Below are 115,051 nucleotides of genomic sequence, written 5' to 3' on the forward strand. Positions count from 1 at the left end.
GGGGAAGATCTGGCGCCGGAAGTACTTGCGGAGCCGCTCCTGCTCGTCGGGACCGAGCTCGTCCCAGTGCACCAGGGTGATGCCCTCCTCGGCCAGTGCGGGCTGGACCTGGTCGAGGAAGACGGCGGCGTGGCGTTCGGTCAGCCGGTGGGACCGCTCGTCGATCGCCTCCAGCACCTGGCGCGGGGAGAGGCCGGACGCGGCGGTGACGGCCATCCCGGTGGCGATGCGTCGCTTGAGGCCGGCCACCCGCACCATGAAGAACTCGTCGAGGTTGGACGCGAAGATCGCCAGGAAGCGGACGCGCTCGAGCAGGGGGAGCTCGGGGTCCTCGGCGAGCTCGAGGACGCGCTCGTTGAACGCCAGCCAGGAGACCTCCCGGTCGGCGAAGCGGTCCGTCGGCAGCTCGGGCAGGCCCTCCAGCTCACCGTCCGAGCTGACCGGGGTGGGCTCGGGCGGCAGGACCGGGAGACCGGACTCCAGGAGCTCCTCGGCGGAGGCACGCTCAGCCGCGGCGTCGGCCCAGTCCTCGGCACTCGGCACCCACCGACCGGTGGCCGGGTCCCGTCGTCGCCGGGGGGCCGGCCCGGGGCGTGTCGGGGTGCCCTGCTCGTCGGACCGTCGCTGGACGGACGTGCGCGGTCGTGTGGCCATGCCGACATCGTTGCATCCCTCGCACGAGCGCGGGAGGACGCAGCCGCGCCCGGTTGCGCGGGGGCGCGTCGGGCTGGTCGGTCACTGCGGGGCGAACTGGGTGTCCGAGCGATCGACCGTGAACCCCGCGGCCCGGTAGGTCCGCACCGCGGGCGTGTTGTCAGCCTCCGTGAACAGCACCGCCCTCGTACAACCCCGGTGGCGCAGGTGCTGCACCGCGGCTGCGGTCAGGGCACGTCCCAGACCCCGGCCCTGCGCGGCCGGGGCCACCCCGAGGACGTAGAGCTCGCCCAGGGGCGGGGTCACCTTGGTCCAGGCGAACCCGAGGACCTCGTGCCGCCGCACCGCGAGAGCCAGGTCGGTGGCGTGGAACCACGGCTCGGCGCGCCGTGCGTCCAGGTCGGCACGCGTCATTCCGCCCTGCTCGGGATGCCGCGCGAACGCGGCGCCGTTCACGGCGAGCAGCGCGTCCTCGTCCCCCGTGCGGAACGGCCGCAGCCGTACCCCGGGCGGGAGGCCCGCGGCGGCCCAGCCGGGGCTCGAGTCGGGAGCCTCGGCGCCGGGGTCGAGGTCGACCGTCATGCGCCAGAGCTCGCGCACCGCGGTCAGCCCCGCGCGGCGGGCGAGTGCGGCCGCCGGCGCCAGGGTCCCGTGGGCCCAGACCCGCACCGGTGCGTCCTGCGCCTGGGCGATGTCGAGCAGGGCGGCCAGGACCCGACCCCCCAGGCCCGCTCCTCGGGAGCCGGGCGCCACGACGAGCTCCGCCGTCCGGGTCCCGGAGTGTTCCGGGCCCAGCTGCCCGTACGCGTCCAGGGACCCGTCGGCCACGAGCACGTGGTCGGCACCGTCCGACCCGACGTCCAGCGTGGTCTGCTCGCCGAGCGGCTCGACCCCGTCGGCGTTCTGCACTGCTTTGGCGAGGTCGTGCACGGCCGCCACGAGCTCGTCCTCGAGGGCGCCGTGCCGGCGGTGGATCGAGGCGTTCATCGGGCCATCCCACCACCGGCGCGTGCGCTCCGCAGGGCGCCGCGCGAGCCGGTCGCCCTCAGCCGGCGGTGGCGTACTGGGTGTCGGTGCGGTCGACGACGAACCCGAGGGACTCGTACAGGTGCACCGCGGGCGCGTTGTCGGCGTCGGTGAACAGCTCGGCCCGGTGCGCACCGCGCCGGCGCAGGTGGTCCAGGCCCGCGACCGTCAGCGCGCGGCCCAGCCCCGTGCCCTGCGCCCGGGGCACCACGCCCACGGTGTAGATCTCCCCGACGGCGCCCACGAGCTTGGTCCAGACGAACCCGACCAGCGCGTCGTCGCGCTCGGCGAGCAGCAGCCCGGCCGGGTCGAACCAGGGCTCGGCCTCGCGTGCGCGCAGGTCGGCCAGGGTCATCCGGCCCTGCTCCGGGTGAGCGGCGAACGCGGCGGCGTTCGCCGCGAGCCAGGCGTGCTCGTCGCGGTCGGGCCGGAAGGCGCGCAGGCCGAGCCCCCTGCGGTCGTCCCCGCCGGTCGGTCCGGACCCCGTGGCGCCCGACGCCCAGGCGTCCAGGTCGAGGGCCATCCGCCACAGCTCGCGCACGGGAGCGAGGCCGGCGTGGCGGGCCAGGGACGTCGCGCCCGGCAGGGTGCCGTGTGCCCAGAGCAGGGCCTGGGCGTCGCCGGCGAGGTCCATCACCGCGCCCATCAGCGCGGTGCCGACCCCAGTCCCGCGTGCGGCCGGGGCGACGACGAGCTCGGCGGTCCGGCGCCGCCCGAGCTCGGGCCAGAGCTGGGCGTAGCCGACCGGCGTGCCGTGCTCGTCGTGCGCGAGGACGTGCCACGCGCGCGGCGCGGTCAGGTCCAGCAGGGTCTGCTCACCGAGCGGGGCGACGCCGTCCGCCCCGGCAGCGGTGTCCGCCAGCCGGCGCACCGCGTCCGCCTCGGCGTCGTCCAGCGCTCCGTGCTTGCTGGAGATGTGAACGGTCACTGCGTCACCCCCTCACGCCGGTGGTCCGGTGCGGGACCGGGCGCGAGGCGCCACCGGCGGGCCTCACGCGAACGCCTCGGCTCGCTTGGTCAGCTCGGCCAGGCCCGGCTCGTCGGGATTCCGGGGCTGGCCGGGGTGGATGATCGCGACCTGACAGGCCTCCGCCGCGAGCACCAGCTCGGCGTACGTGCCGGCGTCCGGGTCGGCGATGTACGCCTGCCGGTCGTCGTTGTAGCGGAACATCCGGTCGTTGATCGCGGTGCACTCGTTGCAGGTCGCGCATCGCGCGGTCTCGATCCACGGCAGGTACGGGTCGTGCGCCTGGGGCTCGTCGACCTGGTCCTCGGCGTTGTCGGCGACCGGCGGGGTGGCCGGCGCTGCCGCGCTCGTGGCCGGCACGGCGGTGCCCGCGGTCACCCCGGCCGCGGCCAGCTCCGCCTCGAGCTCCTCCCGCATCCGGGCGCGCTCGAGGGCGACGTGGGAGTTGTGGATGCCGGCGAGCTCCTGGAGGCGGTGCCACTGCTCGACGCTGCGCTGGGTGAGGTGGATGAGGGGCCGGTCGACCAGCACCCGGTGCAGGCGCTCGTCGCGGGAGATCATCAGCAGGTAGGGCAGCTCGCCGGCCCACGCGCCGGGGTTGGACGCCATGTGCTCGGCGAACGGCACCTCCTTGCCCTCGGAGCCGTCCTCGGCGGCGAGCGCGAGGTGGGTGACCAGCCGTGCGTCGCAGGCCCAGAAGTCGGCGGCGGTGAACGGCACGTCCAGGCTGACCCGCTGCACGGAGCCGTCCTGGTAGGTGATCCGCCGCACGGGCCAGTCGAGCTCGGGCTGCGGGTTGCAGCCCAGGGTGAAGCGGTCCGCCCAGGTCTCGCCCGCGCCGGGGTCGTAGGCGTAGGACGGGAACACCCGCGACTCGATGGCCGCGGCCGCCGCGAGGTAGGGCGGCAGGTCGTCGAGCCACTCGCCCTCGCCGGAGTACACCACGAACAGCGCGGCGCCCGGCGCGGCCGACCCCGCGACGATCCGGTCGCGGGCGTGGTAGAGCGCCGAGCTCGCGCACTGCATGACGAACGACTCCCCGGAGGCCAGCGCCGTGCTGGCGAGCATCCGGGCGGACAGGCCGGCCTGTGCCGGCCGGGCCTGCTGCGTCGCGCCGCGGAGCAGGTCGTTGACCTGCACCAGCGCCTTGATCGGCAGACCGGAGGCGAGCGCTTCGAGCAGCGCGACGCTGTCCTCGGAGGTCATCGACTCGGCGTCGACGCGGACCAGGTACTCCGGGAACAGCTCGAGGGTGTCGGTGTCGAGGTCGGCGACGCTCCACTTGGCGAACAGCGCGTCGTGGACCTCCTCGCGGTAGCGGCCGTCGGCCTCCATCTCGGCCATCACCAGCGCCTTGGCGAGCTCGGTCGTCGCGGCGAACCGGTCGCGGTGGGCGGCCAGCGCCGCCTGCACGTCGGTGTAGACGAAGTCGTACAGCTCGGTGGTGTCGTCGTCCTCGCCGCTCGGCACGAAGCGCTGCGTGGTGAGCACGTCGAGCAGCCGGCGGATCCGCGCGCGGCGCGAGTCGGACAGGCTGAAGCGCGGCCGGTTGTCGGTGAGGAGTCGGGACAGCGCCTCGGTGTCGAGCTCGGCGCCGACCACGGGTCCCAACGAGGCTGCGAGCCGCTCGCCGGACAGTCCCGCCGGCGAGCTGGCCTGCTCGGCGTCGAGGATGTCCTGCAGGTCGTCGCGCAGGTGCGCGACCCGCGCGGTGAGGTGCCGCTCGCGCTCCCGCTGCACGAGCCCCCACAGGTGCCCGACGACCTCGCGAGGCGTGTCGTGGTCGCAGGTCACCAGCCGGCCGTCGACGGTGCGCGCGGTGGTCAGCCGCGCGAGGCTGTCGGCCAGGTCGGGATCCGGTTCGCCGCCGTTGGCCGACGCCGCGATGAGTGCGTCCACCGCCTCGTCCCACGCTGCGGACAGCCGGACCGATCCGGCGTCCGCGCGCACCCGGATCTCCCGCTCCAGCAGGATCGCGTGGTGGCGAATCCGGCCGGCGTCCTCGCCGGTCGCGACCCTCAGGTCGTCGATCAGGCCGGACAGCGACCACATGGTCGTGTTCACGTCGTGCCCGTCGGCCAGCACCAGGGGGTAGTCGTAGCGGAGCTCGGTGAGCCGCCGGTACGGAGCGAAGTGCGCCGAACGCAGGCCCAGGCCCTCGACGTTGCCCAGGTGGGTGTCCATCCGGTGACCGGTGAGGTAGAACGACGCCCGGTCCTGCTGGTCGTTGCGGTGGCGGCTGCCCGTCGTCATCGGGGTGCTCTGCGCCGTGTCAGTCATCGAGCTCACCGCCCGTCACCGCGACCTTGTCGAACTCGGCGTCGAGCAGCCGGCGTACCGAGGCCGAGGAGTGGGTGGCCTCGGAGCGGATGATCTCGTCGTACCGGGGGACGGTGGGGTCGTGGTAGAGGATCCCGACCGGGAGCGGGTCGCTCGACGACGCGATCTCACGTGCCCGGTGGATGTCCGACGGGTCGTGCTCGAGGTGGTTCGGGAACAGCGAGGCCAGCGACGAGCTGATCGACAGCGAGCTCGGGTGGTGCAGCAGCTGCACGCGCGACGGGTCGTGCAACCACGGGTCGAAGTTGTCGGGCATCCACTCCGGGCAGCGCTGCACGATCCGGATGAACGCCAGCCCGTCGTGGTGGAACGCGGCCTGGAGGATCTCGTAGAGCATCTCGGGGATCCAGTCGGCGGCCTGCGCGACGAACGAGACGTTCTGCACGCCCAGGGTCACGGTCAGCGGGTTGAGCCCCTCCAGGTAGGACCCGCGGGGCGTGGTGTTGGACCGGGTGCCCCGCGGCGAGGTCGGCGAGGCCTGCTTCTTCGTCAGGCCGTAGATCTGGTTGTCGTGCACCATCACGACCATCCGCATGTTGTAGCGGATGGCGTGGATCCAGTGCGCGGCGCCGATGCTGAACGAGTCGCCGTCCCCGGTGTTGACGAAGACGTTGAGGTCGGGCCGAGCGAGCCGGATGCCCTCGGCCACCGGCAGCGCGCGCCCGTGGATGCCGTGGAAACCGTAGGTGTTCATGTAGTGCGGGAAGCGGCTCGAGCAGCCGATGCCGGACACGAACACGGTCTTCTCCGGGCGCAGCCCCTCGTCGCGGAGCAGCCGTTGGGCAGCGGTGAGCACGGCGTTGTCGCCGCACCCGGCGCACCACCGCGGCACGCCCTTCTGGAAGCCCTCGATCTCGAGCCGCTCGTCGTGCAGGCGCAGCAGGCACTCCGCGGCGCTCCGGTGGGTCAGGTCGATCATCGCCCGTCCAGCTTCCTGAGAATGGCCCGCTGCACGCGGCCCGGCTTGATGGGTTGGCCGCCGACCTCGCTCCAGGTGTCGACGTCGACGAGGTAGCGCGAGCGCAGCAGCATCGCCAGGGCGGAGTAGCGCCGGTTGGTCTCGTCGATGATCGGGTCGTCCAGGCGGTCGCTCCAGTTCGCCTCGACGGTCATCACCTGGTCGAAGCCCGCCATGATCTCCTTGAGTCCCGGCGGCAACGGGTTGAGGAAGCGCAGGTGCAGCGAGGACACCTCCCGCCCTTCGGCCCGCAACCGGTCCACGGCCTCCTCGATGGCTCCGCGGGTGCCGCCCCAGCCGATGACCAGGAGGTCGCCGGACTCGTCACCGTGCACGCGAGGGGGCCGGAGGGTCTTCTGCAGCGCCGCGAGCTTGAGGCTGCGCGCGTGCAGGCCCTGCTCGTTGGCGTCCGGGTCGTAGGCGACCGAGCCGGACGTGTCGTGCGCGAGGCCGGTCAAGGTGTACATGCCGCCCGGCTGGCCGGGCGTGAAGCGCCGGGACAGTCCCGTGGTCTCGTCCCACGCGTAGGGCTGCAGGCCGTCGGGCACGTGGCTCTGGTCCACCGGGGGTGCGAGCCAGGCCGGGTCGAACTCCGGGCGCGGGTAGGGCTGCTGCGCGGTGGCCAGGCTCGCGTCGGACAGCACGACCACGACGGTGTTGAAGGTCTCGGCGATCCGTCGGGCGGTGATGATCGAGTAGAAGCAGTCCTCGATCGAGCTCGCCGCGATCACCACCTTCGGGGCGTCGCCGTGGCTGCCGAAGATCGAGGTGAGCAGGTCGCCCTGCTCGACCTTGGTCGGCTGCCCGGTGCTCGGGCCGCCACGTTGGACGTTGACCACGACGAGCGGGATCTCGGCCATCACGGCCAGACCGATGGCCTCCTGCTTGAGCGAGTAGCCCGGGCCCGACGTGATCGTCACGGCGCACTTGCCGGCGTAGGACGCCCCGATCGCGAACGTGGCCGCCGCGATCTCGTCCTCCGCCTGGTGCACCACGCCGCCGACCTTCGGGAAGATCTCGCTGAGGTAGTGCGAGGCGGAGGTCGCCGGCGTGATGGGGTACATCGAGCAGATCTCCATGCCGGAGGCCACCACACCGAGCGCGAGCGCCGTGTTGCCGTTGGTGACGACCTGGCGCTGGTCCGTCGGGGCCGCCGGGACGTGGAACGCCAGGTCCAGGTTGGCCAGGGCCCACTCGTACCCGGCGGTGAGCAACGTGACGTTCGTGTCGATGAGAGCCTGGGTCTTCTTGCGGAACGTCAGGGCGACCTGCTCGCGGGCCAGGCCGAGGTCGAACTGGTAGATCGCGCACAGCATGCCGAGGGCGTACATGTTCTTGCCGCGCCGCGCGTCGGAGACCAGCGTGCGGCACTCCCGCTCCATCGGGACCTCGATGATGCGGTAGCCCGCGGCGACCAGCAGGTCGTAGGTCTCGGCGTAGGACGCGGCGATCCGGGGGTCGCGGTGCTCGCGCCACATGTCCTCGAGCAGGATCGTGCAGCCCGGCTTGAGCTCGCGGGCGTGCACCCGGCCGAGCAGCACCTGCTCGTTGAACGCGACGACCAGGTCCGCCTCGTCGCCGCCGTTGGTGATGGGTCCCGAGCCCAGCCGGACCCGGTTCCCGCTGGCGCCCGCGACGCTGCGGGCCGGCGGCTGGATCTCGGCCGGGATGATCTCGACCGTCCAGACCCCGTTGCCGGTGCGGGCTGCGATCGCGCCGAACGACTGACCGCAGCGCTGGGCACCCTCGCCCGAGTCGCTGATGATCTCCACGACGTGCTCGGTGAGCGTGACGACCTGGCGTTCGCCGACCTCGGCGCTGAGTTCTGACCGTGTCGACTGGACCGTGCTCATCGGGCCGTCACCGCCGTTCTGTGGGTGGAGGGAGTCTCGGCGACCCGGAGTCGGACGAACGAGTGCTCGTGCGGTGCGATCCCGAACACCGGCTCGCCGAGCGCGTCGTAGGGCAGGGACTCGTCGCGGACGCCGAGGTAGCGGAGGATCCCGGCCGCTGCCCTGCGCCCGGCGCCCATCGCCTCGATCACGGTCGCGGCGCCGGTGACGATGTCGCCGCCGGCGAAGACGCCGGCCATGGAGGTCGCCAGGTCCTCGTCGACCCGCAGGTAGCCGCGCTTGTCGAGGCTCAGCCTCGAGGTCTGGCCGATGATCGGGTTCGCGTTGGTGCCGATCGCGAACACCACCTGGTCGCAGCGCATCACGAACTCGCTGCCCGGCACCGGCACGGGCCGCCGGCGACCGGACGCGTCCGGCTCACCGAGCTCCATGCGCTGGCAGCGCAGGCCGCCCACGTTGCCCTGGCCGTCGTCGAGGACCTCGACGGGGTTGGTCAGCCAGTGGAACTCCACGCCTTCTTGCTCGGCGTGGTGCAGCTCCTCGGCACGCGCGGGGGCCTCGGCGGCCGAGCGACGGTACAGGCACTGGACGGTCTCGGCGCCCAGCCGCAGGCAGACCCGCATGGCGTCCATCGCGGTGTTGCCGGCGCCGACCACGGCGACGTGCGTGCCCAGCGGGATCGGGGTGTCGTAGACCGGGAAGTCCCGGGCCTGCATGAGGTTCGCCCGGGTGAGCAGCTCGTTGGCGGACAGCACGCCGCCCAGGGAGTCCCCTGGGATGCCGAGCATGGTCGGGTAGCCCGCGCCGGTGCCGATGAACACCGCGTCGAAGCCCATCTCCTCGATCATCTGCTCGGGGGTGAACAGCCGGCCGACGACCGTGTTGCACTCGAACCGCACGCCGAGCCGCTCGAGGTTGGCGACCTCGGCGTCGATGACCTCGCTCGGCAGCCGGAAGTCGGGGATGCCGTAGCGCAGCACGCCGCCGGGCAGGTGCAGGGCCTCGTAGACGGTGACCTCGCACCCGGCCTTGGCGAGGTCGGCGGCGCACGCCATGCCGGCCGGGCCCGAGCCGATCACGCCGACCCGGTGCGGCGTCGGGGGTATGAACGGCCGTGAGGCCCAGTCGTTCGCGATCGCGAGGTCGCCGACGAACCGCTCCAGGCGGCCGATCGCGACGGGCTCGAGCGAGTCGCCGACGGTGCACACGGCCTCGCACTGGGACTCCTGCGGGCACACCCGGCCGCACACCGCCGGCAGCAGGTTGGTGCGTGCGATGGTCTCGTAGGCGCCCTGGTAGTCCCGGTCGGAGACCTTCCGGATGAAGCCGGGGATGTCGACGGAGACCGGGCAGCCCCGCATGCAGGGCGTGTCGGCGCAGAACAGGCAGCGCTGCGCCTCGCGCGCGGCCTCGACCTCGTCGTACCCGAGGCTGACCTCCTCGAAGCCGCCGATGCGCTCGGCGGCGGGCTGCTCGCGCACCGGGGTGCGCTCGGCGGGGATGGTGCGGATGGTGCGCTTCGCGGCCACGTCACGCTCCTGTCGGGGTGGGAAGCTCGGAGGTGTCGGCCGCGGCCACCTCGGCGCGCCGGCAGGTGTGCTCCCAGTGCGCCAGCGCCTGGGCCTCCTCGCCGCGGTACCGCGTCAGCCGCGAGCGCAGGTCGGCGAAGTCCACCTTGTGGCCGTCGAAGTCGGGTCCGTCCACGCAGGCGAACCTGACCCCGTCACCGACCCGGACCCGGCAACCACCGCACATCCCGGTGCCGTCCACCATGATCGGGTTCAGGCTGACGACGGTGTGCACGCCCGTGGGGCGGGTGGCCTCCGCGCAGGCCTGCATCATCACGGGTGGGCCGATCGCGACGACCTCACCGACGTCGGGGTAGCGCTCCATCGCCAGCTCCAGGCCGTCGGTGACCAGACCGTGGATCCCGGCGCTGCCGTCGTCGGTGCACAGGATCAGCTCGTCGCACACCTCGCGGAACTTGTCCTCCCAGAACACGAGCTCGGCGGAGCGGAAGCCGAGCACGCCGATCACCGTGGCGCCGCGCTCCTTGTGCGCGCGGGCCTGGGGGTAGACGGGTGCGACCCCCAGGCCGCCGCCCACGCACACCACCGTGCGGGCCGTGCCCAGGGGGCTCGGCTGGCCCAGCGGGCCGGCGACGCCGTGCAGGCTCGTGCCAACATGGCAGGTCTGCTGCATCTCGCGCGTGGTCTTACCGACGGCCTGGACGACCAGCGTGACGGTGCCGAGCTCCCGGTCGAAGTCGGCGATCGTCAGCGGGATGCGCTCGCCCTCGGGATGCGACATCACGATGACGAACTGGCCGGCCCGCGCCGCACGTGCCATCAGCGGATGGTGCACCTCGAGGATGAAGGTCGCGTCGGAGATGTCGTGTCTGGCGACGATCGGGAAGCCGGTCACCCCCGCCCGAGGCGCAGAAGTGGTGGAGGCCGACCTGAGGTCGTCCGAGGAGCTCTGCATCGTGCACCCGTCCAGTCAACGCTGACCGACCCTCGAGTTGCGTGGTGCACGCGCTGCTGGGCGCACCTCGACGTGCCCCCGGGGGTATGTAGACCTCCCCACTCTGCCCAGGCGATCCGGCGACCATCTGGGACGTCTGGGCCATTCAGGCACTGAGACGTATCTCACATTGCGTCGATTTGACCTCGCGATGACCGGTACTGGAGCGGGCGCCGCCCGACGTGGTCCCTTCTTGGCCCGGCGTCGTCGCGAGCCTTACCTGGCCGTCTCGCCCCGCGGCCGGCGTCGGCGACGCGCATCACGGCCGCTCTGAGGGATAGGACGGCACAGCGGTCGATCGATAAATAACCCTCACAAGGCCCGGTGGAAATCCTCGGTCATCATCGATATGCGATTGACCTGCCAAAACGGATGAGCCGTGAGGCCCGGAGTGGACTCCAGCCTTGGCCGTAGCGGCGTTATCGCTTCGTGACTTGTTTATCGATTCATCTCTCGCTACTGTCGCGGCAAGCGAGCGAGGGCGCTCGCGTACCCGACCAGGAAGGTGATCCCATGAGGTCACGGAAGTTCGGCGCGACGCTGGTGTCCGCCGTAGCGCTGCTTCTTGTCGGCGCGTGCTCGGGCACTACCGAGGCGCAGGGGGGCGACGCCTCGGGCGCGGACAGCGCGACCAGCAGTGGCAGCGACGGCAAGGCGGTCGTGGCGTTCTCGCAGGAGGGGCTGGAGAACGACTGGCGCCTGGAGAACACGGCATCGATTCGCGAGACGCTGGAGAACGCTGGCTACACGGTGCTCTACCAGCAGGCGGACGAGGACCAGGCCCGGCAGGTCGAGCAGGTCCAGAACCTGTTGCAGCAGAAGCCCGACATCCTCGTCGTCGAGCCGGCCGAGCAGGAGGCGGCAACGCCGATCGCCGCGCTCGCCGAGGACGCAGGCGTGCCACTGATCGTGGCCGACCGTGCTCTCGGAGTGGGTCCCGACTCCGCCACCCAGTACAAGGTCCTCATCACCCAGAACTGGGAGCAGATGGGCACGAAGCTGGGTGAGGCAGCGGTTCAGCTCCTGACCAAGGTCAATGGTTCGCCCAAGGGCAGCATCGTCGAGCTCGTCGGTGTTCTGGGCTCGGCTCCGCAGGTGGCGATGGACAAGGGCTTCGCCGACGTCCTTGCGCAGTACCCGGACATCAAGATCCTCGACGCGCAGGACGGCGAGAACAAGCGGGCACCGGGCCGCCAGATCATGGAGGACTACCTCACCCGGTATCCGGCAGGTCAGATCGACATGGTGTGGGCGCAGAACGACGAGATGGGGATCGGGGCTCTTGCCGCCATCCAGGACGCGGGCCGTGACGAGCTCGTGGGTCGGATCATCTCCAAGGACGGTCAGGTTGAGGCCATCCAGCAGGTTGCCGAGGGCAACTTCGCGACGGTCTGCACGAACACGCCGTACTTCGGGCCGATCATTCTTCCCTACGTCGAGAAGATCCTCGCCGGCGAGAGCCTGGAGACGGCAACGCCGGACAAGCCCTTCACGTGCTTCGAGTCGATCACGGACGCCGGCCAGAAGGAGGCCAAGGCGCAGTACGACGAGCTGACGGCCGCAAGTGCCAAGTTCGCCAACCGCTGATCGTCCACCAACAATCCGCAACGGCTGAACGTTGGCCGACGGGTAGTGGCCGGTGCGCTCGCCGCGCCACTACCCGCCGGTCGGCGCGGGAGGCAATACCTCGTGTCTGACGACGACAACACGGCGCGCGCGCCGGGCGCCCGGAGAGTGCTGGAGGCACATGGCCTCGTCAAGCGCTACGCAGGCGTCACCGCCCTCGCAGGCGTCGACTTCGACCTGCACCCGGGCGAGGTCCACTGCCTGGTCGGCGAGAACGGGGCCGGGAAGTCGACCCTCATCAAGATCCTGACCGGTGCCGTCACCCCGGATGCAGGCTCCATCGCCATCGACGGCGAGGATGTGACCTCGGCCAGCATCCGCGAACGCCGCGAACGCGGCATCTCGGTGATCTACCAGGACCTGAACCTTGTCCCTCAGCTCACCGTCGCTGAGAACATCTTCCTCGGTTCAGAGCCCCGTACCCGACTGGGCATGCTCGATCGGGCAGCGATGCGCAGGGCGACGGAGCAGCTGATCGCCGACCTGGGTGTGCCCTTCGCGGCATCAGCCCGCGTGGGGGAGCTGGGTATCTCCCTGCAGCAGCTGACAGCCACGGCGCGGGCGCTCGCCCTGGGCGGCAAGGTCCTGATCATGGATGAGCCCTCTGCCGTCTTGGGTGGCAAGGAGCTCGATGTGCTCTTCGGGGTGATTCGGCGCCTGACGGCGCAGGGAATCGGCATCGTGTACATCTCCCACCGACTCGAGGAGATCTTCGAGATCGGTGATCGGGTGACCGTCCTGCGTGATGGCAACTACGTCGGGACGTCGGCGGTCGCGGACATCGATCAGGCCGAGCTCGTCCGACGCATGGTCGGCAGGGACGTCGTCCGTTACGAGAACCTCGACATCGACACGCCCAAGGGAGCCGAGGTCCTGCGCGTGGACTCCTTGACACGCCGCGGGGTCCTGCGTGACGTCTCCCTCACAGTGCGGGCCGGCGAGGTGGTGGGGATCGCCGGCCTCGTGGGCGCCGGCCGGACCGAGCTCGCCCGGGCGATCATGGGGCTGGATGCCGTCGACAGCGGCACCGTCTACCTGGACGGCAAGCCTCGCCGCGTGACCAGCGCCGCCAAGGCGGTTCGTCTGGGCCTTGCGCTCGTCCCGGAGGACCGGCGGGCCGAAGGAATCGTCCCGATGCTCAGCGTCCGCGACAATGCCGCTCTGTCGATGGTTCGCACGATGTCCAAGCTCGGGGTTGTGCAGTTCCGCCGCATGTACCGGCGGGTTGGCGAGCTCGCGCGGGACCTGGCGGTCAAGGTCCCGGATCTTCGCGATCCGGTCAGCGGCCTGTCCGGGGGCAACCAACAGAAGGTCGTCCTGGCCAAGTGCCTCGCGAGCGACTGCCGGGTGCTGATCATGGATGAGCCGACCGTGGGCATCGACGTGGGCGCGAAGCGCGAGATCTACTCGCTCATCGGCACCTTGAAGCAGCGCGGTCTCGGCGTGGTCGTGATCTCTTCCGAGCTCCCGGAGATCCTCTCCATCAGTGACCGGATCCTGGTCATGTCCGAGGGGCGCATTCAGGGCGAGGTCGATCCGCGCACGACAACACAAGAGGAGATCCTCCACCTGGCGATCCCGCCGATGGACGCTCTGGCTCAGGGCGGTGCGGCATGAGCGCCCTCGCGCCGGCGCGACCGGATGCGCGGGCGCTGCGGTGGCTCCCCCGCCTCAACAAGCGGTTCTTGATCGACTACATGGCGTGGGTGCTGCTGCTCGCCCTCGCTCTCATCGGTGTGGCCACCAATGGTTCGCTGTTCGCGTCCGGGTCGAACCTGAACAACATCGTTGAGCAGTCGGTGATCATCGGGTTGCTGGCGATCGGACAGTTCGTCGTGATCCTCACTGGTGGCATCGACCTCTCCGTCGGGTCGGCGATGGCCCTCACGGCGATGGTCGTGGGCGTGTCGATGCCCCTGGGCACGCCGGGCGCGGTCCTGATGGCGGTCCTCACGGGCACGCTCGTCGGGCTCGCCTCCGGGCTCACCGTGGTCTACGGGGGACTCCCCCCGTTCATCGTGACCTTCGCGATGATGGCTGTGGCTCGGGGCCTAGCCCTCACGATCACCTCAGGGAAATCCGTCCAGGTGCTCGACAACTCACTCCTCGGTCTGGGCTTCGGGTGGCAGAAGGTGGCTGTGTGGGCCTTGGCGATCGCCGTGGTGTGGTTCATCCTCACGCGTACCCGCACCGGGGTACGCGTGTACGCGGTCGGCGGCAACGTCGAGGCCGCGCGAGTCTCAGGCATCAGCACGCCCCGTGTGATCGTGCTGGTCTACGTGATCTCCGGCCTGTGTGCGGCCACGGCGGGGATTCTCTCGTTCGCTCGCAACGGCGGGGTCGCGGTGCCGACCTCGGGCCAGGGCTACGAGATGGAGACCATTGCCGCGGTCGTCCTGGGGGGCGTCAACCTGCTCGGCGGTGAGGGTCGATTCGTCGGCGCCATCGCGGGAACCGTGTTCGTCGTGATGCTCCGGAACATCCTCGACCTCTCCAATGCCGACGCTTTCTGGTCCTTCTGCGTGATCGGCGTGGTGCTGTGGGGTGCGGTCATGCTCCGCGGGGCGCTGGAAAGGATGCGCTGATGTCGGTCGAACTGGCAACGAGTACTTCGGTGAGCGAGAGCCGGGATTGGGTCGCCCTAGCGAAGATTGCGCTGAGCCGATCGGCGCTCTGGTTGCTGCTGGTCGCACTTGCCGTGGTGGCGAACGTTCTGAGCCACGGAAGCTTCCTCACGCTGAAGAATGTCGTCAACATCCTCGCCCAGAATAGTGTGCTGGGTGTTCTGGCGGTCGGTCAGACCCTCGTGATCCTGACCGCGGGGATCGACTTGTCCCTCGGTTCCATCACCGCCCTCGTCGCGATCGTGGTGCTCCAGGCCCAGGGCCTCGGGTTCGGCTTGTCGCTTCTTGCCGGGTTGCTCGTCGGCCTCATCGCCGGCCTGGTCAACGGCCTCCTCGTGTCGGTGGGACGCGTTCCGCCATTCATCGCAACCCTCGGGATGATGCAGGTCGCCATGGGGCTCGCCTACGTGCTGTCGCAGGGCTTCTCCATCAACGACAACCAGCACGTGGGACTGCTCTTCGGTCACGACAAGCTGTTCGGGCTCGTCCCCAGCCTGGTGATCGTCTGGGCGGTTGTCACCGTCGTGGCGTGGTTCGTCACAAAGCGGATGCGGTACGGCTCATACATCTACGCAGTCGGGGGTAGCCCCAAGACCGCGCGCACCTCGGGTGTTCCGGTCACCAAGACCCTGGTGTTCGCCTATGCCTTTGCGGGCGTCTGCGCAGCCATCGGTGCGGTGCTCTACGTGAACCGCAACGGCAACGCGGAGCCGTCGATAGCGAACATCACCACGCTCAGCATGTCGATGGCTCCTGTCGTGGTCGGAGGGACGAGCCTGTTCGGCGGAATCGGCGGGGTCTGGAAGACCATTTCTGGCGTTCTCGTCCTCGGCGTTCTGGGAAACATCATGGTCTTGGTCGGCGTGCCGGCAAACCCGCAGCAGGCCATTCAAGGAGTCATCATGATCGCGGTCGTCTTCATCTTCGTCGCACAGGAGCGGCGGCAGAGACTGCGGTAGTTCAGTTGTTCTGCAGGTCGATCTTCAGGGAGAGTGCATGTACGACGTAACGCTGGGCGAGGCCCGAGCGGCGATGAAGGCGGCGGAGGATGTTGCCGCAACGATGGGGATTCGTATCGCTACCACGGTGGCGGACAGCGGCGGGAATCTCGTGGCATTCGCCCGCATGGACGGCACGCAACTCGCGTCGACCGGCATCTCCCAGGGCAAGGCCTACACGGCCGTCGCCTGGAACCGGCGCAGTGACGAGATGTTCGACGTCAGTCAGCCCGGTCAGAGCGGCTATGCGCTCCAGGCCGTGGACCCGAGATACGTCTTCGCTGGCGGGGGGGTCCCTGTCCGGGGCTCCAACGGCGAGCTCCGCGGAGCCGTCGGCGTGTCAGGTGGAACCGCGGATCAGGACCGCGACTGTGCCGAGGCGGCGGTCGAAGCCGTTGAGCGCAGTTCCAAGAGCCGCTGAGTTCCCCGCGCATCGCTCCGGATGTCGCTCGAGCGGCGCCGTGCATGTGCGGATCGGATCAACCCAAAGGAGAGGTAGAAGTGTTTGACTTGACGAACAAGGTCGCCGCGGTGACGGGCGCGTCGCGTGGCATTGGTAAGGCGATTGCGCTCGGACTCGCCGAGGCCGGGGCCGATGTGGTGCTTCTCGGCCCGGACGCCGACGGCATGCGTGGGGTCGCCGATCAGGTCCGCGACCGGGGTAGGCGTGCTCTCGTGGTCGAGCTGGACATCAGGGATGTCCCGGCGATCGAGCCGGCGTTTGCCTATGCGGCGCGCGAGCTCGGTCCCGTGCAGATCCTGGTGAACAACGCGGGCGTGAACCGAACGGAGCCAGCCGTCGAGGTGTCGCAGGAGACCTGGGACCGGCTGTTCGATGTGAACTTGCGTGGCGCCTTCTTCTGTTCCACGGCCGCGGCCAAGGGAATGCTCGACCAGGGCGCCGGCAAGATCATCAACATTGCGTCCGACGCCGGAGCCAAGGGGTATGCCGAGCACGCCGTCTACGGAGCGACCAAGGGAGGCCTCATCCAGCTGACGCGCGACCTCGCCGTCGAGTGGGGGCCCTCCAACATCCAGGTGAACGCTGTCGCGCCCGGGGCGACCTGGACCGACATGACCACGCCTGCGATGCAGGACCCAGCGACCGCTGCGTCGATCCTCGCTCGTGGAGTCTCGACCCGGATCACGAACCCCGAGGAGATCGCGGCGGCAGTCGTCTACCTCGCCTCCCGCGAGGCGGACCAGGTCATGGGGCACGTGCTCGCGGTCGACGGGGGGTCGGGAGCCCAGTGACGGCCCGGGGTAGCACCAGAGGCGTGGGGGATCGGGAAGGGAAGGGCGATGTCTGACGGGAGCCTGGCGGGGCACGTCGCGCTGGTCACCGGTTCGGGTGGTGGCATCGGTCGGGCCGCCGTCCTGGAGTTCGCGGCGCGAGGCGCGTCAGTGGTGGGCGTGGGGCGCCACCCGGACGAGGCTGATGCCCTCCGAGCGGAGGCCGAGGCCCTCGGTGGGGCCTACCTCCACATCACCGGAGACGTGATCGAACCCGGTACCGCCGCGTCCGCGGTCACGAGAACGCTGGAGCAGCACGGTCGCCTCGACACGTTGGTCAACAACGCCGGCGTGGGAATGTACGCGGACTTCGTGGACGCCACGGTTGCTGACTACGACGAGATCATGGGAATCAACATGCGTGGCACGTTCCTGTTCACGCGTGCTGCAGTGCCGCACATGATTTCGCAAGGTTCGGGCCTGATCGTGCAGGTCGCTTCTCAGGCGGGGCTGCAAGGATTTCCGCGGGAAGCCATCTACTGCGCCTCGAAGCACGCTCAGGTGGGCTTCTCTCGTGCCCTGCGGCGAGAGCTTCAGCCGCATGGGATCAAGGTGGGCGTGATCTGCCCGGCAGCCGTGCGGACCTCTTTCGCGCTTGGCCGCGGACGCGACGAGGAGTCCCTGTTGCACGAGGAGCATTTCTTGAGTGCGAAAGATGTCGCGAGCGCGATCGTGTTCATGGCAGCACAGGACAAGGGCGCGCGCGTCACAGAGGTGAGTATGATCTCCCTGGGCGAGGCCCTATAGGTTCGCTACGTCGTCGGGCGGCGGCGCCAAGCGATCACCGGTCGCTGCGCCGCCGCTCGCGCGGTTCCGGGAAAGCCCGGCCGGAGGGCCGTGTCCTAGGGAGGGTCGGGTGAGCAGTGACGTCGGTGAGCGCCGAGTGACGCTCCAGTCGATCGCCGACGCGCTCGGGGTCTCGCGGACGACCGTGTCCAACGCCTACAACCGTCCCGACCGGCTCTCGCGACAGCTTCAAGAGCGAATACTCGAGACTGCCCGCGAGCTCGGCTACGCGGGACCGGACCCGATCGCGCGTCAGCTGCGCACGGGGCAGCGGTCCGCAGTCGGGCTGGTGTTGACCGATTCACTCCCGTTTGCCTTCAACGACGAGGCGGCGGTCGGTTTCCTGCACGGGCTGGCAACGGCGTGCGAGACGGCGCACATGCCACTCATGCTCATCCCCGTCACCTCCGACCGCGACGGAGGGGTGGCACAGATCGAGCAGGCCGCCGTCGACTCCATGGTGGTCTACTCGGTGCCGGACCGTGCCCCCTACGTGGACGCCGTGCTGCGCAAGAACATCCCGGTCGTCGTGGTCGACGGTCCGAAGGACCTTCCCCACACGAGCTGGGCGGGTCTGGATCAGCTCGGGAGCTCGGCGCTCACGGCCAAGCACCTCGCTGACCTCGGGCATCGGGAGGTCGGCGTGCTCTGTCACCGTCTGAGTGACGAGCCGTATGTGGGACACGTCGACGATGAGCGGCTGTCGCGGGCGACGTACCCCGTGCAACGCGAGCGTGTCATCGGCTTCCGTGACGAGTTTCTGAGACTGGTCGGGGACGGCGCACGCGTGCACGTCACGGAACGCCGCGTGAGCGACATCCCTTCGGGACGAAGCGGAGCACGTGCGATCCTTCGAGACTTCCCGGACGTCACCGCGATCGTCTGCACGTGTGATGCGCTGGCGCTGGGCGTGCTCGCCACCGCAAGGGAGCTCGGCCTCAGAGTGCCTGAGGATCTGTCGGTCACGGGGTTCGACGACATCCCGTCGGCGGCCGGCGCGGGGCTGACGACCATCTGGCAGCCGCTCGCTGAGAAGGGCGAGGTTGCCGGGGAGATGGTTCTCGGGAACGCCAACACCGCGGCGTCGAGGCACGAGACCCTGCCCACCCGGCTCATGGTGCGCGAGACCACGGCGGCGGCACGGCACGGGAGGGTGCGCTGACGGGTGACCCGTCCCCCCTCGCGCCTACCGGTCTCACGGCCGGCCGAGGTGCCGCGCGGCGAACGCCAGCGCGTAGGGCAGGGCGGTGCGCGCCATCGTCCAGGTGTGGTGCTGGTGCGGCTCGGCGCGGTACTCGAGCGGCTCACCCCGCGCCGCGAGCAGCCGCACCAGCGTCGCGGCCTGCGCGGCCTCCTCGCTCTGCCGGTCGTCACCCGGCACGTCGACGAACACCGGCACCGGCCGCGGCAAGGTGAGGTCGGGAAGGTAGCTGGCGACGTCGTGCGCGGCGAGCTCGGCGCTGGTCGACAGCATGTCGCGACCACCCTCACCGGGGTTCACGTACGGCATGATCGCCAGGATCGTGGAGAACACGTCCTGGTGCCGAAGACCCTGGTCCACGGCGCAGTACGCTCCCGCGGACATGCCGCCGAGGATCCGGTGCTCGGGGTCCGGGATCGTGGCCAGGTGGTCGTCCACCCAAGGTACGAGCACGTCCAGCAGGTACGTCTCCACCTGGGGCCCGCCCCGGGTCGAGTCGAGGCACTCGGTGTCGGTCTCGGTGACGCCGTTGACGTCGGGAGAGACCAGGATCATCGGCGGCACGAGACCGGCGTCCGTCAGCACGTCCACGGTGTGCGCGGCGTCGCCGCCCGCGACCCAGTCCGACGACGTGCCCGGCTCGCCGTGGATGAGGTAGACGACCGGGTACCGCGTGCTGGCCGGGTCGTAGCCCGGCGGGGTGTAGACCCAGGTCGTCGCGTCGGGCATGTGGAGCGCGGCGGGCACAGGGACGTGCACGGCGTGCAGAGCGCCCGTCCGGGCGGTGCCGACCGACTGGCTCCCGAGCCCCCCGATCCCGTGGCCGGCCAGCACCACCTGGGCGGCCGCGACGCTGGGGACGTACCCCGCGTAGGCGTTGATCCCGGCCATCGCGACCAGGGCGAGGGCACCCGTCGCCGCGATCGCGGTCGGCCAGGCCCGCCCGCCACCCCGCCACCTGAGCACCGCGGCCGACGCAAGCCCGGCCGCGAGGACGCCGAGAGCCGCGACCGTCCACCACGAGCCCAGCCAGTGACTCTGGTCGTGCAGCGCCCGGAGGACGGCGGGCGGCAGGGTCTGCGCGGTGTCGGGGGTCGGCAGCGCGCCCTGCGCGGGTGCACCGACCGAGGCGAACGCGCTCGCGAGGCCCTTGCCCACCCGTACCCCTCTCGGTCCCGCTCATCATCACCGCGCACCAGGGCGGGCACCACCGCACGCGCCCCGGCGCGCCGGAGGGCGCGCGCGGGCATACTGCGCCTGTGACGTCCCCCGCGCCCGGTCCCGCGTTGCGGGCGCACCGCAGGCGGGTGCGCACGCGCAGGATGGCGAGCGGGCTCGCCGTGGTCCTGGCCGCCGTCTCGCTCGCCCTGGCGGCCTTCCCGCCCCTGTGGCTTCGGCTCGACATGGTCGACGGTCTGCTTCCCGTGGTGGTCCCGGGGCACCGGCACCTGCTGCCCCGGACTGCCGCGACGGCACTGGTGTTCGTGTCGGTGGGACTCCTGGTCGTCGCCCGGGGCATGCGTCGCGGACAGCGCCTCGCCTGGGGCTCGGCGATCGCGCTCCTCGTGGTCGCGGCGGTGCTCCACCTGGCCAAGGGACTGGACGTGGAGGAGTCGCTGGTGTCCCTCGCGGCCGCGGGATGGCTCGCGACGCAGCGCGTCGCCTTCCCGGTGCTGCCCACCCGAGCGGCCGTGCGACGCACCCTGTGGCTCTCGGTCCCCGGCGTGGTGCTCGGCGGGGGAGTCGCCCTCGGCCTGAGCCTGCTGGTCCGCCACGAGGCGCGGGCGGCGGACGTCAGTGCCCGGACGTTGCGCCTCGACCACCTGGTGAGCCCCATGGCGGTGGCGGCCGGGGTCTGCCTGCTCGTCGTGGGGCTATGGGTGCTCGTCGCGCCGCACGCGGGTCACCGCCTGTCCCCGGCCGAGCACCACCTGGAGCGTGAACGGGTGCGCACCCTCGTGCGCCGGCACGGTGGGGGGACCCTGGACTACTTCGCGCTGCGGGACGACAAGGACTGGTTCGTGGTCGGCGAGACGGTCGTGGCGCACACCGTCCGCGCCGGGGTGTGCCTCGTGTCCCCGGACCCGATCGGCCCACCGGCCGAGCGCGTGGACGCCTGGGCCGACTTCCTGGCCCACGTCGAGGAACGGGGGTGGTCGCTCGCCGTGCTCGGTGCGTCCGCGCCGTGGGTCCCGGTCTACGAGGCCTCCGGGCTGCGCGCGGTGTACCTCGGTGACGAGGCGATCGTGGACTGCGCCGAGTTCAGCCTCGACGGCTCGGCTCGCAAGTCGCTGCGCCAGGCCGTCGCGCGGGTCGCCAGGGCCGGCTACACCACCACCTTCGCGGACCCGGCCACCCTGGAGCCCCAGCTGCGTGAGCAGGTGCTCGCCCTGATGTCGGAGAGTCGCCGCGGCGAGGCTGAGCGTGGCTTCTCCATGACCCTGTCCCGCATGCTCGACCCCGACGACACCGATCTGGTGCTCGCCCTCACGACGCGTGCCGACGGGCGCCTGGACGGCTTCGTGCAGTGGGCGCCGGCGGAGTCCGTCCGCGGATGGTCACTGGACGTGATGCGCCGACGCACGGACGCCGACGACGTCCCCAACGGGGTGCTCGACGCCTGCATCGTGGCCAGCATCGCGGAGGTCGCGCGGCGCGGCGGAGGCGGCCTCGGTCTGAACTTCGCCGTGGGCCGCCAGGTGCTCGGCACGGCCGAGGCGGGTGCGTGGGCGAGCGTGACCCGGCCACTGCTGCAGCAGATGTCCGAGCGCACCCAGATGACCTCGCTGAGCCGGTTCAACGACAAGTTCGGTCCCGACTGGGTGCCGCGCTACGTGGTCCTGGACGCCCCGGAGTTCGTCGCGACGCAGAGCCTGGTGATGGCCGGGGCCGAAGGGGTCACCGAGATCCCGGTGATCGGCAGGTTCCTGCGTCCCGAGAGCCGTCGCACCGAGCCCTGAGGCGTCAGGTGCTGCTGCTCAGGCCCGTCGCGATCTGGTCCATCACCGACGAGTCGGCCAGCGTCGTCACGTCCCCGACGGTTCGGTGCTCGGCCACGTCCCGCAGCAGTCGCCGCATGATCTTGCCGGACCGGGTCTTGGGCAGCTCGGCGACCACCAGGATCGTGCGTGGCTTCGCGATCGGGCCGATCTGGGTGGTCACGTGCGCGCGCAGCTCGGCGGCGACGTCCGCGCCCTCGCCGACCTCGTCGACCCTGTCGCGGTACTCGGCCCGCAGGATGACGAACGCGACGACGGCCTGGCCGGTGGTCGCGTCCTGGGCGCCGACCACGGCGGCCTCCGCCACCATGGGGTGCGAGACCAGCGCCGACTCGATCTCCGTGGTGGACAGCCGGTGGCCCGAGACGTTCATGACGTCGTCGACCCGGCCGAGCAGCCAGATGTCGCCGTCCTCGTCCTTCTTGGCGCCGTCCCCGGCGAAGTACATGCCGTCGAACCGGGACCAGTAGGTGTCCACGTAGCGCTGCTGGTCGCCCCAGATGCCGCGCAGCATCGACGGCCACGGCTCGGTCAGGACGAGGTACCCGCCGGAACCGTTCGGTACCGGCTGCGCCATCTCGTCGACGACCTCGGCCGAGATGCCGGGCAGCGGCGCCTGGGCCGAGCCGGGCTTGGTGGCCGTGACGCCGGGAAGGGGCGAGATCATGATGGCGCCGGTCTCGGTCTGCCACCAGGTGTCCACGACGGGGGTGCGGTCGTCGCCGATCACGCGGCGGTACCACATCCACGCCTCCGGGTTGATCGGCTCACCGACCGATCCGAGCACGCGCAAGGACGACAGGTCGTACTGTGCGGGGAGCTCCTCACCCCACTTCATGCAGGTGCGGATGGCCGTGGGCGCGGTGTAGAGGATCGACACCCGGTACTTCTGGACGATCTCCCACCAGCGGCCCTGGTGCGGGGTGTCCGGCGTGCCCTCATAGATGACCTGGGTGGCGCCGTTGACCAGCGGGCCGTAGGTGACGTAGCTGTGCCCGGTGATCCAGCCGACGTCGGCGGTGCACCAGTACACGTCGGTCTCGGGCTTCAGGTCGAACACGGTGAGGTGCGTGAACGCCGTCTGCGTGAGGTAGCCGCCGGTCGTGTGGAAGATCCCCTTCGGCTTACCCGTCGTACCGGAGGTGTACAGGATGAACAACGGGTGCTCGGCCTCGACGGGCACCGGGGTGTGCTGGTCGGAGGCGGCCTCGAGGGCCTCGTGCCACCACACGTCGCGCCCGTCGGTCCACTCCACCTCCTGGCCGGTGCGCCGCACCACGAGCACGTGGTGCACGCTGCTCTGGGCGCCGTGGTCCAACGGGCCGAGGGCGTCGGCGGCCCCACCGAGGGCCTCGTCGACGGCAGGCTTCAGGGCGCTCGCCTTGCCCTTGCGGTAGCCGCCGTCAGCCGTGATGACCAGGCTCGCCTGCGCGTCGTCGATCCTCGAGCGCAGCGCCTCGGCGGAGAAGCCTCCGAAGACCACCGAGTGGATGGCGCCGATCCGCGCACAGGCGAGCATCGCTACGACGGCTTCGGGGATCATGGGCAGGTAGATCGCGACGCGATCGCCGGTACCAACGCCGAGCGCGAGCATCGCGTTCGCCGCCCGGGACACCTCGCGCTGGAGGTCGGCGTACGTGAGGGTGCGCGTGTCGCCGGGCTCACCTTCGAACAGAAGAGCCACCCGCTCGCCGCGGCCCTCCCGCACGTGCCGGTCCACGGCGTTCTCGCACGCGTTGAGCCGGCCGTCGGCGAACCACCGTGCGACCGGTGCGGCGGACCAGTCCAGGACCTCGGTGAACGGCGTGTCCCAGGTCAGGAGGTTCCTGGCCTGCTCGGCCCAGAAGCTCAGCCGGTCCGCGGACGCCCAGGAGTACATCTCGGCGTGCGCGTTCGCCTGGGCACCGAACTCGGCGGTCGGCGGGAAACGCCGGTCCTCGGAGAGCAGGTTGTCCAGGGCGGGCTGATGGGAGGTGTCGGTCACGAGAGCTCCAGGCGCAACGTCGTCGGTGCGGGCTGTCGGCGTACGACAAGCCGCCGTTCCTTCGGATGGTAGACGTGGACGCCCGCAGATGCGGACCAAAGTCCCGATCTGGTCTTGAGGGGTGCGGGGCTACCCGGCGGAACGGGCCCGCTCCGCGCGGGCCGCCTCCTCGGCGTCGGCGGCCTGGCGGCGGGCCTCCTCGGCCCGCGAAGCCTCCAGCCGCACCTGGGTCGCCAGCGCGGTGTGCTCGCCGAACAGGCGCCCGCGGCGGCGCGCCACGGCGGTGGCGATCCCGGCGACGAGCAGCACCAGCCCGAGGGCCAGCCACGTACCGCTCCACACGGAACCCGTGAGCTGGTCGACCGATGCGGGGCGGGTCGAGTACAGCGAGTCGATCCAGCTCTCGACCGTTCCGGGCCAGCCCAGGTACCAGACGCTGAGGCCGACCCCCCACAGCGCCCCTCCGGTGATCGGCACGGCGGGGGACCACACCCCCAGCGCCACGACGGCGACCAGCAGGACCAGGCCGACCACGAGGAGTGAGACGTCCCCGGCGTTCCAGGCTGCGTCGCCGAGGGGGTCGCGTCCGCCCTGCCGCACGAGGCCGACGCCCGTGAGCACGAGCGCGATCGGGGTGAGGAACAGTCCGACCAGCACGCCGAGCACGTGCCGTCCGGCCCCCGGGCGGGGCGGCAGCTCCGGGAGATCCGCCTGCTCCCTGCGCTGCGCTCGACGCCCGGCCGTCGGCGGCGGGGCGGGCGTACCGATCGGGGGAGCGACCGGCTGCGCCGCAGGGGCGGGGGGCAGCGTGGCCGTCGTGTCTGCGGTCGGCGGCATCGGCGCGGTGGCGTTCGGATCCGCGACGACCGGCGGCACCGACTCGGCAGGGGCGCCCATGGTCTCCGACGTGGGAACCCGGGTGACCGTGGGTGGATAGGGCCGCGGATGGGCGTGCTGCCCAGGACCGGCCTGGACCCCAGGTGCGCCCTCCGCGGACGGCGGCGCGTCGGCCGTCGTCTCGGCGTTCCCCGGGGGCGCCCACGGCGCTGCCTCAGGGGCGGTGGGCGGTGGGGTGGGCTCCGCGGCCGCGGGCTCGGCCGGTGCGGCGGGCTCGGCGGGTGCAGGGGTGGGCTCCTGGACCGGCGGCGCGGGTTCCGGCTCGGCTGTCGCGGGTTCCGGCTCGCCTGTCGCGGGCTCCGGCTCTGCTGTCGCGGGTTCCGGCTCTGCTGTGGGCTCGACGCCGGCCGCGGGCGGAGCCTGCGGTGCCGCACCGGGCGGCGGTGGCGGTGTCGAGGGCGCGGCCTCGTCCTGAGCCGCGACGTCTGGCTCGGTGGCCGGCTCGGGCGACTCCGGCGCCGCGCCGGAGTCCTCCGGTGCGGCATCCTGGCTGCGTTCGCGGTCGGCTGGCTCGTCGGTCGGCCCGGTCATGGGGCGCCTCCCTCGGCTCGTCGTGCCACGACCAACCTACTGCGAGGAGTGGCGGGCCCGCTTCCGGGCGCACCGGTCGCGCCCCGTCAGACCGTGGCGGCCTCACGCTCGGCGGGAGCGGTCCGGATGCCGACGCCGTAGGCCGCGCCCACCAGCAGCGCGCCCCCGATCGTGTTGCCGAGACCCACCGCCAGGAGGTTGCGGGCGAACTCTGCGACGGTGGCACCGGGCAGACCGCCGTACAGGCCGAGCGAGAAGGTGGTCATGTTGGCCACCACGTGCTCGAAGCCCGACGTGATGAACACCATGACGCACGCGACGATCACCATGATCTTGGCGACCTCGCCGGTCAGCCGGTTCGCGCACCACACCGCGAGGCACACGAGCAGGTTGCACAGGATGCCGCGGACCAGGAGCTGGCCGAACGGCTCCGCAGCCTTGTGCTCCACCATCGAGGCGAGCATCGCGCCGCCGGGCGTCCCCGGCGCGAGCACGCCGGAGGCGTGCACGAGACCGCCGAACGCCAGGGCGCCCAGCAGGTTCCCGCCGAGCGTGGCGAGCAGCACGCCACCGGCACGCCCCCACGTGATCCGTCGCAGCATCGCGCCGTGCGTGAGGTACATCATCGACGACGTCGCCAGCTCGGCCCCGGCGATCACCACGAGGGTCAGGGCAACCCCGAACACCAGCCCGGAGACCAGCGGTGCAAACCCGGATCCCGCCGCGATCAGCGGCCCGGACGCCGTGGTCATGATGACCACGCCGATGCCGATGTAGGCCCCGGCCAGCATGGTGCGGACCAGGAAGGTCCACCGCTGGGACAACAGCGCGGACTTGCCCGCCGCTGCGACGGACTGGCGGGCGACGTTCTCCTCGATGGTCAGCACGCGGGGTAGCGTCCCGTAAGTCGTCCCATGAGCCGTGGGACGAAAGCCTGGTCCGGGCCGTGGATGGTGTGACCGACGCGTCAGCCCAGGTCCGCGGCCGCGTCGTCGGCGCCGATCCGGTACTCCGCCGCGCCCGTCGCGCGCGCCGCGCGCTCCACGGCGGCCGCCACCCGCGAGGTCACCTCGGGATGGAAGACGCTCGGGACGATGTACGTCGCGTTGAGCTCGGCAGGGGAGACCACCCCGGCCAGCGCCCGGGCCGCGGCGAGCAGCATGTCGTCGTTGACGCTCGTCGAGTGCGCGTCGAGCAGACCGCGGAAGACCCCGGGGAACGCGAGCACGTTGTTGATCTGGTTCGCCCAGTCCGAGCGCCCGGTCCCGACGATCGCCGCGTGCGGTGCGGCCTCGTCCGGGTCGACCTCGGGGCGTGGGTTGGCCATCGCGAACACGATCGCGTCGTCGGCCATGGTCGCGATGTCGTCCCCCGTCAGGATGCCCGGGGCGGACAGCCCGACGAACACGTCCGCGCCCGCCATCGCGTCGCGCAGCGTGCCCGTCAGGCCCCGCGGGTTGGTGTGCTCGGCGATCCAGCGCAGCGAGGGGTCCAGTCCGTCGCGGCCGGTGTGCACGACGCCGTCGATGTCGCACACCACGACGTCGGTCGCACCCGCGTGCAGGAGCAGCTTGAGCACCGCGGTGCCGGCGGCGCCGGCGCCCGACATCACGATGCGCACGGCCGCGAGGTCCTTGTGCACGACCTTGAGTGCGTTGGTCAACGCCGCAAGTGCCACGATCGCGGTGCCGTGCTGGTCGTCGTGGAACACCGGGATGTCCAGGGCCTCCCGCAGCCGCGCCTCGACCTCGAAGCAGCGCGGGGCGGAGATGTCCTCGAGATTGATGCCCGCGAAGGCCGGCGCGATCGCGACGACCGTACGCACGATCTCGTCGACGTCCGTGGTGGCCAGCGGCAGCGGGAACGCGTCGATCCCGGCGAACCGCTTGAACAGCGCGGCCTTGCCCTCCATCACGGGCAGCGCCGCGAGCGGGCCGATGTCGCCCAGCCCGAGGACCGCCGTGCCGTCGGTGACCACCGCGATGGTGTTGCGCTTGATGGTGAGGTTGCGGGCGTCGGCCGGGCGTGCGGCGATGGCCTCGCAGACCCGCGCCACGCCAGGGGTGTAGACCATCGACAGGTCGTCCCGGTTGCGGATCGGCACCTTGGACTCGATCGAGAGCTTGCCGCCCAGGTGCATGAGGAACGTCCGGTCGCTGACGCGCTCGACCAGCACGCCGTCGAGGCCCTCGAGCGCCTCCACGATCTGGCCGGCGTGCTCCTCGCCGCGCGTCGCGCACGTGACGTCCACGCCGATCCGGGCCTGCCCGGACTCGGTCACGTCGAGTGCGGTGACGATCCCGCCGGCACGTTCGATCGCCGTCGTGAGGTCGCTGACGGCGGTGGGCCGGGCGCGCACCCGCATGCGCACGGTGATCGACGACGACACGCTCGGTGCTGAGGCCATGGCGCCATTGTGCGCGGTTGCGGCGTCATGAGCAGGAGCGTCGCGAGGCTCGGGCGTGTTTGCGCGAGCGCGCCGGCTCGACGACCCTCCGAGCGCTCCTATGGTGTCGCCATGCGCCGCACCCCCCAGGACGACGTCGTCGCGTCGGTTCGCGACGCCTGCACGCGGCTGCGCTGGCACCCGGCCCTGCGCCGGGGCTGGGACGTCGCCCGGGTGGAGGCGGACGTGCGGGCTGCGTCGGCCGGGGCGGCGCTGGACGGGGCACGCGTGCCACCGGCCAGGGTCCGCGAGCTGGCCTCGGGTGCGTCGCCACAGGGTCCCGACGAGGCCGTCGCGCGGGCGGGCCTCCGGGTCCGGGCGGCCGTGACGCGGGGCTGGTCGGGCCCCACGGCACCGTTGCCGAAGGTCCCCCTCGGACAGCTCGTGGTGTCGCTGCACGTGGCGGCGGGGGGCGACGGCCGGCTCCGGGTCGCGGACCAGCCGGGGGACCTGCGCGGCCTGGGCGAGGCTCCGGTGGGACCGCGCCTGGGTGGCGCCCTCGTCGAGCTCGCGGACCTGGTGGGTGGGTCGGCCGGCACCTCAGGGCTGGAGACCGCCGCAGCGGCGCTCGCCCAGCTGAGCCTGCTGCGACCGTTCCGCGACCACAACGCGGTCGTGGCGAGGGCGGTGTTCCGGTGGGTCACGATCACCTCGGGCCTGGACCCGTCCGGGCTGGCGATGCCCGAGGTCGCGTGGGCGCAGGACCCGCAGGGCTTCCTGGGCACCCTGGCGGGCGCCAGCACGGCGGCGGGGTGGCGCCCCTGGGTCCAGCGGTGCGCCGACGCGCTGCTCGGGGGGGCACAGGCGGCCCACGTCGTCGCCGACGACGTCGCTGCGGGTCGGCTCACGTAGCCGCGGTCGCGCGCGAAGCCGCCGCACAAACCGACGGCGTTCCCGCAGGAACGCCGTCGTGACAGCGGCGGGGGACGAGTGATCAGGCGCTTCACGTCTTGCCGCAACGGGACAAGCCCGGTCGGCAGGTCCTCTCGAGGACTGGTCGAGCGTGGGTTGCTCGTCTCCCGCTGTGCTGTTGTACCTCTGTTGTACGCCTAGAACCTCGCGCTGGGAAGTCGTGCGGCGGCGCGCTGGCCCGCTCGGCGTCGGCGAGGTCCGAGGCCCGGGACCGGCACTCTCAGCCGGTGGGACGGGCGTCGCGCCGCACGAGCCACGCGGCGACGCACACGCCGAGCAGCGCCGTGCCCACGATCGCCGCAGTGTGCCGGGCCCGAGGCAGTGGCAGTCGCAGGGCGACCGGCCGCGCGAACGTCGCGACCGACCAGCCACGGTCCTCGGCCATGCGGCGCAGCGCCCGGTCCGGGTTCACCACGGTGGGGTGCCCCACGAGCTCGAGCAACGGCAGGTCGGTGACCGAGTCCGTGTAGGCGTAGCTGTCCGTCAGGTCGTAGCCGTGGGCGAGCGCCAGCTCGCGCACCGCATCGGCCTTGTCCTGCCCGTAGGCGTAGAACTCCAGCTCGCCGGTGTACCGCCCGTCGCGCACCTGCATACGGGTGGCCACCACGTGCTGCGCGCCCAGCAGGTCGGCGATCGGCCGCACCACGTCCATGCCGGACGCGGAGGCGATCACGACGTCGTGCCCACGGGCGTGGTGGTCGTCGATGAGCGCGACGGCCTCGGCGTACACGGTCGGCGCGATCGCGGCGGCGAGGGTCTCCTCGACGATGCGGGCGACCGTCGCGACATCCCAGCCACGCACCATGGTCGACAGCGCGGAGCGCAGGCGTTCGGTCGCCGCCGCGTCCGCGTGCCCGAGCTCGAACGCGGCACGCGCGTAGGCCGCCCGCAGCATCGCGCGCCGGGTCAGCAGACCGCCGGCCCGGAACGGGCGTGACAGGGCCATCGCCGCAGGAGTGGCGATGATCGTCTTGTCCAGGTCGAACACGGCGGCGACCCGACGGGCGTCCTCGCTCGGCACGTGCCGAGGGTAACCGCGGCCGGGCTCGGCCGTCGTGCACGGCCGCGTTCGCCGGCACCCGTCCACAGGGCACGGGGTCGCTTCGGGCGGCCGGTGCCGGGCCCGGGCAGGCTCGTCCCTGTGTCCGGGGTCGTCGTGGTGGCGGGCGCGACGGGAGGTGCCGGCGCGTCGACCTTCGCCGCGCTCCTCGCACGCACGTGGGCGCGCGGCGACCGCGCCGATCCGGTGGTCCTGCTGGACCTCGGTGCCGGTGCGGGCCTGGAGGTGACGCTCGGCATCGAACGCCGACCCGGCGCGCGATGGCCCGCGTTCGACGGGCTGCGCGGGTACCCGGAGCCTGACGAGCTGCTGGGTGCTCTCCCGCGGTGGCGCGGGGTGGACGTGCTCTCGGCGGAGCGGACCGGCGCGATGCCGACCGGCGAGGTGGTGACGGCGGTGCTGGGTGGGTTGCGGGCCGGCCGAGCGGGCGTCGTGGTGGACCTCGCCGCCGGCAGAATGGACTCCGATGCAGCGCACGCCGCGACCTGCGGGGCCGAGGTCGTGCTGCTCGCCGGTCAGGACGTCCGCGGCGTCGCGGGGCTGCTGGCCGCCCGGGAGCGGCACCCTGGCCCGGCACGGTTGGTGCTGCGCCGCCGACGGTCCACGGTCGCGCCTCTCGAGGCGGCGCACGTTGCCGACCTGCCGCTGCTCGGGCTGCTGCCCACCGACCGCCGGATCGCCGATGCGGCGGACCGTGGGCTGGGGCCGGAGCCAGGCCGCCGGCTGCGGCGTGCCGTCCTGCGGATCGCCGGACGGCTCGGCCCGTGAGCGTCCACGCGCGGGCCCACCGCCCGGCCTCGTTCCGCGGCCTCGGCATGGAGGGCGAGGCGGGGCACGGCGGGGCGGTGGGACGGGGGGAGCTCGCGGGGCTCGGGGACGTCTCGCAGCGCGGGGTGGGCAGCGCGGGACCCCTCCAGCCCTTGATCGCGGAGCGTGGGGTCACCGACGTGCTGGTCAACGGTCCCGACGACGTCTGGGTGGACCGGGGCCGGGGGCTCGAACGACGCACCGCCGTGCTGGGCGACGAGGAAGGGGTGCGCGCGCTGGCCGTGCGGCTCGCCGCGCTCGCGGGTCAGCGGCTCGACGACGCCTGCCCGGTCGTGGACGCCCGGTTGCCGGACGGCACGCGGTTGCACGCCGTGCTGCCTCCGGTGTCCGCGTCCGGTGTGCTGATGAGCCTGCGTGTGCCCCGTCGCCGCCCGTTCACGCTGCCCGAGCTGGTGGCCTGCGGCACGGTGCACCCCGCGCTCGTGCCGGTGCTCCGGGAGCTCATGGTCGGCCGCGCGAACGGGCTGCTCACGGGCGGCACGGGTACCGGCAAGACCACTCTGCTCGCGACCCTCCTCGCGCTCGCAGCGGCGGACGAGCGGGTCGTGCTGGTGGAGGAGGTCCCGGAGCTCACCCCCGACCACCCGCACGTCGTCGGGCTCGTGGTGCGCCGCCCGAACGTCGAAGGGGCCGGTCGGGTGGACCTGCCCGAGCTGGTGCGCCACGCGTTGCGGATGCGGCCGGACCGCATCGTGCTCGGCGAGGCGCGCGGTGCAGAGCTGCGCGAGGTGCTCGCGGCGCTCAACACCGGGCACGACGGCGGCTGGGCCACGATGCACGCCAACGCCCTGCACGACGTACCGAGCCGGCTGATGGCACTGGGCGCGTTGGCCGGTCTCGACCCCGCGAGCGTGGCCGCCCAGGCCTCCAGCGGCCTCGACGTCGTGGTGCACCTGAACCGCGTCGGGGGCAGGCGGCGGGTCACCCAGGTGGGCGTGGTGGTCGACGCCGCCTCGCGCGGGGCCCCGGATGCCCAGAGGCACGGGAGCGCGGGGGCCCCGGGGCTGCACGTGCTCGAGGCCGTCACGGCCGACGGCGACGGCGCTCGTCGCGGGCCCGGTTGGGGGCTGCTCACCGAGCGTTGGCCGGCCGTGTCCGACGGGTGAGTCGCGCGCACGGCCTGCTGCCCGACGGTCGCAGCACGTCGCCCCGGTTCCTCGGCCGGGGGCTCGTGCGGACCGGCCCACGCCGGTCGGCCGGTCGAGAGTTCTCGGAGCTCGTGGTGGACGTCGCCGCAGCGGTCAGGTCCGGCGCCGACCCGAGCGCCGCGTGGGCGGCACGCGGCGTCCGCGGCCAGGAGGTGCCCCGCGCCGCCGACCTGGCCCGGGCCGGGGCGCGGCCGGACGCGGTCGCGGCCGTCCGGGCGGCCGGGCGGCTCGTCGCGCGCACGGGAGCACCACCGGCCGCGGTCCTCGACGCCGTGGCGGCATCGCTGGAGGCCGAGCAGGACACCGACGATCGGCGCCGCGTTGCGCTGGCCGGCCCGACGTCGTCGGCGCGGCTGCTCGCGTGGCTCCCGGCGCTGGGTCTGCTCCTGGGCGTGGCGGTGGGTGCGGACCCGTTCGGCGTGCTCGTCGACGGTGGCGCCGGGAGCGTCCTGGGCCTGGCAGGTGTCCTGGCCGCGCTGGTGGGGCGCGCCTGGAGCTCGCGGCTCGTGCGGGCCGCGGGTGAGGGAGCGCGTGAGGCCACGGATCGCGGGGCGTGGCGAGGGGATCGGGCTGCACGTCCGGCGTCCTCCGTGCGGGCCGCTCGTGGCAGAGGTGCGCGGACCAGACTCGGACGCCGCCTCGTCGCCGGCGAGACCCCAGAGGTGCCCGTCGCCGTCCTGCTCGAGCTGTCCGCCGCGGTGTGTGCCGCCGGTGCGAGCGTCCCGGGAGCGCTCGAGGGGGTGGGGCGCGCGTCGGGCGGCCGGCGCGGGGCGGCCATGGCCCAGGCCGGTCAGCTGCTGACGTCCGGACTCCGCTGGTCGCAGGCCTGGGCCGGGGCCCCGCGGGAGGTCATGGTGATCGCGGACGCCCTGCGTGCCGCGTGGGGGGCGGGAGTGGCGCCGGGGCGTTCGCTGCGCGCCGCCGCCAGACGGCTGCGCCGCGAGCAGAGCGTGGCGGCCAACGAGGCAGCGGGGCGGCTCGGGGTCCGGCTCCTCCTGCCGCTGGGTCTGTGCCACCTGCCCGCCTTCGTGATGGTCGGGCTGGTGCCCGTACTGGTCTCGCTCGCCCGAGGTGAGCTGGGCCAGTAGCCCTCGACGGTCCTCCACAGCCGGACGCGGGAGCGTGGCTCCACCGGTCCCACGGTCGGTTCCCGGTCCGGCCGACGTCGACGGCGAGGGTGGGGGAGCCGGGTGGTCCGGCACGGAGGGAGGGTGTGATGACGAGGACCGTGAGGGGCGCACGTACGCGGGGTGGCGCGGGAGCGAGCACACCGGGGCGCCCGGACGGAGCGATGCCCGCGGGCGCGGGTGGGGCCGGCGACGTCCGCGCGTCCGGCGGCGTCCCGCGGCCCGCTCGCGTGCAGGCGGTCTGGAACCGGCGCTGCGCCGCGCTGCGTGACGCGACCGACGCGGGGATGGCCACGGTGGAGTACGCCATCGTGACGGTCGCGGCGGCGGCCTTCGCCGGGCTGCTGGTGCTCATCCTGCGCAGCGACGAGGTGCGTGAGCTCCTCACCGGGATCGTGCGCGGGGCACTGACCACGTGACCGAGGGTGTGGGCCACCCGGCCGGAGTCCTGGCGCTCGCGGCGGTGGCGCGCGCCCGCCGCCCGGCCGGGCGGCCCACACCGGTCACGCGCGCCGACCACGGAGCGGTCACCGTCGAGCTCGCGGTGTCGCTGCCTGCCGTGCTGCTCGTCATCGCCGTCGTGCTGGTCACGGTTGCCGCCGCCGGGCTGCAGCTGCGCGCCGCCGAGGCGGCTCGGACCGGCGCGAGGCTCGCCGCGCTCGCGCTCGACGACGCATCCGTGACCCGAGGCGTCCGGCGCGTGCTCCCAGGGGCGGACGTCGACGTGGAGCGTGATCCGCCCTGGGTCACCGTCCGCGTCGCAGCGACTGCCCCGGGCGGACCGCTGACGGCAGGCCCGCTGACCGTGCGGTCGTCGGCCGTCGCCTGGCTGGAACGCGCGCCGGGCCGGGCGAACGGACAGGAGCGGTCCGGGTGAGCTGGTGGGCGCCGGGCTGTCGCGCACCCGCCCGGAGCGCGTCGCCGTGGCAGGAGGGCCGCGATGCGGGAGCCGGGACGGTTCTCGCCATCGGCGTCGTCGCTGTGGTGCTGAGCGCGACAGCCGTCCTGGCGGTGGCCGTGCGCGGTCTGGCGGGGGCGCAGCGGGCGCGCGCAGCCGCCGACCTCGCAGCCCTGGCCGGGGCGCAGGCCGTCGCGCTGCCCGACGGCCTGACGTCCACCGTCGACCCGCAGCTCGCCCGGGACCTTGCCTGCGGACGGGCGCGCGAGGTCGCGGTGCGCAACGGCGGTGTGATGGGCGCGTGCGACGTGCGCGGCGCCGTGGTCACGCTGACCGTCCGCGCAGGTGGCCCGTGGCCGGCGCATGCGACGGCGCGCGCGGGTCCGGCTCCGTGACGTGCCAGGACACCTCAGCCCTCGCCGAGGACCACGTCCAGCAGCCGGAGAGCGCCGGCCTTGTCCAGCGGGTCGTTGCCGTTCCCGCACTTCGGGGACTGTACGCACCCCGGGCATCCGCCGGTGCAGCCGCACGCTGCGATCGCGTCCCGCGTCGCGGCCAGCCAGCGGTGGCCCAGGCGGTAGCCGCGTTCCGCGAAGCCCGCCCCGCCCGGATAGCCGTCGTGCACGAACACGGTGGCCGAACCGGTGTCCGGGTGCATCGCCGTGGACAGCCCGCCCAGGTCCCACCGGTCGCACGTGGCCAGCAGTGGGAGCAGACCGATCGAGGCGTGCTCCGCCGCGTGGAGTGCGCCGGGCGCGGAGCCGTCGTCCACCTCGGCCGCGGCGAGCACCTCGGGCGGCGCGGTCCACCACACGGCCGTCGTCCGCATCGTCCGCGGTGGCAGGTCCAGGACGTCGCCACCGACCGCCGCCAGGTCCGGCAGCCGCCGCTTGGTGAAGTCGGTGACCTGGGTCGTGGTGTCCACCACGCCGAAGCCCCACGTGACCCGGCCGACCTGTCGCACCTCGCGGACCTCACGGATGTCCACGGTGCTGGCCCAGTGCGCCCAGGTGCGGTGGTCGACGTCGTGCGCCTGGACGAGCGCCACGGACGCCTCCAGGTCGAGGTGCTCCACCAGGAAGGTGCGGCCCTGGTGCACGTAGACCGCTCCGGGGTGCACCTGCGCATCGGCGGACGCCGCGTCGACCGTACCGAGCAGTCGGCCGGTGTCCTCCTCGACCACGCGCACCGGCTCCCCTCCGGTGCCGCGCAGGTCGGTCAGCCGGGTTGCCGGGTCGGCGTGCGTCCAGTACCAGCCCGAGCTGCGCCGACGTAGCGCCCCGCGCTCGACCAGGACGTCCAGGAGCTCGCGCGTCCCGGGGCCGAACAGTGCGAGGTCCTCGCTGCGCAGCGGCCGCTCCGCGGCGGCCGCGCACAGGTGCGGGGCCAGCACGTAGGGGTTCTGGGGGTCGAACACCGTGGCCTCCACGGCAGCGCCGACCACCTCCTGCGGATGGTGCACGAGGTAGGTGTCCAGCGGGTCCTCGCGGGCGACGAGCACCGCGAGGCCGTCGGCGCCGGCGCGGCCCGCGCGCCCCGCCTGCTGCCACAACGAGACCCGCGTGCCCGGCCAGCCTGCGATGAGCACGGCGTCCAGCCCCGAGATGTCGACGCCGAGCTCGAGCGCGTTGGTGGTGGCCAGGGCGCGCAGCGCGCCGGACCGCAGGGCGCCCTCCAGTGCGCGGCGCTCCTCGGGCAGGTAGCCGCCGCGGTAGGCCGCGACGGTCGACCCCAGTCCGGGTTCGACCTCTTCGAGGTGATCCTGCGCCATCGCCGCCACGGACTCCGCGCTGCGCCGGGACCGGGCGAAGGCGAGCGCCCGGGCACCGGACGCGACCAGGTCTGCCAGCAGCTCGGCGACCTCGCTCGCCGCGGACCGGCGGCCTGCCGCCGGTGGGGCGTCCACGGAAGGTTCGTCCACCGCGCCGGCCGGTGCACCCGCGTGGCGCAGGGTCGCCGTCGCGGCCAGCAGCGAGCGCGCGCCCGGCACCTCCGGGGGCTGCCACAGCACCAGCGTGCTGCGCCCGCGGGGGGACGCATCGTCGGTGATCGTGACCACGTCGTCGACCGGAACCCCGAGCAGCTGCGCGGCGCTGCGCCCCGGGTCGCCCGTGGTGGCCGAGGCGAGCACCACCGTCGGTTCCGCGCCGTAGCCGCGGGCCAGCCGGAGCGTGCGGCGCAGCACCGCGGAGACGTGCGCGCCGAAGACGCCGCGGTACGCGTGCGCCTCGTCCAGCACCACGACGCGCAGCCCGCGCAGCAGCCGCATCCAGCGGCGATGGCCCGGGAGCAGGGAGAAGTGCAGGAAGTCCGGGTTCGTCAGCACCACGTCGGCGTGCTCGCTCACCCAGCGGCGGGCTTCCGGGCCGGTGTCCCCGTCGCACGTCGCGACCCGGAGGTCTGGGAGCGCAGCCGTCGTGAGAAGTCGTTCGAGGCCGACGAGCTGGTCCGCGCCGAGTGCCTTGGTGGGGGCCAGGTACAGCACCGTGGCCCGCGGTGCGGCGGACCCGCGGACCGCGGTCAGGGCGGGGAGCCAGAACGCCAGAGACTTGCCCGATCCGGTCGAGGTCGCCAGCACGGTGTGCCTGCCGCCGTGCACCGCGTCGGCGGCGGCGACCTGGTGCTCCCACGGCTGCTCGACGCCGAGGGCCCGGTAGCCGGCCACCAGGTCGGGGTCGGCCCAGTCCGGCCACGCAGCCGCGCGTCCGGCGCGCCCGGGCAGCCGCTCCACGTGCGTGGCGCGGTCGGCCCGGCGTCCGCCGGCGAGCAGCACGTCGAGGAGGTCGTCCGAGGTCACGCGACGATCGTGCCACCGGCTGCCCACGCCCCTTCGCGGCGTGCTCCCGTCGGCCCGTCGCCCTGGGCCCGCACGGCCCCCGGCACGACTCCGCGACGACCCGCCGGGCGAGGTCCCCGCGATGTCACCCGGACGGCCTAACGTGCTCGTCCCGGGTGACACCGTGAGCCCTGGATTCACATGACCCGAGCCGGGCCCGTGGTGTTGACTAGCGGGACCGAGCGGAAGGAGACCCGCGTGGACGTGTCCGTCACGAGCCGCCAGATCGGCGACCGGACCGTGATCGAGGTCACGGGCGAGATCGACGTCTACACCGCTCCGGCTCTGCGCGAGGAGATCGCCTCCCTCGTCGACGCGGAGCACACCTCCATCGTGGTGGACCTCACGCAGGTGTCGTTCATGGACTCCACGGGGCTCGGCGTGCTCGTCGGAGCCCTCAAGAAGGTCCGCACCCTCGGCGGTGACCTGTCGTTGGTCATCAACGAGGAGAAGATCCTCAAGGTCTTCCGGATCACCGCGCTCACACAGGTGTTCGCGATCCACCCGTCGCTGGCCGAAGCACTCGCCTGAGGCCGCCCCACGGCCTGCCGGACCGGCTGACGGCGCGCAGGGCGCCGAACCGTTGTACCTCCCGCCCTGCACGCGGTGCCGGCCTCCGTCGGCGGACCCGGCGCGTCCGCGCCGAAGGGTGCAGCGAAACCGTCGCCATGCGACGGGAACGCTTCACCCTCGGGCAGGTGCTCGGCGTCGGCGACCACCGTCCAGTCCTCGCAGAACCGCAGCACCACGCACGTGCGCTCGCCCTGCGCGGGAGTGTGCAGCGCGACGGCTCGCGGTCCGCGGCGACCTCGTCGTGCCCGGCCCGTGCGATCCCGCGCGGACGACGTGCGTGCGGTCTCCCAGGCGGTCATCGGGCTCCGTCCGGGCCGGCACCGGCCACACGAGGTTCCTCCGTTCCCGGTGGCGCGGGAGGGTCCCGCCCGTAGACTCTGGCCTTCCGCGGCGTCACCGCGCCCGGCACCGGCGCCGGACGGCCACCGCCTCTGTGCGCCACCAACGACTGGAGGTCGGATGCCCACGCTCGGCAGCACGAGCATCGTCATCGTCGCGGTGATCGCCGCGATCGCCGTCGTCGCCCTGGTGTTCGCGGTCGCGCTGCGGCGCCAGGTGCTCGAGGCCCCCGAGGGCACCACGGCGATGCAGGCCATCGCCCAGGCGGTGCAGGAGGGTGCCTCGGCGTATCTCAACCGGATGTTCCGCACCTTGGTGCTGTTCGCGGCCATCGTGTTCGGGCTGCTCTTCCTTCTGCCGGGCGACAGCGGCATCCGGATCGGACGGTCCATCTTCTTCCTCGTCGGGGCGGGGTTCTCCGCGTCCATCGGCTACCTCGGGATGTGGCTCGCGGTGCGCGCGAACGTCCGCGTCGCCGCCGCCGCGCGGGAGGCCGACGGCCGTACCGAGGGGGCCCGGATCGCGTTCCGCACCGGCGGCGTCGTCGGGATGGGCGTGGTGGGACTCGGCCTGCTGGGCGCCACGGGTGTCGTGCTGCTCTACCGCGAGCAGGCGCCGTCGGTGCTCGAGGGCTTCGGGTTCGGTGCCGCGCTGCTGGCCATGTTCATGCGCGTGGGCGGCGGGATCTTCACCAAGGCGGCCGACGTGGGCGCGGACCTCGTGGGCAAGGTCGAGCACAACATCCCCGAGGACGACCCGCGCAACGCGGCGACCATCGCGGACAACGTGGGCGACAACGTGGGCGACTGCGCCGGCATGGCTGCAGACCTGTTCGAGTCCTACGCGGTGACCCTCGTGGCGGCCCTCATCCTGGGCAAGGTCGCCTACGGCGAGCAGGGCCTGGTGTTCCCGCTCATCGTGGCCGGCATCGGGGCCGTGACCGCAGCGCTCGGCGTGGTGCTCACCCGGGTCCGGGGCCAGGAGTCCGGGCTCGCGGCGATCTACCGCGGGTTCTACACCGCGGCCGTCATCGGGGCGGTGCTCACCGCGCTGGCCGCGTTCGTCTACCTGCCGTCCAGCTTCGCCGGGCTCAGCGGGCTGTCCGCGGACCTCGCGGATCACACGGGCGACCCGCGGCTGGTCGCGACGCTCGCCGTGGTCATCGGCGTGCTCCTGGCCGGGATCATCCTGTGGCTCACGGGCTACTTCACCGGGACGACGTCCAACCCGACGATCCACGTCGCGCGCACGACGCTCACCGGCCCGGCCACCGTGGTGCTCTCCGGGATCGGCGTGGGCTTCGAGTCCGCGGTCTACACGGCGGGCATCATCGCCGCCGCGATCTGCGGCGTTTTCCTCATCTCCGGCGGCTCGATCACCCTGTCGCTGTTCCTCATAGCGTTGGCCGGCTGCGGACTGCTGACGACCGTGGGCGTGATCGTCGCGATGGACACCTTCGGGCCGGTCAGCGACAACGCGCAGGGCATCGCGGAGATGTCCGGCGACGTCGACGCGCGCGGTGCGCAGACCCTCACCGACCTGGACGCCGTGGGCAACACGACCAAGGCGATCACCAAGGGCATCGCGATCGCGACCGCGGTGCTCGCCGCGACGGCGCTGTTCGGCTCCTACACCGACGCGGTGCAGGCAGCGGTCTCCTCCATCGCGGGCGCCGCGCAGTCCACCGGGCTCGCTCTGGCGATGCTGTCCTACCAGGTGATCTCCCCGATCACGCTCGTGGGCGTCGTGCTCGGCGCTGCCACGGTGTTCCTGTTCTCCGGGCTGGCCATCGATGCGGTCACCCGAGCGGCCGGGGCGATCGTGTTCGAGGTGCGCCGCCAGTTCCGCGACCACCCCGGGATCCTGACCGGTGACGAGCGCCCGGAGTACGGCAAGGTCGTGGACATCTGCACGCGCGACTCGCTGCGCGAGCTCGCCACGCCAGGCCTGCTTGCCGCGTTCGCGCCGATCGCCGTGGGCTTCGGCCTGGGGGTGGGCCCGCTCGCCGGCTTCCTGGCCGGGGCGATCGCCGCGGGGGTCCTGATGGCCGTGTTCCTGGCCAACTCCGGCGGGGCGTGGGACAACGCCAAGAAGATCGTCGAGGACGGCCGGTTCGGCGGGAAGAACAGTGACTCGCACGCCGCAGCCGTCATCGGTGACACCGTCGGTGACCCGTTCAAGGACACCGCCGGCCCCGCGATCAACCCGCTGATCAAGGTGATGAACCTGGTGGCGCTGCTCATCGCCCCTGCCGTGGTGCACGTCTCGGTGGGCGACTCCGCGAACCACACGGTGCGGCTGGTGATCGCGACCACGGCGATGCTGATTGCGTTCGGTGCCGTGGTGCTGTCCCGGGTGCGCGCCGCGATCGTGGACCGGAAGGGGCAGCTGGAGCGCGAGGTCGCGTGACCCGGGACCCGGCCCCGCTCCCGGCCCCGCCACGCCTGCGCGCCGCCGACATCGAGTCGCTCGCGGCGGACCTGGCGCCGTACGGTGCCGAGGACGTCGAGCACCGGCTGGGGCCGCTCGCCGCTGCCGCGCTGCACCGCGAGCAGCCCGCGGCGGCTCTGCTGGCCACCCGCGGTCCGGCGCAGGCCGGTGACGCGCTCGCGGCGATCGTCCGCTGCTTCGTGCTCGGTGCCGAGACCACCCGGCGCGCGCTGGACACCGCCCTCCCGCGGTGCGGCAGCGCCGGGCTCGAGCGGCTCGGACTGATCCGATCCTCCGGGACGGCAGGGCAGGACGCCGTGCGTGCGAGCGTGGACCTGAGGCCGGTGGACGCGGTCGACCACACCGGTTCCACCACCTGGTGGGTGGCGTCGGACCTCGGCGCGATGAGAACCCGCGGCCCGCTGCACGCCGAGCACGTGCTCGGGGTGGGCGGCGCGTCCGTGACCCTCGCAGGCCTCACGGTGCGCGACCGGCGCGCGCGGACCCTGGACCTGGGCACCGGGTGCGGAATCCAGGCGCTGCACGCGGCCCGGCACTCCGAGGCCGTGGTGGCCACCGACGTGTCGCCGCGGGCACTCGCCTACGCCGCCTTCAACGCGGCGCTCGCCGGCGTGGAGCTGGACCTGCGCGCCGGGTCGATGCTGGACCCGGTGCGCGGCGAGCAGTTCGACCTCGTGGTCTCCAACCCGCCGTTCGTCATCACCCCGCGGTCGCTCACGGACGACGCGCTGCCCACCTACACCTACCGGGACGGCGGCATGGCCGGGGACGCGCTGGTCCGGGCCCTCGTCACCGACGTCGGCGGCGTGCTGGCCCCGGGCGGCGTGGCCCAGCTGCTCGGCAACTGGGAGCACCGCACGGGCGAGGACTGGACCGAGCGGGTCGGCGCCTGGCTGGACGCCTCCGGCCTGGACGGCTGGGTGGTCCAGCGCGAGGTGCTGGACCCCGCCGAGTACGCCGAGCTGTGGCTGCGGGACGGCGGTGCCCTCCGCGAGCAGGACCCGGCGGCGTGGGACCGGACGATGACCGCCTGGCTGGCGGACTTCGCCGCGCGCGGCGTCGACGCGGTCGGGCTCGGTTTCGTGGTCCTGCGACGACCGGTCGGCGCCGTGCCCACGCTGCGCCGCCTCGAGGAGCAGCGCGGTGCGGCGCCCGGACCGCTCGGACCGCACCTGGCCGACGTGCTGGCCTCCCACGACCTGGTCACCGGGCTCGACGACGACACGTTGCTCGGGTTGCGGCTGCGCACCGCCGCCGACGTCACCGAGGAGCGGCACCTGCGTCCCGGGGCGTCCGGCCCCCAGGCGATCGTGCTGCGCCAGGGCGGTGGGTTCGGCAGGACGGTCCCGGTCGACACGGCCCTCGCGGGGCTCGTCGGGGCGTGCGACGGGGAGCTCACCCTGGGTCAGCTGACGGGCGGTCTGGCGGCCGTGCTGGAGGTGGACCTCGGGTCCCTCCGTGCCGAGCTGCTGGGTCCGGTCCGCCAGCTCGTGACCGACGGGTTCCTGCAGGTGGTGTGAGCCGGTCGCGGCGCCGGCTCAGCGCGGGGTCTGCTGGTGCAGCACCAGACGCCAGCCCTCGGCGCGTCGCACGTAGGTGCTGCAGATCCACGCCGAGTACCGCACCACGCCGCGCCGGGCCACCACGCCGTAGGTGACCAGGCCGACCCCGGTGCGGGGCAGGTCGACCCGGACGTCCTCCAGGACGAAGCCGTCCCAGGGGGCGCCGCTCATCGAGCGCAGCGCCTCGGCCCGGTCGGTGATGCGCAGGCCGCCCGGCACCAGCATCTCCACGTCGTCGTCGAGCAGCTCGCGGTAGAAGGCCTCGGCCGCGTCCGGCGTGTCCGACAGCGCCCGCCAGCCCCGACGCTCGAGATCGGCCAGCAGCTCGCGATCGCCCATGCCGCCCACCGTAGGCACGCTCTCCAGGCGGTGCACGGGCCGGCGCCACAGCCCCGGACGCCTCCTCACAGCGTGCGTCCAGCCGGTGATCAGGTCAGCATCAGGGCGGTGCCGGACGCTGGCGCGTGGGACGCGCCGCGGAGGCTGAGCGCCCGGGACCGACCGGAGGACCATGGACGACTCGGACGAGAACCAGGGCCGGGCCGTACCGTCCCCTCCTTCCCCAGGTGCCTGGCTGCCCGTCGCGCCACCGCCGGTGCGTCGGCCGACCCCGTGGTGGGTGGCCCTTGTCGCGGTGCTCAGTGGGCTCCTGCTGCTCGGCGTCGGCGCGACGATCGGCTTCGGACTCGGGTACCTGACCGGATCGCAGCACGCCCGCCACGAGGTCGAGGAGCACGTGTTCCACGAGCGTGACACCGGCGAGCCCGACCGCGCACCCTCGGACCACGCCGGCGGCGGCTGAGCCTGCCCGGTCGCCGCACCGGTCAGGTTGCGGCGGGCAGGTGCACCGTGAACGTCGTGGCGCCCGGGGTGCCGTCCACCTCGATCCGCCCGCCGTGCGCCGTCACCACGGCGTGCACGATGGCCAGCCCCAGACCGGTCGAGCCGTCCTTGGGGGAGCGGGCCGCGTCCCCGCGGGCGAAGCGCTGGAAGAGGCGGGGGACCAGGTCCGGTGCGATCCCGGGCCCGTCGTCACGGACCTGGACGAGCACCTCGCCGTCCCGGCACCACACGGACGTCACGACGGTGGTGCCCTCGGGGGTGTGCACCCGGGCGTTCGCCAGCAGGTTCGCGAGCACCTGACGCAACCGGTGCTCGTCGCCCAGCGCCACCGCGGGCTCGATCTCGGTGTCGGGTGCGTCGAGGTCCCCGGTGGCCGGTGGCACGTCCGCTCCCGGAAGCTCGAGCCGCCAGGTGTGGCGCGGTCCGGCCGCGTGCGCGTCGGTCACCGCGTCGACCGCCAGCGCGGCGAGGTCGACCTCGGTGCGGTCCAGCGCACGCCCGGCGTCCAGGCGGGCGAGCAGCAGCAGGTCCTCGACGAGCGCGGTCATCCGCACCGACTCCGACTCCACGCGCTCCATCGCGTGCACCGCGTCGGGCGGGACCGGCTCGGGCAGCCGCCGCACGAGCTCCGCGTAGCCGCGGATCGACGCCAGCGGCGTGCGCAGCTCATGGCTCGCGTCCGCGACGAACTGCCGGACCTGCATCTCCGACTCGTGGCGGGCGGCCAGGGCCGACTCCACGTGCCCGAGCATGCGGTTCAGCGCGGCACCCACCTGCCCGACCTCCGTCGTGGCGTCGGTGTCGCCCTCCGGAACTCGCTCGAGGACCACGGCGCCCCGCTCGAGGGGCTGCTCGGAGACCCTGGCGGCCGTCGCTGCGACGCGCTCCAGCGGTTCCATCTCGCGCCGCACCAGGACCGTCCCGGCCAGACCGGCGACGGCGAGGCCCAGGCCGGCGATCGCGGCCTCCCCGATCAGGTACGAACGCACGGTCGAGCTGATCTCGGCCATCGACAGGCCGGTGACCAGCAGGCCGCCCGGGTGGGGCGCGACGGCCACCACGCGCCACGAGCCGAGCCCCGGCAGCGTGACGGTGCGCGGCATCCCGTCGGCGGGCACCGCGGCGAGGACGTCGCGCTGCGCCGCGTCGAGCGGCAGGAAGGCCCCGCTGCGGTCCAGGTATCCCGCCCGCACGAGCCCGGAGCTGAACACCGTCAGGTTCAGCGTGCCGGCTCCCTGGCCGCGTACGGTCAGACCGGCGGGCGGGTCACCCGCCGGCAGGCCGCCCTCGCCCGGCAGGGGCGTTCGTCCGTCCGGCGCCTTGGCCGCCCGGTCCGCCGAGGCCTGCAGGCGGATGTCGAGCTGGGTGACCAGTGTGCCGCGTAGCGCCAGGGTGGACACCGCGCCCATGGTGGCGGCGGCCACGGCGAGCAGGCCGATCACGACGGCGACCAGGCGGCGCCGCAGGGTCGGTCGCGGCGACCTCATCCCTGGGCGCCGGGCGCCGGCTTGAGCACGTAGCCGACGCCGCGCAGCGTGTGCAGCATCGGTTCGTGGCCCTTGTCGATCTTGCGCCGCAGGTAGGAGACGTACAGCTCGACGATGTTGGCCTGGCCGCCGAAGTCGTACTGCCACACCCGGTCCAGGATCTGGGCCTTGGACAGCACCCGCCTGGGGTTGCGCATGAAGTAGCGGAGGAGCTCGAACTCGGTGGCGGTCAGGTGCACGTCCTGGCCTGCCCGGGTCACCTCGTGGGAGTCCTCGTCCAGCGTGAGGTCGCCCACCTGCAGCACGGCGTCCTCGCGCGCCGAGGTCGCGCCGGCGCGGCGCAGCAGGGAACGGACCCGCGCGACGACCTCCTCGAGACTGAACGGCTTGGTCACGTAGTCGTCGCCGCCGGCCGTCAGGCCGGCCACCCGGTCCTCGACGGCGTCCTTGGCGGTCAGGAAGAGCACGGGGACATAGGGGTGGGTCGCCCGCACCCGGTGCAGCACCTCGAGCCCGGACAGGTCCGGCAGCATCACGTCGAGCAGGATCACGTCGGGCTCCCAGGCCTTCGCGGCCTTGATCGCCTGGACCCCGGTGGTCGCGGTGCGCACGTCCCAGCCCTCGTAGCGCAACGCGGTGGACAGCAGCTCGCCGATGGTGGGTTCGTCGTCGACCACCAGGGTGCGGATCGGGTCCCCGTCGGTCCGGGTCAGACGGTCGCGTGCTGCGCTCGCGCGCGGAGTCGTGGTCGGCGTCATGGCGGCATCGTCCCGCGGGGGACTGCGCGGTGCCTGGGCGGAACCTGTGAGACCGCTGTGTGCGGCTCACAGGGTTCGGATCGCGGGTCCCCAGCCTCTACCCAGCCGGCCGCAGCACAGTGGTGTCCGCCATCAGGCACTGCGAGAAGGGGCTCTCATGACGACGATCCCGACGGTCCGCGCGCAGCTCCGGTCGGACGCGTTCCGCGCGGCGGACGGCCCGCCTGCCTGGCTCACCGCACAGGTGCGCCCGGCCGGCTCCTTCGGGCGGGGTGACGTCCGGAGGCTGCAACGGCTCCTGGACGCACTCTCGGCCAGCGCGTCCGTGGTGGTCCTCGACCTGGCTGCCGCCCGGTTGCGCAGTCCCCGCGTCGCGGCGGTGATCGACGACGCGCCGCGCAGGCTCGAGGCGACCGGCGGCTGCCTCCTCTGCCTGAACGCGGACCCTGAGTCCGCGGCGCGACTCTCCCGGTGCTGCCACGCCGTCGTGATGCCGCCCGGGTGACCTACCGTGGCCCCGTGACCGAGCCCGCCCGCGCCGTGCCGATGGCCGACCTGGGCCACCGCGCTCCTGCGCTCGCCGTCGCGGTCCTGTCCGCCTTCGGGGTGGCCGTCGTGCACCTGCTGTTCGTCACGTCGGTGACCGGGCGGAGGGTGGACGGCGCGGCACTGAGCGGTGCCGACGAGGTGCCGGGCCGGCTCTGGGACGCCGCCGCGCGGGTGCTCGAGGTGGTCTCGGTGCCGTTCGTGGTGGTCGTCGTGCTCGTGACGATGCTGCTGGCGGTGCTGCGCCGACGCGTGGCCCTGGCCGTGCAGGTCGCGGTCCTGGTGGTGGGTGCGAACGTCACCACCCAGGTGCTGAAGAACTACCTGGTCCGTCCCGACCTGGGGCTGGCCGACCGGATCGCGAACTCCCTGCCGAGCGGGCACACCACGGTGGCGGCGTCCGCGGGCGCCGCCCTGGTGCTCGCGGTGCCCCGGCGGTTCCGGGCCGCGGCCGCGGTGGTGGCCGCGGGGTACACGACCGTGACCGGGGTGGCCACGCTGATCGCCGGCTGGCACCGCCCGGCCGACGCCGTCGCAGCCGTGCTCGTGGTGCTCGGCTGGGCCGGCCTCGTGGCCGCGTTCGGGCCCCGGGGCTCGGGCGTCGGGCAGGCCGGGCACGTCCGCGCCCCCGCGGCCCTGCTGGTGGGGCTCGCCGTGGTGCTCGCCGGTCTGAGCGTGGTCGCATTCCTGCAGGTCGCGGACGCGACGGTGCTCGGGCACAGCCAGCTCGTGGTTGCAGCGGTCGGTGGCTCGATGGGGATCGCGGCGGCGGCCTGCGCGGCCTTCGGCGTGCTCCTGGCGATCGTGGCGGCGGCGGACCCGCGGGACCGCTGAGCGGGCCGATCGGGCTGGGGGTCCTCGGCGGACCTCCGTCTTCTTGCGTAGAGTGCGCCTCCGAACCCCCTGGAGGAGACATGCCCAGCAAGCTCGTGATCGTGGAGTCGCCCGCGAAGGCGCGCACGATCGCCGGCTACCTCGGCGACGGGTACACCGTCGAGGCGTCGGTGGGGCACATCCGTGACCTCCCGCAGCCGTCGGAGCTGCCGCAGGACATGAAGAAGGGGCCGTTCGGCAAGTTCGCCGTCGACGTCGACCACGGCTTCGAGCCCTACTACGTCGTCGACCCCGACAAGAAGAAGAAGGTCGCCGAGCTCAAGCGGGCGCTCAAGGACGCCGACGAGCTCTACCTCGCCACCGACGAGGACCGCGAGGGTGAGGCCATCGCGTGGCACCTGCTGGCCGAGCTGAAGCCCAAGGTCCCGGTCAAGCGCATGGTGTTCCACGAGATCACCCGGGAGGCGATCCAGCGGGCGCTGGAGGCTACCCGCGACGTGGACGACCGGTTGGTCGATGCGCAGGAGACCCGGCGGATCCTGGACCGGCTGTACGGCTACGAGGTCTCGCCCGTGCTGTGGCGCAAGGTCCGCCAGGGCCTGTCCGCCGGGCGCGTGCAGTCCGTGGCCACCCGCCTCGTGGTGGAGCGCGAGCGTGAACGGATGGCGTTCCGGTCCGCGGAGTACTGGGACCTGACCGGTACGTTCTCGCACCCGCAGCCCGTGTCGGCCGAGCACGAGGGGCCGTTCACCGCGCGCCTGGTCGCCCTCGGGGAGGCCAGGGTCGCGACGGGGCGCGACTTCGACGACCGCGGCGAGCTCACGGGGCGCGGCGCTGTCCCGCTGGACGAGGTCGCGGCGACCGCGCTCGCGGCGGCGCTGACCGACGCGCCCTTCGCGGTCACCAGCCTGGAGACCAAGCCGTACACGCGCCGGCCCGCCGCGCCGTTCACCACGTCGACGTTGCAGCAGGAGGCCAGCCGAAAGCTGCGGATGGGCTCACGGCAGGCGATGCGTGTCGCGCAGGGGTTGTACGAGAACGGCTACATCACCTACATGCGTACCGACTCCCCGCTGCTGTCGGACCAGGCGTTGACCGCCGCACGGAGCCAGGCCGCCGAGCTCTACGGCCCGGAGTACGTCCCGGACTCGCCCCGCACCTACGGCGCCAAGGCCAAGGGCGCGCAGGAGGCGCACGAGGCGATCCGTCCGGCCGGGGACGTGTTCCGCACCCCCGCGCAGGTCTCCCGCGAGCTGTCCGGCGACGAGTTCCGGCTCTACGAGCTGATCTGGAAGCGCACCGTCGCCTCCCAGATGGCCGACGCGCGAGGTTCGACGGCCAGCGTGCGCCTGGCCGCGGACGTCGACGTCGACGCGCCGGGGATCGGTCCGCGCACGACCGCGGTGTTCGGGGCCTCCGGGACGGTCATCACGTTCCGCGGGTTCCTGGCCGCGTACGAGGAGGGCCGCGACGCCGAGCGGTACGAGGACGAGGGGCGTTCCCGCGGTGATCGCGACGGGCGGCTGCCCGTGATGGCCGAGGGCGACCGGCTCGTCGGGCGCGACCTGTCCGCCGACGAGCACCACACGTCCCCGCCCCCCCGCTACACCGAGGCCAGCCTCGTCAAGGCCCTCGAGGAGCGGGGGATCGGGCGCCCCTCGACCTACGCCGCCACGATCTCCGTCATCCAGGACCGCGGCTACGTGACCAGCCGTGGCCAGGCCATGGTGCCCAGCTGGCTCGCGTTCGCGGTCACCCGGCTGCTCGAGGAGAACCTCGACCGGCTCGTCGACTACGACTTCACCGCCGCGATGGAGGAGGACCTCGACGCGATCGCGTCGGGCGACAAGGAGCGGGTCGCCTGGCTCACCGAGTTCTACTTCGGGGGGCGGGAGGTCGGCCTGCGCGATCTCGTGGCCGACCTGGGCGACATCGACGCGCGCGAGGTGAACTCGATACCGATCGCCGACGGCATCACGTTGCGGGTCGGCCGGTACGGGCCCTATCTCGAGGGGACCGTCGACGGCGAGGAGCGGCGCGCCTCGGTGCCCGAGGACCTGGCTCCCGACGAGCTCACCGCCGACAAGGCCCGCGAGATCCTGGTGTCCCAGCCGGAGGGGGACATCGAGCTGGGGACGGACCCGAGCACCGGGCGTGAGGTCGTGGCCAAGAAGGGCCGCTTCGGGCCCTACGTGACCGAGGTGATCCCCGAGCCAGAGCTCGACCCCGATCTCACCGCGGCCCAGCGCAAGAAGGAGCTCGCCAAGCTCCCGAAGCCGCGGACCGCGTCGCTGCTGTCCTCCATGCAGCTGGAGACGGTGACCCTCGACGACGCCCTGAAGCTGCTGTCCCTGCCGCGGGTGGTGGGTACCGACCCGGCGAGCGGCGAGGAGATCACCGCGCAGAACGGTCGGTACGGCCCGTACCTGAAGAAGGGGGCCGACTCGCGCAGCCTGGCGAGCGAGGACGCGATCTTCGAGATCACCCTGGACGAGGCGCTGGCGATCTACGCCCAGCCCAAGCGCGGTCGAGGGGCCTCTGCGAGTGCGCCGCTACGCGAGCTGGGTGAGGACCCCGCGTCCAAGAAGCCCGTCGTGGTCAAGGAGGGTCGGTTCGGCCCGTACGTCACCGACGGCGAGGTCAACGCCACGCTGCGCAAGGACGACGCGGTCGAGCGGATCACCCTGGAGCGGGCGGCCGAGCTGCTCGCCGAGAAGCGTGCCAAGGGTCCGGCGAAGAAGGGCGGCCGACGCGCGTCGAGCCGGTCGAAGGCCAAGCGCTGAGGGTTCCGCGGAGAGGATCGCGGAGCCGGGCGGTCCCGCGCTGAGCGGCTGACGCGGTGCGGCCGTACGCTCGTTCGATGACGCGCGGCGAGCTCGTCGAGGTGACGCTCGTGGAGGGTGACGGGCGCCGGCTCTCGAGGCACGCTCGTCGGCGCGCCCGCTCGAGGCGACGGCCGCTGGGCGCCGTGCTCGTGGTGCTGCTCGCCGTCCTCGTGCTGTCCGGCGGCCGCGCCGAGGCGCTCCTGGCGGCCCGCCTGCGCGACGCGGTGGGCTTGAGCACCGGGCTCGGCGCTCCGCCCGCGGTCGCGTGGCGAGCGCGGGTGGACGATGTGCTGGGAACCGTTGGCGGTGCGGTGCTGGTCTCCGAGCGTCGGGTGGCGCAGGTCGCTGCACTCGACCTGGCCGACGGAACGGTGCGCTGGCGGACCGGGCTGCCGGTCGACCCGGGCTGGTGCTGGCTCGCCGTGGCGGAGCCGGTGCCGGTGCTGCTGTGCGCGCGGGCCGGCAGCGGGACGCTGGTCTGGCCGCTCGACCCCGCCACCGGACGGGTGAGGGAGAGCCTGGTGTGGCCCGGCTCCGTCTCCCTGGTCACCCCGCTGGACGAGGACCTGGTGCTCGCGGGCAACGACGCACAGGGCCACGCGGCGGCGCGTCGCTGGTCGCCGGTCACCGGGGTGACGCGGTGGTCCTACCGGTCGTCGGCCCGGTCCGCCGTCCCGCCCACCTGGGACGCGGGAGACGGGTGGATCCTGCTCCGGGGCCAGGACCTCGTGCTGTCCACGGGCAGCGGCGAGCCGGTGCCCGGTACCGGCGTCGGGAGTGGCCGGAGCGTCGCGCTGGGTGGCTCGACCGCCGTGCAGTCCTGGACGACGGACGGCAGGCCGATGGTGGTCGTCGTCGGCGGGGACGATGCGCGCCACACCCAGGTCGCTGGCGCGCTCGCGCCCATCGAGCACGGTGACGGGACCGCGCGGGGGGTCGCCCTGGTGGCGTCCGGCACCACGCTCACGCGGCTCGGGCCGGACGGGTCGGCCCGCTGGCGGGTGACGGGGCGCCCGGGAGCGCCAGCGCAGCCCGTCCTTGCGTGCGACGGCGTGCTGGTGGTCTCCGAGGGGGACGAGGTGGTCGCGGTGCGTGCGCGGGACGGCGCGGAGCTGTGGCGCGTGGCCACCGGACTGACGCAGAGTGCGTCGGCGGTGACCGACGGGCGGCTGGTCGCCGTGGCCCAGCGGGACGCCGGCGGCACCGCGTTGGTGGCGCACGAGCCGACGAACGGGCGCACGGTCTGGCGACTCGCGCTGCCCGACAGCCCCACGGCCCGGATGACGCTCGCGCCGGACGGCACGATCGTGGTGCCCACGGTTGTGGACCTCGTGGTGCTGCGCGCGGCCGTCAAAGCAGCCCGGCCCTGAGGCGACCCGGCTCCGGCCCGGACAACCAGCCGCGCGCCCCCGGCGCTTCGCAGGACGCCGCGGCCGCCCGCGCGGCCCACGCCAGCCCGGCGGCGGGGTCCGCCACCCCGTGCTCCGCGAACCAGACGGCGAGCGCGCCGTGCAGCACGTCACCCGCACCCAGGGTGTCGAGCACGGTCACCGCCGGGACCGGGATCTCGGTCCGGCCCGCAGGTGTGCGGAGCTCGACGGGGCCGGGACCGTGCGACCGGCCCACCACGCGCGGGCCGAGGGACGCCACGGCCGCGAGCTGATCGCTCAGGTGCCCGGCGAGCTCGGCGGGCACCACCAGATCGGCGGAGAGCACCGCGACGTCGACGTGCGCCAGCAGGGCCTGGAGCCCGGGCTTCCACGAGCCCCCGTCCAGCAGGACGGGGACCCCCGCCGCTCGGGCGGCCCGGGCGACCGGGACGGCGAGGTCCAGGTGGTGCCCGTCGACGAGGACCACGTCCGCGCCGACGACCAGGTCGCGGGCCGTCACGTCGTCCGGCGGTGCGGGGGCGGCTCGGGTCGCGTTCACCGACACGACGGCACGGTGGCCGGTGCCACGGCTGACCAGGACGGTGGAGACGGCGGGGCTCTCCTCCGGGCCGGCGAGGTCCACCACGTCGACGCCGTGGGCCGCGAGGTCCTCCGCCACCAGGCGCCCGACAACGCTGCGCCCGGCCCGGGTGACCAGGCGCGCCGTCGCCCCGAGGGCGGCCGCGGTGACCGCGGCGTTGGCGGCGGGGCCGCCGGCAGCGACCAGGAGGTCGGAGGCGACCAGCTTCTCGTCGGGAGCGGGGACGTGGTCCACGGTCTGGATCACGTCGAGCACGGTGAGCCCGCACGCCAGGACCGTCCCCACGGCTCGAGCCTAGTCCGGCGCGGTGGCGCCGGACGTGGGCCGGCTGCCCACCCGCTAGCGTGACGACCATGGCACCAGGAGTCCCGGACCCGACGACCGCCCCGCCGCTGCGCTGGGGGGTGCTGGGCCCCGGCGGCATCGCGCGCAAGTTCGCGGACAACGTGACCCGGTTCAGCTCGGGCAGCGTGGTGGCCGTGGGTTCACGATCGGCGGAGCGTGCCCGGCAGTTCGCGGGGGAGTTCGACGTCCCCGCCGTGCACGCCTCCTACCAGGCGCTGGTGTCCGCCCCCCAGGTCGAGGCCGTCTACGTGGCCAGCCCGCACTCGGAGCACCGCGACCACGCCCTCCTGGCGATCGCCGCGGGCAAGCACGTGCTCGTGGAGAAGGCGTTCACGCTCAACGCGCTCCAGGCACGTGAGGTGCTGGACGCGGCGCGCGCCGCGGGCGTGTTCGTCATGGAGGCGATGTGGACCCGCCACCTGCCGCACGTCGCCGCGATCCACGGTGTGCTCGAGCGCGGCGAGATCGGCGAGGTCGTCGCGGTGCTCGCCGACCACGGCCAGAACATGAACCGGCTGCCGACCACCCACCGCCTGCACAACCGCGAGCTGGCCGGCGGCGCGCTGCTGGACCTCGGGGTGTACCCGGTGTCGTTCGCGCACGACCTGCTGGGCGTGCCCGACCGCGTCGCGGCCACCGGGTCGCTGACCTCGACGGGCGTCGACGGCCAGGTGTCGATCGCGCTGGGGTACGGCGAGCGCGTGCAGGCCTGCCTGCACACGACGCTCTGGGCCAGGACGGCGACCACGGCGGTGATCGCCGGCACGGCGGGCCGGATCGAGGTCGCCGGTGACTTCTACACCCCGACGTCCTTCACGGTGCACCGCGACGACGGCACCTGGTGGGCGTATGACCGGCCGGTCGACGGGGCGCACGGCGGCGGGTTCCAGTACCAGGCGGCCGAGGTCGCGCGGCGGGTCGCCGAGGGCGCGACCGAGAGCCCCCGGATGACCTGGCAGGGGACGCTGGAGGTGATGGCGACCCTGGACGAGGTGCGTCGACAGATCGGTCTCGCCTACCCCGGAGAGTGATCGTGGGCGGACGTGGGCCGTCGGGGGGCGCGGCTAGCCTGTGCGCGTGACCTCGCTGCCGCCGCCGCCCGCCGGCCCGTCCGCGCACGGCGTCTTCTGCTCGTTCGAGGGTGGTGACGGGGTCGGCAAGAGCACCCAGATCGAGCTCCTCGCCGAGTGGCTGCGTGAGCACGGCGTGGAGGTGCTGGCCACCCGGGAACCGGGCGGGACGGAGCTGGGTCTCGAGCTGCGCGCTGCTGTGCTGCACGGGGGCCACGTCAGCGCCCGCACCGAGGCGCTGCTGTACGCCACGGACCGGGCGCACCACGTCGACACCGTCGTGCGGCCCGCGCTGGAGCGCGGCGCGGTGGTGCTCACCGACCGGTACCTGGACTCCTCGGTCGCCTACCAGGGCGACGGCCGCGAGCTCGGGGCCGCGGAGGTCGAGGCGCTCTCGCTGTGGGCCACCGAGGGCCTGCTGCCGCACCTGACCGTGCTGCTCGACCTCGACCCCGCCGTCGGACTGGCCCGGCTGGCTGGCCGTTCCGCCAGGCCCGACCGGCTGGAGAGCGCCGGCCTGGAGTTCCACCACCGCGCCCGCCGGGCCTTCCTGGAGCGTGCCGACGCCGACCCCGCGCGGTGGCTCGTGCTGGACGCGTCGCGGCCGGTCGCCGAGCTTGCGGCCGCCGTGCGCGCCCGCGTCGCGCCGCTGACCGGTGTGCCGGCGGACGGGGTGCCGCGATGAGCGTGTGGGACCAGGTCGTGGGCCAGGAGGCCGCCGTCGCGGTGCTGCGCGCGGCCGTGCGCAACCCGCAGGCGATGACCCACGCCTGGCTGATCACGGGACCGCCCGGGTCCGGCAGGTCCAACGCCGCCCGGGCGTTCGCGGCCGCGCTGCAGTGCCCGTCGGGTGGCTGCGGGGCCTGCCCGGCCTGCGCGACCGCCCTGGCCGGCACGCATGCCGACGTCACCGTCGTCGCGACCGAGAAGGTGACGATCTCGATCGAGGAGGTCCGCGACCTGATCGGCATCGCCCAGCGCTCGCCGTCCCAGGGCCGCTGGCGGGTGATCGTCGTCGAGGACGCGGACCGCATGACGGAGCGCACGTCGAACGTCCTGCTCAAAGCCATCGAGGAGCCGCCGCCGCGCACCGTGTGGCTGCTGTGCTCGACGAGCCCGCAGGACGTGCAGGTCACCATCAGGTCCCGGTGCCGGGCGCTCGGTCTGCGCGTCCCGCCGGTGGAGGCCGTGGCCCGCCTGCTGATCGACCGGGACGGCGTGGAGCCGGACGTCGCCGATGTCGCCGCGCGCGCAGCACAGAGCCACATCGGCATGGCACGTCGCCTGGCCCGCGACCCGGATGCGCGCGAGCGGCGCCGCCGCACCCTCGAGCTGGTCACCGGCATCCGCGGCGTGGGGGACGCGGTGCTCGCCGCCGCGGACCTGGTCGACGTCGCGCAGGCGGAGGCCAAGGCGGCGACCGAGGACCGCGACGCGGCGGAGAGGGCGGCGCTGCTGCACACGCTGGGCGCCGAGGATGCCACCCGCCTCCCACCCGCGCTGCGCGCCCAGGTGCGTCAGCTCACCGAGGACCAGAAGCGCCGGGCCACCCGGGCCCAGCGCGACGTGCTGGACCGGTCGCTGCTGGACCTGCTCTCGCTCTACCGGGACGTGCTGGTCCTCCAGCTCGGCGCGGACGTGGACCCGGTCAACGTCGAGCACACGGACCAGGTGCGACGGCTGGCGCAGGACTCCACGCCTGAGCAGACGCTGCACCGGATGGACGTGATCGGTGAGACCCGCACCCGGCTGGCCGGCAACGTGGCCCCGCTGCTCGCGATCGAGGCGATGGCGGTGGCGCTGAGGCCCCAGGACGGCCGGGTCGGGGCGTGACCCCGCCGGTGCCGCCGGGCCCGAGCGGTTACCGTTACCCGGTGCCCGCTCGCCGCCACCGTCTCGCAGCCGTGGTCGCCCTGGCGGCCCTCGCGCTGGCCGGCTGCGCCGCGCCACGCGAGCAGATCACCCCGGTGCAGTCCGCCGGGCCCAGTGCCACCACCAGCGCACCGTCCGCGTCCGCACCGGCCGGCGGGACCGTGGAGTCGTTCTACGGGCAGTCGGTGTCCTGGAGCGCCTGTGGCGACTTCCAGTGCGCGACGATCTCCGCTCCGCTCAACTGGGCCGACCCGTCCGCGGGCAGCATCTCCCTGGCGATCGAGCGTCGGCCGGCCGACGACCCGGCGCACCGGATCGGCTCCCTGCTGATCAACCCCGGCGGCCCGGGCTCGTCGGGCGTGGACTTCTTGTCCTACGCGGTCACGAGCGTGCTGGGCGCGGACGTCCTGGCCGACTACGACGTCGTCGCGTTCGACCCGCGTGGCGTGGGCAAGTCCAGCGCCGTCGAGTGCGGCCCGGACTCCCAGGTCGACACCTACCTCACCCAGGACGTGACCATCGACAGCCAGGCTTCCCTGGACGCGGCCCGCGCGAAGGCGACCGCCTTCGGGCAGGCGTGCCAGGAGGACACCGGAGCGCTGCTGGCGCACGTGGACACCGCGAGTGCCGCTCGCGACATGGACCTGATGCGGGCGCTGCTCGGTGACGACCAGCTGCACTACCTCGGGTTCTCGTACGGGACCTTCCTGGGTGCCACCTACGCCGGCCTCTTCCCGAAGAACGTCGGGCGCCTGGTGCTGGACGGCGCTCTCGATCCGTCGCTGACCTCCGACCAGCTGTCCGAGCAGCAGGCGCAGGGCTTCGAGAACGCGCTGCGGTCCTACGTGCAGTACTGCCAGAACGCCCCCGGCTGCCCGCTGACCGGGTCGGTCTCCCACGGCATGCAGCAGATCGCCGATGTCGTGGACCGCGCCAAGCAGCGCCCGCTGAGCACCAGCGACGGGCACGCGGTGAACGGCACGCTGGCGTTCTACGGCGTGATCGTCACCCTCTACAACGACGACTACTGGCCGCTGCTCACGCAGGCGCTGTCCGAGGCGATCAACCAGCACACCGGGGGCCAGCTGCTCGAGTACGCCGACGTGTACCTGGACCGCACTGCGGACGGCACGTACCTGTCGAACTCCAACCTTGCCATCCAGGCGATCAACTGCCTGGACTACCCGGCGGCGTCGCGCGACTACCAGCAGATGGTGGCGTTCCGCGACCAGATCGCGCGGACCGCCCCCACCTTCGCAGACTGGTTCGCGATGGCCCCGGGGTGTGAGACATGGCCGGTGCAGTCGACCCGTACCCCCGCGCCGATCCACGCGACCGGTGCCGCGCCGATCCTCGTGGTCGGCACCACCGGCGACCCCGCGACCCCGTACCGCTGGGCGCAGGCGCTTGCCGACCAGCTCGACTCCGGGGTCCTGCTGACCTGGAAGGGGCAGGGGCACACCGCGTACGGTCGCGCCGGCAGCTGCATCAGCGACGCCGTGGAGACCTACCTGCTCACGGGGGCAACCCCACCCGTCGGCACCACATGCAGCTGAGGGGCGCGCCGCCGGGGCAGCGGGGTGCCGCGCTTTGGTGCCCGGTCCGCACCCCGGTACAGTAGGCCGCGCTCGTCGGCCCGCCGACGACGCCGCCTTAGCTCAGTCGGCAGAGCGTCTCACTCGTAATGAGAAGGTCGTGGGTTCGATTCCCACAGGCGGCTCCGTGTGAGCCCCCGGTCGCAGGCGCGTCGGACCTCCGGGCGGCCCTGTCGGCACACCAGGCACGCGCGTCGGACGCGCACATCCGGTACCTCAGACCGTCCGCGGCCCCACCACGGTCACGGGATCGGTGAGATCCGGCAGCCGTGCACGCCGCACACGGCGTACGCCGCCGGACCCACCAGGGCGACCGCGATCACCGCAGCCCACCAGGGCTTGGGTCCCCGCAGGTTCTTCGCGGGCCGCGCGGCCAGATCCGTCCAGGCCGTGGCGGCCAGGGCGAGCTGGGCGCTGCCGAGCACCACGAGGGCGGTGCGGGTGCGGGGGGACAGGTCCTTCCAGCTCTTGGGCATGATCGGCTCCCTTCGGGTTCCGATGCGACCAGCGTCATCCCGCCCCGTGCGACCCACGAGAGGCCAAGGTCCCTGCAGGTCGCTGCGCGGAACCCCCTGGGTGCGCGCGACGCCGTCCCCGCGCACGGGTGGGGCTCCGGTAGGGTCGGGCGTCGTCGGCAGTGGTGCCGCGGACTGTCGGTGAGGGAGGGCCAGTGGAGGTCACGGTCGTCGTCCCGTCCTTCAACGAGGCGGGCAACGTCCGACCCCTCGTCGCGGCGCTGGGTTCGGCCCTGAGCAGCGTGGACGTGGACGTGCTCTACGTCGACGACTCGACGGACGACACTCCTGACGTCGTGCGACGGACGGCGCCCGACGCCCCGCTCCCGCTGGCCGTGCACCATCGCGACCGGGCAGTGGGCGGGTTGTCCGGGGCCGTGGTCGAGGGGTTGCGCCGGGCCCGCGGCTCGGTGGTCGTGGTGATGGACGGCGATCTGCAGCACCCGCCGGACGTGATCCCCGCGCTGCTGGACCTCATCGAGGGCGGGGTCGACATCGCGGTCGCCTCGCGCTACACGCACGACGGCGACGCGGGCGGTCTGTCCTCCGCGCTGCGCCGCGCCGTGTCGAGCGCGGCTACGTCGCTGTCCCGAGCCGCGCTGCCCCGCGCGCTCGCTGACTGCTCGGACCCGATGACCGGGTTCTTCGCGGTGCGTGCCGACCGTCTCAACCTCGAGCGCCTCGACCCGTCCGGCTTCAAGATCCTGCTCGAGATCCTGGCGACCCATGACCTCGCGGTCGGTGAGGTCCCGTTCACGTTCGGGCGCCGCCACGCCGGCGTCTCGAAGGCGACGATGCGGCAGGGAGTGCTCTTCCTGCGCCAGCTGCTCGCGCTGCGCCGGCTCGCCCGGCGAGGGGTGCCGACGCGCGTGGGCGCGTGACGCCGTTCGCCCTGCGATACGGCTACGCGCGCGGCCTGCCCGTGTCGCGGCTCGGCTGCACGCGCTTCGGCTCGCCCGGCATCTTCGGGTACTCGGGCGGGTAGGGGAGGTCCTCCAGGCCGTGGTCGCGTTCGTCGCGCGCCGCCAGCTCGAGCGCGGCCTCGAGGCCGAACCGCGGAGCCGCGCCGGCCGCCAGCGGGGCGAACAGATCGCCGTGCTGGGCGAGCCGGGCCGGCATCGTGCGGACCGTGACGTCATCCGGGTGCACGGCCTCGAGCTCGTCCCATCGCAGGGGCGCCGAGACCGTGGCCCGCGCATTGGCCCGGATCGAGTACGCCGACGCGATGGTGCGGTCGCGGGCCATCTGGTTGTAGTCGACGAAGATGGTCCGGCCGCGTTCCTCCTTCCACCATGCGGTGGTGACCTGGCCGGGCAGCCGGCGTTCGAGCTCGCGGCCGATGGCGATCGTGGCTCGGCGCGCCTGGGTGAACGACCACCGCGGCTCGAGCGGCACGAAGACGTGCAGGCCCCGCCCGCCGGAGGTCTTCGGCCACCCCGTCATGCCCAGCTCGGCCAGCAGCTCACGGACATGGGGCGCCACCAGGACGGCGTCGGCGAAGTCCGTCCCGGGCTGCGGGTCGAGGTCGATGCGCAGCTGGTCAGGCGCCTCGGTGTCGGCACTGGTCACCGGCCACGGGTGGAACGTCACCGTGCCCAGGTTCGCCGCCCATGCGACCACGGCGAGCTCGGTGGGGCACACCTCGTCGGCGTAGCGACCGCTGGGGAACGTGATCCGAGCGGTGCGCACCCAGTCCGGGGCACCCCGCGGCACACGCTTCTGGTAGAAGCCGTCGCCCCCTGAGTCGGTCCGGGTGGACAACCGCGCGCCCTCGAACCAGCCCTTCGGCCAACGCTCCAGGGTGGTGGGCCGGTCGCGGACCGCAGCGAGGATGCCGTCGCCCACGGCGACGACGTACTCGACCACCTCGAGCTTCGTGATCCCTGGCCCGGGGAAGACCAGTCGGTCCGGGTTGGACACCCGGACCGTGCGTCCTGCCACCTCCAGCTCGACCGCCGGCGCTGCCATGGGTGTCACGCTAGGGCGCGCCCACCCGGGCCGCGCGCGGGGGCGCCACCCATCGACGCCGGCGCGGCGGCGTCGAGCAGCCCACGCCGGTGCGCGACCGCCACCGCCTCGGTCCGGCTGCCGACTCCCAGCTTGGCCAACACGTTGGACACGTGGACGCTGACCGTCTTGAGACTGATGAACAGCCGCTCGCCGATCTGCCGGTTGCTCAGTCCCTCGGCCACGAGGGCCAGGACCTCCGCCTCGCGTGCGGTCAGCAGGTCGAGCGTCGGCCTGCGCGCACCGGGCACGTCGAGACGACCCCGGCGTGCGAGGTCGAGGCAGGCGGCGTGCAGCGGGCGTGCACCCATCAGGTCGGCGGCCTGCGTCGCGAGCCGGAGCTGGTGCTGCGCGGCCTCCCGCTCGCCGGCCTCCAGGAGCGCCTGCGCCCAGCGCCGTCGGCTGCGCGCCTCCTCGTACCGGTAGCCGTAGCCGAATGCCTCGGTCGCCGCGCGCCACAGCTCCGGGTCGTCGGTCCCGAGGAGCCGACCGTGCTCGGCGACGGCCCGGGCGAGCCACGCCACCCCCTCCGGCCCGAGCGGCCCCCCGCGGGGCCGGCCGCGCTCGGCGGTGGCCCGTGCCCGGGCCAGGAGCCGTCCGCCGTGCTCGACGGCGCCGGACACGTCCGCGCCGCTCGCGCGCCCGGCGGCCGCCAGGTCGGCGAGCGCCGCGAGCGCGAGGGCGACGAGCCAGATCCCGCCGAGGAAGTAGTCGTCCCAGGTTCGCCAGAGGTGTTGCAGGGCGCGCTCGGCCTCGTCGACGCCGTCCTGCGGGCGCCCCGCCCGGGTCAGGGCGTCGGCGCGGACGCCGCCGGCGATCAGGGCGAACTGCCCGTCCAGCTCCCACAGGTCGTCGAATCCGGCAGCACGCTCGACGACGTCCTCGTCGCCGCGGGCGACGGCCGCATAGAGGTCCACGAGCGCGAGGGCGCGGGCCTGGGCGGCGCTGCCCGCACCGCCCGCCGCGCCGGCCGGACTGAGGTCACCGATGACGAACCGCACCAGCCGGTCGAAGAACTGCTGGGACAGCCCGAACTCGCTCCACAGCAGCCCCGCGGACCGCGCGCGGGCCAGGCCGTCGACCAGCGTCTGCGCCGCCACGTCCAGACGTCCCGCGTAGTAGTGGGTGGTCGCCAGGTTGTACACGCACCGCTGCTCGGTCGTCAGGTCGCCGGCGTCCCGCGCTCGCCGCGCGGCCGTCGTCAGGAGCTGCGCGGCACGGTCGGCGTCGTCGACCATGAGGACGGCGAGGGTCGCGGCTGCATCCGCCTCGACGGCCGGCAGGTCGGCCGCTTGCGCGATCTCGAGGGCGCGGCGGGCGTTCGACTCGGCCACGGCGTCGTGGTCCGCGCCCTCGACGTTCAGCATCACGCGTGCGTGGGTGGCCAGCGTCCACGCGGTGTCCAGGGGCGCCGCGTCAGCCGGCAGCTCGGCCAGGGCGCGGTCGGCCTCCGGGGGCGCCGCGACGGGATCGGCGGCGATGAGGTAGGTGGCCAGCTGGGCCCGCAGTCGGGCCCGCCGGGCGGGCGACCCCGTGGTGAGCTCGATCGCGGCGCGGCCCAGCGCCACGGCGCGGTCCGTGCGGCCGCACCGGTGCGCAGCCCGCGCGGCCCGGTCCGCCACGGCGGCCCGGTCGACCGGTGGGTCGTCGGTGAGGTCGGCGAGTCTCAGCACCTCCTCGAGGTGACCCAGCTCCTCGGCCGGTGCGAGCACCGCGGCTGCCTCGTCCGCGGCCTGCGCGGCGGCACGCGCCGCCGTGGCCAGGTCTCCCGCCTGGCGTGCGTGCTCGGCGAGCTGGGCCGCCGACCCCAGGCCGGGGTCGCTCCGCAGCACCTGGAGGTACGCGCGGTGCAGCGGGAGTCGTTCGCCCGGCAGCATGTCCGCCTCGACCACCTCGGCGAGCAGGGCGTGGCGGAACTCCAGCCAGCCGGCTCGGTCGGTCAGTACGTGCGCGGCGACCGCGTCGCGGACGAGGTCGTCGAACGCGCCCTCGGCTCCCGTCGCCGCCCAGACCGCTCGGAGCAGACCCTCACCGACGCGGCGGCCGGCGACGGCCGCGACCCGCGCCAGCCGGAGCACCTGGGCGTCCAGGCGTTCCAGGCGGGCGTGCAGGACCTCCGCGAGCGTCCACGGCAGGTCCGCCCCGGCGCCGGCCTCCAGCAGCTCCTGCGCGAAGTAGGCGTTGCCCTCCGACCGGGCCATGACCTCCTGGACGCGTTCCTCCGGGACGGGCTCGCCGCGCACCACGGCGGCGAACCGCCGCAGCTCGTCCCCGGTGAACGGTGGGAGCTCGAGCCGCTCCACCCGGGGGTTGCGCCACAGCTCGGCGAGCAGCGGACGTAACGGGTGCCGCCGGTGCAGGTCGTCCGTCCGGTAGCTGACGACCACGAGAGTGTGCTCGTCGCGCAGTCGCGTGGCGAGGAAGCGCAGCAGGTCGCGCGTCGACGAGTCGGCCCACTGCGCGTCCTCGATCACGAGGACCAGCGGGTGGGTCGCGCTCCCCGCGGTGCCCAGTGCCGCCAGGACGCCGTCGAAGAGCTGGTGCCGGCCCCCGTCGTCGGCGGGCGCCCCGCCCTCAGCGCCCGCGCCCGTGAGCAGGCGCGCGAGAGCCGGCCGCGCGTCCAGCACCGGCTCGAGTGCGGTGCTGGTCGACGCGAGCTCCGCCATCGCCTCCGCGAACGGCAGGTACGGCAGGCCGACCTCGCCCAGGTCCACGCAGTTCCCGGTCACGGCGATCGCGCCCGTGGCCGTCGCGAGGTCGCCCACGTGGCGCAGCAGGCGGGTCTTGCCGACGCCGGCATCCGCCCCCAGCAGGACGACCGTGGGTTGCCCGCGTGCGGCGTCGCCGAGCGCGGCCAGCAGCCGGGCCACCGGCGCCTCGCGCGCGACGAACGGCGTGCTCATGAGGTGGGGCACGCCTCCGATCCTCGCAGCGTGCTCCGACGCGCACCAGCCTCCGGCTGCGCCGGTGCGGGGTGCCGGACCGCGTCGCGGCGCGGCGTCCGGTGCCGCGGTGCCGGCCGCCGCCAGGCGTCGCGGACCTGGTCGTGCCGGTAGGCGACCTCGGCGTCCAGGGCGGGTCCCCACGGGGTGAGAGTCATGATGTCCTCCTTCGATCGAGGACGACTCTCGCGGTGAGGTGGGCGTTCCCGGATCGGGCGACCGACCGATCCTCGACGGGTCGGGCCGGGTCCCGCGGTCTGAGGTACCTCAGGCGGCGGGGCAGACCCCCTGACGAGGTGGACCTGCCGGGCGTACCGTCGAGTATGGCTACCGACAACGAGGTCACCGGTCATCAGGAACGGACCGAGGAGTTCGACGCCTTCGGCCCGTGGGTCTACCGCGTGCGCACCGACGGAGAGGTGCCCCGGCTGTTCCGCCGGTTCGCACCCGACCCGGCGAGCGCGACGATGGTGATCAAGATCCCCCGCGGCATCGCGCGGCGGGACGCGAACCCGCAGATGGACCTGTACGACCACCTGGTCGGTCTGCGCGGGGACAGGCTGACGCTGCTCTCCCGCGCACCCGGCGAGGCGCACGGCGTGCGTCGCCGCGAGGTGGCGACCGATCGGATCGTCGCCCTGGAGGACAGCGTCGAGCTGCTCGACGGTCGGCTGTCGGTCCGCGTGCTCGACGAGAAGCCCATGACGGTCGGCTACAACGGCGCCTCCCGGGACGTGGTGGGTGAGTTCGTCGCCGCGCTTCGCAGCGCGATCCGTGGTGGTCCGCCACCGGAAGCGACCGGCCCCGCGCCGGAGCTGGGCCTCGAGGACCTGTGGCCCGACGTCGCCCTCACCACCGAGTACCGCGAGCTGGTGCGCGCCGAGCCGGCGATGGGGATGCGGGCTGCCCATGCCCGTCGGGTCGTCGAGCCGGTGGAGCCCTCGACGGTGAGCCGTCTGCTGCACCGGTGGTGGCCGATGTGGCTCCAGGGCGCCGTGGTCTGCTCGGACCCGAGCGAGCTCCTGGTGCTGCACCGGCGGTCCTGGTGGGTGCGGGGCGGCAAGCCGGTGCACTCCATCGCTCGGACGTCAGTGCCACTGGGACACGTGCTGCCGGTCGAGACGGTGCCCACCGGGTATCACGGCGTCACGGAGATCCGGGTTCGCCACGACGCCGCGCGGTTCGCGGTGCCCAGCGGATCGCCCACCGAGCGTGTGCTGCTGGAGCTGCTCGGCTGAGCGTGCGCCACACTGGGACGGTGACGGAGGACCTCCACGAACCCGCGCCCGTGGCGGGCGGGCCCGACGACGGCACGTCGAGCGAGCCGGTGAGCGCAGTGCTGCGGGACGCCAAGTCCCGCGCCCGCGCGACGCACTACACCGTCGGCACGTTGCGCGCCGACGCGGATGGCACCTTGTGGCTCGAGTGCTCGTGCGGAACCGTCCTGCGCAACGGGCCGACCTGGACGCTCGACGAGCACGTCCGCCTGCACCGCGCCGAGGCCAAGTACCTCGAGCTGTCCCAGGCCGCGCCGCCGGGGATCCCGCGGCTGATCGACCTGGACGGGGCGGGACGTTGAGGGACCGCACCTCCGCGGCCATGGTGCTCGGGACCTGGCAGGCCCGCGGTCCGTTCGGCGGCAACGGCTCCGGCGGGCGGCTCCGCAGGCGGTGACCACAGCCCCGGGGCGACACGCCGGGCGAATTGTCCGGTTTGCGGCGAGTCGACGGGTATTTTCACCCATCGCCCGGAAGCATCCTCGGGACGGGACATGGTGGAATCGGTCCGTCCGGCGTGCCGACCTTCCGGCCCGTCCGACTCGGGGGTGCAGGATGGCCGGTGGCGTGTGTCGCGACCGCGAGGAGGGCTGGATGGCCGGCGAGCCACAACGGCGCCCCTCGTCGGGGCGGCCCCTGCGCCTGGTGGGCGAGTCCACCACCCCGCGTGGTCGTCTCGGACCGGTCTGCGAGGACGGCTCCTCCGACGCGAGCCTCGTCCTCCCCGGCCACCGTCAGTCGGTGGCCGTCGGGCGGCACTGGGTGGTTCGCACCTCGGCCGAGCGGGGCGTGGTCGGGATGGCCAACCAGGTCGTCGAGCTCCTGTCCAGCGAGCTGCTGTCCAACGCCGTGCTGCACGGCGCCGGCGGGCACGCGATCGGCGTCCAGCTCCGGCACACCGCGGCCACCGTCCGGGTCGCCGTGAGTGATGGCGGCGACCGCGCTCCGGTCGTTCTCGACCAGGACCTGGCTGCCGTGAACGGCCGCGGCATGGCGATCGTCGAGGCCATGTCGACCAGATGGGGCATCGAGTCCCGCGACGAGGGCGGCAAGACCGTCTGGTTCGAGCTGGACCTCACCGAGTTCTGAGGCTGGCGACGAGGCGCCGACGAAGGCTGAGGCGTCTGCGGCGCCGTCCGACGGTTTCGCTTCGCGCTTGACGCGCACGCAGCCCTCGGGCCCGGAGGCCCTGCTCGCGGGGGCGACTCACGCGGGGTTCGTCAGCCGGCCAGCCGCTCCACCGGTGCGAACTCCGGGGCGGGACCGCCGGTGAAGCAGCGGCACGGGCCGTCCAGGTGGACGAAGCCCGTCGAGGGTCGCGCGGCACAGGGCACGACGGTCAGGACCGGCCGTCGCTCGTCCACCGGCGCCGCCGGCTCCGTCGTCGCGCTCATGCCGGTCGATCGGCAGCAGGGACGGCGCCCTGAGGGATCGCGGGAGTGAGCGTGAACATCGCCCGATGATGCCCGGCATGAGCCAGGGGCGCACGGCGGCGCGCCGAGTACGGCTAGTCCCGGGCGTACCGACGCACGAAGTTCGCGAGCACCCGCGGCGGGTGGTCCACGACCTGCTCGCTGACCTCGACGATCAGCTCTTCGGTGGTGTCGGCGGGGAAGTAGCCCGCGTGCCGGTACACCTCGATCCGGGTGACGATGCCCGGCACGTCGAGCTCGGGATGGAACTGCGTGGCATAGAGGTTCGTCTTGACCCGGAAGGCCTGGACCGGGCAGCCCGGTGACGTCGCGAGGACCACGGCGTGCGGGGGTGGGGTGTGGATCGCCTCCTTGTGCCCGACGAAGGCGTCGAAGGTGTCCGGCAGGCCCTCGAACACGGGGTCGCGACGCCCGTCGGCGGTCAGGGTGACGGGCACGGCGCCGACTGCTTCGCCGTAGGTCCGATCCACCACGCCGCCCTGGTGCACGCCGAGCGTCCCCACGCCGTAGCAGGCGCCGAGGAAGGGGAAGTCCCGTGCGACCACCTCGTCGAGCAGTGCGGCCAGCTCAGCCTCGACCCGTAGCTGCGTGGCCGACTTGTCTGCGGGCGGGTCGCTGGCGTTGAACGGGCTGCCGCCGACGATCACTCCGGAGAAGTCGTCGAGCGCGAGAGCCGGCATCGGAGCGGCCTCGAGCCGGACCCTGACGAGCTCGTCGGGGCGCAGGCCGCCGAACCGCGCCACCGCCTCGAGCTCGCCGTCCGCGGCGGCGTCCTCCGGACGGGTGCCCAGCAGCAGGAACGGCTTCACGCCGGGGAGCCTAGTGCGAGGGCGGACCGGCGGCCGGGCCGCCCCCGTTGGACGCCGACGCGCGGTGCCGCCGCTTGGCGGCGTACATCGCGCTGTCCGCCGCGGCGAGCAGGTCCGCGGCCTCGCTGTGGTGCGCCGAGTCTGCGGTCCCGATGCTCGGCGCGCAGACCACCTCGGCGCCGGACGGCAGCCGGTACGGGGGACTGAGCACCTGGGCCAGCCGACGGAGCACGGCCCGACCGCCGGTGGCGTCGGTCTCGTGCACCGTGACGAACTCGTCACCGCCGAGCCGGGCGACCACGTCCGCCCCCCGTACTCCCTCCGTGAGCCGCCGGGCCGCCTCTTGGAGCACGGCGTCCCCGGCGGCGTGACCGTGCTCGTCGTTGACGGCCTTGAAGTCGTCCAGGTCGACCAGGCTCACCACGAGGTGCGCGCCCGTGCGAGCCGCGCGAGCCAGCCCGGCCTCCAGCAGGACGGCGAGCAGCCGTCGGTTCGCCAGCCCGGTGAGCGGGTCGCGCAGGGCGAGGTCCTCGAGCTCGGTCTGGAGCTCACGGATCTTGGTGACGTCCCGGCCGATGCCCTGCCAGCCGTCGGGGAGCCGCGCCACCTGCATCTCGAGCGTGACCCAGGCGCCGTCCGCGCGCTGCAGCCGCAGGTCGAAGCGGTCGGGGGGCTGGTCGCCCGCCAGAGCCCGCTCGAGGACCTGCCTGCCGTCGTCGTCCAGGTAGCCCCGCAGTCGTTCCACGTCCCCGGTGATCCGGTCCGCCGGCCAGCCGGCAATCCGCTCGATCGAGGGGCTGAGGTAGGTCAGCGCGGGCGGGTCCGTTCCCAGCCGCCACACCAGGTCGGTCGCGGACTCGGCCAGCGTGCGGAACAGGTTCTCGCTGGCGGCCAGGGCCAGCTGCGCGTTGTGCCGTTCGGTGACGTCGCGGCCCACCGCCAGGACCTCGGGGCCACCGGGCAGCGCGAGGTACCGGTCCGTCCACTCGACCCAGCGCTCGCGGTCGCGGGAGGCGGGCCGGGGGCGCTCGTCGTGCAGGAAGGGCGCGTCCGGCCCGAGTCGGGACAGCTGGGCCCGGAGCCCCGCCATCTCCGCGTCGTTGAGGAGCTGGTCGAGCGGTCTGCCGAGCAGCGAGGCCGGGTCCTCGCGGAACTGCCCCGCCCACGCCCGGTTGCAGTACACGAGCTTCAGGTCGTCGACGCGGTAGCGCACGACTAGCTCGCTCAGCAGGTCCAGTGTCCGGGCGAGCTCGCCGTCCGGGAGCCACGGGCCGGCCCCGTCGCCCGGGCCGTGGCCTGCCTCGTCGGTCATGGGCCTCCCTCCATGCCGCCGCACCCCGTGCCTCCCGCACGCCCCATACCAGGAGCGCGTGCAGCGCGCCAGTTGTGCGCGTGCGGTCAGTGTGGTGGGTGGATGCGTCCCGTGTCAGGGACGACGCGCCACACTGGGTCTGCAAGACCCGTTCGCTCCACGACACTCACACGATGACCGCGCGCCGTGACCACCGGGAGGCCCCGTGCGTGACGATGACTGGTTCGAGGCACTCGTGCAGGCGCACGCCTCGGCGGTGCACCGGTACCTGGCGCGCCGTGCCGCGCCGTCGGACGTCGCCGACCTGACGGCGGACGTGCTGGTGACGGCGTGGCGCCGGCGCGAGGACGTCCCCGAGGGTGCGGAGCTGCCCTGGCTGTACCGCACCGCGGGCTACATCTTGGCCAACCACCGGCGCAAGATGCGTCCGGTCCCGGTCGAGCGGGTGCCCGACGAGGTCGACGACGCGGACCCGGCGGACCTGGCCGTCCGTGACGAGCAGCTGCGTGAGGTCCTGGCCGCGCTGTCCCCGCGGGACCGGCGAATCCTGCTGCTGCACGCCTGGGAAGGGCTCGGCGGCGCCGAGCTCGCCGACGTGCTCGGGATCTCGCGGGGCGGCGCGGACGCGGCGTTGTCCAGGGCGCGAGCGCGGCTGCGCGAGGTGTGGAGCGACCGGGAGGCTGCAAGCGGGCCGGGCGCGGTGACACAGAAGCGCTGAGAGCACCTGGAGGTCACCATGAGCACGCACGGTCCGGTGGAACCCGAGGACGCGCACCAGGAGTACGTCGACCGGCTGCGCGCGGCCGACCCCGCGCGGGGTGCAGAGCCGGACATGGTCGCGCTGCGCGCAGCCGTGGCGGCGCGTCGCGCGGGGGGGCAGGTCTCGGACCAGCTCGCCGCACGTCGCAGCAGGCGGTGGATCCCGGTGGCGGCCGCAGCCGCGGCGGCGCTCGTGGTGGGCTCGGGCGGGGGCTTCGCGATCGGAGCGCTGCGCGGTGACCACGAGACCTCGGTCAGCCTGGCCGACGGGCCCGCCGTCGCGCCCGGACCGGCGGACCAGGCAGTCGGCGGCGCCGGGTCGCCCGGGGCCGAGGTGCAGGCGCAGCCGCCCGAGCTCGCGGCCGGCGGTGGTGCCGCCACCCGCGGGATGGGGGACGCGTCGCTCGGCTTCTACGGCCGCACGGTGTTCACGGCCAGCGGGTTGTCCGACCAGGGGACCACGGCGCACGTGTGGGCGGTCGACGTCGGTGCGGTGGCGGACCGCGCGACCGTGGCACGGGTCGCGGCCGCCCTCGGGCTGGACGGTGCGGTGCAGGAGACCGGGCCGGGCGGCTTCACGGTGGGGCCCCAGGACGGCAGCGGGCCGAACCTGTCGATCTACCCGGGCGGCTTCGGTGACGTGAACTACTACGACCCGGCGGCTGACCCGTGGCGGTGCGACGCCTCCGTGAAGACCGCCGAGGGCACCGCCTCGGCCGCGACGCCCCTTCCGCCGGACGGCGGGTGCGCGCAAGCGGATCTCGGCCCTGCGCCCACCGTCGACCAGGCGACGAGCCGGCTGATGGAGCTGCTCGCCGCGCTCGGCGTCGACGCTGCGGACGTCGAGCCGGGCGAGGCGTCCGACCAGGGTGGCTGGACGTACGTCTCCGCCTACCGTGTGGTCGGCGGCACGCGCACCGACCTGATGTGGAACGCGACCTTCACCGGCGGGGGGCTGCAGTCCCTGTCCGGCTCGCTCGCTCCACTGGCGGATCTGGGCTCGTACCCCGTCATCAGCCCGGCCGCGGCGGTCCAGCGGCTCGGCGACCCGCGGTTCGGTGCAGGTGGTGGGCCCATCCGGTTCGCCGCGGACGCGCAGGCCTCGGTCGCGCCGGTGCCCGAGCCCATGGGGCCCACCGCGCCCACCATCCCGCCCATGCCCGAGCCCGGCAGTCCGCTCAGCTGGCCGGTCCAGCGGGTCTCGATCGTCTCGGCCGAGCTGGCGCTGTCCACCTACGCCCAGCCCTCCGGTGCCGTCGTGGTGGCTCCGACGTACCGGCTGACCGGCGCCGACGGCTCGGTCTGGTCGGTGGTGGCGGTCGCGGACGACGCCCTGTCCTTCTGATCCTCCGGACGGGCCCGGGGCCCACGACCGCGGGGCGGCCACCCGACCCGGCGGTGACCGGCCCGGCAGGGCGGCACGGGGCGCGGCGCAGGCCGCGCCCCGTGCTCGCGCCCGGCAGCGTTCCGGACCGGTACGTGCGTCGTCGTCCAGGTGGGGCTAGGTTCGCGTGTGTCGTGACGGGCGCGCACAGGAGGGCACGAGGGTGGACGACCTGCCGGACGGTGGTGACCGTCCGCTGACGCGCAGGCAGCTGCGCGAGCTCGAGCGCGCGCAGCAGGCGGACCGCGAGCCGGAGGCGGACCGCGAGCCGGAGGCTGCGGCACCGCGGGAACCCGCCCCGACCGCGCCCGGCCCGGCCGCGTCCGCGACGATGGGCGGCACCACCTGGTCGGACGACGTCCGCTGGGCGCTGCACGGCGAGCTGCCGGTCAACGTTCCCGACGAGCCCGAGGTCGATGACGTGCGCTGGGACGTGATGGAGGAGACCATTCCCACGCCGGGCCCGGGTGAAGGTTCAGCGGCAGAGCCGGCCGTCGACGACGCCGCGGGTCCGGACGACGGCGCGAGTGCGCGTGGTGGCGAGGCCGGCCAGGCCGGGGTCGGGGTCCAGGCGACCGGGTCTGTGCCGCGCCCGGGGCCGCCGCCGCGGCGGAGCACTCGCGGCAACGCACCGCCGCGAGTCTCCGTGTGGCCCATGGTCGAGGGTGACGCCGCCTCGCCGGTCCTGGCGACGGGGGTCGTCCACCTCGCCGAGCCGGACCAGGAGGTCACCGAGGACGATGAGGCCTCGGGCTCCGGGGACGCCGGGCCGTCCGACCGGCCGGCGGCGCAGCCGTCCGACCACGACGACGTGGCCACGTCCGCCGACCCCGAGACGGCCACCGCCGAGTCGCCGTCCGCCGAGGGGCCCGACGTCCCGTGGGCGCGCCAGGACGCCCCCGGTCGTCTCCCCGAGGAACGTTCCGCGGCGGAGCTGCCCACGCTGGCCGACCTGCTCGCCCAGCGCCCCGAGCCGCAGACCGGGCCGGCCGAGCAGGGGTGGCAGGGTGCGCTCCATCGCCTGACCGGGGGTCTGCTGTCGCTGCGGCCCGGCCCGGCGGAGCGCCGTCACCGCGAGGCGGTCGCCTCCGTGCAGCGCAGTCTGGACGGGCCGCGCACCATCGTGGTGATCAACCCGAAGGGCGGCGCGCACAAGACCACGGCGAGCATGCTGCTGGCCGCGACCTTCGGCCGGCACCGCGGCGGCTACACCCTCGCGTGGGACAACAACGAGACCCGCGGGACGCTGGGCTGGCGGGCCCACCGGGCCCCGCACCACAACACCGCGGTCAACCTGCTCCAGGACCTGGACCGGTTCTCCGACCCCGGCTCCGCACGGGTCGGCGACCTCGACAACTACGTGCGCTCCCAGGGATCGGGCAGGTTCGACGTGCTGGCGAGCGACGAGGACGCCGCCTCGGCGGCCTCCATCGACGGGTTCGCGTTCCGAGCGCTGCACCGCACTCTTGCGCGCTTCTACCGGGTGATGATCGTCGACACCGGCAACAACATGCGTGCGTCCAACTGGCAGGCCGCGGTCGATGCGGCGGACCAGGTGGTCATCATCTCCACCGTGCGCGAGGACACAGCACAGTCCGCCGCCTGGGCCATCGACGCCCTGCGCGCCACCGGCCATGAGGACGCGGTCAGCCGCGCGGTCACGGTGCTGTCCGACCCGGCACCGCGCCGCGACCCCGTGCTGGCCCGGCGGTTGCACGACCACTTCGGCCGGTTGACCCGAGCGGTGCTGGACGTGCCCTACGACCCGTCGCTGGTGGGCGGTGCCCCGCTCGAGGTGGACCGGTTGGACCGCCGCACGCGCGAGGCCTGGCTCCAGGTCGCCGCCGTCGTCGCCGAGGGGCTGTGAGGATGGTCGTCGCACCGCTGCGCACCGCGCGCACCGCAGTGGTCACAGGAGCCGGGCGCGGCATCGGCGCTGCGGTGGCGCGGGGGCTGGCCGCGCGCGGGTACGAGGTCGCCCTGCTCGGCCGGACCGAGGCGCACCTGCGCACGTCGGCCCAGGAGATCCTTGCCGAGCAGCCCGAGTCGCGGGTGCACGTCATCCCCGTCGACCTGGTGGACGCGCAGCAGGTGCGCTCGGCCGCCCGCGCCGCCGAGGACGCGCTGGGCAGCGTCGACCTCCTGGTGCAGAACGCGGGGGTGGTCGAGCACGACGAGCTGCCCTTCGCCGAGGACGACGTCGAGGACGTGTGGCGGGTGGTGGAAGCCAACCTGCGCGGCCCGATGCTGCTCGCGCACGCCCTGCTGCCGGGGATGCTCGCCGTGGGTGGTGGCCGGATGGTGCACGTGAACTCGGGCTCCGGGTACCGGGCCTCGGGCGTGTACACCGGGTACCACGTGAGCAAGGGGGCGCTGGCGCGCTTCACGACGCAGCTCGACGCGCAGTACCGCGCACGCGGCCTCGTGGTGCTCGACGTGGCGCCTGGTGTGGTGGCCACCGACATGACCGCGGGCATGCCCACGCACTCCGGGCGGACCGAGTGGACGCCGGTGGAGGAGATGGTCGCGCTGGTCGCCGCCGTCGGCGACGGCGAGCTGGACGCCCTCGCCGGACGGTTCGTGCGCGCTGGTGCGGACACGGTCGCGTCGTTGCACGAGCGGACGGAGCAGATCCTGGCCACCGGGGCCCGCAGGCTGACGTTGTCCCTGTGGGGCGACGACGACCCGCTGCGCTGAGTCTGATCATGCCGGGCCACGTCTAGAGTGTCGGCGAAGGGTCCAAGGTCCTCCGGATCTGGTGCGGGGCTTGGGCACCCTGGGACAGCCGGCGACGAGGCCGGACTCCGTGTGCAGAGAGGCGCAACGTGGTCAAGTACGTCTACGACTTCAGCGAAGGCAACAAGGACCTCAAGGACCTGCTCGGCGGCAAGGGCGCGAACCTCGCCGAGATGACCAATCTCGGCTTGCCGGTACCGCCCGGTTTCACGATCACCACCGATGCATGTCGCACCTACATGGGCACCGGCGTGCTGCCGCCGGAGCTCCGGGTCGAGGTCACGATGGCGCTTCGCCGGCTCGAGGACGAGCTCGGTCGCTCGCTGGGCGACTTCCACGACCCGCTGCTGGTCTCGGTGCGCTCCGGGGCGAAGTTCTCGATGCCCGGCATGATGGAGACCGTCCTCAACGTCGGTCTGAACGACGCCTCGGTGCAGGGCCTGGCGAAGTTCGCCGGCGACGAGCGGTTCGCCTGGGACTCCTACCGCCGCCTCATCCAGATGTTCGGCAAGACCGTGCTGGGCATCGACGGCGAGCTGTTCAGCGACGCTCTTGATGCGGCGAAGAAGGCCCGCGGGGTCACCGCCGACACCGGCCTGACGGCCGACGACCTGCGCGAGCTGGTCGGCGAGTTCAAGCAGATCGTGCTCGAGCAGTCCGGGCGCGAGTTCCCGCAGCACCCGCGCGAGCAGCTCGACCTCGCCATCGAGGCCGTCTTCAACTCCTGGAACACCGAGCGGGCCCGGCTGTACCGGCGCCGCGAGCGCATCTCGGACGACCTCGGCACCGCCGTGAACGTGGTCGCCATGGTGTTCGGCAACCTCGGCGACGACTCCGGCACGGGTGTGTGCTTCACGCGCGACCCCTCGACCGGCGTCCCCGGCGACTACGGTGACTACCTGCCCAACGCGCAGGGTGAGGACGTCGTCGCCGGCATCCGCAACACGCTGTCGCTCGCCGACTTCGAGAAGCTCAACCCGCAGGCGTTCGGTGAGCTGCGCCAGGTGATGCGGCGGTTGGAGACGCACTACCGCGACCTGTGCGACATCGAGTTCACGGTCGAGCGCGGCAAGCTGTGGATGCTGCAGACCCGGGTCGGCAAGCGGACCGCCGCGGCGGCGTTCCGGATCGCCCATCAGCTGGTCGAGGAGAACCTCATCACGAAGGACGAGGCGCTCGAGCGGGTCACGGGCGAGCAGCTGAGCAAGCTGATGTTCCCGCAGTTCGACGCGTCCGCACAGCGCACGCTGCTCGCCACGGGCATGGCCGCCTCGCCCGGCGCGGCGGTCGGCCAGGCCGTGTTCTCCTCCGCGACGGCGATGGAGTGGAAGGCCCAGGGCAAGGACGTGATCCTGGTGCGCCGGGAGACCAACCCGGACGACCTGGGCGGCATGATCGCCTCGGTCGGCGTGCTCACCTCGCGCGGCGGCAAGACGTCGCACGCCGCGGTGGTGGCGCGCGGCATGGGTACGACGTGCGTGGTGGGTGCCGAGTCGCTCGAGGTCGACGTGACCGCGCGCGAGTTCTCCGTCAAGGGCAAGGTGGTCCGCGAGGGCGACACCATCGCGATCGACGGCTCCACCGGCGAGATCTTCCTCGGCGCCGTCCCCGTCGTGCCGTCTCCCGTGGTGCGCTACCTCGAGGACGGTCTCGAGGCCGCGCTCGACGAGCTGCCGGAGGACGACGAGGAGACCCGCGAGCTGGTCGTCGCGGTCGACACGATCATCACGCACGCCGACACGGTGCGGACCCTGCGGGTGCACGCGAACGCCGACACCCCCGAGGATGCCCACCGGGCACGCGCGTGGGGCGGGCAGGGCATCGGCCTGTGCCGCACCGAGCACATGTTCCTCGGCGACCGCCGGGTGCTCATCGAGCGCCTCATCCTCGCCAAGGACGAGGCGGAGCAGCAGAAGGCCCTGGACGCGCTCCTCCCGCTGCAGCGGGAGGACTTCGTCGGCCTGCTCACCGAGATGGACGGCCTGCCGGTCACGATCCGACTGATCGACCCGCCGCTGCACGAGTTCCTGCCGGACTACACCGAGCTGTCGGTCAAGGTCGCCCTGGCCGCGGAGCGCGGCGAGACCGGTGAGGAGGTCGAGCGCGACAAGACCCTGCTCGCCGCCGTGGAGAAGACCCGCGAGGCGAACCCGATGCTCGGACTGCGCGGTGTGCGGCTCGGCATCGTGATCCCGGGTCTGTTCGCCCTGCAGATGCGGGCGATCGCCGAGGCGCAGGCGGCCAGGATCAAGGCGGGGGGCACCCCCAAGGCGGAGATCATGATCCCGCTGGCGGCGTCCGTGATGGAGCTGCACCTGGTCAAGGACGAGGCCGAGGTCATCCTGGCGACGGTCGCGCAGGAGCAGGGCGTCGAGCTGGACATCCCGGTGGGCGCGATGATCGAGCTGCCGCGGGCGGCGTTCACGGCCGACCGGATGGCCGACGTGGCGGAGTTCTTCTCGTTCGGGACCAACGACCTGACGCAGACGACGTGGGGCTTCTCGCGCGACGACGTCGAGGGCGCGTTCTTCAACCAGTACACCGAGAAGGGCGTGTTCAACGTCTCGCCGTTCGAGTCGCTGGACACCCAGGGTGTCGGCGGCCTGGTGAAGATGGCGGTGGAGAAGGGACGGGCGACCCGCCCGGACATCAAGCTGGGCGTGTGCGGCGAGCACGGCGGCGACCCGGACTCGATCCACTTCTTCCACGGCGCCGGGCTGGACTACGTGTCCTGCTCGCCGTTCCGGATCCCGGTCGCGCGGCTCGAGGCCGGCCGCGCCGCAGTCTCCCGGGGCAGCGGCGACACGCGCTGACCTGAGAGCACCGACGGCCCGGGCCCGCGACCACCCCTCCGCGGCCCGGGCCGTCCCCACACCCACCCCACGCCGGTGATCAAGGAGACCGTGCTCGTGCCCGATCCGCCGGGGTACGGTGGCCCGTGACTTCCGCGCCTGCAGACCCGACGTCCGACGCGCCGACGTTCGCCGAGCTCGGCCTGGCGGGCCCAGTCCTCCGAGCGCTCGCCGACGTCGGTTACGAGAGCCCGTCGGCGATCCAAGCCGCGACGATCCCGGTCCTGCTGAGCGGACGCGACCTGATCGGTACCGCGCAGACCGGGACGGGGAAGACCGCTGCGTTCGCACTGCCGATCCTGGAGCGCCTGGACCGCAAGCAGAAGGCGCCGCAGGCCCTGGTGCTCGCCCCTACGCGGGAGCTCGCGCTGCAGGTCTGCGAGGCCTTCGAGCGCTACGCCTCGCACTCCGGCGCCGTGCACGTCCTGCCGGTCTACGGCGGCCAGGGCTACGGCGTGCAGCTGTCCGCGTTGCGCCGTGGCGTGCACGTCGTGGTCGGGACGCCCGGCCGGATCCTGGACCACCTGGACAAGGGCACCCTGGACCTCGGCCAGCTGAAGTACCTGGTGCTCGACGAGGCCGACGAGATGCTCCGGATGGGGTTCGTCGAGGACGTCGAGACGATCCTCGCGGCAACCCCGGGCGACAAGCAGGTCGCGCTGTTCTCCGCCACCATGCCGGCGCCGATCCGTCGGTTGTCGCAGCGATACCTGCGGGACCCGCAGGAGGTCACGGTCCGCGAGCACACCGCGACCGCGACGAATGTCGCCCAGCGGTACCTGGTGGTCTCCTACAGCCAGAAGCTCGACGCCCTGACGCGCATCCTCGAGGTCGAGAACTTCGAGGCGATGATCGTGTTCACCCGGACCAAGAACGAGACCGAGGTGGTCGCGGAGAAGCTCCGCGCACGTGGCTACGCCGCGGCCGCGATCAGCGGCGACGTCCAGCAGAGCCAGCGGGAGACCATCGTCCGCAAGCTCCGGTCCGGGGCCCTGGACGTGCTGGTCGCCACCGACGTCGCCGCCCGTGGCCTGGACGTGGACCGACTCAGCCACGTCGTGAACTACGACCTGCCGGTCGACACCGAGTCCTACGTGCACCGGGTGGGCCGCACCGGCCGGGCCGGACGCGCAGGCGAGGCGATCAGCTTCGTGACCCCCCGCGAGCGGCGACTGCTGACGTCGATCGAGAAGGCCACCCGCCAGCCCCTGACCCCGATGCACCTGCCGAGCGTCGAGGACGTCAACGCCACCCGGCTCGCGCGGTTCGACGACTCGATCACCGAGGCGTTGACCAGCGGTGCGCAGATCGACCAGTTCCGGGACATCGTCGCCCACTACGTCGAGCACCACGACGTCCCCGAGATCGACGTCGCGGCGGCCCTCGCGGTCCTGGCCCAGGGCGGCTCGCCGCTGCTGCTGGACGCCGGCGCAGAGCTGGAACGCGAGCAGTTCGAGCGGGACAAGGCCGTGGCGACGGCCGATCGCAGACGGGGCGGGACCGCTGCCCGGCGGGGCGCCCCCGGCTGGACGACGTACCGTATCGCGGTAGGCAGGCGCCAGAAGGTGGAGCCCCGCCAGATCGTCGGGGCGATCGCGAACGAGGGCGGCCTGAGCCGGGGCGACTTCGGGCAGATCACCATCCGGCCCGCGTTCTCCCTGGTGGACCTCCCGGAGCAGCTGTCACCTGAGGTGATCCAGCGGCTGGCGCGCACGCGGATCAACGGCGTCCTGATCGACCTGCGGCCGGACGCCGGGGATCCGAGGCGCGCCGGGGCCCGCCGACGTCCGTAGCGTCGCCCGGGATGCCGAGGCGCCACGTGGCCCCTAGCGTCGGTCTCGCAGATCTCGACCGAGGAGGACCCATGCCCACGCGTACCGCACGCACCGCCTGGAACGGCTCGCTCGACTCCGGGTCCGGCCAGGTGGAGCTCACGAGCTCGGGCCGGGGCACGTTCGACGTGTCGTTCCCCAAGCGTGCCGCCGAGGACGCCGACGGCACCACGAGCCCGGAGGAGCTCATCGCTGCCGCGCACACCTCGTGCTATGCGATGCAGCTCTCGGCGCTGATCGGCGAGGCGGGTGGGACGCCGCACAGCCTCGAGGTGAGCGCCGACGTGACGCTGGGCCCGGACCCGGACGGCGGGTTCCGCCTCACCGGGATCGCACTGTCGGTGCGCGGCGAGGTCGAAGGCCTGGACGAGGCGGCCTTCCTGGCCGCCGCGCAGGGTGCCAAGGAGACCTGCCCGGTGAGCAAGGCGTTGACGGGCGTCGCGATCACGCTGGACGCCGCCGTCGCCTGATCGGCCGCCCTGGCCCGGCGTCCTGAGGACGGACGTCCGGGCGCTGTCGCGCAGGCCTCGTGGCAGGATTCGACCGTGCCGACGCCCGACCCAGCCGCCCTGGACGCGCCGACGGTCCCGGAGCCGGAGCTCCTGGACCTGCTGCGTCGCGAGGTCCGGGGCGAGGTCGACACGTCAACGCTGCGCCGGGCGCTGTACTCCTCGGACGCGTCGAACTACCGGGTCGTGCCCCAGGTGGTCGTCGTGCCGCGGGACGTGGACGACCTGCTGGCGGTGCACGAGGTCGCCCGCGCGACGCGCACGCCGCTGACCGTGCGCGGGGGCGGGACGTCGGTGGCCGGCAACGCGGTCGGACCCGGCATCGTGGTGGACACCTCCGTGCACCTGCGGGCCGTGACGGTCGACGCCGAGTCGCGCACCGCGACGGTGGAGCCCGGTGTGGTGATGAGCGACCTGCAGGCCGCTGCCGCGCCGCACGGCCTGCGGTTCGGACCGGACCCCTCGACGCAGAACCGAGCGACGCTCGGCGGGATGATCGGGAACAACGCGTGCGGTCCGCACGCGGTCGCCTACGGGCGTACGGCGGACAACGTCGTGAGCCTGGACGTGGTCGACGGCCGTGGCCGGCGGTTCACGGCGGGTGCCGGCGTCGGCGCGCTCGACCCGGTCCTCGGGCTCGCCGGGCTGGTGGACTCCCATCTCGGGCTGATCCGCACCGAGCTCGGCAGGTTCGGGCGGCAGGTCTCGGGCTACTCCCTCGAGCACCTGCTGCCGGAGCACGGCACCCACCTGGGGCGGATGCTGGTGGGCACCGAGGGCACGCTGGTCACGGTCCTGGGGGCGACGGTCGACCTGGTGCCCGTCGCCGACGCCGCGGTGGTGGTCGTGCTCGGCTATCCGGACATGGCCACGGCGGCCGACGCGGTGCCTGCGCTGCTCGCTCACCAGCCGTTGGCGGTCGAGGGCCTGGACGCCCGCCTGGTCGAGGTGGTCCGGCGGCACCACGGCGCAGTCCCCGAGCTGCCCCAGGGTGCGGGCTGGCTGATGGTCGAGATGGGCGGCGCAACCCCGGCCGAGGCGCTGGAGCGGGCGCGCGCAGCCGCGGCCGACGCGCGCACGACGGCGGTGCGGGTGCTGCCGCCGGGCCCGGAGGCGTCCGCGATGTGGCGGATCCGCGCCGACGGCGCGGGCCTGGCGGGGCGCACCGCGTCCGGCGCTCAGGCGTGGCCAGGGTGGGAGGACGCTGCCGTCCCGCCCGAGCGGCTCGGGGAGTACCTGCGCGACTTCGAGGCCCTGATGGCGCGGCACGGCGTGGACGGTCTGCCGTACGGACACTTCGGGGACGGTTGCGTGCACGTGCGGCTGGACCTCCCGCTCACGTCCACCGACGACGTCCCCGGCTTCAGGGCTTTCCTGGAGGAGTCGGCCGAGCTCGTGGTCGCGCACGGCGGTTCGTTGTCCGGCGAGCACGGCGACGGCCGGGCCCGCAGCGAGCTGCTGACCACGATGTACTCCGAGCAGGCGATCGCCCTGTTCGCGGCGGTCAAGGACCTGTTCGACCCGGCCGACGTGCTCAACCCCGGGGTGGTGGTCCGGCCCGCGCCGGTGGACGGCGAGCTGCGCCGCCCGCACGCCGCGCCGCTTCCTCGCCGGTCCGGGTTCGCGTTCGCGCACGACGACGGCGACCTGACCACCGCCGTGCACCGCTGCGTCGGCGTGGGCAAGTGCCGGGCGGACACGTCGGCCACGGGGGGCTTCATGTGCCCGTCGTACCTGGCCACCCGCGACGAGAAGGACTCGACCCGTGGCCGTGCGCGGGTGCTGCAGGAGATGGCGAACGGGGCGCTGGTCACCACCGGCTGGCGCGCGCCCGAGGTCCGCGAGGTGCTGGACCTGTGCCTGAGCTGCAAGGCGTGCTCGGCCGACTGCCCGGCGGGCGTGGACATGGCGGCGTACAAGGCTGAGGTGCTGCACCGCGCCTACCGCCGGCGGCGCCGGCCGATGAACCACTACGCGCTGGGCTGGCTGCCGCGCTGGACCAGGCTGGTGGACCGGCTGCGGCTCGCGCCCCTGGCGAACCTCCTGCTGGGCGTGCGACCGCTGGGGCGCGCAGTGCTGCGACTGGGTGGGATGGACCAGCGCCGCACGATCCCGCGGTTCGCGACGACGTCGTTCCGGCGCCGCTGGCGTGCCGACCGTGACGCGCAGAGCGGCGGCCGTCCCGTGGTGCTGTGGGCGGACTCGTTCTCCGACGGCTTCGACCCGGACGTCCCGCAGGCGATGGTCGACGTGCTGCAGGCCGCGGGGTATCGCGTCATCGTGCCGGAGCAGGACGCGTGCTGCGGCCTGACCTGGATCTCCACGGGCCAGCTCGACGGCGCCCGGCGCCGCCTCAGCCACCTGCTCGAGGTGCTCGGCCCGTTCGCGGTCAACGGCGTCCCGATCGTGGGCGTGGAGCCGTCCTGCACCGCGGTGCTGCGCTCCGACCTGCTGGAGCTGGTGCCGCAGGACCCGCGCGCCGCCGCGGTGGCGGCGGCGACCCGGACGCTGTCCGAGCTCCTGACGGCCGACGAGGAGTGGACCGCGCCTCGACTGGACGGGCTGCAGGTGGTCGCACAGCCGCACTGCCACCAGCACTCGGTGATGGGCTACGAGGCCGACCTGGCGCTGCTCGCCGCGACCGGCGCCCAGGTCACCACGGTGGCCGGGTGCTGCGGTCTGGCCGGCAACTTCGGCATGGAGAAGGGCCACTACGAGGTCTCCGTCGCCGTGGCCGAGCACGCCCTGCTGCCCGCGCTGCGGGACGCTCCGGAGGGCGCGGTGCTGCTGGCCGACGGGTTCTCCTGCCGCACGCAGGCGGAGCAGCTCGGCGGGGTGCGGGGCGTGCACCTGGCCCAGCTGCTGCGCGGTGCGGGGGCGGTGTCTCAGCCCCAGCCGTAGGTCGCGGTCCAGCGCGTGACCTCGGCGTAGAACCGCTCCCGGGCGGGCGCGGCGGACAAGGTCAGGTCGTGCAGCCCGCCGGGCACGCGGACCACGGTGACTAGCCGGCCCAGCATCACCGCGCGGCGGGCGACGACCTCCACGTCGAGCACGGTGTCCGCCGTGCGCATCTCGTCACGCCAGCGCGCGGACAGCAGGCTCGCCCCAGAGGTCGCCACCAGGATCGGGATCGTCAGTCCGAGTCCGCGGGCCACCTGGGCGTGGCCGAGCAGGATCGCCTGCAGCCAGCCGGGCCGCACCGGGAACATCGGGTGCGGCCGCCAGGCCTCGTCGTACTCCCACTCGCCCCCGTGCCGCGTGAGCACCGAGCGCGCGTAGTGCCCGGGGTCGATGTTCGGCATGGGGCTCTTGGGCTGGGTCCTGGCCAGCGTCGCGACGACGGGGGTGGTCAGGCTGCGGGCGAAGGACGCCCCGGCCAGCTCGAGCCACGGCGAGTTGAGCACGAGCGCGGTCGCGTCGCCGGGGTGCCGCCGTGCCCACAGCGCGCTGATCAGGCCGCCGGTGGAGTGCGCCATCACGAGCACGCGGGCGACCCCGCCGTGCCGGGCCCGGACGATGCGCAGCGCGGCGTCGATCTCCTCGTCGTACGTGGCCAGGTCATGGACGTAGTTCGGGGTCTGGTGGGGCCGCAGGCTGCGGCCGTACTTGCGCAGGTCCAGGGCGTAGAACGCGACCTGCTGCCGGTGCCAGTACTCGGCGAGCGGGCGCTGGAAGAAGTAGTCGTTCCATCCGTGCAGGTACAGGACCACCCGTGCCGGTAGGACGGGCTCGGACGTCTCGGGCTGGTACCGGACCAGGGTCGCGACGACCTCGCCCTCGTCGTCGGGCTCGAGCGGCAGGGTCATCGCCTCGAACCCGGCGCCCAGCAGGTCGGGCACCCAGCCGCCGCCCGGCGGTGTCTTCACGGCCGCACGACGATCTTGCCGAGGTGCTCCCCGGAGGCAAGGCGCGCGACCGCGGCGCGGGCGTCGGCGAGCCGGTGCGTGGAGTCGACGGTGGGCCGCAGCCCGGACCGCACCAGGAAGCGGAGCAGCGCCTCGAGGTCGTCCCGGCTGCCCATCGTGGCGCCGAGGACCCGCAGCTCGGTGAAGAACATCCGGGTGAGCTCCGCACCGGGTTGGTCGCCGCTCGTGGCGCCCGCCACCACGACGGTGCCACCGGGCCGCAGGGAGCGGATGGAGTGCGACCACGTGGCCGCGCCGACGGTCTCGATCACCGCATCGACGCGGACGGGGCTCCGGGCGCCCGGTTCGAGGGCCGCGACCGCACCGGCGGCCAGGGCGTGGTCCCGCTTGGCCGCGGTCCGGCTGGTGGCGACCACCTCCAGGCCCGCTGCGGCCCCGAGGGCGATGGCCGCCGACGACACCCCGCCGCCTGCGCCCTGCACCAGGACCCGGTCACCGGGGCGCAGGCCAGCCGTGGTGAACAGCATCCGGTAGGCCGTCAGCCACGCCGTGGGCAGGCAGGCTGCCTCCGCGAAGCTGAGCTCCGCAGGCTTGGGCACCAGGTTCCAGCTGGGCACGGCCACGTGCTCGGCCAGGGTCCCCGGGTAGCGCTCGGAGAGCAGCGAGCGGCGTTCGGTCGCGCCGACGCCGTGCCCGGTCGCGCCGATCACCGGGTAGACCACGACGTCGCTGCCGGCACCCGGTGAGCCGTCGTCCGGGCCGTTCACGACCACTCCGGAAGCATCGGTGCCCAGGACCATGGGTAGCTGGTCGGCGGACAGGCCCACGCCGCGCAGCGACCACAGGTCGTGGTGGTTCAGGGCGGCGGCGCGCACCTGGACGACCGACCAGTCCGGGCGGTTCCCCGGCGCGGCCGCGTCAGGGACCTCGGTCACGTCCAGGCCGGAGACGGGGTCGTCGGGACAGATCCTGGCGGCGAGCGCGGCGAGCATGAGATCAATCTAGGTGTGCCGCGTCGGTGGCGCGGTCCGTCCCGGGCTCACTCCCGCACGACCACCGGGATCGCCGCGAGGTCGCCGGGGTCCTCCTCGTGCCCGGTTCCGCCGTGCACCACGATCGCCAGCGTCTCGCCGGGCGTCGCGCCCGACAGGTCCAGGGTCGCGGTGAACGGCTCGGCCTGCTCGAGGGAGCCGCCCTGGGCGGTCTGGCGGTCGAGCGGCTCGGCGGTGCCGGGCCGGAACGCCTCGACGATCACGAGGCCTTCGAACCCGCGGCCCGCGCCGGAGACCTCCAGCGGTCCGGCCGCGACCGTGGCGCCCGGCGTCGGGGCGTCGATCCGCACGTGCTCGTTGACCGCCGCCGTGACGAACCAGCCGTCGCCCGCCCCGAGCATCCGCAGCAGCAGGGTGCTGCGGACGACGGGCGTCGTGTCCGGGTTGCCGGCGAACAACAGGTCGATCTCCCCCGAGCGCGAGTCGCCGGACCGGAAGTCGCCGAGCCGCGCCGGCACGCCGAGGGTGGTCTCCACGAACGAGGCGGCGGCGGTTCCCGGGCTGTTCACCAGGTCGTCGGCCGCGGGCCAGACGGCGGGCTGCTCGAGCGTGCCGAACGGTGTCGGGGTGCTGGGCTCCGCCGTCGGGGGAGCGGTCGACGTCGACGCGGTGCTGCTCGACGTCGTGGACGGGGGGACCGGGGGAACAGTGCTCGGTCCCGCCCCGTCGTCCGGCCCGCTGCATGCGGCCAGAAGGATCGCGGCGGCGACAGCGACGCCGCCCCGGCGAAGTGCGGTCACACGACCATCATTCGCCCTCGGTGCCTCGCGTGGTGGGCGTTCCGATCCCCGACTCTCTCGCTCCTGCGGGCGGCTGCGGGTTGCGGCGGATCACCGCGACGGTCAGGGCCATCGCGAAGACGTCCCAGGCGAGGTAGGGCGCGAGCATGGCGGCCGCGGGCCGGTCCACCCTGGCGGTGCGCCGCAGCAGGTCGATCGTGGAGCCCACCAGCAGCGCCTCGTCCACGAGGGCTGCGCGCTGGCGCTCGGCGGTGAAGTACCACCAGCTGAAGGCCGCGTTCAGCGTGAGGTTGACGCCCAGCGCGGTGGCGTAGCCCTGCCGCCTCTCCGGCGGCATGCGGTCCAGAGCCCGCCCTGACGCGACCGCCACGAGCCCGTACAGCGCGGTCCACACCGGTCCGAACGCACTGCTCGGCGGTTGCCAGGACGGCTTGCGCAGCGAGAGGTACCAGGCCGAGCGTGGCCTCGTCCCGATCCCGCCGAGGACGGCGGTGGCGAGGACTGCTGCGGCGGTGCGGGGCAGGTGGCGCATGGTCCGATGGTCACGCAGCACGGGGCGGGCCGCGATCCGGGTCGGCTCAGACCTCGTCGAGCAGGCCGCGGATGTGTGGCGCCACCTGGTCGGCCTCGATGAGGAAGCCGTCGTGGCCGTGGTCGGAGCTCACGATCACGGGCTCGGGGGCGCCGGGCAGTGCTGCGGCGATCTCCACGGAGTGCTCAGGCAGGTAGAGCCGGTCGGAGTCCACCCCGAGCACCAGGGGCCGCGCCGTGACGCGCCCCAGCGCCGCCGTGACACCGCCCCGGCCGCGGCCCACGTCGTGCGACAGGATCGCCTCGGTCAACGCCACGTAGGAACCAGGATCGAACCTGCGCGCCAGCTTGCCTGCGTGGTGGTCCAGGTAGGACTGCACGGCGAACCGGCCCCCGCCGCCCAGCGGCTGCTCGCCGTCCTGGGCGCGGCGGCCGAACCGGGTGTCGAGCTCGACGGCGCTGCGGTAGGTGGCGTGCGCGATCTGCCGTGCGACCCCCATGCCGGCGACCGGGCCGCGCCCGTCGGCGACGTCGTAGTAGTCCCCGCCGTGCCAGGCCGGGTCGGAGCGGATCGCGGCGAGCTGGGCGTGCGCCCAGGCGATCTGGTCCCCGGTGGACAGCGCCGCCGTCGCCAACGGTGCCACCGCCCGCACCCGCTCGGGCCGGGAGATCGCCCACTCCAGGGCACGCATGCCGCCCATCGAGCCGCCGATCACCAGGGCCCACGCGTCGATCCCGAGGGCGTCGGCCACGGCGGCCTCGACCGCGACCTGGTCCCGCACCGTCACGTACGGGAAGCGCGACCCCCACGGCCGGCCGTCCGGCGCCGCGGAGGACGGGCCGGTGGAGCCCTGGCACCCGCCCAGGACGTTCGTCGCGACGACGAACCAGCGGTCGGTGTCGATCGCCCGGCCGGGACCGATCGCCCAGTCCCACCACCCGGGGCTCGGATGGCCCGCCTGGGCCGGGCCGGCGACGTGCGAGTCGCCCGTGAGGGCGTGCTCGACCAGGACCGCGTTGGAGCGGTCCGCGGCGAGGGTGCCCCAGGTCTCGTAGGCGACCCGCACGGCCGGTAGGTGGCCGCCGGTCTCCAGGTCCACGGGGCCGACGTCGACGAACTGCCGGCGGCCGACGGGGTCGCCCTCCCGCCAGAGCCCGGGGTGCGCACGGCCGCCCGGCAGGACCCGCAGGGTGCCGGGTGCCGGGCTCCGGCGGGAGGACGGGGACATCACGCCTCCTTGGCGGCCCGGAAGCCGGCCTCGAGGTCGGCCAGGATGTCGTCGATGTGCTCGAGACCCACGGCGAGGCGGACGAGGCCGGGCGTCACTCCGGACAGCGCCTGCTCCGCGGGGGTGAGCTGCGAGTGCGTCGTGGACGCCGGGTGGATCACCAGCGAGCGCACGTCGCCGATGTTCGCGACGTTGGAGTGCAGCTCCAGCGCGGAGACGAACGCCTTGCCGGCCTCGGCTCCGCCGGCGAGCTCGAAGGACAGCACTGCGCCTGCGCCCCGCGGGGCGTACTTGAGCTGGTTGGCGTGCCACGGGGAGGACTCCAGGCCCGCGTAGTTGACGCCGAGCACCTCCTCGCGTGCCTCGAGCCACTGTGCGACCTTCTGGGCGTTGGAGACGTGCCGCTCGACGCGCAGCGAGAGGGTCTCGATGCCTTGCGCGATGAGGAAGGCGTTGAACGGGCTGATCGCGGCACCCAGGTCGCGCAGCAGCTGCACGCGCGCCTTGAGGATGAAGGCCAGGTTGACGCCGAACAGGCCCCCGACGCCCAGGTCCCGGGCGAACACCAGGCCGTTGTAGGACGGGTCGGGCGTGTTGTAGTTCGGGTAGCGATCGGGGTAGCGGGCGAAGTCGAACGTCCCCCCGTCGACGATCACGCCGCCGATCGCGGTGCCGTGGCCGCCCAGGTACTTGGTCGCTGAGTGCACCACGATGTCCGCGCCCCAGCGCAGGGGGTTGACCAGGTACGGGGTGGCGACCGTGTTGTCCACGATCAGCGGCACGCCGGCCTCGTGCGCGACGGTCGCGACGGTCTCGATGTCCAGCACGTCCGACTTGGGGTTGGGGATCGTCTCGCCGAAGAAGAGCTTGGTGGTGGGACGCACGGCGTCGCGCCAGGCCTGCGGGTCGTGCGGGTCCTCGACGAACGTGGTCTCCACGCCGAGCTTGGGCAGCGTGTAGTGCAGCAGGTTGTAGGTGCCGCCGTACAGCGACGGGGAGGCCACGACGTGGTCACCGGCCTCGGCGATGTTGAGGATCGCCAGGGTCTCCGCGGACTGGCCGGAGGAGACCAGCAGCGCGCCCACGCCGCCCTCGAGGTCGGCGATGCGGTTCTCCACGACCTCGGTGGTCGGGTTGTTCAGGCGGGTGTAGATGGGGCCGAGCTCCTTGAGGGCGAACCTGTCGGCTGCCTGCTCGGCCGAGTCGAAGACGAACGACGTGGTCTGGTAGATCGGCAGCGCTCGCGCGCCGGTGGCGGGGTCGGGGGTCTGACCGGCGTGGATCTGCCGGGTCTCGAAGGACCAGTTCTGGGTGCTCATCGTGGCTCCTGGTGAGGTGGGTGCGGGAGACCACGGGCAGCGTGCTGACCCTGGCCGGCCCGCAAGGGGGTCGGGACAGGTGTGCACGTCGGGGTTCAGGCCCGCCGGTAAGCGCCGAGGCGCGATGTCACCATCAGGGTGCGGGCATGCCGAACGTGCGCGTCAGCGGCACATTCGGCGGGTCATGGCCGTGAGACTACGGCGAGGTGTCCACGACGGCGTACCACCGTCTCGCGATGCGGGACGTCTGGTGCTCCCGTGCATCCGTGTCGCGGGTTGCCCGGCCGGTGGGTGAGCGCTCCGCCGACCTGATCGCGGGCATGCGAGTCTCGCGACGTCAAGGAGGCGCGCCGCTCTGCCGATGAACCTGGAGTCGCTCGCTCGAGTGGGTGGCGACGGTTGTCAACGCATGATGCTGGTGTGATCTGTGTTCACTTCTGTGATCGGAACCAGTAGCGTCTGCTCGGACCGACGAGGGGAGCGCCGAGATGCGGGTGTCGCGTCGCGCTGCGATGGCCCTCGCCCTCGCGCTCGGGGTCGGTGCGCTGACCGGGCAGGCCTCCTGGGCCGACCCGGTGGACGACAACGACGTGGCGCAGGCGCGCGCCGCGGTCGACGACGCCGCTGCCAAGGTCGCGGACATCGAGCTGAAGCTCGCTCTCCAGCAGTCCGAGCTCGACACTGCGTGGCAGGCCGTCGGGGTCGCCGGGGAGGCCTACACCCAGGCCGTCGTGGATGCGGACGCCGCGACGAAGGCGAGCAAGGCCGCCGCCGCGAAGTCCCGCCGGGCGGAGCAGGACGCGAAGGCTGCCCGCCAGGACCTGGCCACCCTCGCACTCGAGGCGTACCGCTCCGGTGGCGAGATGGACCAGATCGGTGCGTTCCTCAGCTCGTCCGGGTACGAGGACCTGGTCGCGCGGACGGAGGCCATCGACCGGCTCGGTGCTGCCGCCGATCGGGCCTCGCAGCGCCTCGAGGCCGCCGAGCTTTTCGCCTCGACGCTGCGCGACCACGCGGCGCGGGCGGCGACCGAGGCCGAGCACGCGGCGGCCCATGCCCAGCAGGCCCTCGACCAGGCGCAGGCCGCCCAGGCCGCCGCCGAGCAGAAGGTGACCCAGGTCCGGTCCGAGCGTGAGACGTTGATCGCCCGGCTCGCCCGCGTGCGCCAGGTGTCGGTCGACGTCGAACGCGCGCGCCAGGCACAGCTCGACGCAGAGCGTCGGGCGCGCCAGGAAGCCGCCGCCCGCCGCGAGCGGGAGACGGCGCGACCGGCGCAGCCGCCGACCCAGCCGACCGCCACGACCCAGCCGGCGCAGCCGCCGACCCAGCCGACGCAGCCGGCGACCCAGCCGACCGCCACCACCCAGCCGGCGCAGCCGGCGACCCAGCCGACCGCCACCACCCAGCCGGCGCAGCCGGCGACCCAGCCGACGGCCACCACCCAGCCGGCGCAGCCGGCGACCCAGCCGACGGCCACCACCCCACCGCCGACCCAGCCGACCGCCACGCAACCCCCGGCCACGACGCAGCCGACTCCCCCTCCGGCCACGCCACCTCCGGCGCCGACCCCCACGCCGACACCCACCCCCACGCCGACGCCCACGCCGACACCCACCCAGCCCGCGCCCGACCCGTACGGGCTCGGCACCGGGACGGCGCGCGGGACCGCCGCGCAGGGCCAGGCCGCGGTCGCCTGGGCGCTCGCGCAGGTCGGTGTCCCGTACTCCTACGGCGCGGCCGGCCCCGACGCGTTCGACTGCTCGGGGCTCACGATGCGTGCGTGGCAGGCTGCCGGGGTCGCGCTGTACCGCACGTCACGGGACCAGTACCGCCACGTGCTGAAGATCTCCTACGACGCGATGCGGCCCGGGGACCTGGTGTTCTGGGGCACCGACCCGCACGACGCGGGCAGCGTGTACCACGTGGCGATGTACCTCGGCAACGGCCAGATCGTCGAGGCCCCCCGGCCCGGACTGACCGTCCGGGTGACCAGCATGCGGTGGTTCAACGCCATGCCCTACGCCGGCCGCCCCTGAGGCGGGACGAGCAGCCGCTCGCGCGGCGCGTGGCCCGACGGGCCACGGCGACCTCGCCGGGGTCAGTGCCCCCCGTGCATGCCGGCGTCCTTGGCCCGCTGGTAGGAGCGCATGATCTCCTGCTCCGCGGCGGCGCGGTCCACCCAGTGCGCACCCTCGACCGACTTGCCGGGCTCCAGGTCCTTGTAGACCTCGAAGAAGTGCTGGATCTCCAGGCGGTGGAACTCCGAGACGTCGTCGATGTCCTGACGCCAGGACGCCCGCTGGTCGCCCACCGGCACGCACAGGACCTTGTCGTCACCGCCGGACTCGTCGCGCATGCGGAACATGCCCAGCGCGCGGCAGCGGATCAGGCAGCCCGGGAAGGTCGGCTCCTCGAGCAGCACCAGCGCGTCCAGCGGGTCGCCGTCCTCGCCCAGCGTGTCGTCGATGAACCCGTAGTCGTCCGGGTAGCGGGTGGACGTGAACAGCATCCGGTCCAGCTTGATGCGGCCGGTCTCGTGGTCCACCTCGTACTTGTTGCGATTCCCCTTGGGGATCTCGATCGTGACGTCGAACTCCACGGTTCTCCTTCGGACGGGACGTGGTGGACGCTGAGTGTGACCTAGTGTGACGCACCGACGGGCACATCGCCGCCATCGGCGGGGCGAGGAGGCTTAGGTGCAGGCGCGGGGACGCGTGACGCTGGCGGGGACGCTGGTGGTCGTCGTCGGCGTGGCGGCGGGGTGGGCGACCCTCGACGCCCTCGACCTCGCGCCCGGTGTGCTCACCCTGGATCCCCCGCCGGCCGCAGCGGAGCCGTTCCCGACGGCGCCCGGCGCCGTCGCCGCGCCCTCGGCCACGCCGGTCGTGGGCGACCTCGACCCGGGAGCGCCCGTGCCGGACGCGGGCGCCGTGACGTCATGGGCGAGGGCGCTGGCGGCCGACACCAGGATGGGCAGCGCGACCTCGGTGATGGTGTCCGACGTGCTGACCGGGCACGTGCTGGCGGACCTGACCGGCTCCGTGGGGCGCACCCCGGCCTCCACCGCGAAGATCCTGACCGCGATGGCCGCGATGACGGCACTCGGTCCGGACACCACCCTGCCCACCACCGTCGTGCAGCCCGAGGCCGGCCGGCTGGTCCTGGTCGGCGGCGGGGACATGATGCTCGCGCCGGGCCACGGCGAGCCGGACGCCGTGGTCGGGCACGCGGGGCTGGCCGACCTCGCCGACACGGTGGTGGACCGGCTGCGGCAGGAGGGGGTCACCGACGTCCGCCTCGACCTCGACGACACGCTGTTCAGCGGTCCCGCCATCCACCCGCGCTGGGACCCCTCCGACGTGGCGCACGGGTACGTGGCGGCGGTGACCCCGGTCGCCATCGACATCGCCAAGACCAAGCCTGACGAGGAGTACCCACCGCGGTACCCCGACCCTGCGCTGCACACCGTGGCCGAGCTGGCCAGGCTCCTGACCGACGCGGGCATCACCGTCACCGGCGACCCCGCGCGCGTGTCCGCGCCCGCGGACGCCACCGAGCTCGCCAGGGTCGAGTCCGCGCCGGTCGGCCAGGTCGTGCGGTACGCGCTGCACGTCTCGGACAACACGATCGCGGAGGTGCTGGGTCGGCTCGTCGCAGTCCACCGGGGGCTGCCGGGCTCCTTCCAGGGCGCGACGTCCGCGGTGCTCGCGCAGCTCGCCGTCGACGGCGTGTCGGTGACCGGGACCCTGCTCGACGACTGCAGCGGGCTGTCGGCGCGGTCCCGCATCCCGGCCGCGGTCCTCGTCGGCGCGGTCCGCCACGCCGCCCAGCCGGGCGCGGCGCAGCTCCTCCCGGTGCTCAACGACCTGCCCGTGGGTGGCCTCGTGGGCACTCTGGCCGACCGGTTCACCGCGGGGCCCGGGGCCGGTCTGGTCCGCGCGAAGACGGGCAGCCTGCCGGGTGTCACGTCGCTGGCCGGGACCGTGCAGACGGCCGACGGTCGGCTGCTCGCCTTCGCCGTCCTGGCCGACCGGACCCCGCCGGGCGGCCAGGAGCGGCCGCGGGCCGCCATCGACGCGTTCGTGCAGCGGCTCGCCGCCTGCGGGTGCACGGGAGCCGCGGCATGAGCCCGCATGCCGCCGAGGGGCGGGAGGAGGTGCGGGCCATGCTCGACGCGGAACGAGCCGGTCGCTGGGCAGGCCGGCTGATCCGGCCTGGTCACGCCCCCGATCATGCGGCCGCGGTGGCCCTGGTCGAGCGGCTGCACCGCGCCGCGGACCGCGCCCTGCCGCTCGCCGAGCACGCCGGGCGGCTGGCCGGCCCGCTCGAGGCCGCCGGACGCCGGGAGCCCGCCCCGGTTCTCGTGGTGGACCGGAGCGGCTGGGCCAGGGCTGCCGCCCGGTCGATGGTCACGATGGTGGGGTCGGCACTGCCCGCGGGTCGATCGGCCACCGCGCAGCTCGCGCTCGCACTCGCGGTGCTCGGCACCCGGGTGCTCGGCCAGTTCGACCCGTACACCGGTCGCCTGCTGCTGGTGGCACCGACGATCGGCGAGGTCGGCCGGTCCATGGGGGTCGACGAGGACGACTTCGCGCTGTGGGTGTGTGTGCACGAGCAGACCCACGCCCTGCAGTTCCAGGCCGCCCCGTGGCTGGCCGGCCACCTCAGCGGCGAGGCCACCGCCCTGCTGGAGTCGTTCGCCCGGCCCGGGGGCGACGTGCAGCTGGCGCTGGAGTCGGTGGTCCGGGCGCTGCGCGGCGGCTCCGACCTCCCGCTGTCCGGCTTGCTCGACGCCGAGCAGGCCGAGCGGCTCGATCGGGTCACCGCCACGATGTCGCTGCTGGAGGGGCATGCCGACGTCGCCATGGACGCCGTGCCCCCCGCCGCGATCCCGAGCCGTCGCCGGCTGCGGGCGGCCATGGCCGCCCGACGCACGTCCGGTGGCTGGCAGCAGGTGGTGCGGCGGCTGATGGGGATGGAGGCCAAGCACGCGCAGTACCGTGACGGGGCGGCGTTCGTCCGTCAGGTGCGGCGTGCCGCACCCGACGCGCTCGACGTGGCCTGGTCCACTCCCGAGGCGCTGCCCAGCGTCGCCGAGATCGCCGACCCCGCGGCTTGGCTGAGCCGCACCCGGCCGTGACCGGGCCCGCCCCGGCCGTGGCCGCCGTGCGCCACGCCGTCCGGGTCGACCTCGAGGCGCTCATGGCCGGGTCCGACGGGCCCGTCGAGCTGGTGCTGGTGGCGTGCTCCGGAGGCCCGGACTCGCTCGCACTGGCGGCGGCTGTCGCCTTCGTCGCGCCGCGCCTGGGGATCGGGGCCGGCGCCGTGGTGGTCGACCACGGCCTGCAGGAGGACAGCGCCGCGGTGGCCGAGCGGGCCGCACAGGCCTGCGAGCACCTCGGGCTGCGCCCCGTGCAGGTGCGGCGGGTGGGCCCGGTGCGCCCCGACGAGGCCTCCGCGCGCTCAGCGCGGCTGGCGGCCCTGACGGCCGCCGCCGAGGAGCATGGTGCGGCAGCGGTGCTGCTGGGCCACACGCTGGACGACCAGGCCGAGCAGGTGCTGCTGGGCCTGGCCCGTGGCTCGGGGGCGCGGTCGCTCGCCGGGATGCCCGCCGTGCGTGGTGTGCTGCGACGGCCCCTGCTCGGGGTGCGGCGAGCCGTGCTGGGCGACGCGTGCGCCGCGCAGGACCTCACGCCGTGGCAGGACCCGACCAATCATCCCGACGGGGGTGGCGCGCGGCGTGCGACGGTGCGCCACGTGCTGCTGCCCGCCGTGGAGGAGGCGCTGGGCCCCGGGATGGCCACGGCGCTCGCCCGCACGGCCGACCTGCTGCGCGCGGACGCCGAGGTCCTCGAGCCGATGGCCGCTGACCTCCTGGCCCGTGCGCGGTCCGGGCCCGACGGCGGTGACCTGGACGTGGAGGTGCTCGCCGCCGCCCCCGCGGCGCTGCGCACCCGTGCGCTGCGCACGGCCCTGATCGGGTGGGGCGCACCGGCGGGTGCGTTGTCCGCCGCGCACGTCGCAGCCGTGGACGCCCTGGTCACCCGGTGGACGGGACAAGGGCCGGCGTTCCTGCCCGGACTTCGGGTCGGACGCCGGTATGGCAGGCTGAGTCCGCACGCGCCGACGACCGAGCCGGGGAGCACTGGTGGACGCAGCTGACATGGGTGACGACCTCGAGCGGATCCTCCTTCCGGCCGAACGGCTCGGCGCCCGGCTGGACGAGATCGCTGCCCAGGTGGACGCCGACTACGCCGGCCGCGACCTGCTCCTGGTGGGCGTGCTCAAGGGTGCGGTCATGGTGATGGCGGACCTGGCGCGGCGTCTGAGCCTGCCGATCGAGATGGACTGGATGGCGGTGTCGTCGTACGGGGCGGGCACCACGTCCTCCGGCGTCGTCCGCATCCTCAAGGACCTGGACACCGACCTGTCCGGACGGCACGTGCTGATCGTCGAGGACATCGTCGACTCGGGCCTGACGCTCTCCTGGCTGCTGGCGAACCTGCGCAGCCGCGGCCCGGCGAGCGTGGAGATCATGACGATGCTACGCAAGCCCGAGGCCGCGAAGGTCGAGGTGGACGTCCGCTACGTCGGCTTCGAGATCCCCACCGAGTTCGTCGTCGGCTACGGCCTCGACTACGCCGAGAAGTACCGCAACCTCCCGTTCGTCGGCACCCTGGCCTCCCACGTCTACGCTGAGTGACCCCCGGGGACCCCGGATGGCGATCAAGGAATTCGTGCTCGTTCGCGCGCCCGAGCGGTCCGTCCGCCACGAGGGGCGTGCTGCCCTGGGCGAACACGACGCGGCAGGGCGGGAGGCAGAAGGTACTCTGCCAAGCAGATCTGACCTGCGACGGAAAGGGTTCGGGGGTCCACCCCGACGCCGATGAATCTCAAGCGACTGACTCGCGGGCCGTTCCTCTGGATCGTGCTCGCCGTGCTGATCCTGTCGATCGGCGCCTCCTCCTTCCTCTCCCCTCAGGTCCGCCGGATCGACACCTCGCAGGGGCTGGCCCTGCTGGCCGGTGGCACGGTGGAGCAGGCGCTCATCGTGGACGGCCAGCAGCGGGTCGACCTGACGTTGAGCAAGCCGTACAGCGCGGGCGGCACGGACTACGGCACCCACGTGCAGTTCTACTACGTGGCGCCGCAGGGCCCGACCGTGGTCGACGCGGTCGCCAAGGCCGACCCTCCCCAGGGCTACAACTCGCTCAACCCCCAGTCCAGCTGGTGGGAGAGCATGCTCGCTTTCGTCCTGCCGCTCGTGCTCATCATGGTGGCGTTCTGGTGGCTGATGTCCCGGATGCAGGGCGGCGGCTCGCGCGTCATGCAGTTCGGCAAGTCGCGCGCGAAGCTCGTCTCCAAGGAGACGCCGCAGGTCACGTTCGCCGACGTCGCGGGCGTCGACGAGGCCGTCGAGGAGCTCCAGGAGATCAAGGAGTTCCTGGCGGATCCGGCCAAGTTCCAGGCCGTCGGCGCGAAGATCCCCAAGGGTGTGCTGCTGTACGGCCAGCCGGGTACCGGCAAGACCCTGCTGGCCCGAGCGGTGGCCGGCGAGGCGGGGGTGCCGTTCTACTCGATCTCCGGCTCGGACTTCGTCGAGATGTTCGTGGGCGTCGGCGCATCCCGGGTCCGTGACCTGTTCGACCAGGCCAAGCAGAACGCGCCTGCGATCATCTTCGTCGACGAGATCGACGCCGTCGGACGGCACCGCGGCGCGGGCCTGGGCGGCGGCCACGACGAGCGCGAGCAGACCCTGAACCAGATGCTCGTCGAGATGGACGGCTTCGACGTCAACGCCAACGTCATCCTGATCGCGGCGACCAACCGGCCGGACATCCTCGACCCCGCGCTGCTGCGGCCCGGCCGCTTCGACCGGCAGGTCTCGGTGGACGCACCGGACCTCCGGGGTCGTGAGCGCATCCTGCGGGTGCACGCGCAGGGCAAGCCGATGGCTCCGGACGTCGACCTCGCGGCCGTGGCCAAGCGCACCCCCGGGTTCACGGGCGCTGACCTGGCCAACGTCCTCAACGAGGCGGCCCTGCTCACCGCGCGGTCCAGCGCCCAGCTGGTCGGCAACCACCAGCTCGACGAGGCGATCGACCGCGTCATCGCCGGTCCCCAGAAGCGGACCAGGCTGATGAACGACAAGGAGAAGAAGATCACCGCGTACCACGAGGGCGGTCATGCCCTGGTGGCGGCGGCGCTGCGGTACACCGACCCGGTGACCAAGGTGACGATCCTGCCGCGCGGCCGGGCACTGGGCTACACCATGGTGATGCCCACCGAGGACAAGTACTCGGTGACCCGCAACGAGCTGCTCGACCAGCTCGCGTACGCGATGGGCGGACGGGTGGCCGAGGAGATCGTCTTCCACGACCCGACCACGGGAGCGGCGAACGACATCGAGAAGGCCACCACGACCGCACGCAAGATGGTGACGCAGTTCGGCATGAGCGACCGGGTCGGGGCGGTGCACCTGGGGCAGGAGAGCGGCGAGGTGTTCCTCGGGCGCGACGTCGGCCACCAGCGGGACTACTCCGAGGACGTCGCAGGGGTGGTCGACGTCGAGGTGCGACGGCTGATCGACGCCGCGCACGACGAGGCCTACGACATCCTCAGCGGCTACCGCACGGTCCTCGACGACCTGGTCCTCCAGCTCCTCGAGAAGGAGACCTTGAACGAGGCGGAGCTCGCCCAGGTCTTCGCACCGATCACGAAGCGGCCGCCGCGCGACGTGTGGCTGTCCAGCCCGGACCGGCAGGTCTCGGACGTCCCGCCGGTGCAGACCGCCGCCGAGAAGGCGCGCGGCAACGGGCACGCCGTCCCGCAGGACGAGGCCGCGGGCGTTCGGCCCGAGCACCCGGCCGAGCCCGTCGGCGAGCTGCCGCCCGAGGGACACCCCGAGTCGTGAGCGCGCAGCCGTGAGCACCCTGGACGACGACGTCGCCGGCCGGCCCGTCGAGGCCCCCCGGGCGTTCGACCTGGCCCGGGCGGAGGCGGCCGTCCGTGAGCTGCTGCTCGCCGTCGGTGAGGACCCGGAGCGGGACGGCCTTCGCGACACCCCGGCGCGGGTCGCACGCGCCTACGCGGAGATGTTCGCCGGCCTGGGCCGGGACCCCCGCGACGTGCTCACCACGACGTTCGACGAGGGTCACGAGGAGATGGTCCTCGTCAAGGACATCCCGGTGTACTCGCAGTGCGAGCACCACCTGCTGCCGTTCCACGGCATGGCGCACGTGGCGTACATCCCCGCCAAGGACGGGCGGATCGCCGGGCTGTCCAAGCTCGCGCGGCTGGTCGACCTCTACGCCCGCCGCCCTCAGGTGCAGGAACGGATGACCACGCAGATCGCCGACGCCCTCGTCGAGGTCCTCGGCGCGGCGGGGGTCATCGTGGTGGTCGAGTGCGAGCACCTGTGCATGTCGATGCGCGGCGTGCGCGCCCCCGGTTCGCGGACGGTGACGTCCGCGGTGCGGGGGCAGATGCGCAACCCCGCCACCCGGGCCGAGGCCATGAGCCTCATCCGACCGCGGTGAGCCGCGGCCCTACCCTGGGACGGTGAGCGTGCTGCACCCTGCGCCCCTGCGTGCGGACCTCGCCGCGCTCGATCGCACGCTGGTGATGGGCGTGGTGAACGTCACCCCGGACTCGTTCAGCGACGGAGGGCGGTGGTTCGAGCCGGACGCCGCCGTCGCGCACGGGCTCGAGCTGCTCGCCCAGGGCGCAGACCTCGTGGACGTGGGCGGGGAGTCCACGCGGCCCGGTGCCGTGCGGGTCGACCCGGCCACGGAGCGGGCCAGGGTGCTCCCGGTCGTGTCCGCCCTGGCGAAGGCGGGTGCCCTGGTCAGCGTGGACACCACGCGCGCCGCCGTCGCGGCGGACGCGATCGAGGCCGGCGCGGCGCTGGTCAACGACGTGTCGGGGGGCCTCGCCGACTCCGGGATGCTGCCCCTGGTCGCGGACGCCGGGGTGGTGTACGTGGCGATGCACTGGCGCGGGCACTCCGACGTCATGGACGGCCTCGCGCAGTACGACGACGTGGTCGCCGACGTGTGCGACGAGCTGTCGGCCCGCCTGGACGCCGCCGTCGCCGCGGGTGTCGACCCGGGGCAGGTGGTGCTCGACCCCGGGCTGGGCTTCGCCAAGACGGGGTCGGACAACTGGCCGCTGCTGGCCCGCCTGGACCGGTTGACCGCGCTGGGTCGTCCCGTGCTCGTGGGCGCGTCGCGCAAGCGGTTCCTGGGCCACCTGCTGGCCGGGCCCGACGGCCCCGCGCCGCCCGAGGCGCGCGACCGCGCGACAGCGGCGGTGAGCGCTCTCGCAGCGGCGGCCGGAGCCTGGTGCGTCCGGGTGCACGAGGTGGCAGGCTCGGCAGACGCCGTGCGGGTCGCGGCGGCATGGACGGCGGCACGAACGGGAGGCGGACGTGGCTGAGGACCGCATCCGGATCGCCGGTATCCGGGCGACCGGGTACCACGGCGTACTGGACCACGAGCGGCGCGATGGGCAGGTGTTCGTCGCCGACGTCCTGCTGCACCTCGACACGCGGGAGGCGGCCGAGCACGACGACCTGACCAGGACGGTGGACTACGGCGCGGTCGCTGCGCAGGTGCACGACGTGCTCACCGGGCCCCCGGCGGACCTGGTCGAGACCGTCGCGGAACGGATCGCCGCCGCCGTCCTCGAGCACGACGCCGTCCAGGCGGTCGACGTCGTGCTGCACAAGCCCCAGGCCCCGATCGGCGTGCCGTTCGCGGACGTCACCGTCGAGGTGCACCGCTCGCGTGAGCACCCGCCTGCTGTCGCGAGTCGCCGGACCCAGGCTGCTGAGCAGGCCTCGCCTGGTGGCCGGGGCGCGACCCGCCTGCCAGGTGACCCGGTCGGCGCGCCGGTCGCGCCGCCGCAGGTGAGCTCGCCGGTCGCGCCGCCGCAGGTGAGCTCGCCCGCCGGGCGCGCGGGCGAGAGCGCGGCCACGCCCCCGCCGGTGCTGCCCTTCCCCGACCTGGACAACCCGCTCGAGGACCTGCCGGCCGACGCACCCAGCGGACCCGCGTATGCGGTACCCACCTGGTCGCCCGTCATCGCGCAGCCGGACCCTGGCCCGGGCGCCCCGGTCCCCGGCCTGGAACCGCTGACCGGGCCGCACGACGCGGTGGCTCCCGGCGCCGCCGGCCCGCGCAGCGATGAGCCGGACGGCCCCACGGACGTGATGGACGCCGTGCCCCCCGAGGCCGTCGACGTGGTCCTCGCACTGGGGTCGAACCTGGGCCCGAGCCGGGAGATCCTGCGGGCCGCGATCGGCGAGCTGGACGCCGTGGACGGCCTCGAGGTGACCGCCGTCGCACCGCTGGCGCGCACCGCGGCCGTCGGCGGCCCGGACCAGGCGGACTTCCTCAACACCGTGGTGCTCGGGCGCACCACGCTCAGCCCGCGCGCCCTGCTGCGCGCCTGCCAGGCCGTCGAGGCGCACGCCGGCCGGGAGCGGATCGAACGCTGGGGGCCGCGCACCCTGGACATCGACCTCGTGGTGCACGGCAGCACCGTGGCGGTGGCCGACGACCTCGAGCTCCCGCACCCGCGTGCGCACCAGCGAGCCTTCGTGCTGGAACCGTGGGCGCAGGTCGACCCCGACGCGTGGTTGCCCGGCCTGGGCGGTGGGCCGGTGGCGGTCCTCGCCGGGACCGCGCCGGACCGCGGCGGCATCCGTTGGCTGGCGCTGGACTGGTGGACCACAGGGTGATGCGACGCACCCCGTGGTCCCGCCTGCTCCTGGTCGCCGCGGTGGTCGCGGCGTTCAGCGCCGCGGTGCTGCACCTGGCGGAGTCGCGCGGTTGGCTGCTGGTGGCGCCGCCGCCCTTGGCGACCGTGGTCATGCTCGGCATCGCCGTGGTGGTCGGCCGCCTGGGCTGGAACGTCCGACAGTACGTGCGGGGCAAGCGGCCCGGACTGGACCCGCTGCTCGCCGCCCGGACCGTTGTCCTGGCGACCGCCGCCGCCTACACGGGTGCCGTCCTGACCGGGTGGTACACCGGCCACGTCCTGGTCGTGCTGGGTAGGCTCGGCCACCCGCCGCTGCGGGACTTCGCCATCAGCGCCGCCGTGGCTGCCGCGGGTGCGGTGGTGCTCGCGGTCGCCGGCGTGGTCGCCGAACGGTGGTGCGAGGTCCCCCCGTCCGACGACGACAACCCTCCCGACGGGGTCTCGGCCGGTTCGCCCGCGTGACGCGGCATGGGCGTGGCTCGCCGAGTGGGAGGATGGGCCCCATGTCTGCGCAGGACTCGAGCCTCACGAGCCCCTTCGACCCGGCCGAGGTCGTCTGGCAGCCGGTCTCCCCGCGGCTCGTGACGGTCCGGCTCATCCCGCTGGCGATCGTGCTGGGCGTGCCCCTGGTCGCCGGCGCCGTGGCCGCGGTCCTGAGCGGGATCGCGGGCCTGTGGGTGGTGCCCGCCGTCTTCCTGCTGCTCGGGGTCTGGGCGGCGGTCCTCGTGCCACGTCAGGTGCATGCGATCGGGTACGCCGAGCGGGACGACGACCTCCTCATCCGACGCGGGGTGGCGTTCCGCAACCTCGTCGTGGTGCCCTACGGGCGCATGCAGTTCGTCGACGTGCACGCCGGACCGCTGGACCGCTGGGCCGGGGTGGCGGCCGTCCAGCTGCACACCGCGTCGGCCGCCAGCGACGCCGCGATCCCGGGGCTCCCTCCGGCCGAGGCCGCCCGGCTGCGCGACCGGCTCGCGGCGCGCGGCGAGGCGAGGCTGGCCGGGCTGTGAGCTCGGCTCGGACCGGCCCGGGGGACCGCCCGGGCGACCCGCCCAGCGACCTGGACTGGGTGCGGGTGCACCCGATCACGCCCGTCGTGCGGGGCTGGAAGGTCATCGCGGTGCTCGTGGTGATCGTGATGCAGCAGTTCGAGTTCGACGTCTCCAATGCCGCCCGCGTGGCCCGCGTGGTGGGGTTCGGGACCGTCGGGCTCGTGGCGCTCGGTGTCGCGGCGCTGGGGTTCGCCTACGCGACGCTCGCGTGGCGGATGACCCGCTACGCGGTCGACGACGACGCGATCTACCTGCACAACGGCGTGCTCTTCCGGCGGCAGCGCGCAGCGCGCCTGGACCGGATCCAGGGCATCGACACCATCCAGCCGCTGCTGGCCCGGATGTTCGGGCTCACCGAGCTCAAGATCGAGGTCGCGGGCGGCGCCGACTCGGCCGTGCGGCTGTCGTTCCTGCGGGACCAGGACGCCCAGCGGCTGCGCAACGAGCTCCTGGCGCGCGCGGCAGGACTGCGGTCGGGCGCGCTCGACGACGGCCCGGCTGCGGAGGGGGCCACGCAGGGCCCCGGCACGCCGGCGCCGGCCGCCCCGGAGCGCGAGCTCGTCGCGGTCCCGGCCGGGCGCATCATCGAAGGCCTCCTGAGGTCGATCGGCACGCTGGTGGCCCTGGTGCTGACCGTGGGCATGGTCGTGCTCGCCCTCGCGGTGCGGGAGCCGGCGCTGACGCTCTCGCTGCTGCCGGCGTTCATCGGCATCGGTGGGGCGTTGTGGGGACGGTTCACGGGGGAGTTCGGGTTCCGGCTCGCGCAGTCCCCGGACGGCATCCGGCTGCGGCACGGCCTGCTCGAGGCCCGGGCGCAGACGGTTCCCCCGGGGCGTGTGCAAGCGGTGCGGCTGCGCCAGCCGCTCCTGTGGCGCAGTCGGGACTGGTGGCGGGTGGAGGTCAACATCGCCGGCTACGCGGCGCAGCAGGACGCCGGCAAGGAGACCGTGCTGCTCCCCGTGGCGGACCGCAGGCAGGCGCTCCTCGCGCTCTGGCTCGTGCTGCCGGACCTGGGGGTGGACGACCCGGCGCGGGTGCTCGACGAGGCGCTGTCCGGCAGCGGCCCCGGGGTCGGGTTCGTCACCAGTCCGCGCCGAGCCCGGTGGCTCGACCTGTGGGGCTGGCCACGCAACGCCTACCTGGCCACCGGTCGCGCCCTGCTGGCCCGGCACGGCCTGGTGACCCGGACCCTGGTCGTGGTCCCGCACGAGCGCACCCAGTCCATCGGGCTGCGGCAGGGCCCGCTGCAGCGGCGGCTCGGCCTGGCGAGCGTGGACCTGCACTCCACGCCGGGACCGGTCCAGCCCCGGGTGCACCACCTCGACGCGACCGCGGCGGGCGAGCTCGTCACGGCGCAGGCCTTACGGGCGCGCCGGGCGCGCGCCTCGGCCGGTCCTGAGCAGTGGATGCGCTCCCCGGCGCAGCCGCCCGGCGATGCCCTCCCGGCCGGCCCCGGCCCCGACCCCGGCCGACCCCCGGGGGAGGAGCTGCAGCGATGAGCCCGCCTGCCGGTCGCCTCGGCGTCGGGGTGGTGGGTGCGGGCCGGGTAGGTGCGGTGCTCGGTAGCGCGCTGCGGGCCGCGGGCCACGCCGTGGTCGGAGTCAGTGCCGTCTCGCAGGCCAGCCGGGACCGTGCCGACGCGTTGCTGCCCGGGGTGCCGGTCCTGGAGATCCCGCAGGTGGTCGAGCGCGCGGAGCTCGTGCTGCTCGCCGTCCCCGACGACGCGCTCCCTGCTCTGGTCGAGGGCCTCGCGGCCACCGGGGCGTGGCAGACCGGCCAGCTCGTCGTGCACACCTCGGGGGCACGTGGAACCCGGGTCCTGGCACCGGCGGCGGCCGCCGGTGCGATCCCGATCGCGCTGCACCCCGCGATGACGTTCACGGGGACGTCGCTCGACCTCGCGCGGCTCCCCGGTGCCACGGTCGCCGTCACGGCGGCCACCGCTGTGCTGCCCATCGGCCAGGCCCTCGTGGTCGAGCTCGGTGCAGAGCCCGTCGTCGTCGCGGAGAAGGACCGTCCGCTGTACCACGCTGCCCTCGCGCACGGAGCCAACCACCTCGTGGTGCTCGTTGCCCAGGCCGCGGCGGCGTTGCGGGCCGCGGGTGTCGCGGAGGCCGACCGCGTGCTGGGGCCGCTCCTCTCGGCGGCACTGGACGGGGCGGTGCGCTCCGCCGGCGCGGACGTGGCGGCCCCCGGCGGGGTGGCGTCCCTGACCGGCCCCGTGGTGCGGGGCGACGCCGGCACCGTGGCTGCGCACCTGCGGGTGCTCGCGTCGCTCGCCGCCGTCGACCCGGAGGCGGCCGACCTCGTCCCGGCGTACCGCGCCATGGCCCGGGCGGCCACCGGCCGCGCGCTGCGCGCCGGACGGATCGCCACCGACGCGGCCGAACGTCTGCTGGACGCGCTGACCGATGACCCCCGATCGGAGGATTCATGAGAGTGGTGCGGACCCGCGCCGAGCTCGCCGGCGCGCTGGCGGGCCGCCCGGGGCGCCGGGCGGTCGTGATGACCATGGGTGCTCTGCACGACGGGCATCTCTCGCTCGTGCGGGCCGCCCGGGAGGTTGCGGACCAGGTGGTCGTGACGATCTTCGTCAACCCCCTGCAGTTCGGCCCCACCGAGGACCTCGAGCGCTACCCGCGCGACCTGGAGGGTGACGCGGCCAAGCTCGCAACGGTGGGCGCCGACCTGGTGTTCGCGCCCTCCGTCGACGAGGTCTACCCGCGCGAACCGGTGGTCACGGTCTCCGCCGGCCTGATCGGCGAGGTGCTGGAGGGGGAGCACCGGCCCGGACACCTGGACGGAGTCCTGACCGTGGTGTGCAAGCTGGCGCACCTGGTCCGTCCCGACGTGGCGCTGTTCGGTCAGAAGGACGCCCAGCAGCTCGTCGCGGTGCGGCGGATGGTGGCCGATCTCGACCTGGACGTGCAGGTCCTCGCGGTCCCGACGGTGCGCGAGCCGGACGGTCTGGCGATGTCGTCGCGCAACGCCTACCTCGACGCCGACCAGCGTGCGACTGCCCTGGTGCTGTCCCGCGCGCTGGCCGCGGGAGCCACGGCCGCGGGCCGCGGGGCCGACGCCTCCACGGTCGCCGCCGCGGCGACCGAGGTGCTCGCCACCGAGCCCGGGCTCGAGCTGGACTACCTCGCGCTGCGGGACGCGGAGCTCGGCGAGCTCGGGGCGGGGTACCGTGGACCGGCGCTCCTGCTGGTGGCCGGCAGGGTGGGCGCGACCAGACTGATCGACAACGTCGTGCTGGATCTCGGTGCGACGACGAGCGAGGAGCATTGATGGTCATCGAGGGTCGTGTGCGCACGATGATGACCGGGAAGATCCACCGGGCGCGGATCACGCAGGCGGACCTGGACTACGTCGGCTCGATCACGATCGACGCCGACCTCATGGCGGCGGCCGACATCCTGCCCGGCGAGCAGGTCGACGTCGTCGACATCACCAACGGCGCGCGGCTGACCACCTACGCCATCCCGGGCCCGGCGGGTTCGGGCGTGATGGGCATCAACGGTGCCGCGGCGCACCTGGTGGAGCCGCAGGACCTGGTGATCGTGATCGCCTACGGCCAGCTCACCGACGCGGCGGCGCGGACCTACACGCCGGCGGTGGTGCACGTGGACGCGGACAACCGCATCGTCGAGATCGGAACCGACCCGGGCGAGGCGCGCCCGGGCCTGCACACCTCCGCGGTCGGGTTCGGAGACCACCGGTGAGCCTCGCCCGGCGGCTGGCCGCGCCGGCGCCGGGCTGGACCACGCAGGCCGACGCGATCGTCGTCGGCTCGGGCGTCGCGGGACTGACGGCTGCGCTGCGGCTGCGCACCCGGGTGCCGCGCGTGCTCCTGGTCACCAAGGGCCCGTTGGCCTCGGGCTCCACGGTGTGGGCCCAGGGCGGCATCGCCGCCGCGCTCGACCCGGAGGACAGTCCCGGCGCGCACCTGCACGACACGCTCGTCGCGGGTGTGGGGCTGTGCGACCGCCCGGCGGTCGAGGTGCTCGTGACCGAGGGGCCGGATCGGGTGCGCGAGCTCGTCGGGCTGGGGACCCGGTTCGACACCGGTCCGGGCGGCGAGCTCTCGCTGACCCGGGAGGGCGGCCACCGCGCGGACCGGATCGCGCATGCCGGGGGAGACGCGACCGGTGCGGAGATCTCACGGGCCCTCGTCGCCCAGCTCGAGGCGGTCCGGTCCGATCCCGGGATCGAGGTGCTCGAGCACGCGCTGGTCCTTGACCTGCTGACGGCCGCGCCGGACCGGGACGGGCGTCCCGGACCGGTCTGCGGCGTGACGCTGCACGTGATCGGTCAGGGCAGCAGGGACGGTGTCGGCGCGGCCCTGGCCCCTGCGGTCATCCTGGCCACGGGGGGCATCGGGCAGGTCTACCCGTCGTCCACCAATCCGGTCCAGGCCACCGGGGACGGCCTCGCGGCGGGCCTGCGGGCCGGTGCGGCGATCGCCGACGTGGAGTTCGTGCAGTTCCACCCGACCGTGCTGTGGCTGGGTGCGGGGGTCAAGGGGCAGCTCGCGCTGATCTCCGAGGCGGTGCGGGGCGAGGGTGCGATGCTCCTGGACTCGGACGGTCTGCGCTTCATGCCCGACGTGCACGAGCTCGCCGAGCTGGCCCCCCGGGACGTCGTGGCGCACGCCATCGTGCGGCGGATGGCCGAGACGGGGTCCGACCACGTCTTCCTGGACGCCCGGCACCTGGGTGCGGACTTCCTGCGGCACCGGTTCCCGACCATCGACGAACGGTTGCGGGACGAGGGGATCGACCTCACCACCGACCTGGTGCCGGTCGCGCCCGCTCAGCACTACCACTCCGGGGGTCTCCTGACGGACCTGCACGGTCGCACCACGCTCTCCGGCCTGTACGCCGCGGGGGAGGCAGCCTGCACGGGGGTGCACGGTGCGAACCGCCTCGCGTCCAACTCGCTGCTCGAGGGCCTGGTGTTCGCCCACCGCGCGGCCGACGAGGTCGCGGCGCGGGTCGCCGCCCGGGACCTCGTGGCACGTGACCCGGCGGAGCGCGCCGGCGAGCCCGCCCTCGTCGCGGCGCCGGCGCGCAGCCGGATCCAGCGCCTGGCCGCGTCGGGTCCCGGGGTGATCCGGCGGGTGGACGGCCTGACGCAGGCGAAGGAGCGGCTCGCCGCTCTGCCCACCAGGGCAGACCGCGCACCGGGGGTCCAGGCCGCCCCGCAGGCGGCGGAGTGGGAGACCACCAACCTGCACCAGGTCGCCACGGTGCTCACCGAGACGGCGCTGCGTCGCACGGAGACCCGTGGGGGGCACTACCGCGAGGACCACCCGGACCGCGACGACGCCTCCTGGCGCGTGCGCCAGGTGGTCCGCCTCACCCCCGACGGCGCCCTGCAGGTCACCCACACCCCGGTCCCCTGACCCAGGCTCCCCTCCCGCGCCCACTCGGCGCCGAGGGGTGCACGTCTGGGCGAGGGGTGCACCCGGAGGCACACCCCTCGCCTGCTTGTGCGCCGCTCGCGCCTCAGCCCTGGTCGAGGACCAGGTCGGGGAGGGCGGCCCGCAGGGTCAGCATCCCGCCGGACAGGTTGGCCGAGTCGAAGCCCTCCTGGACCAGCACGCGGTGGGCCAGGTAGGACCGGAAACCGCTCGCGCAGTGCACGCGTACCGGCCGGCCGGCGGCTTCCTCCCGGATCTCCTCGAGGCGCTCGCGGACCTCGGTGTGCGGCACGTTGAGCGCCTTGGGCAGGTGCCCCCGGCGGTACTCGCCGTGCGAGCGCACGTCCAGGATCAGCGCGGTGTCGAGCACCTCGTCGAGCTGGTGCGGGTACCAGAGCGTGAGGGTTCCGTCGAGCACGTTCTGCGCGACCATGCCCGCCATGTTGACCGCGTCCTTGGCGGATCCGTACGGCGGCGCGTAGGCCAGCTCGAGCTCGGCGACGTCGTCCATGGTCATCCCCGCGGCCAGCGCCGTGGCGAACACGTCGATCCGCTTGTCCACGCCCGCACGCCCCACGGCTTGGGCGCCCAGCAGCCGGCCGTCGGGGGCGAACGTCACGGTCATGTGCATCTGCTCGGAGCCGGGGAAGTAGCCCGCGTGGTGCCCGGGGTGCGTGTGCACCACGTGGTGCTCGATGCCGGCACGCCTCAGCTGGGCCTGGGAGGCGCCCGTGACGGCGGCGGTCAGGCCGAACACGCGCACGACGGCGGTGCCGATCACGGGGCGCGCGAGCGTGGCCTCGGTCAGCCGACCCATGATCGAGTCGGCGGCGCGGCGGCCCTGGCGGTTCGCCGGGCCGGCAAGCGGGACGGCGCCGAGCACACCGGTCACGCCGTGCCGCACCGCGGTCGCGTCGCCGACCGCCCAGATGTGCGGGTCGGAGGTGCGCTGGGCGGTGTCCACCACGATGGCGCCCGACTCGGTCAGCTCGAGGCCGGCGCCGGCGGCCAGGTGGCTGTCCGGGCGCACGCCCACGGACAGCACGACGATGTCGGCGGGCAGCACCGTCCCGTCGGAGAGCGCGACCTCGACCGCGTGGTCGGTGTCCCGCGTCGGCGTGATGCCGGTCGCGGCCACCCCGACGTGGGTGGTGATGCCGTGCCCGGTCAGCTCGTCGTCCAGCAGGCTCGCGAGCTCGTCGTCGAGGGGTGGTAGGACGTGCGGCGCGAGGTCGACCAGGTCCACGTCGAGCCCCCGCTCGCGCAGCGCCTCGGCCGCCTCCAGGCCGATGAACCCGGCGCCGAGCACCACGGCGCGGTCTGCCGAGTCGGTGAGCAGGGTGCGGATCGCATCGGCGTCCGGCACGGTCCGCAGGGTGTGCACCTGCGGCAGGTCGAGCCCGTCGATGGGTGGCCGGATCGCGGTGGCGCCGGGCGCGAGGACCAGCGCGTCGTAGTCGATGACGTCGGTCCCGTCGTGCGGGAGCTGGACGGTGACCTGCTTGGTGGCCGGGTCGATCGCGAGGACCTCGTGGCCGGTGCGCACATCCAGGTGCAGCGCGGCGTGCAACGACGCCGGGGTCTGCAGCAGCAGGGACGCGCGGTCGGCGATCTCGCCACCGACGTGGTAGGGCAGGCCGCAGTTGGCGAACGACACGTAGTCGCCGCGCTCCAGGACGATGATCTCGGCGTCCTCGTCCAGGCGCCGTGCCCTGGCTGCTGCGCTCATCCCTCCGGCGACCCCGCCGACGACAACGATCCTCATGGTGGTCCTCACTGCTGGTGCGGTCATGACAAAGGGTGGGCCATGGCCCACCCCGTCGCGGTTCACTGCGCCGAACATATACCCCCGGGGGTATATTCCTGCTAGGACCTCCGACTCACCCGGGCGGCGCCGGTGGGTGCGGTGTCCCGCTCAGCGCGTGGCGGCCGGGCGTTGCGCCACCACGACGGCGTCCAGGGCGGCCCGTTCGGCGCCCTCGACCTCGCGGGGGAGCACCTCGGCGCGCACCACGTCGAGACCGCTCTCGTGCAGCGTGTGCGTCACGACGTCCAGGTCGGTGAGGACCTCGGGCCGCTGGGGACCCCCGGTCCCGTGGTGGAGGTTGCTGCGGTCGTGCCCCACGAGCAGCAGAAGGCCGCCGGGCGCCACGGCTGACGCGGATCGCTCCAGGGTCGCGACCGCCTGAGCGGGGAGCAGGTGCACGTAGGCGAGCAGGACCAGGTCCGCGCTGCGCGGCTCCGGCACGTCCTGGCTGACGTCGGCGACCGACCAGCGCACCTGGCCGGGCAGCACCCCGTCGGCGGCGAGCTGGTCGGCGCGGGCCCGGCCGCGGGCGATCGCCACCGCGGAGAAGTCCACCGCGTCCACCTGCCAGCCCAGTCCCGCCAGCCAGATCGCGTGCCGGCCGTCGCCGCACGCGACATCCCGCGCGCGGCCGGGGGTCAAGGGCGCGACGAGGTCACGGACGGTCGCGTTGGGGCCCGCGGGCCATGGCGAGCCGGCGGCGTAGCGTTCGTCCCAGCGGGCCGCCGGGTTGCTCACGCGAGCGACAGGAAGAGCTTCTGCAGCTTCGCCCGGTCGACGCCGGCCTCCTCGTCCCCCCGCGTGATGCACTGCTCGAGGCCGGAGGCGATGATGACGAAGCCCGCCCGGTCCAGGGCCTTGGACGCCGCCGACAGCTGGGTCACCACGTCGGCGCAGTCCGCGCCGGACTCCAGCAGCTTGACGATGCCGCCGATCTGACCCTGGGCGCGCCGCAGGCGGTGGATGACCGCGGTCATCTCCTCCGGGTCGAGCTGCATGCGGGCCTCCCGTGCCGGTTCGCCGGACTTGGCCGACGGCTGCTTCGCCACCGCTATCTCACCGCCCCGCCCGCCATCCGCCAGGCGGCGAGGCCGCCCGAGAGGCTGGTGGCCTGGTACCCCATGGATCGTAGCTGGGCAGCAGCGGTCCTGGACCGGGACCCTGAGGCGCACATCACCACCACAGGCACGTCCTGCTTGAGGCGCCGGGCGTCGTTGGTGAGCCGACCCATCGGGATGTGCCGGGCCTGGGGGGCGTGCCCCGAACGCCACTCGGACTGCTCGCGCACGTCGACGAGCTGGGCGCCGTCCGCGACCAGCTCCAGCGCGCGGTCCACTCGCACGTTCTTGGGCAGGGCGTCGGGGTCGCGGTTCAGGAGGCGGTCGAGAAAGGAAGCCATGCCGGCCATGATACCCCCAGGGGTATTGTGGCCGCACTCCGGTCACCGCCCCGGGCTACCGTTCAGCCATGCAGCCTCCCACCGCGGACCAGCATCCCACGCCTCCCGACGCTGCGTGGCTCGCGCGCACGGTCGAGGTCGCCCTCGACGAAGACCTGGGACCTGCGCCAGGGCGGGACGTCACCACGCAGGCCACGATCCCGCCCGAGCGGCGTGGCACGGCGGACCTGGCGGCCCGCGCGGACGGCGTCGTCGCTGGCCTCGTGGTGGTCCAGCCGGTGCTCGACGCCGTGGCCGCGCGACTCGACGCCGAGCGTGCCACCGTGCGTGCCCTGGTGCCGGACGGGGCGCGCGTCATCGCGGGGGACGTGGTCGCGGTCCTCGAGGGGCCGATCCAGGTCCTGCTGGTCGCCGAGCGCACGCTGCTCAACCTGGTGTGCCGGGCCTCCGGGGTGGCCACCCACACGCGCCGCTGGGCCGACGCGCTCGCGGGCACCGGGGCGACGGTGCTGGACACCCGCAAGACCACCCCCGGGCTGCGCGCCCTGGAGAAGTACGCGGTCCGCTGCGGGGGCGGGACCAACAAGCGGATGGGCCTGTACGACGTCGCCATGGTCAAGGACAACCACGTCGCCGCGGCGGGGTCGGTCGCCGCCGCCGTGCGGGCGGTACGCGAGCGGTTCGACGTCCCGATCCAGGTGGAGGCGGACACGCTCGACCAGGCCATGGAGGCGCTCGACGCCGGCGCCGACTTCCTGCTCCTGGACAACATGCCGACCCGCGTGCTCACCGAGGTCGTCGCCGCGGTCCGTGCGCGTGAGCCCGAGGTCGGCCGGGTCGAGCTGGAGGCGACCGGCAACCTGACGCTGGACCGGGCCCGCGAGGTGGCCGCCACGGGTGTCGACCATCTGTCCGTCGGTGGCCTGACGCACTCCTCGCCGATCCTGGACCTCGCGCTCGACCTGGTCGGTTGACACCCGCGACTCGGCCGCCCGTCCGCCGGCGCGGCGTGGTCCGGGGCGGCGCCGGTAGACTCCCGCGGTGACCACCCCTGATCTCGCCGACGACCTTCCCGAGCAGATGCAGGTCCGCCGGGCCAAGCGCGACCGCATCCTCGCCGACGGCGGTCAGGCCTACCCCGTGGCGGTCCCGGTCACGCACACGCTGGCCGAGGTCAGGGCCGCGCACGAGGGTCTCGCCGCGGGCGAGGAGACCGATCACCTGGTCGGCGTCGCCGGCCGTGTCGTCTTCCAGCGCAACACGGGCAAGCTCTGCTTCGCGACCCTCCAGGACGGCGAGGGCCGACGGCTCCAGGCCATGCTGTCGCTGGCCGAGGTGGGACCCGAGTCGCTCGAGGCGTTCAAGGCCGACGTCGACCTGGGCGACCACGTGTTCGTGCACGGGCACGTGATCAGCTCCCGGCGTGGCGAGCTGAGCGTGCTCGCGGACGACTGGGCGATCGCCGCGAAGGCGCTGCGTCCGCTGCCGGTGCTGCACAAGGAGCTGTCCGAGGAGTCCCGGGTGCGGCAGCGCTCGGTCGACCTCATCGTGCGGCCAGGGGCCCGCGAGATGGTGCGGGTGCGCGCGGACGTCGTGCGCTCGCTGCGCGAGAACTTCCACCGCCGCGGCTATCTCGAGGTCGAGACCCCGATGCTCCAGACGCTGCACGGCGGTGCGAGCGCCAGGCCGTTCGTCACGCACATGAACGCGTTCGACATCGACCTGTACCTGAGGATCGCGCCCGAGCTCTACCTCAAGCGGGCGGTCGTCGGCGGCGTGGAGCGGGTGTTCGAGATCAACCGCAACTTCCGCAACGAGGGTGCGGACTCGAGCCACTCCCCGGAGTTCGCGATGCTCGAGGCGTACCAGGCCTATGGCGACTACGGCACGATGGCCGACCTCACCGAGGACCTGGTCACGACGGCCGCGCGCGACGCGCTCGGTGGCACGGTGGTCACGCTCGCCGACGGCACGGAGTACGACCTGGGCGGCCCGTGGCCGCGGATCGACCTGTACGGCTCGGTCTCTGCGGCGCTCGGCGAGGCGGTGACCCCTCAGACCCCCCTGGCGGACCTGCTCGCTCTCGTCGAGCGCTTCGACCTGCAGGTGGACCGCGCGCGCCAGACCCACGGCAAGCTGGTCGAGGAGCTGTTCGAGCACCACGTGGCACCCGCCCTGCACGCACCGACGTTCGTCCTGGACTACCCCGTCGACACCAGCCCGCTCACCCGCGATCATCGTGACGTGGCGGGCGTCACGGAGAAGTGGGACCTGTACGTGCGCGGTTTCGAGCTGGCGACCGGATATTCCGAGCTGGTCGATCCCGTGATCCAGCGTCAGCGTTTTGAGGCGCAGGCGCGTCTGGCGGCCGCAGGTGACGACGAGGCGATGAGGTTGGACGAGGATTTTCTGGCGTCGATGGAGCACGGCATGCCACCGACGGGGGGAATGGGCATGGGGGTGGATCGGTTGCTCATGGCGATGACCGGGGCTGGGATTCGGGAGACCATCTTGTTCCCGTTGGTGAAGCCCCAGGACGCGTGATCGGATGACGGGATTCTGGGCGAGCGTCGGAGCACTGCTCCCCCCGATCGGGGTGGGGCTCGTGTTCTGGCTGGTGATGCGCTGGATCCTTCGTGCTGACCGGGCCGAACGCGAAGCGTTGGCCCGCATGGACGCGGCTGACGGCTCCGATCCGGCGCCCCCGGGCGAGCCGTCTCGGAGCGGGCCGGGGACGGGCCCCGGTCGCGATTCGTCGGCGGGTGACGCGCAGGCGTCCGGCACCGCGCAGGAGACTTCCTGAATTCTGCCCCGGCTTGGGGACGGTCGCCACGATTTCTGGCTCCTGGGTTACCCTTTTATCGTCCGCAGGGGGTTGCCGACGTGAAGGATGCCAAGATGGCCCAGAAGGTCCAGGTTGTGCTGGTCGACGACATTGATGGCGGCACCGCAGACGAGACGGTGTCGTTCTCGCTCGACGGAGTTTCCTACGAGATCGACCTGTCCACGGCCAACGCGACGGCGCTGCGCGAGGCCTTCGCGCCGTACGTCGGTCCGGCCCGCCGTGTCGGGGGCCGCTCCCGCGCCGGGCGCAAGTCGGGCACGTCGAGGTCGCGCACCTCGAGTGCCCAGATCCGCGAGTGGGGTCGCTCGCACGGGTTCGACGTCAGCGAGCGCGGCCGGATCTCGGCCGAGCTGCGCGCCGCGTACGACAAGGCCAACGGCTGACGCGGAGGGGGCCCGGGCGTGACGCCCGGGCCCCCTCGTCGCGCAGCCCGCCTGCTCAGTGGCGGAGTGCCTGCCGGAGGAATGCCATCGCCTCGGCGTCGTCCTCCGGGCCGCCAGCCTCGTGGCCGTTGTACCGCCAGGTCCGCAGGTCCTTGGGGCCGGCCCATGCCCGGTGCGCGGCGACCACGGTGGACGGGGGGACGATGACGTCCATGAGGGCGACGGAGAACCTCGCCGGGGCGGTCGCGCGGCGTGCGAACGCGACCCCGTCGATGTAGGAGAGCGTGCGCAGGGCGTCCTCGGCGCGGTCCCGGTGCGTGGCCAACCAGTCCCGCACCTCGGAGTACGGTGCGGCGTCGGTGATGCCGATCGCCCGGGCGACGTCGCACAGGAAGGGCACGTTCGCCACGGTCGCCTGGACGTCCGTGAGCGCCGAGGCCGCGATGGCGAGGGCGCCACCCTGGCTCCCACCCACGACGGCGACCCGACTCGGGTCCACCCCGGGCAGGGCGCGCGCCGCGTCGACCGCCCGGGCCGCGTCCGTGATGAGGCGCCGGTAGTAGTACGACGCAGGGTCCTCGATCCCGCGGGTCATCACGCCGGGGAACGCAGGGCCCGAACCCCACGGGTCCGGGGTCTGGCCCCTGCTCCACCCGGACCCCTGGCCGCGGGTGTCCATCCGCAGGTGGGCGAAGCCGGCGGCGGACCACTGGAGGTTCTCCAGCACGTGCCCCCGCCCACCCCCGTACCCGACGAACTCGACGACCACGGGTAGCGGCTCCGCCACGCCGCGCGGCCGCCGGTACCAGGCGCGGACGGGGTCGCCCGCGAAGCCCGGGAAGGTGACGTCGTAGGCGTGCGTGGTCACCAGGGCGTCGACCTCGTCGAGCCGCAGTGGGCCACCGTGCTCACGTGCCTGCGCCAGGGTCGCGGCCCAGAACTCGTCGAAGTCGTCGGGGTCGACGAGCGTGCTGGCGTGGTCCCACAGGGCAGGTTCGGGAAGGTCGGTGTACATGGCTCCTCAGCGGGGCGGCCGGGTGGTCCCCCGCACGATCAGCTCGGTGGGCAGGCGGACGTGGGTCTCACGATCGGTCTGACCGGCCATCAGCGCGACGAGCAGCTCGATCCCCGCGGTGCCCATCGCCTGGATCGGCTGGCGCACCGTGGTCAGCGGCGGGGTGGAGGACGCCGCGTCGGGGACGTCGTCGAAGCCGATGACCGACAGGTCGTCCGGCACGTGCAGCCCGCGCTGGGCCGCGACCGCCAGGACGCCCAGGGCGGACAGGTCGTTCGCGGCGAAGATCGCGGTGGGCGGCTCGGGCAGTGCCAGGATCGTCGCGGCCGGGCCCAGCGCCGAGTCCCTGCGGTAGCCGCCGACGCCGACGAGCGCCGGGTCCACCGGGACGCCGGCCGCCTCCATCGCGTGCCGGAAGCCTCGCGCACGCAGACGGGAGGACTCGAGGTCCTCGCGGCCGCCCAGGAAACCGATGCGTCGGTGCCCGAGCTCGAGCAGGTGCTCGGTGGCCGCGACCGCTCCGGCGAAGTTGTCCGAGTCCACGGTGGCGGGGCCCGAGGGTCCGGCGTGCGGGTCGATCGCGACGACGGGCACGGGCGCCGCGGGGTCGACCACCGTGGGGGTCACGAGCAGTGCCCCGTCGATCAGGGTTCCGCTCAGCCGTGACAGGTAGCGCCGCTCCCACCCGATGTCGCTGCCGGGGCGCCCTCCGCCTGAGTAGGCGAGCAGCTCGTACCCCGTCCCGGCGATCGCCTGCGAGGCGCCCTTGAGGATCTCGGTGCTGAACGGCTCGAACTCCGAGACGAGGATCCCGATCACGTGGGTCTTGTGCGATCGAAGGCTGCGAGCGACCAGCGAGGACTCGTACCCGAGCTCCTCGATGACCTGCTCCACGCGCGCGTGGGTGGCGCTCGCGACGCCGTAGCGCCGGTTGATGACCTTGGACACGGTCGCGACCGAGACGCCTGCCTCTCGGGCGACGTCATGGATCGTGACCCGCGACATGGGCCGGAGCATAGCGCTTGGAGAACGTTGTCGAATGACCGGGGGTCCCTGGTGGACGCGATCCGGCCGCTGTTAGGAAAACGTTATCGACAACGATTGACGGGAAGGCCGGATGGGTGCGAGGGTCTCGACGTACCCGGTCGATGGCGAGAAGGAGTGCGTGGTGGGCAACGGCGGCCGTCCCCCGATGGACCCTGGGTCCGTCGTCGGTCCGTCCGAGCTCCGTGCGCACTCGGTTCCACGACATCACCGGGGGCCGAACCGGCGGGTGACAGCCGGCGCAGTCGTGAGACCCACGTCCTGGGGGTTCTCACTGTCCAGTGCTGCTCAACGAAGAGGACACATCTGATGAAGACAAGGAAGTTCCTGGCAGTGTCCGCCGCCATGGCGGCGACCCTGGTCGGGCTCGCGGCATGTAGCGGCGGCAACTCGTCGCCCGGCGGCGACAGCAGCAGCAGCGGGGGCGGCAACGAGCCGGTGACCCTGACCTTCTGGCACAACTCGACCACGGGCGAGGGCAAGGCCTACTGGGACGAGGTCGCCAAGGCCTACGAGGACGCCAACCCCAACGTCACGATCCAGATCCAGGCCATCCAGAACGAGGACATGGACGGCAAGCTGCAGACCGCGCTGAACGCGGGCGACGCGCCGGACATCTTCATGGCGCGCGGCGGCGGCAAGCTCGCGGACATCGTCGCGGCCGGCCAGGTCATGGACCTCTCGGACAAGATCACGGACGCGACCAAGTCGGCCGTGGGCGAGGGTGTGCTGAGCGCCTTCACGATCGACGGGAAGCTCTACGGGATGCCGACCGCGGTCCTGCCCGGCGGCATCTTCTACAGCAAGGACCTCTTCGACAAGGCCGGCATCAGCTCGACGCCGAAGAACTTCGACGAGCTGGACGCTGACGTCCAGAAGCTCAAGGACGCCGGTGTCGCGCCGATCGCGCTCGGCGGCAAGGACGCCTGGCCGGCAGCGCACTGGTACTACTTCTTCGCGCTGCGGGACTGCTCGCAGGACGTGATGAACAAGGCTTCCCAGACGCGCAAGTTCGACGACGCGTGCTGGCTGAAGGCCGGGCAGGACCTGCAGAAGTTCGCTGAGACCAAGCCGTTCAACGAGGGCTTCCTCACCACCTCTGCGCAGCAGGGTGCCGGTTCGTCCGCGGGCATGATCGCCAACCACCAGGCCGCCATGGAGCTCATGGGCGCCTGGGACCCGGGCGTGATCGCCTCGCTGACCCCGGACCAGAAGCCGCTGCCCGACCTCGGGTGGTTCCCGTTCCCGGCCGTCCAGGGTGGCGAGGGTGACCCCAGCGCCATGATGGGTGGCGTCGACGGGTACTCCTGCTGGGTGAAGGCTCCCGCGCAGTGCGCCGACTTCCTCAACTTCTACATGCAGAAGGAGTGGCAGGAGAAGTACGCGCAGGCCTTCCACACGCTGCCCGCCAGCAAGGACGCCCAGGGCGTCGTCGAGGAGCCCGCGCTGAAGGACATCCTCACGGCGTACAACGACTCCGCCTACACCGTGGTGTGGCTGGACACGATGTTCGGCCAGAACATCGGTAACGCCCTCAACGCCGGTGTCGTCGACATGCTCGCCGGCAACGGAACCCCGCAGGGCATCGTCGACGCGGTGAACAACGCCGCTGCGAAGGGCTAGGCATCTGACCGATGGAATCCATCAGCGAGAACGCGCCAGGAGCGCAGAACTCGCCCATGGATCTCCCGACGGACGGGGGCGGCGCGCCAGCCGCGTCGCCCCCGTCCCGGCGACGCCGTCGGGGGCTCGGATGGGCGGCACGTGCGGAAGTTGTGGTGCTCACCGGGCCTGCGTTGATCGTCTTCCTGGCCTTCGTGATCTTCCCGGTCGTGATGGCCGCCTACTACGGCTTCTTCAACTGGAAGGGCTACGGGCCGCCGACCGACTTCGTGGGCCTGCACAACTACAAGATCATCCTCTCGGATCCCACGTTCCACGACGCGGTCCGGCACAACTTCACCATCGTCGTGCTGTCCCTGGTGATGCAGGGCCCGATCGCCATCGGCCTCGCCCTGCTGCTCAACCGCAAGCTGCGCTACCAGTCGGCGATCCGGGTGCTGATCTTCGTGCCCTACGTGATCTCCGAGGTGGTCGTCGGGACCGGCTGGAGCCTGATGCTCCAGACCAACGGCGCCGTGAACGGACTGCTGGAGAAGCTGGGCATGGCCGGGCTCAAGCAGGACTGGTTGTCCGACCCGAAGATCGCCATGTGGACCCTGATGCTCATCATCACGTGGAAGTACGTCGGGTTCGCCGTGATCCTCTTCCTCGCCGGTCTCCAGGGCATCCCGCCCGAGCTGCACGAGGCCGCCGCGATCGACGGCGCGTCCTACTGGCAGATCCAGCGGCGCATCACGCTGCCGCTGCTCGGCCCGACGATCCGCATCTGGGCGTTCCTGTCGATCATCGGCTCGCTCCAGCTGTTCGACCTCGTCTACATCATCTGGGGCCAGTACGTGGCCGCGACGGCGGGCACGTCGACCATGGCGACGTACATGGTGGTCAACGGGCGCAACGCGGCGAGCTACGGATACGGCAACGCCGTCGCGGTCGTGCTGTTCCTCATCTCGCTCGTGGTCGCGCTGCTGTACCAGCGGTTCGTCCTGAGGCGTGACACCGAGGGCGCTATCACAGGAGGTGGGCGCTGATGTCCGCGATCAAGACGACGCCCGTGCCGGCCTCGGCGCCCGTGAGCCGTCGGCGCAAGCCGCACACGGACAACCGACGCTGGACGACCCCAGCCGTCTACTTCGTCGCCCTGCTCCTCGTCGGAGCGATGCTCGCCCCGGTGGTGTACATCATCCTGGGCGGGTTCCGGTCGAACTCCCAGATCACCACGGACCCCGCGGGCCTGCCGAACCCCTGGGTGACCGAGGGTTACACGGCCGTGATCACCGGGAGCACGTTCTGGCGTGAGGTGGGGAACTCACTGATCGCCTCGAGCGCCACGACGCTCGGCGTGGTCGTGCTCGGACTGATGGCCAGCTACGCGCTCGCGCGCTACAAGTTCGTCGGTCGCGGCGCGATGTACTCGCTGTTCGCCGCCGGTCTGATGTTCCCGATGACGGTCGCCATCACGCCGCTGTACATCCTGGTCCGCACGCTGGGCCTGATGAACTCCCTGGCGGGCGTGATCCTGCCGCAGATCGGCTTCGCGCTGCCGGTGACGATCATCATCCTCGTCCCGTTCCTGCGCGCCATCCCGGCCGAGATCCAGGAGGCGGCCGAGATCGACGGGTGCAGCCGGCTCGGCTTCTTCCGCCGGATGGTGATCCCGCTGTCCATGCCGGGCGTCATCACCGTGGGCATCCTCGCGTTCGTGAACAGCTGGAACAGCTACATCCTCCCGCTGTTCATCCTGAACATGGACGAGTCGTTCACCCTCCCCCTGGGTGTTCAGGCGTTCGCGTCCCAGTGGTCGGTGGACACGGCCCGGGTCCTCGCCTTCACGTCGCTGTCGATGATCCCCGCGCTGGTGTTCTTCAGCCTCTTCGAGCGTCGGATCGTGGGCGGCCTGACGGGCGCTGTCAAGGGATGAGTGCGGGTCGCTCCCGGACGCACGCGTCCGGGAGCGACACCCGACCCCAACTGGTACGAAGGAGATCACCGTCGTGACGGCTGCCAT

The 115,051-nt window shown here is 73.4% G+C and carries 102 protein-coding genes and 1 tRNA gene (2 of these 103 only partly in view); 64 read left to right on the plus strand and 39 right to left on the minus strand.

The window, feature by feature from the left end; translation table 11 throughout:
* The 8 genes from Q6348_RS04775 to Q6348_RS04810 form a co-directional block, all read right to left on the minus strand.
* Positions 1-654, minus strand: partial view of an RNA degradosome polyphosphate kinase gene (locus tag Q6348_RS04775; protein WP_304600159.1) — the 5' end (the start) only. It extends 1,710 nt beyond the left edge of the window; only the first 654 of its 2,364 coding nucleotides appear in the window; the start codon lies at positions 652-654; its stop codon lies off the left edge, out of view.
* An 81-nt stretch (positions 655-735) separates the two neighbouring features.
* Entirely contained in the window at positions 736-1,641 is a 906-nt protein-coding gene (gene mshD / locus Q6348_RS04780) for a mycothiol synthase (RefSeq protein WP_304600160.1), read from the minus strand.
* 58 nt (positions 1,642-1,699) lie between these two features.
* Positions 1,700-2,608 carry a mycothiol synthase gene (gene mshD, locus Q6348_RS04785; RefSeq protein ID WP_304600161.1) on the minus strand — a complete coding sequence of 303 codons (909 nt, stop codon included), beginning with the start codon at positions 2,606-2,608 and terminating at the stop codon, positions 1,700-1,702.
* Positions 2,609-2,671: 63 nt separating this feature from the next.
* Positions 2,672-4,927: a hypothetical protein gene (locus Q6348_RS04790; protein ID WP_304600162.1), complete on the minus strand. Its 2,256-nt coding sequence runs from the start codon at positions 4,925-4,927 to the stop codon at positions 2,672-2,674.
* The gene (locus Q6348_RS04795; protein WP_304600163.1) at positions 4,920-5,906 is read right to left on the minus strand and encodes a thiamine pyrophosphate-dependent enzyme; all 987 of its coding nucleotides are present in this window, start codon (positions 5,904-5,906) and stop codon (positions 4,920-4,922) included. The genes Q6348_RS04790 and Q6348_RS04795 overlap by 8 nt, the downstream gene beginning before the upstream one ends.
* Positions 5,903-7,798: a 2-oxoacid:acceptor oxidoreductase subunit alpha gene (locus Q6348_RS04800; RefSeq protein WP_304600164.1), complete on the minus strand. Its 1,896-nt coding sequence runs from the start codon at positions 7,796-7,798 to the stop codon at positions 5,903-5,905. The genes Q6348_RS04795 and Q6348_RS04800 overlap by 4 nt, the downstream gene beginning before the upstream one ends.
* Entirely contained in the window at positions 7,795-9,327 is a 1,533-nt protein-coding gene (gene gltA, locus Q6348_RS04805; RefSeq protein WP_304600165.1) for an NADPH-dependent glutamate synthase, read from the minus strand. The genes Q6348_RS04800 and gltA overlap by 4 nt, the downstream gene beginning before the upstream one ends.
* A gap of 1 nt (position 9,328) precedes the next feature.
* On the minus strand, positions 9,329-10,222 hold the full coding sequence (locus Q6348_RS04810; RefSeq protein ID WP_304600166.1) for a sulfide/dihydroorotate dehydrogenase-like FAD/NAD-binding protein: 894 nt from the start codon (positions 10,220-10,222) through the stop codon (positions 9,329-9,331).
* 612 nt (positions 10,223-10,834) lie between these two features.
* Here Q6348_RS04810 and Q6348_RS04815 point away from each other — a divergent pair.
* The 8 genes from Q6348_RS04815 (at position 10,835) to Q6348_RS04850 (ending at position 18,810) form a co-directional block, all read left to right on the plus strand.
* Positions 10,835-11,908: a substrate-binding domain-containing protein gene (locus Q6348_RS04815; protein WP_304600167.1), complete on the plus strand. Its 1,074-nt coding sequence runs from the start codon at positions 10,835-10,837 to the stop codon at positions 11,906-11,908.
* A 102-nt stretch (positions 11,909-12,010) separates the two neighbouring features.
* Positions 12,011-13,564, plus strand: coding sequence for a sugar ABC transporter ATP-binding protein (locus Q6348_RS04820; protein WP_304600168.1), 1,554 nt, complete (start codon positions 12,011-12,013; stop codon positions 13,562-13,564).
* Complete coding sequence (locus Q6348_RS04825; protein ID WP_304600169.1) at positions 13,561-14,532, plus strand: ABC transporter permease; 972 nt, start codon at positions 13,561-13,563, stop codon at positions 14,530-14,532. Before Q6348_RS04820 ends, Q6348_RS04825 begins: the two co-directional genes overlap by 4 nt.
* Positions 14,532-15,530: an ABC transporter permease gene (locus Q6348_RS04830; RefSeq protein ID WP_304600170.1), complete on the plus strand. Its 999-nt coding sequence runs from the start codon at positions 14,532-14,534 to the stop codon at positions 15,528-15,530. The genes Q6348_RS04825 and Q6348_RS04830 overlap by 1 nt, the downstream gene beginning before the upstream one ends.
* Positions 15,531-15,567: 37 nt before the next feature.
* Positions 15,568-15,990 carry a GlcG/HbpS family heme-binding protein gene (locus Q6348_RS04835; protein WP_304600171.1) on the plus strand — a complete coding sequence of 141 codons (423 nt, stop codon included), beginning with the start codon at positions 15,568-15,570 and terminating at the stop codon, positions 15,988-15,990.
* A gap of 80 nt (positions 15,991-16,070) precedes the next feature.
* Positions 16,071-16,823: an SDR family NAD(P)-dependent oxidoreductase gene (locus Q6348_RS04840; protein WP_304600172.1), complete on the plus strand. Its 753-nt coding sequence runs from the start codon at positions 16,071-16,073 to the stop codon at positions 16,821-16,823.
* Between the two features lie 48 nt (positions 16,824-16,871).
* Positions 16,872-17,609, plus strand: a complete 738-nt coding sequence (locus Q6348_RS04845) for an SDR family oxidoreductase (RefSeq protein WP_304600173.1) — start codon at positions 16,872-16,874, stop codon at positions 17,607-17,609.
* Positions 17,610-17,718: 109 nt separating this feature from the next.
* Entirely contained in the window at positions 17,719-18,810 is a 1,092-nt protein-coding gene (locus tag Q6348_RS04850; RefSeq protein WP_304600174.1) for a LacI family DNA-binding transcriptional regulator, read from the plus strand.
* Between the two features lie 33 nt (positions 18,811-18,843).
* Here Q6348_RS04850 and Q6348_RS04855 read toward each other — a convergent pair whose 3' ends face one another.
* The gene (locus Q6348_RS04855) at positions 18,844-20,007 is read right to left on the minus strand and encodes an alpha/beta hydrolase (protein ID WP_304600175.1); all 1,164 of its coding nucleotides are present in this window, start codon (positions 20,005-20,007) and stop codon (positions 18,844-18,846) included.
* Between the two features lie 101 nt (positions 20,008-20,108).
* On the opposite strand from Q6348_RS04855, the gene Q6348_RS04860 reads away from it, so the two are divergent.
* The gene (locus tag Q6348_RS04860) at positions 20,109-21,809 is read left to right on the plus strand and encodes a bifunctional lysylphosphatidylglycerol flippase/synthetase MprF (RefSeq protein ID WP_304600176.1); all 1,701 of its coding nucleotides are present in this window, start codon (positions 20,109-20,111) and stop codon (positions 21,807-21,809) included.
* 4 nt (positions 21,810-21,813) lie between these two features.
* On the opposite strand, the gene acs is transcribed toward Q6348_RS04860, so the two are convergent.
* From acs to Q6348_RS04880, 4 genes are all read right to left on the minus strand, one after another.
* Positions 21,814-23,832, minus strand: coding sequence for an acetate--CoA ligase (acs, locus tag Q6348_RS04865; RefSeq protein WP_304600177.1), 2,019 nt, complete (start codon positions 23,830-23,832; stop codon positions 21,814-21,816).
* 129 nt (positions 23,833-23,961) lie between these two features.
* Positions 23,962-25,260: a hypothetical protein gene (locus Q6348_RS04870; RefSeq protein ID WP_304600178.1), complete on the minus strand. Its 1,299-nt coding sequence runs from the start codon at positions 25,258-25,260 to the stop codon at positions 23,962-23,964.
* Positions 25,261-25,346: 86 nt separating this feature from the next.
* On the minus strand, positions 25,347-26,147 hold the full coding sequence (locus Q6348_RS04875; RefSeq protein WP_304600179.1) for a formate/nitrite transporter family protein: 801 nt from the start codon (positions 26,145-26,147) through the stop codon (positions 25,347-25,349).
* Positions 26,148-26,227: 80 nt separating this feature from the next.
* On the minus strand, positions 26,228-27,667 hold the full coding sequence (locus Q6348_RS04880; protein WP_304600180.1) for an NAD-dependent malic enzyme: 1,440 nt from the start codon (positions 27,665-27,667) through the stop codon (positions 26,228-26,230).
* Positions 27,668-27,778: 111 nt separating this feature from the next.
* Between Q6348_RS04880 and Q6348_RS04885 the strand changes: the two genes are divergently transcribed.
* The gene (locus Q6348_RS04885; protein WP_304600181.1) at positions 27,779-28,558 is read left to right on the plus strand and encodes a Fic family protein; all 780 of its coding nucleotides are present in this window, start codon (positions 27,779-27,781) and stop codon (positions 28,556-28,558) included.
* Positions 28,559-28,838: 280 nt separating this feature from the next.
* Here the strand turns inward: Q6348_RS04885 and Q6348_RS04890 are convergent, their stop codons facing one another.
* Positions 28,839-29,639, minus strand: a complete 801-nt coding sequence (locus tag Q6348_RS04890) for an HAD family hydrolase (protein WP_304600182.1) — start codon at positions 29,637-29,639, stop codon at positions 28,839-28,841.
* Between the two features lie 120 nt (positions 29,640-29,759).
* Here Q6348_RS04890 and Q6348_RS04895 point away from each other — a divergent pair, with 120 nt between their 5' ends.
* From Q6348_RS04895 to Q6348_RS04920, 6 genes are all read left to right on the plus strand, one after another.
* On the plus strand, positions 29,760-30,446 hold the full coding sequence (locus Q6348_RS04895) for a CpaE-like family protein (RefSeq protein ID WP_304600183.1): 687 nt from the start codon (positions 29,760-29,762) through the stop codon (positions 30,444-30,446).
* The gene (locus tag Q6348_RS04900) at positions 30,443-31,612 is read left to right on the plus strand and encodes a TadA family conjugal transfer-associated ATPase (RefSeq protein ID WP_304600184.1); all 1,170 of its coding nucleotides are present in this window, start codon (positions 30,443-30,445) and stop codon (positions 31,610-31,612) included. Before Q6348_RS04895 ends, Q6348_RS04900 begins: the two co-directional genes overlap by 4 nt.
* Entirely contained in the window at positions 31,609-32,742 is a 1,134-nt protein-coding gene (locus Q6348_RS04905) for a type II secretion system F family protein (RefSeq protein ID WP_304600185.1), read from the plus strand. Before Q6348_RS04900 ends, Q6348_RS04905 begins: the two co-directional genes overlap by 4 nt.
* Positions 32,743-32,870: 128 nt before the next feature.
* Complete coding sequence (locus tag Q6348_RS04910) at positions 32,871-33,200, plus strand: DUF4244 domain-containing protein (RefSeq protein ID WP_304600186.1); 330 nt, start codon at positions 32,871-32,873, stop codon at positions 33,198-33,200.
* Positions 33,197-33,658: a TadE family type IV pilus minor pilin gene (locus Q6348_RS04915; RefSeq protein ID WP_304600187.1), complete on the plus strand. Its 462-nt coding sequence runs from the start codon at positions 33,197-33,199 to the stop codon at positions 33,656-33,658. Before Q6348_RS04910 ends, Q6348_RS04915 begins: the two co-directional genes overlap by 4 nt.
* Positions 33,655-34,074: a histidine kinase gene (locus tag Q6348_RS04920; protein ID WP_304600188.1), complete on the plus strand. Its 420-nt coding sequence runs from the start codon at positions 33,655-33,657 to the stop codon at positions 34,072-34,074. Before Q6348_RS04915 ends, Q6348_RS04920 begins: the two co-directional genes overlap by 4 nt.
* A 14-nt stretch (positions 34,075-34,088) precedes the next feature.
* Here the strand turns inward: Q6348_RS04920 and Q6348_RS04925 are convergent, their stop codons facing one another.
* Complete coding sequence (locus tag Q6348_RS04925; RefSeq protein WP_304600189.1) at positions 34,089-36,476, minus strand: DEAD/DEAH box helicase; 2,388 nt, start codon at positions 36,474-36,476, stop codon at positions 34,089-34,091.
* A 237-nt stretch (positions 36,477-36,713) separates the two neighbouring features.
* Here Q6348_RS04925 and Q6348_RS04930 point away from each other — a divergent pair, with 237 nt between their 5' ends.
* From Q6348_RS04930 to Q6348_RS04940, 3 genes are all read left to right on the plus strand, one after another.
* Positions 36,714-37,046, plus strand: a complete 333-nt coding sequence (locus Q6348_RS04930; protein ID WP_304600190.1) for an STAS domain-containing protein — start codon at positions 36,714-36,716, stop codon at positions 37,044-37,046.
* A 501-nt stretch (positions 37,047-37,547) separates the two neighbouring features.
* The gene (locus tag Q6348_RS04935; RefSeq protein WP_304600191.1) at positions 37,548-39,836 is read left to right on the plus strand and encodes a sodium-translocating pyrophosphatase; all 2,289 of its coding nucleotides are present in this window, start codon (positions 37,548-37,550) and stop codon (positions 39,834-39,836) included.
* Positions 39,833-41,398 (plus strand): DUF7059 domain-containing protein, encoded by a 1,566-nt coding sequence (locus Q6348_RS04940; protein WP_304600192.1) that lies wholly within the window; start codon positions 39,833-39,835, stop codon positions 41,396-41,398. The genes Q6348_RS04935 and Q6348_RS04940 overlap by 4 nt, the downstream gene beginning before the upstream one ends.
* 18 nt (positions 41,399-41,416) lie before the next feature.
* Here the strand turns inward: Q6348_RS04940 and Q6348_RS04945 are convergent, their stop codons facing one another.
* Entirely contained in the window at positions 41,417-41,779 is a 363-nt protein-coding gene (locus Q6348_RS04945) for a nuclear transport factor 2 family protein (RefSeq protein WP_304600193.1), read from the minus strand.
* Between the two features lie 172 nt (positions 41,780-41,951).
* On the opposite strand from Q6348_RS04945, the gene Q6348_RS04950 reads away from it, so the two are divergent.
* Positions 41,952-42,242: a hypothetical protein gene (locus Q6348_RS04950; protein ID WP_304600194.1), complete on the plus strand. Its 291-nt coding sequence runs from the start codon at positions 41,952-41,954 to the stop codon at positions 42,240-42,242.
* A gap of 22 nt (positions 42,243-42,264) precedes the next feature.
* Here the strand turns inward: Q6348_RS04950 and Q6348_RS04955 are convergent, their stop codons facing one another.
* A complete protein-coding gene (locus Q6348_RS04955; protein WP_304600195.1) occupies positions 42,265-43,770 on the minus strand; it encodes a sensor histidine kinase in 1,506 nt (501 codons plus the stop codon).
* Positions 43,767-44,528, minus strand: coding sequence for a response regulator transcription factor (locus Q6348_RS04960; protein WP_304600196.1), 762 nt, complete (start codon positions 44,526-44,528; stop codon positions 43,767-43,769). The genes Q6348_RS04955 and Q6348_RS04960 overlap by 4 nt, the downstream gene beginning before the upstream one ends.
* Before the next feature lie 157 nt (positions 44,529-44,685).
* On the opposite strand from Q6348_RS04960, the gene Q6348_RS04965 reads away from it, so the two are divergent.
* The 4 genes from Q6348_RS04965 to Q6348_RS04980 all read left to right on the plus strand — a co-directional run bounded on the left by Q6348_RS04965 (position 44,686) and on the right by Q6348_RS04980 (position 50,103).
* Positions 44,686-45,033 (plus strand): hypothetical protein, encoded by a 348-nt coding sequence (locus tag Q6348_RS04965; RefSeq protein WP_304600197.1) that lies wholly within the window; start codon positions 44,686-44,688, stop codon positions 45,031-45,033.
* A 14-nt stretch (positions 45,034-45,047) separates the two neighbouring features.
* Positions 45,048-45,908: a phosphatase PAP2 family protein gene (locus Q6348_RS04970; RefSeq protein ID WP_304600198.1), complete on the plus strand. Its 861-nt coding sequence runs from the start codon at positions 45,048-45,050 to the stop codon at positions 45,906-45,908.
* Between the two features lie 80 nt (positions 45,909-45,988).
* Positions 45,989-48,691 carry a type I DNA topoisomerase gene (gene topA / locus Q6348_RS04975; RefSeq protein WP_304600199.1) on the plus strand — a complete coding sequence of 901 codons (2,703 nt, stop codon included), beginning with the start codon at positions 45,989-45,991 and terminating at the stop codon, positions 48,689-48,691.
* Positions 48,692-48,768: 77 nt separating this feature from the next.
* Positions 48,769-50,103 (plus strand): outer membrane protein assembly factor BamB family protein, encoded by a 1,335-nt coding sequence (locus Q6348_RS04980; RefSeq protein WP_304600200.1) that lies wholly within the window; start codon positions 48,769-48,771, stop codon positions 50,101-50,103.
* Here Q6348_RS04980 and Q6348_RS04985 read toward each other — a convergent pair.
* Entirely contained in the window at positions 50,084-50,989 is a 906-nt protein-coding gene (locus Q6348_RS04985; RefSeq protein ID WP_304600201.1) for a PfkB family carbohydrate kinase, read from the minus strand. The genes Q6348_RS04980 and Q6348_RS04985 overlap by 20 nt on opposite strands.
* Before the next feature lie 68 nt (positions 50,990-51,057).
* On the opposite strand from Q6348_RS04985, the gene Q6348_RS04990 reads away from it, so the two are divergent.
* The 5 genes from Q6348_RS04990 to Q6348_RS05010 all read left to right on the plus strand — a co-directional run bounded on the left by Q6348_RS04990 (position 51,058) and on the right by Q6348_RS05010 (position 55,711).
* On the plus strand, positions 51,058-52,080 hold the full coding sequence (locus Q6348_RS04990) for a Gfo/Idh/MocA family protein (RefSeq protein ID WP_304600202.1): 1,023 nt from the start codon (positions 51,058-51,060) through the stop codon (positions 52,078-52,080).
* Positions 52,081-52,126: 46 nt separating this feature from the next.
* Entirely contained in the window at positions 52,127-52,804 is a 678-nt protein-coding gene (gene tmk / locus Q6348_RS04995) for a dTMP kinase (protein WP_304600203.1), read from the plus strand.
* A complete protein-coding gene (locus tag Q6348_RS05000; protein ID WP_304600204.1) occupies positions 52,801-53,952 on the plus strand; it encodes a DNA polymerase III subunit delta' in 1,152 nt (383 codons plus the stop codon). Before tmk ends, Q6348_RS05000 begins: the two co-directional genes overlap by 4 nt.
* A 41-nt stretch (positions 53,953-53,993) precedes the next feature.
* The gene (locus Q6348_RS05005) at positions 53,994-55,547 is read left to right on the plus strand and encodes an alpha/beta hydrolase (protein ID WP_304600205.1); all 1,554 of its coding nucleotides are present in this window, start codon (positions 53,994-53,996) and stop codon (positions 55,545-55,547) included.
* Positions 55,548-55,638: 91 nt separating this feature from the next.
* A tRNA-Thr gene (locus tag Q6348_RS05010) sits at positions 55,639-55,711 on the plus strand.
* A gap of 117 nt (positions 55,712-55,828) precedes the next feature.
* Here the strand turns inward: Q6348_RS05010 and Q6348_RS05015 are convergent.
* Positions 55,829-56,062 carry a hypothetical protein gene (locus Q6348_RS05015; protein ID WP_304600206.1) on the minus strand — a complete coding sequence of 78 codons (234 nt, stop codon included), beginning with the start codon at positions 56,060-56,062 and terminating at the stop codon, positions 55,829-55,831.
* A 194-nt stretch (positions 56,063-56,256) separates the two neighbouring features.
* On the opposite strand from Q6348_RS05015, the gene Q6348_RS05020 reads away from it, so the two are divergent.
* The gene (locus Q6348_RS05020; RefSeq protein WP_304600207.1) at positions 56,257-56,982 is read left to right on the plus strand and encodes a glycosyltransferase; all 726 of its coding nucleotides are present in this window, start codon (positions 56,257-56,259) and stop codon (positions 56,980-56,982) included.
* A 22-nt stretch (positions 56,983-57,004) separates the two neighbouring features.
* Here the strand turns inward: Q6348_RS05020 and ligD are convergent, their stop codons facing one another.
* Genes ligD through Q6348_RS05035 form a run of 3 tightly spaced genes read right to left on the minus strand, consistent with a single transcriptional unit; the run spans position 57,005 to position 61,208 of the window.
* The gene (gene ligD, locus Q6348_RS05025) at positions 57,005-58,069 is read right to left on the minus strand and encodes a non-homologous end-joining DNA ligase (RefSeq protein WP_304600208.1); all 1,065 of its coding nucleotides are present in this window, start codon (positions 58,067-58,069) and stop codon (positions 57,005-57,007) included.
* Positions 58,070-58,074: 5 nt separating this feature from the next.
* Positions 58,075-61,023, minus strand: a complete 2,949-nt coding sequence (locus Q6348_RS05030; RefSeq protein ID WP_350339640.1) for a helix-turn-helix transcriptional regulator — start codon at positions 61,021-61,023, stop codon at positions 58,075-58,077.
* Positions 61,008-61,208, minus strand: coding sequence for a hypothetical protein (locus Q6348_RS05035; RefSeq protein ID WP_304600209.1), 201 nt, complete (start codon positions 61,206-61,208; stop codon positions 61,008-61,010). The genes Q6348_RS05030 and Q6348_RS05035 overlap by 16 nt, the downstream gene beginning before the upstream one ends.
* A 165-nt stretch (positions 61,209-61,373) precedes the next feature.
* Between Q6348_RS05035 and Q6348_RS05040 the strand changes: the two genes are divergently transcribed.
* The 3 genes from Q6348_RS05040 (at position 61,374) to Q6348_RS05050 (ending at position 63,416) form a co-directional block, all read left to right on the plus strand.
* A complete protein-coding gene (locus Q6348_RS05040) occupies positions 61,374-62,288 on the plus strand; it encodes a hypothetical protein (RefSeq protein ID WP_304600210.1) in 915 nt (304 codons plus the stop codon).
* Between the two features lie 20 nt (positions 62,289-62,308).
* Positions 62,309-62,629, plus strand: a complete 321-nt coding sequence (locus Q6348_RS05045) for a hypothetical protein (RefSeq protein ID WP_304600211.1) — start codon at positions 62,309-62,311, stop codon at positions 62,627-62,629.
* A gap of 292 nt (positions 62,630-62,921) precedes the next feature.
* A complete protein-coding gene (locus Q6348_RS05050; RefSeq protein WP_304600212.1) occupies positions 62,922-63,416 on the plus strand; it encodes an ATP-binding protein in 495 nt (164 codons plus the stop codon).
* A 131-nt stretch (positions 63,417-63,547) separates the two neighbouring features.
* On the opposite strand, the gene Q6348_RS05055 is transcribed toward Q6348_RS05050, so the two are convergent.
* The 3 genes from Q6348_RS05055 to Q6348_RS05065 all read right to left on the minus strand — a co-directional run bounded on the left by Q6348_RS05055 (position 63,548) and on the right by Q6348_RS05065 (position 65,881).
* Complete coding sequence (locus tag Q6348_RS05055) at positions 63,548-63,721, minus strand: hypothetical protein (RefSeq protein WP_304600213.1); 174 nt, start codon at positions 63,719-63,721, stop codon at positions 63,548-63,550.
* Between the two features lie 113 nt (positions 63,722-63,834).
* Positions 63,835-64,569, minus strand: coding sequence for a glutamine amidotransferase (locus Q6348_RS05060; RefSeq protein WP_304600214.1), 735 nt, complete (start codon positions 64,567-64,569; stop codon positions 63,835-63,837).
* A gap of 10 nt (positions 64,570-64,579) precedes the next feature.
* Positions 64,580-65,881 carry a diguanylate cyclase gene (locus Q6348_RS05065; RefSeq protein WP_304600215.1) on the minus strand — a complete coding sequence of 434 codons (1,302 nt, stop codon included), beginning with the start codon at positions 65,879-65,881 and terminating at the stop codon, positions 64,580-64,582.
* A gap of 205 nt (positions 65,882-66,086) precedes the next feature.
* Between Q6348_RS05065 and Q6348_RS05070 the strand changes: the two genes are divergently transcribed.
* The 8 genes from Q6348_RS05070 (at position 66,087) to Q6348_RS05105 (ending at position 78,854) form a co-directional block, all read left to right on the plus strand.
* Positions 66,087-66,599 (plus strand): RNA polymerase sigma factor, encoded by a 513-nt coding sequence (locus tag Q6348_RS05070; protein ID WP_304600216.1) that lies wholly within the window; start codon positions 66,087-66,089, stop codon positions 66,597-66,599.
* 18 nt (positions 66,600-66,617) lie between these two features.
* On the plus strand, positions 66,618-67,985 hold the full coding sequence (locus Q6348_RS05075; protein ID WP_304600217.1) for a hypothetical protein: 1,368 nt from the start codon (positions 66,618-66,620) through the stop codon (positions 67,983-67,985).
* Positions 67,986-68,187: 202 nt separating this feature from the next.
* Positions 68,188-69,891 carry a MinD/ParA family ATP-binding protein gene (locus tag Q6348_RS05080; protein WP_304600218.1) on the plus strand — a complete coding sequence of 568 codons (1,704 nt, stop codon included), beginning with the start codon at positions 68,188-68,190 and terminating at the stop codon, positions 69,889-69,891.
* Between the two features lie 2 nt (positions 69,892-69,893).
* Positions 69,894-70,721 (plus strand): SDR family NAD(P)-dependent oxidoreductase, encoded by an 828-nt coding sequence (locus tag Q6348_RS05085; RefSeq protein WP_304600219.1) that lies wholly within the window; start codon positions 69,894-69,896, stop codon positions 70,719-70,721.
* A 128-nt stretch (positions 70,722-70,849) separates the two neighbouring features.
* Entirely contained in the window at positions 70,850-73,573 is a 2,724-nt protein-coding gene (gene ppdK / locus Q6348_RS05090) for a pyruvate, phosphate dikinase (protein ID WP_304600220.1), read from the plus strand.
* Positions 73,574-73,698: 125 nt separating this feature from the next.
* On the plus strand, positions 73,699-75,405 hold the full coding sequence (locus Q6348_RS05095; protein WP_304600221.1) for a DEAD/DEAH box helicase: 1,707 nt from the start codon (positions 73,699-73,701) through the stop codon (positions 75,403-75,405).
* 71 nt (positions 75,406-75,476) lie between these two features.
* Positions 75,477-75,914, plus strand: coding sequence for an OsmC family peroxiredoxin (locus Q6348_RS05100; protein ID WP_304600222.1), 438 nt, complete (start codon positions 75,477-75,479; stop codon positions 75,912-75,914).
* A gap of 75 nt (positions 75,915-75,989) precedes the next feature.
* Positions 75,990-78,854: an FAD-binding and (Fe-S)-binding domain-containing protein gene (locus Q6348_RS05105; protein WP_304600223.1), complete on the plus strand. Its 2,865-nt coding sequence runs from the start codon at positions 75,990-75,992 to the stop codon at positions 78,852-78,854.
* Here the strand turns inward: Q6348_RS05105 and Q6348_RS05110 are convergent.
* The 6 genes from Q6348_RS05110 to Q6348_RS05135 are packed head-to-tail and all read right to left on the minus strand — an operon-like array spanning position 78,839 to position 84,690.
* Complete coding sequence (locus tag Q6348_RS05110) at positions 78,839-79,819, minus strand: alpha/beta hydrolase (RefSeq protein ID WP_304600224.1); 981 nt, start codon at positions 79,817-79,819, stop codon at positions 78,839-78,841. The two genes, Q6348_RS05105 and Q6348_RS05110, sit on opposite strands and share 16 nt — an antisense overlap.
* Entirely contained in the window at positions 79,816-80,811 is a 996-nt protein-coding gene (locus Q6348_RS05115) for a zinc-binding dehydrogenase (protein WP_304600225.1), read from the minus strand. The genes Q6348_RS05110 and Q6348_RS05115 overlap by 4 nt, the downstream gene beginning before the upstream one ends.
* 47 nt (positions 80,812-80,858) lie before the next feature.
* The gene (locus tag Q6348_RS05120) at positions 80,859-81,611 is read right to left on the minus strand and encodes a Gmad2 immunoglobulin-like domain-containing protein (RefSeq protein ID WP_304600226.1); all 753 of its coding nucleotides are present in this window, start codon (positions 81,609-81,611) and stop codon (positions 80,859-80,861) included.
* Between the two features lie 7 nt (positions 81,612-81,618).
* On the minus strand, positions 81,619-82,143 hold the full coding sequence (locus Q6348_RS05125; RefSeq protein WP_304600227.1) for a TspO/MBR family protein: 525 nt from the start codon (positions 82,141-82,143) through the stop codon (positions 81,619-81,621).
* Between the two features lie 46 nt (positions 82,144-82,189).
* On the minus strand, positions 82,190-83,371 hold the full coding sequence (metX, locus tag Q6348_RS05130; RefSeq protein WP_304600228.1) for a homoserine O-acetyltransferase MetX: 1,182 nt from the start codon (positions 83,369-83,371) through the stop codon (positions 82,190-82,192).
* Positions 83,371-84,690, minus strand: coding sequence for a bifunctional o-acetylhomoserine/o-acetylserine sulfhydrylase (locus Q6348_RS05135; protein WP_304600229.1), 1,320 nt, complete (start codon positions 84,688-84,690; stop codon positions 83,371-83,373). Before Q6348_RS05135 ends, metX begins: the two co-directional genes overlap by 1 nt.
* A gap of 488 nt (positions 84,691-85,178) precedes the next feature.
* On the opposite strand from Q6348_RS05135, the gene Q6348_RS05140 reads away from it, so the two are divergent.
* Entirely contained in the window at positions 85,179-86,726 is a 1,548-nt protein-coding gene (locus Q6348_RS05140) for a C40 family peptidase (protein WP_304600230.1), read from the plus strand.
* 62 nt (positions 86,727-86,788) lie between these two features.
* Here the strand turns inward: Q6348_RS05140 and Q6348_RS05145 are convergent, their stop codons facing one another.
* Entirely contained in the window at positions 86,789-87,289 is a 501-nt protein-coding gene (locus Q6348_RS05145) for an inorganic diphosphatase (protein WP_304600231.1), read from the minus strand.
* Positions 87,290-87,386: 97 nt separating this feature from the next.
* Between Q6348_RS05145 and dacB the strand changes: the two genes are divergently transcribed.
* From dacB to Q6348_RS05220, 15 genes are all read left to right on the plus strand, one after another.
* Positions 87,387-88,817: a D-alanyl-D-alanine carboxypeptidase/D-alanyl-D-alanine endopeptidase gene (gene dacB / locus Q6348_RS05150; RefSeq protein ID WP_304600232.1), complete on the plus strand. Its 1,431-nt coding sequence runs from the start codon at positions 87,387-87,389 to the stop codon at positions 88,815-88,817.
* The gene (locus tag Q6348_RS05155; protein ID WP_304600233.1) at positions 88,814-89,830 is read left to right on the plus strand and encodes a zinc-dependent metalloprotease; all 1,017 of its coding nucleotides are present in this window, start codon (positions 88,814-88,816) and stop codon (positions 89,828-89,830) included. The genes dacB and Q6348_RS05155 overlap by 4 nt, the downstream gene beginning before the upstream one ends.
* A complete protein-coding gene (gene tilS, locus Q6348_RS05160) occupies positions 89,827-90,852 on the plus strand; it encodes a tRNA lysidine(34) synthetase TilS (RefSeq protein WP_304600234.1) in 1,026 nt (341 codons plus the stop codon). The genes Q6348_RS05155 and tilS overlap by 4 nt, the downstream gene beginning before the upstream one ends.
* On the plus strand, positions 90,839-91,393 hold the full coding sequence (gene hpt / locus Q6348_RS05165) for a hypoxanthine phosphoribosyltransferase (RefSeq protein WP_304600235.1): 555 nt from the start codon (positions 90,839-90,841) through the stop codon (positions 91,391-91,393). Before tilS ends, hpt begins: the two co-directional genes overlap by 14 nt.
* A gap of 183 nt (positions 91,394-91,576) precedes the next feature.
* Entirely contained in the window at positions 91,577-93,604 is a 2,028-nt protein-coding gene (gene ftsH, locus Q6348_RS05170; RefSeq protein ID WP_304600236.1) for an ATP-dependent zinc metalloprotease FtsH, read from the plus strand.
* 10 nt (positions 93,605-93,614) lie between these two features.
* On the plus strand, positions 93,615-94,229 hold the full coding sequence (gene folE / locus Q6348_RS05175) for a GTP cyclohydrolase I FolE (RefSeq protein ID WP_434062004.1): 615 nt from the start codon (positions 93,615-93,617) through the stop codon (positions 94,227-94,229).
* Between the two features lie 22 nt (positions 94,230-94,251).
* Positions 94,252-95,127, plus strand: a complete 876-nt coding sequence (folP, locus tag Q6348_RS05180; RefSeq protein ID WP_304600237.1) for a dihydropteroate synthase — start codon at positions 94,252-94,254, stop codon at positions 95,125-95,127.
* Positions 95,120-96,433: a 2-amino-4-hydroxy-6-hydroxymethyldihydropteridine diphosphokinase gene (gene folK / locus Q6348_RS05185; protein WP_304600238.1), complete on the plus strand. Its 1,314-nt coding sequence runs from the start codon at positions 95,120-95,122 to the stop codon at positions 96,431-96,433. The genes folP and folK overlap by 8 nt, the downstream gene beginning before the upstream one ends.
* Positions 96,433-96,915 carry a DUF3180 domain-containing protein gene (locus Q6348_RS05190; RefSeq protein WP_304600239.1) on the plus strand — a complete coding sequence of 161 codons (483 nt, stop codon included), beginning with the start codon at positions 96,433-96,435 and terminating at the stop codon, positions 96,913-96,915. The genes folK and Q6348_RS05190 overlap by 1 nt, the downstream gene beginning before the upstream one ends.
* A gap of 41 nt (positions 96,916-96,956) precedes the next feature.
* Positions 96,957-97,463, plus strand: a complete 507-nt coding sequence (locus Q6348_RS05195) for a PH domain-containing protein (RefSeq protein ID WP_304600240.1) — start codon at positions 96,957-96,959, stop codon at positions 97,461-97,463.
* Entirely contained in the window at positions 97,460-99,004 is a 1,545-nt protein-coding gene (locus Q6348_RS05200; protein WP_304600241.1) for a PH domain-containing protein, read from the plus strand. The genes Q6348_RS05195 and Q6348_RS05200 overlap by 4 nt, the downstream gene beginning before the upstream one ends.
* Positions 99,001-99,942, plus strand: coding sequence for a Rossmann-like and DUF2520 domain-containing protein (locus Q6348_RS05205; protein ID WP_304600242.1), 942 nt, complete (start codon positions 99,001-99,003; stop codon positions 99,940-99,942). Before Q6348_RS05200 ends, Q6348_RS05205 begins: the two co-directional genes overlap by 4 nt.
* The gene (panC, locus tag Q6348_RS05210; RefSeq protein WP_304600243.1) at positions 99,939-100,796 is read left to right on the plus strand and encodes a pantoate--beta-alanine ligase; all 858 of its coding nucleotides are present in this window, start codon (positions 99,939-99,941) and stop codon (positions 100,794-100,796) included. Before Q6348_RS05205 ends, panC begins: the two co-directional genes overlap by 4 nt.
* Positions 100,796-101,230 (plus strand): aspartate 1-decarboxylase, encoded by a 435-nt coding sequence (gene panD / locus Q6348_RS05215; RefSeq protein ID WP_304600244.1) that lies wholly within the window; start codon positions 100,796-100,798, stop codon positions 101,228-101,230. Before panC ends, panD begins: the two co-directional genes overlap by 1 nt.
* Entirely contained in the window at positions 101,227-102,912 is a 1,686-nt protein-coding gene (locus Q6348_RS05220) for an L-aspartate oxidase (RefSeq protein ID WP_304600245.1), read from the plus strand. The genes panD and Q6348_RS05220 overlap by 4 nt, the downstream gene beginning before the upstream one ends.
* A gap of 103 nt (positions 102,913-103,015) precedes the next feature.
* Here the strand turns inward: Q6348_RS05220 and Q6348_RS05225 are convergent, their stop codons facing one another.
* From Q6348_RS05225 to Q6348_RS05240, 4 genes are all read right to left on the minus strand, one after another.
* On the minus strand, positions 103,016-104,695 hold the full coding sequence (locus tag Q6348_RS05225) for an FAD-dependent oxidoreductase (RefSeq protein WP_304600246.1): 1,680 nt from the start codon (positions 104,693-104,695) through the stop codon (positions 103,016-103,018).
* A gap of 150 nt (positions 104,696-104,845) precedes the next feature.
* The gene (locus Q6348_RS05230; RefSeq protein ID WP_304600247.1) at positions 104,846-105,475 is read right to left on the minus strand and encodes a class I SAM-dependent methyltransferase; all 630 of its coding nucleotides are present in this window, start codon (positions 105,473-105,475) and stop codon (positions 104,846-104,848) included.
* Positions 105,472-105,735, minus strand: a complete 264-nt coding sequence (locus tag Q6348_RS05235) for a metal-sensitive transcriptional regulator (protein WP_304601918.1) — start codon at positions 105,733-105,735, stop codon at positions 105,472-105,474. Before Q6348_RS05235 ends, Q6348_RS05230 begins: the two co-directional genes overlap by 4 nt.
* A 53-nt stretch (positions 105,736-105,788) precedes the next feature.
* Positions 105,789-106,136 (minus strand): rhodanese-like domain-containing protein, encoded by a 348-nt coding sequence (locus Q6348_RS05240; protein WP_304600248.1) that lies wholly within the window; start codon positions 106,134-106,136, stop codon positions 105,789-105,791.
* A 68-nt stretch (positions 106,137-106,204) separates the two neighbouring features.
* Between Q6348_RS05240 and nadC the strand changes: the two genes are divergently transcribed.
* The 3 genes from nadC to Q6348_RS05255 all read left to right on the plus strand — a co-directional run bounded on the left by nadC (position 106,205) and on the right by Q6348_RS05255 (position 109,364).
* A complete protein-coding gene (nadC, locus tag Q6348_RS05245) occupies positions 106,205-107,110 on the plus strand; it encodes a carboxylating nicotinate-nucleotide diphosphorylase (RefSeq protein ID WP_304600249.1) in 906 nt (301 codons plus the stop codon).
* 106 nt (positions 107,111-107,216) lie between these two features.
* On the plus strand, positions 107,217-108,680 hold the full coding sequence (gene lysS / locus Q6348_RS05250; protein ID WP_304601919.1) for a lysine--tRNA ligase: 1,464 nt from the start codon (positions 107,217-107,219) through the stop codon (positions 108,678-108,680).
* Positions 108,681-109,034: 354 nt separating this feature from the next.
* Positions 109,035-109,364 (plus strand): histone-like nucleoid-structuring protein Lsr2, encoded by a 330-nt coding sequence (locus Q6348_RS05255; RefSeq protein WP_304600250.1) that lies wholly within the window; start codon positions 109,035-109,037, stop codon positions 109,362-109,364.
* A gap of 55 nt (positions 109,365-109,419) precedes the next feature.
* Here the strand turns inward: Q6348_RS05255 and Q6348_RS05260 are convergent, their stop codons facing one another.
* Both Q6348_RS05260 and Q6348_RS05265 read right to left on the minus strand, forming a co-directional pair.
* Entirely contained in the window at positions 109,420-110,379 is a 960-nt protein-coding gene (locus Q6348_RS05260; protein ID WP_304600251.1) for an acetylxylan esterase, read from the minus strand.
* 6 nt (positions 110,380-110,385) lie between these two features.
* Positions 110,386-111,384, minus strand: a complete 999-nt coding sequence (locus tag Q6348_RS05265; RefSeq protein ID WP_304600252.1) for a LacI family DNA-binding transcriptional regulator — start codon at positions 111,382-111,384, stop codon at positions 110,386-110,388.
* A gap of 348 nt (positions 111,385-111,732) precedes the next feature.
* Here Q6348_RS05265 and Q6348_RS05270 point away from each other — a divergent pair, with 348 nt between their 5' ends.
* From Q6348_RS05270 to Q6348_RS05285, 4 genes are all read left to right on the plus strand, one after another.
* Positions 111,733-113,046, plus strand: coding sequence for an extracellular solute-binding protein (locus tag Q6348_RS05270; protein ID WP_304600253.1), 1,314 nt, complete (start codon positions 111,733-111,735; stop codon positions 113,044-113,046).
* Between the two features lie 56 nt (positions 113,047-113,102).
* Positions 113,103-114,074 (plus strand): carbohydrate ABC transporter permease, encoded by a 972-nt coding sequence (locus tag Q6348_RS05275; RefSeq protein WP_304601920.1) that lies wholly within the window; start codon positions 113,103-113,105, stop codon positions 114,072-114,074.
* Positions 114,074-114,964: a carbohydrate ABC transporter permease gene (locus tag Q6348_RS05280; RefSeq protein ID WP_304600254.1), complete on the plus strand. Its 891-nt coding sequence runs from the start codon at positions 114,074-114,076 to the stop codon at positions 114,962-114,964. Before Q6348_RS05275 ends, Q6348_RS05280 begins: the two co-directional genes overlap by 1 nt.
* Before the next feature lie 85 nt (positions 114,965-115,049).
* On the plus strand, positions 115,050-115,051 hold a 2-nt sliver of the coding sequence (locus Q6348_RS05285) for a beta-xylosidase/alpha-l-arabinosidase (RefSeq protein WP_304601921.1). The gene runs 2,329 nt beyond the window's last position; only 2 of the gene's 2,331 nt are visible here; only part of the start codon is in view: it crosses the right edge, with 2 bases visible at positions 115,050-115,051; its stop codon lies beyond the right edge, outside the window.

The sequence above is a fragment of the Actinotalea lenta genome, assembly GCF_030586465.1.
GTDB classification, from domain to species: domain Bacteria; phylum Actinomycetota; class Actinomycetes; order Actinomycetales; family Cellulomonadaceae; genus Actinotalea; species Actinotalea lenta.

Excerpts from the sequence above, each read along its gene's own strand:
- mshD (WP_304600160.1), bottom strand. The coding sequence starts at position 1,641 with ATGAACGCCTCGATCCACCGCCGGCACGGCGCCCTCGAGGACGAGCTC.
- Q6348_RS04790 (WP_304600162.1), bottom strand. The coding sequence starts at position 4,927 with ATGACTGACACGGCGCAGAGCACCCCGATGACGACGGGCAGCCGCCAC.
- Q6348_RS04795 (WP_304600163.1), bottom strand. The coding sequence starts at position 5,906 with ATGATCGACCTGACCCACCGGAGCGCCGCGGAGTGCCTGCTGCGCCTG.
- Q6348_RS04800 (WP_304600164.1), bottom strand. The coding sequence starts at position 7,798 with ATGAGCACGGTCCAGTCGACACGGTCAGAACTCAGCGCCGAGGTCGGC.
- Q6348_RS04815 (WP_304600167.1), top strand. The coding sequence starts at position 10,835 with ATGAGGTCACGGAAGTTCGGCGCGACGCTGGTGTCCGCCGTAGCGCTG.
- Q6348_RS04825 (WP_304600169.1), top strand. The coding sequence starts at position 13,561 with ATGAGCGCCCTCGCGCCGGCGCGACCGGATGCGCGGGCGCTGCGGTGG.
- Q6348_RS04830 (WP_304600170.1), top strand. The coding sequence starts at position 14,532 with ATGTCGGTCGAACTGGCAACGAGTACTTCGGTGAGCGAGAGCCGGGAT.
- Q6348_RS04835 (WP_304600171.1), top strand. The coding sequence starts at position 15,568 with ATGTACGACGTAACGCTGGGCGAGGCCCGAGCGGCGATGAAGGCGGCG.
- Q6348_RS04845 (WP_304600173.1), top strand. The coding sequence starts at position 16,872 with ATGTCTGACGGGAGCCTGGCGGGGCACGTCGCGCTGGTCACCGGTTCG.
- Q6348_RS04870 (WP_304600178.1), bottom strand. The coding sequence starts at position 25,260 with ATGACCGGGCCGACCGACGAGCCAGCCGACCGCGAACGCAGCCAGGAT.
- Q6348_RS04880 (WP_304600180.1), bottom strand. The coding sequence starts at position 27,667 with ATGGCCTCAGCACCGAGCGTGTCGTCGTCGATCACCGTGCGCATGCGG.
- Q6348_RS04885 (WP_304600181.1), top strand. The coding sequence starts at position 27,779 with ATGCGCCGCACCCCCCAGGACGACGTCGTCGCGTCGGTTCGCGACGCC.
- Q6348_RS04910 (WP_304600186.1), top strand. The coding sequence starts at position 32,871 with ATGACGAGGACCGTGAGGGGCGCACGTACGCGGGGTGGCGCGGGAGCG.
- Q6348_RS04935 (WP_304600191.1), top strand. The coding sequence starts at position 37,548 with ATGCCCACGCTCGGCAGCACGAGCATCGTCATCGTCGCGGTGATCGCC.
- Q6348_RS04945 (WP_304600193.1), bottom strand. The coding sequence starts at position 41,779 with ATGGGCGATCGCGAGCTGCTGGCCGATCTCGAGCGTCGGGGCTGGCGG.
- Q6348_RS04950 (WP_304600194.1), top strand. The coding sequence starts at position 41,952 with ATGGACGACTCGGACGAGAACCAGGGCCGGGCCGTACCGTCCCCTCCT.
- Q6348_RS04955 (WP_304600195.1), bottom strand. The coding sequence starts at position 43,770 with ATGAGGTCGCCGCGACCGACCCTGCGGCGCCGCCTGGTCGCCGTCGTG.
- Q6348_RS04960 (WP_304600196.1), bottom strand. The coding sequence starts at position 44,528 with ATGACGCCGACCACGACTCCGCGCGCGAGCGCAGCACGCGACCGTCTG.
- Q6348_RS04965 (WP_304600197.1), top strand. The coding sequence starts at position 44,686 with ATGACGACGATCCCGACGGTCCGCGCGCAGCTCCGGTCGGACGCGTTC.
- topA (WP_304600199.1), top strand. The coding sequence starts at position 45,989 with ATGCCCAGCAAGCTCGTGATCGTGGAGTCGCCCGCGAAGGCGCGCACG.
- Q6348_RS04980 (WP_304600200.1), top strand. The coding sequence starts at position 48,769 with ATGACGCGCGGCGAGCTCGTCGAGGTGACGCTCGTGGAGGGTGACGGG.
- Q6348_RS04990 (WP_304600202.1), top strand. The coding sequence starts at position 51,058 with ATGGCACCAGGAGTCCCGGACCCGACGACCGCCCCGCCGCTGCGCTGG.
- Q6348_RS05000 (WP_304600204.1), top strand. The coding sequence starts at position 52,801 with ATGAGCGTGTGGGACCAGGTCGTGGGCCAGGAGGCCGCCGTCGCGGTG.
- Q6348_RS05015 (WP_304600206.1), bottom strand. The coding sequence starts at position 56,062 with ATGCCCAAGAGCTGGAAGGACCTGTCCCCCCGCACCCGCACCGCCCTC.
- ligD (WP_304600208.1), bottom strand. The coding sequence starts at position 58,069 with ATGGCAGCGCCGGCGGTCGAGCTGGAGGTGGCAGGACGCACGGTCCGG.
- Q6348_RS05035 (WP_304600209.1), bottom strand. The coding sequence starts at position 61,208 with ATGACTCTCACCCCGTGGGGACCCGCCCTGGACGCCGAGGTCGCCTAC.
- Q6348_RS05040 (WP_304600210.1), top strand. The coding sequence starts at position 61,374 with ATGGCTACCGACAACGAGGTCACCGGTCATCAGGAACGGACCGAGGAG.
- Q6348_RS05050 (WP_304600212.1), top strand. The coding sequence starts at position 62,922 with ATGGCCGGCGAGCCACAACGGCGCCCCTCGTCGGGGCGGCCCCTGCGC.
- Q6348_RS05055 (WP_304600213.1), bottom strand. The coding sequence starts at position 63,721 with ATGAGCGCGACGACGGAGCCGGCGGCGCCGGTGGACGAGCGACGGCCG.
- Q6348_RS05065 (WP_304600215.1), bottom strand. The coding sequence starts at position 65,881 with ATGACCGACGAGGCAGGCCACGGCCCGGGCGACGGGGCCGGCCCGTGG.
- Q6348_RS05075 (WP_304600217.1), top strand. The coding sequence starts at position 66,618 with ATGAGCACGCACGGTCCGGTGGAACCCGAGGACGCGCACCAGGAGTAC.
- Q6348_RS05085 (WP_304600219.1), top strand. The coding sequence starts at position 69,894 with ATGGTCGTCGCACCGCTGCGCACCGCGCGCACCGCAGTGGTCACAGGA.
- Q6348_RS05100 (WP_304600222.1), top strand. The coding sequence starts at position 75,477 with ATGCCCACGCGTACCGCACGCACCGCCTGGAACGGCTCGCTCGACTCC.
- Q6348_RS05115 (WP_304600225.1), bottom strand. The coding sequence starts at position 80,811 with ATGCTCGCCGCGCTCGCCGCCAGGATCTGTCCCGACGACCCCGTCTCC.
- Q6348_RS05125 (WP_304600227.1), bottom strand. The coding sequence starts at position 82,143 with ATGCGCCACCTGCCCCGCACCGCCGCAGCAGTCCTCGCCACCGCCGTC.
- metX (WP_304600228.1), bottom strand. The coding sequence starts at position 83,371 with ATGTCCCCGTCCTCCCGCCGGAGCCCGGCACCCGGCACCCTGCGGGTC.
- Q6348_RS05135 (WP_304600229.1), bottom strand. The coding sequence starts at position 84,690 with ATGAGCACCCAGAACTGGTCCTTCGAGACCCGGCAGATCCACGCCGGT.
- Q6348_RS05140 (WP_304600230.1), top strand. The coding sequence starts at position 85,179 with ATGCGGGTGTCGCGTCGCGCTGCGATGGCCCTCGCCCTCGCGCTCGGG.
- Q6348_RS05155 (WP_304600233.1), top strand. The coding sequence starts at position 88,814 with ATGAGCCCGCATGCCGCCGAGGGGCGGGAGGAGGTGCGGGCCATGCTC.
- ftsH (WP_304600236.1), top strand. The coding sequence starts at position 91,577 with ATGAATCTCAAGCGACTGACTCGCGGGCCGTTCCTCTGGATCGTGCTC.
- Q6348_RS05190 (WP_304600239.1), top strand. The coding sequence starts at position 96,433 with ATGCGACGCACCCCGTGGTCCCGCCTGCTCCTGGTCGCCGCGGTGGTC.
- Q6348_RS05195 (WP_304600240.1), top strand. The coding sequence starts at position 96,957 with ATGTCTGCGCAGGACTCGAGCCTCACGAGCCCCTTCGACCCGGCCGAG.
- Q6348_RS05205 (WP_304600242.1), top strand. The coding sequence starts at position 99,001 with ATGAGCCCGCCTGCCGGTCGCCTCGGCGTCGGGGTGGTGGGTGCGGGC.
- panC (WP_304600243.1), top strand. The coding sequence starts at position 99,939 with ATGAGAGTGGTGCGGACCCGCGCCGAGCTCGCCGGCGCGCTGGCGGGC.
- panD (WP_304600244.1), top strand. The coding sequence starts at position 100,796 with ATGGTCATCGAGGGTCGTGTGCGCACGATGATGACCGGGAAGATCCAC.
- Q6348_RS05225 (WP_304600246.1), bottom strand. The coding sequence starts at position 104,695 with ATGAGGATCGTTGTCGTCGGCGGGGTCGCCGGAGGGATGAGCGCAGCA.
- Q6348_RS05235 (WP_304601918.1), bottom strand. The coding sequence starts at position 105,735 with ATGCAGCTCGACCCGGAGGAGATGACCGCGGTCATCCACCGCCTGCGG.
- Q6348_RS05240 (WP_304600248.1), bottom strand. The coding sequence starts at position 106,136 with ATGGCTTCCTTTCTCGACCGCCTCCTGAACCGCGACCCCGACGCCCTG.
- nadC (WP_304600249.1), top strand. The coding sequence starts at position 106,205 with ATGCAGCCTCCCACCGCGGACCAGCATCCCACGCCTCCCGACGCTGCG.
- lysS (WP_304601919.1), top strand. The coding sequence starts at position 107,217 with ATGCAGGTCCGCCGGGCCAAGCGCGACCGCATCCTCGCCGACGGCGGT.
- Q6348_RS05255 (WP_304600250.1), top strand. The coding sequence starts at position 109,035 with ATGGCCCAGAAGGTCCAGGTTGTGCTGGTCGACGACATTGATGGCGGC.
- Q6348_RS05260 (WP_304600251.1), bottom strand. The coding sequence starts at position 110,379 with ATGTACACCGACCTTCCCGAACCTGCCCTGTGGGACCACGCCAGCACG.
- Q6348_RS05265 (WP_304600252.1), bottom strand. The coding sequence starts at position 111,384 with ATGTCGCGGGTCACGATCCATGACGTCGCCCGAGAGGCAGGCGTCTCG.
- Q6348_RS05270 (WP_304600253.1), top strand. The coding sequence starts at position 111,733 with ATGAAGACAAGGAAGTTCCTGGCAGTGTCCGCCGCCATGGCGGCGACC.
- Q6348_RS05275 (WP_304601920.1), top strand. The coding sequence starts at position 113,103 with ATGGATCTCCCGACGGACGGGGGCGGCGCGCCAGCCGCGTCGCCCCCG.
- Q6348_RS05280 (WP_304600254.1), top strand. The coding sequence starts at position 114,074 with ATGTCCGCGATCAAGACGACGCCCGTGCCGGCCTCGGCGCCCGTGAGC.